This is a genomic window from Bordetella muralis, from assembly GCF_054781015.1.
The window spans coordinates 57,672-173,014 of the sequence record NZ_BAAGVF010000002.1 but is presented as its reverse complement, the minus strand read 5'-3'; the positions used below and the strand labels follow the sequence as shown (position 1 = coordinate 173,014).

Annotated in this window: 100 protein-coding genes (2 of these 100 cut by a window edge); 40 read left to right on the top strand and 60 right to left on the bottom strand. The window is 59.0% G+C overall.

Going from position 1 to position 115,343, the window contains the following annotated elements; genetic code table 11:
* Positions 1–445, bottom strand: partial view of a MarR family winged helix-turn-helix transcriptional regulator gene (locus ACYVIT_RS02870; RefSeq protein ID WP_415805486.1) — the 5' portion only. The gene continues 53 nt to the left of window position 1, outside the view; only the first 445 of its 498 coding nucleotides appear in the window; it begins with the start codon at positions 443–445; its stop codon lies off the left edge, out of view.
* A 49-nt stretch (positions 446–494) separates the two neighbouring features.
* Here ACYVIT_RS02870 and ACYVIT_RS02865 point away from each other — a divergent pair, with 49 nt between their 5' ends.
* Positions 495–1,988, top strand: coding sequence for an FAD-dependent oxidoreductase (locus ACYVIT_RS02865; protein WP_415805487.1), 1,494 nt, complete (start codon positions 495–497; stop codon positions 1,986–1,988).
* 102 nt (positions 1,989–2,090) lie between these two features.
* On the opposite strand, the gene ACYVIT_RS02860 is transcribed toward ACYVIT_RS02865, so the two are convergent.
* Positions 2,091–2,819, bottom strand: a complete 729-nt coding sequence (locus ACYVIT_RS02860; RefSeq protein WP_415805488.1) for a glutathione S-transferase family protein — start codon at positions 2,817–2,819, stop codon at positions 2,091–2,093.
* 98 nt (positions 2,820–2,917) lie between these two features.
* Between ACYVIT_RS02860 and ACYVIT_RS02855 the strand changes: the two genes are divergently transcribed.
* The 4 genes from ACYVIT_RS02855 to ACYVIT_RS02840 all read left to right on the top strand — a co-directional run bounded on the left by ACYVIT_RS02855 (position 2,918) and on the right by ACYVIT_RS02840 (position 6,168).
* Positions 2,918–3,820, top strand: coding sequence for a LysR substrate-binding domain-containing protein (locus ACYVIT_RS02855; RefSeq protein WP_415805489.1), 903 nt, complete (start codon positions 2,918–2,920; stop codon positions 3,818–3,820).
* An 85-nt stretch (positions 3,821–3,905) separates the two neighbouring features.
* Positions 3,906–4,379, top strand: coding sequence for a GNAT family N-acetyltransferase (locus ACYVIT_RS02850; RefSeq protein ID WP_415805490.1), 474 nt, complete (start codon positions 3,906–3,908; stop codon positions 4,377–4,379).
* A 404-nt stretch (positions 4,380–4,783) separates the two neighbouring features.
* Positions 4,784–5,644 carry a nucleotidyltransferase domain-containing protein gene (locus ACYVIT_RS02845; protein WP_415805491.1) on the top strand — a complete coding sequence of 287 codons (861 nt, stop codon included), beginning with the start codon at positions 4,784–4,786 and terminating at the stop codon, positions 5,642–5,644.
* Between the two features lie 80 nt (positions 5,645–5,724).
* Positions 5,725–6,168 carry a GNAT family N-acetyltransferase gene (locus ACYVIT_RS02840; protein ID WP_415805492.1) on the top strand — a complete coding sequence of 148 codons (444 nt, stop codon included), beginning with the start codon at positions 5,725–5,727 and terminating at the stop codon, positions 6,166–6,168.
* A gap of 17 nt (positions 6,169–6,185) precedes the next feature.
* On the opposite strand, the gene ACYVIT_RS02835 is transcribed toward ACYVIT_RS02840, so the two are convergent.
* Both ACYVIT_RS02835 and ACYVIT_RS02830 read right to left on the bottom strand, forming a co-directional pair.
* Positions 6,186–6,446, bottom strand: a complete 261-nt coding sequence (locus ACYVIT_RS02835) for an HAD hydrolase-like protein (RefSeq protein ID WP_415805493.1) — start codon at positions 6,444–6,446, stop codon at positions 6,186–6,188.
* Between the two features lie 106 nt (positions 6,447–6,552).
* Complete coding sequence (locus tag ACYVIT_RS02830; protein ID WP_415805494.1) at positions 6,553–7,341, bottom strand: helix-turn-helix domain-containing protein; 789 nt, start codon at positions 7,339–7,341, stop codon at positions 6,553–6,555.
* A gap of 108 nt (positions 7,342–7,449) precedes the next feature.
* On the opposite strand from ACYVIT_RS02830, the gene ACYVIT_RS02825 reads away from it, so the two are divergent.
* A complete protein-coding gene (locus tag ACYVIT_RS02825) occupies positions 7,450–8,361 on the top strand; it encodes a DMT family transporter (RefSeq protein WP_415805495.1) in 912 nt (303 codons plus the stop codon).
* A gap of 172 nt (positions 8,362–8,533) precedes the next feature.
* On the top strand, positions 8,534–8,773 hold the full coding sequence (locus ACYVIT_RS02820) for a hypothetical protein (RefSeq protein WP_415805496.1): 240 nt from the start codon (positions 8,534–8,536) through the stop codon (positions 8,771–8,773).
* A gap of 22 nt (positions 8,774–8,795) precedes the next feature.
* Here the strand turns inward: ACYVIT_RS02820 and ACYVIT_RS02815 are convergent, their stop codons facing one another.
* From ACYVIT_RS02815 to ACYVIT_RS02795, 5 genes are all read right to left on the bottom strand, one after another.
* On the bottom strand, positions 8,796–9,032 hold the full coding sequence (locus tag ACYVIT_RS02815) for a hypothetical protein (protein ID WP_415805497.1): 237 nt from the start codon (positions 9,030–9,032) through the stop codon (positions 8,796–8,798).
* 174 nt (positions 9,033–9,206) lie between these two features.
* Complete coding sequence (locus ACYVIT_RS02810; protein WP_415805498.1) at positions 9,207–10,172, bottom strand: Bug family tripartite tricarboxylate transporter substrate binding protein; 966 nt, start codon at positions 10,170–10,172, stop codon at positions 9,207–9,209.
* Between the two features lie 45 nt (positions 10,173–10,217).
* Positions 10,218–10,730 (bottom strand): carboxymuconolactone decarboxylase family protein, encoded by a 513-nt coding sequence (locus tag ACYVIT_RS02805; RefSeq protein WP_415805499.1) that lies wholly within the window; start codon positions 10,728–10,730, stop codon positions 10,218–10,220.
* 22 nt (positions 10,731–10,752) lie between these two features.
* Positions 10,753–11,574, bottom strand: coding sequence for an SDR family NAD(P)-dependent oxidoreductase (locus ACYVIT_RS02800; RefSeq protein WP_415805500.1), 822 nt, complete (start codon positions 11,572–11,574; stop codon positions 10,753–10,755).
* Between the two features lie 14 nt (positions 11,575–11,588).
* Positions 11,589–12,383, bottom strand: a complete 795-nt coding sequence (locus ACYVIT_RS02795; protein ID WP_415805501.1) for an SDR family NAD(P)-dependent oxidoreductase — start codon at positions 12,381–12,383, stop codon at positions 11,589–11,591.
* 91 nt (positions 12,384–12,474) lie between these two features.
* On the opposite strand from ACYVIT_RS02795, the gene ACYVIT_RS02790 reads away from it, so the two are divergent.
* Positions 12,475–13,404 (top strand): LysR family transcriptional regulator, encoded by a 930-nt coding sequence (locus ACYVIT_RS02790; protein ID WP_415805502.1) that lies wholly within the window; start codon positions 12,475–12,477, stop codon positions 13,402–13,404.
* Positions 13,405–13,503: 99 nt separating this feature from the next.
* Here ACYVIT_RS02790 and ACYVIT_RS02785 read toward each other — a convergent pair whose 3' ends face one another.
* Genes ACYVIT_RS02785 through ACYVIT_RS02775 form a run of 3 tightly spaced genes read right to left on the bottom strand, consistent with a single transcriptional unit; the run spans position 13,504 to position 16,546 of the window.
* The gene (locus ACYVIT_RS02785; protein ID WP_415805503.1) at positions 13,504–14,670 is read right to left on the bottom strand and encodes an alpha-hydroxy acid oxidase; all 1,167 of its coding nucleotides are present in this window, start codon (positions 14,668–14,670) and stop codon (positions 13,504–13,506) included.
* Between the two features lie 21 nt (positions 14,671–14,691).
* Positions 14,692–15,564, bottom strand: coding sequence for a fumarylacetoacetate hydrolase family protein (locus ACYVIT_RS02780; RefSeq protein WP_415805504.1), 873 nt, complete (start codon positions 15,562–15,564; stop codon positions 14,692–14,694).
* A gap of 19 nt (positions 15,565–15,583) precedes the next feature.
* Positions 15,584–16,546 carry a Bug family tripartite tricarboxylate transporter substrate binding protein gene (locus ACYVIT_RS02775; protein WP_415805505.1) on the bottom strand — a complete coding sequence of 321 codons (963 nt, stop codon included), beginning with the start codon at positions 16,544–16,546 and terminating at the stop codon, positions 15,584–15,586.
* A 145-nt stretch (positions 16,547–16,691) separates the two neighbouring features.
* Between ACYVIT_RS02775 and ACYVIT_RS02770 the strand changes: the two genes are divergently transcribed.
* Entirely contained in the window at positions 16,692–17,495 is an 804-nt protein-coding gene (locus tag ACYVIT_RS02770; protein ID WP_415805506.1) for an IclR family transcriptional regulator, read from the top strand.
* 64 nt (positions 17,496–17,559) lie between these two features.
* On the opposite strand, the gene ACYVIT_RS02765 is transcribed toward ACYVIT_RS02770, so the two are convergent.
* The 7 genes from ACYVIT_RS02765 to ACYVIT_RS02735 form a co-directional block, all read right to left on the bottom strand.
* Positions 17,560–18,474, bottom strand: a complete 915-nt coding sequence (locus ACYVIT_RS02765) for an NAD(P)-dependent oxidoreductase (RefSeq protein ID WP_460478148.1) — start codon at positions 18,472–18,474, stop codon at positions 17,560–17,562.
* A 39-nt stretch (positions 18,475–18,513) separates the two neighbouring features.
* Positions 18,514–19,941: an aldehyde dehydrogenase family protein gene (locus tag ACYVIT_RS02760; protein WP_415805508.1), complete on the bottom strand. Its 1,428-nt coding sequence runs from the start codon at positions 19,939–19,941 to the stop codon at positions 18,514–18,516.
* 90 nt (positions 19,942–20,031) lie between these two features.
* On the bottom strand, positions 20,032–21,243 hold the full coding sequence (locus ACYVIT_RS02755) for an ABC transporter substrate-binding protein (protein WP_415805509.1): 1,212 nt from the start codon (positions 21,241–21,243) through the stop codon (positions 20,032–20,034).
* A 307-nt stretch (positions 21,244–21,550) separates the two neighbouring features.
* Entirely contained in the window at positions 21,551–22,537 is a 987-nt protein-coding gene (locus tag ACYVIT_RS02750; RefSeq protein ID WP_415805510.1) for a Bug family tripartite tricarboxylate transporter substrate binding protein, read from the bottom strand.
* Positions 22,538–22,638: 101 nt separating this feature from the next.
* Positions 22,639–23,658 carry a cyclase family protein gene (locus ACYVIT_RS02745; RefSeq protein WP_415805511.1) on the bottom strand — a complete coding sequence of 340 codons (1,020 nt, stop codon included), beginning with the start codon at positions 23,656–23,658 and terminating at the stop codon, positions 22,639–22,641.
* Between the two features lie 30 nt (positions 23,659–23,688).
* Positions 23,689–25,197 carry a class I adenylate-forming enzyme family protein gene (locus tag ACYVIT_RS02740; RefSeq protein WP_460478147.1) on the bottom strand — a complete coding sequence of 503 codons (1,509 nt, stop codon included), beginning with the start codon at positions 25,195–25,197 and terminating at the stop codon, positions 23,689–23,691.
* Positions 25,194–26,387: an acyl-CoA dehydrogenase family protein gene (locus tag ACYVIT_RS02735; RefSeq protein ID WP_415805513.1), complete on the bottom strand. Its 1,194-nt coding sequence runs from the start codon at positions 26,385–26,387 to the stop codon at positions 25,194–25,196. The genes ACYVIT_RS02740 and ACYVIT_RS02735 overlap by 4 nt, the downstream gene beginning before the upstream one ends.
* A 182-nt stretch (positions 26,388–26,569) precedes the next feature.
* On the opposite strand from ACYVIT_RS02735, the gene ACYVIT_RS02730 reads away from it, so the two are divergent.
* Entirely contained in the window at positions 26,570–27,352 is a 783-nt protein-coding gene (locus ACYVIT_RS02730) for an IclR family transcriptional regulator (protein WP_415805514.1), read from the top strand.
* 119 nt (positions 27,353–27,471) lie between these two features.
* The gene (locus tag ACYVIT_RS02725; RefSeq protein ID WP_415805515.1) at positions 27,472–27,843 is read left to right on the top strand and encodes a YciI family protein; all 372 of its coding nucleotides are present in this window, start codon (positions 27,472–27,474) and stop codon (positions 27,841–27,843) included.
* Between the two features lie 140 nt (positions 27,844–27,983).
* Here the strand turns inward: ACYVIT_RS02725 and ACYVIT_RS02720 are convergent, their stop codons facing one another.
* Positions 27,984–28,334, bottom strand: a complete 351-nt coding sequence (locus ACYVIT_RS02720; RefSeq protein WP_415805516.1) for a hypothetical protein — start codon at positions 28,332–28,334, stop codon at positions 27,984–27,986.
* A 186-nt stretch (positions 28,335–28,520) separates the two neighbouring features.
* Between ACYVIT_RS02720 and ACYVIT_RS02715 the strand changes: the two genes are divergently transcribed.
* From ACYVIT_RS02715 to ACYVIT_RS02705, 3 genes are all read left to right on the top strand, one after another.
* The gene (locus ACYVIT_RS02715) at positions 28,521–29,909 is read left to right on the top strand and encodes a transposase (RefSeq protein WP_415805517.1); all 1,389 of its coding nucleotides are present in this window, start codon (positions 28,521–28,523) and stop codon (positions 29,907–29,909) included.
* A 212-nt stretch (positions 29,910–30,121) separates the two neighbouring features.
* Positions 30,122–30,631 carry a GNAT family N-acetyltransferase gene (locus ACYVIT_RS02710; RefSeq protein WP_415805518.1) on the top strand — a complete coding sequence of 170 codons (510 nt, stop codon included), beginning with the start codon at positions 30,122–30,124 and terminating at the stop codon, positions 30,629–30,631.
* Positions 30,632–30,885: 254 nt separating this feature from the next.
* Positions 30,886–31,956 carry a DUF4062 domain-containing protein gene (locus ACYVIT_RS02705; RefSeq protein WP_415805519.1) on the top strand — a complete coding sequence of 357 codons (1,071 nt, stop codon included), beginning with the start codon at positions 30,886–30,888 and terminating at the stop codon, positions 31,954–31,956.
* A 197-nt stretch (positions 31,957–32,153) separates the two neighbouring features.
* Here the strand turns inward: ACYVIT_RS02705 and ACYVIT_RS02700 are convergent, their stop codons facing one another.
* The 6 genes from ACYVIT_RS02700 to ACYVIT_RS02675 all read right to left on the bottom strand — a co-directional run bounded on the left by ACYVIT_RS02700 (position 32,154) and on the right by ACYVIT_RS02675 (position 36,894).
* Positions 32,154–32,780 carry a hypothetical protein gene (locus ACYVIT_RS02700; protein ID WP_415805520.1) on the bottom strand — a complete coding sequence of 209 codons (627 nt, stop codon included), beginning with the start codon at positions 32,778–32,780 and terminating at the stop codon, positions 32,154–32,156.
* A gap of 135 nt (positions 32,781–32,915) precedes the next feature.
* Positions 32,916–34,571, bottom strand: coding sequence for an AAA family ATPase (locus tag ACYVIT_RS02695; RefSeq protein ID WP_415805521.1), 1,656 nt, complete (start codon positions 34,569–34,571; stop codon positions 32,916–32,918).
* A 274-nt stretch (positions 34,572–34,845) separates the two neighbouring features.
* Positions 34,846–35,307 (bottom strand): hypothetical protein, encoded by a 462-nt coding sequence (locus ACYVIT_RS02690; protein WP_415805522.1) that lies wholly within the window; start codon positions 35,305–35,307, stop codon positions 34,846–34,848.
* Complete coding sequence (locus tag ACYVIT_RS02685; protein ID WP_415805523.1) at positions 35,304–36,065, bottom strand: hypothetical protein; 762 nt, start codon at positions 36,063–36,065, stop codon at positions 35,304–35,306. Before ACYVIT_RS02685 ends, ACYVIT_RS02690 begins: the two co-directional genes overlap by 4 nt.
* Before the next feature lie 57 nt (positions 36,066–36,122).
* Entirely contained in the window at positions 36,123–36,260 is a 138-nt protein-coding gene (locus tag ACYVIT_RS02680) for a zinc ribbon-containing protein (RefSeq protein ID WP_415805524.1), read from the bottom strand.
* Positions 36,261–36,369: 109 nt separating this feature from the next.
* A complete protein-coding gene (locus tag ACYVIT_RS02675) occupies positions 36,370–36,894 on the bottom strand; it encodes an SH3 domain-containing protein (protein WP_460478159.1) in 525 nt (174 codons plus the stop codon).
* 388 nt (positions 36,895–37,282) lie between these two features.
* Here ACYVIT_RS02675 and phnD point away from each other — a divergent pair, with 388 nt between their 5' ends.
* Genes phnD through phnE (ACYVIT_RS02655) form a run of 4 tightly spaced genes read left to right on the top strand, consistent with a single transcriptional unit; the run spans position 37,283 to position 40,744 of the window.
* Positions 37,283–38,293 (top strand): phosphate/phosphite/phosphonate ABC transporter substrate-binding protein, encoded by a 1,011-nt coding sequence (gene phnD, locus ACYVIT_RS02670; protein WP_415805525.1) that lies wholly within the window; start codon positions 37,283–37,285, stop codon positions 38,291–38,293.
* A gap of 2 nt (positions 38,294–38,295) precedes the next feature.
* The gene (phnC, locus tag ACYVIT_RS02665; protein ID WP_415805526.1) at positions 38,296–39,066 is read left to right on the top strand and encodes a phosphonate ABC transporter ATP-binding protein; all 771 of its coding nucleotides are present in this window, start codon (positions 38,296–38,298) and stop codon (positions 39,064–39,066) included.
* Positions 39,067–39,083: 17 nt separating this feature from the next.
* Positions 39,084–39,923, top strand: coding sequence for a phosphonate ABC transporter, permease protein PhnE (gene phnE / locus ACYVIT_RS02660; RefSeq protein ID WP_415805629.1), 840 nt, complete (start codon positions 39,084–39,086; stop codon positions 39,921–39,923).
* Complete coding sequence (gene phnE, locus ACYVIT_RS02655) at positions 39,920–40,744, top strand: phosphonate ABC transporter, permease protein PhnE (protein ID WP_415805527.1); 825 nt, start codon at positions 39,920–39,922, stop codon at positions 40,742–40,744. The genes phnE (ACYVIT_RS02660) and phnE (ACYVIT_RS02655) overlap by 4 nt, the downstream gene beginning before the upstream one ends.
* Positions 40,745–40,899: 155 nt before the next feature.
* On the opposite strand, the gene ACYVIT_RS02650 is transcribed toward phnE (ACYVIT_RS02655), so the two are convergent.
* A complete protein-coding gene (locus ACYVIT_RS02650; protein ID WP_415805528.1) occupies positions 40,900–41,877 on the bottom strand; it encodes a zinc-dependent alcohol dehydrogenase family protein in 978 nt (325 codons plus the stop codon).
* Positions 41,878–41,938: 61 nt separating this feature from the next.
* The gene (locus ACYVIT_RS02645) at positions 41,939–42,241 is read right to left on the bottom strand and encodes an ArsR/SmtB family transcription factor (RefSeq protein WP_415805529.1); all 303 of its coding nucleotides are present in this window, start codon (positions 42,239–42,241) and stop codon (positions 41,939–41,941) included.
* 217 nt (positions 42,242–42,458) lie between these two features.
* Here ACYVIT_RS02645 and ACYVIT_RS02640 point away from each other — a divergent pair, with 217 nt between their 5' ends.
* Positions 42,459–44,111: a CYTH and CHAD domain-containing protein gene (locus ACYVIT_RS02640; RefSeq protein WP_415805530.1), complete on the top strand. Its 1,653-nt coding sequence runs from the start codon at positions 42,459–42,461 to the stop codon at positions 44,109–44,111.
* Between the two features lie 194 nt (positions 44,112–44,305).
* On the opposite strand, the gene ftsY is transcribed toward ACYVIT_RS02640, so the two are convergent.
* Positions 44,306–45,559 (bottom strand): signal recognition particle-docking protein FtsY, encoded by a 1,254-nt coding sequence (ftsY, locus tag ACYVIT_RS02635; RefSeq protein ID WP_415805630.1) that lies wholly within the window; start codon positions 45,557–45,559, stop codon positions 44,306–44,308.
* A 651-nt stretch (positions 45,560–46,210) separates the two neighbouring features.
* Between ftsY and rsmD the strand changes: the two genes are divergently transcribed.
* From rsmD to ACYVIT_RS02615, 4 genes are all read left to right on the top strand, one after another.
* On the top strand, positions 46,211–46,792 hold the full coding sequence (gene rsmD / locus ACYVIT_RS02630; protein WP_415805531.1) for a 16S rRNA (guanine(966)-N(2))-methyltransferase RsmD: 582 nt from the start codon (positions 46,211–46,213) through the stop codon (positions 46,790–46,792).
* Between the two features lie 58 nt (positions 46,793–46,850).
* Positions 46,851–47,375, top strand: a complete 525-nt coding sequence (coaD, locus tag ACYVIT_RS02625) for a pantetheine-phosphate adenylyltransferase (RefSeq protein ID WP_415805532.1) — start codon at positions 46,851–46,853, stop codon at positions 47,373–47,375.
* A gap of 311 nt (positions 47,376–47,686) precedes the next feature.
* The gene (locus ACYVIT_RS02620) at positions 47,687–47,941 is read left to right on the top strand and encodes a YfhL family 4Fe-4S dicluster ferredoxin (protein WP_415805533.1); all 255 of its coding nucleotides are present in this window, start codon (positions 47,687–47,689) and stop codon (positions 47,939–47,941) included.
* The gene (locus tag ACYVIT_RS02615; RefSeq protein WP_415805534.1) at positions 47,938–49,143 is read left to right on the top strand and encodes a benzoate/H(+) symporter BenE family transporter; all 1,206 of its coding nucleotides are present in this window, start codon (positions 47,938–47,940) and stop codon (positions 49,141–49,143) included. The genes ACYVIT_RS02620 and ACYVIT_RS02615 overlap by 4 nt, the downstream gene beginning before the upstream one ends.
* 115 nt (positions 49,144–49,258) lie before the next feature.
* Here ACYVIT_RS02615 and ACYVIT_RS02610 read toward each other — a convergent pair whose 3' ends face one another.
* Both ACYVIT_RS02610 and ACYVIT_RS02605 read right to left on the bottom strand, forming a co-directional pair.
* Positions 49,259–49,645 carry an MOSC N-terminal beta barrel domain-containing protein gene (locus ACYVIT_RS02610; RefSeq protein ID WP_415805535.1) on the bottom strand — a complete coding sequence of 129 codons (387 nt, stop codon included), beginning with the start codon at positions 49,643–49,645 and terminating at the stop codon, positions 49,259–49,261.
* Positions 49,642–52,149: an AsmA family protein gene (locus ACYVIT_RS02605; protein WP_415805536.1), complete on the bottom strand. Its 2,508-nt coding sequence runs from the start codon at positions 52,147–52,149 to the stop codon at positions 49,642–49,644. The genes ACYVIT_RS02610 and ACYVIT_RS02605 overlap by 4 nt, the downstream gene beginning before the upstream one ends.
* 161 nt (positions 52,150–52,310) lie before the next feature.
* On the opposite strand from ACYVIT_RS02605, the gene ACYVIT_RS02600 reads away from it, so the two are divergent.
* Entirely contained in the window at positions 52,311–53,384 is a 1,074-nt protein-coding gene (locus ACYVIT_RS02600) for an adenosine deaminase (protein WP_415805537.1), read from the top strand.
* A gap of 63 nt (positions 53,385–53,447) precedes the next feature.
* The gene (locus ACYVIT_RS02595; protein WP_415805538.1) at positions 53,448–53,900 is read left to right on the top strand and encodes a MarR family winged helix-turn-helix transcriptional regulator; all 453 of its coding nucleotides are present in this window, start codon (positions 53,448–53,450) and stop codon (positions 53,898–53,900) included.
* Between the two features lie 71 nt (positions 53,901–53,971).
* Here ACYVIT_RS02595 and ACYVIT_RS02590 read toward each other — a convergent pair whose 3' ends face one another.
* Positions 53,972–60,724 carry an autotransporter outer membrane beta-barrel domain-containing protein gene (locus ACYVIT_RS02590; protein ID WP_415805539.1) on the bottom strand — a complete coding sequence of 2,251 codons (6,753 nt, stop codon included), beginning with the start codon at positions 60,722–60,724 and terminating at the stop codon, positions 53,972–53,974.
* Positions 60,725–61,121: 397 nt separating this feature from the next.
* Here ACYVIT_RS02590 and ACYVIT_RS02585 point away from each other — a divergent pair, with 397 nt between their 5' ends.
* The gene (locus ACYVIT_RS02585; protein WP_415805631.1) at positions 61,122–61,712 is read left to right on the top strand and encodes a PadR family transcriptional regulator; all 591 of its coding nucleotides are present in this window, start codon (positions 61,122–61,124) and stop codon (positions 61,710–61,712) included.
* Positions 61,713–61,734: 22 nt separating this feature from the next.
* Positions 61,735–62,556 carry a siderophore-interacting protein gene (locus ACYVIT_RS02580; protein WP_415805540.1) on the top strand — a complete coding sequence of 274 codons (822 nt, stop codon included), beginning with the start codon at positions 61,735–61,737 and terminating at the stop codon, positions 62,554–62,556.
* A 44-nt stretch (positions 62,557–62,600) separates the two neighbouring features.
* Here ACYVIT_RS02580 and ACYVIT_RS02575 read toward each other — a convergent pair whose 3' ends face one another.
* Genes ACYVIT_RS02575 through ACYVIT_RS02565 form a run of 3 tightly spaced genes read right to left on the bottom strand, consistent with a single transcriptional unit; the run spans position 62,601 to position 66,314 of the window.
* The gene (locus ACYVIT_RS02575; protein ID WP_460478146.1) at positions 62,601–64,025 is read right to left on the bottom strand and encodes an aldehyde dehydrogenase family protein; all 1,425 of its coding nucleotides are present in this window, start codon (positions 64,023–64,025) and stop codon (positions 62,601–62,603) included.
* Complete coding sequence (locus ACYVIT_RS02570; protein WP_415805542.1) at positions 64,022–65,107, bottom strand: alcohol dehydrogenase; 1,086 nt, start codon at positions 65,105–65,107, stop codon at positions 64,022–64,024. The genes ACYVIT_RS02575 and ACYVIT_RS02570 overlap by 4 nt, the downstream gene beginning before the upstream one ends.
* Positions 65,108–65,120: 13 nt before the next feature.
* Entirely contained in the window at positions 65,121–66,314 is a 1,194-nt protein-coding gene (locus ACYVIT_RS02565) for an ABC transporter substrate-binding protein (protein ID WP_415805632.1), read from the bottom strand.
* A 196-nt stretch (positions 66,315–66,510) separates the two neighbouring features.
* On the opposite strand from ACYVIT_RS02565, the gene ACYVIT_RS02560 reads away from it, so the two are divergent.
* Entirely contained in the window at positions 66,511–69,270 is a 2,760-nt protein-coding gene (locus tag ACYVIT_RS02560) for a LuxR C-terminal-related transcriptional regulator (RefSeq protein ID WP_415805544.1), read from the top strand.
* A gap of 66 nt (positions 69,271–69,336) precedes the next feature.
* Here the strand turns inward: ACYVIT_RS02560 and ACYVIT_RS02555 are convergent, their stop codons facing one another.
* The 5 genes from ACYVIT_RS02555 to ACYVIT_RS02535 are packed head-to-tail and all read right to left on the bottom strand — an operon-like array spanning position 69,337 to position 75,453.
* Complete coding sequence (locus ACYVIT_RS02555) at positions 69,337–70,638, bottom strand: four-carbon acid sugar kinase family protein (RefSeq protein WP_415805545.1); 1,302 nt, start codon at positions 70,636–70,638, stop codon at positions 69,337–69,339.
* Positions 70,635–71,909, bottom strand: a complete 1,275-nt coding sequence (locus ACYVIT_RS02550; protein WP_415805546.1) for a ribulose-bisphosphate carboxylase large subunit family protein — start codon at positions 71,907–71,909, stop codon at positions 70,635–70,637. The genes ACYVIT_RS02555 and ACYVIT_RS02550 overlap by 4 nt, the downstream gene beginning before the upstream one ends.
* Positions 71,906–72,445, bottom strand: coding sequence for a VOC family protein (locus ACYVIT_RS02545; RefSeq protein ID WP_415805547.1), 540 nt, complete (start codon positions 72,443–72,445; stop codon positions 71,906–71,908). The genes ACYVIT_RS02550 and ACYVIT_RS02545 overlap by 4 nt, the downstream gene beginning before the upstream one ends.
* A 45-nt stretch (positions 72,446–72,490) precedes the next feature.
* Positions 72,491–74,422 (bottom strand): TRAP transporter large permease, encoded by a 1,932-nt coding sequence (locus ACYVIT_RS02540; RefSeq protein ID WP_415805548.1) that lies wholly within the window; start codon positions 74,420–74,422, stop codon positions 72,491–72,493.
* Entirely contained in the window at positions 74,422–75,453 is a 1,032-nt protein-coding gene (locus ACYVIT_RS02535; RefSeq protein ID WP_415805549.1) for a TRAP transporter substrate-binding protein, read from the bottom strand. The genes ACYVIT_RS02540 and ACYVIT_RS02535 overlap by 1 nt, the downstream gene beginning before the upstream one ends.
* 260 nt (positions 75,454–75,713) lie before the next feature.
* On the opposite strand from ACYVIT_RS02535, the gene ACYVIT_RS02530 reads away from it, so the two are divergent.
* Complete coding sequence (locus tag ACYVIT_RS02530) at positions 75,714–76,772, top strand: LacI family DNA-binding transcriptional regulator (protein ID WP_415805550.1); 1,059 nt, start codon at positions 75,714–75,716, stop codon at positions 76,770–76,772.
* A 64-nt stretch (positions 76,773–76,836) separates the two neighbouring features.
* Here the strand turns inward: ACYVIT_RS02530 and ACYVIT_RS02525 are convergent, their stop codons facing one another.
* The 8 genes from ACYVIT_RS02525 to ACYVIT_RS02490 all read right to left on the bottom strand — a co-directional run bounded on the left by ACYVIT_RS02525 (position 76,837) and on the right by ACYVIT_RS02490 (position 83,263).
* Positions 76,837–77,766, bottom strand: a complete 930-nt coding sequence (locus ACYVIT_RS02525; RefSeq protein WP_415805633.1) for a LysR family transcriptional regulator — start codon at positions 77,764–77,766, stop codon at positions 76,837–76,839.
* 59 nt (positions 77,767–77,825) lie between these two features.
* A complete protein-coding gene (locus ACYVIT_RS02520) occupies positions 77,826–78,560 on the bottom strand; it encodes an amino acid ABC transporter ATP-binding protein (RefSeq protein WP_415805551.1) in 735 nt (244 codons plus the stop codon).
* Between the two features lie 20 nt (positions 78,561–78,580).
* On the bottom strand, positions 78,581–79,270 hold the full coding sequence (locus ACYVIT_RS02515; RefSeq protein ID WP_415805552.1) for an amino acid ABC transporter permease: 690 nt from the start codon (positions 79,268–79,270) through the stop codon (positions 78,581–78,583).
* Complete coding sequence (locus ACYVIT_RS02510) at positions 79,263–79,952, bottom strand: amino acid ABC transporter permease (protein WP_415805553.1); 690 nt, start codon at positions 79,950–79,952, stop codon at positions 79,263–79,265. The genes ACYVIT_RS02515 and ACYVIT_RS02510 overlap by 8 nt, the downstream gene beginning before the upstream one ends.
* A gap of 113 nt (positions 79,953–80,065) precedes the next feature.
* The gene (locus ACYVIT_RS02505; RefSeq protein ID WP_415805554.1) at positions 80,066–80,884 is read right to left on the bottom strand and encodes an ABC transporter substrate-binding protein; all 819 of its coding nucleotides are present in this window, start codon (positions 80,882–80,884) and stop codon (positions 80,066–80,068) included.
* Between the two features lie 119 nt (positions 80,885–81,003).
* Positions 81,004–82,206, bottom strand: coding sequence for an aminotransferase class I/II-fold pyridoxal phosphate-dependent enzyme (locus ACYVIT_RS02500; RefSeq protein ID WP_415805555.1), 1,203 nt, complete (start codon positions 82,204–82,206; stop codon positions 81,004–81,006).
* Positions 82,206–82,883: an RraA family protein gene (locus tag ACYVIT_RS02495; protein ID WP_415805556.1), complete on the bottom strand. Its 678-nt coding sequence runs from the start codon at positions 82,881–82,883 to the stop codon at positions 82,206–82,208. Before ACYVIT_RS02495 ends, ACYVIT_RS02500 begins: the two co-directional genes overlap by 1 nt.
* 206 nt (positions 82,884–83,089) lie before the next feature.
* Positions 83,090–83,263 (bottom strand): ankyrin repeat domain-containing protein, encoded by a 174-nt coding sequence (locus ACYVIT_RS02490; RefSeq protein WP_415805557.1) that lies wholly within the window; start codon positions 83,261–83,263, stop codon positions 83,090–83,092.
* Between the two features lie 64 nt (positions 83,264–83,327).
* Between ACYVIT_RS02490 and ACYVIT_RS02485 the strand changes: the two genes are divergently transcribed.
* Complete coding sequence (locus tag ACYVIT_RS02485) at positions 83,328–84,203, top strand: LysR family transcriptional regulator (RefSeq protein WP_415805558.1); 876 nt, start codon at positions 83,328–83,330, stop codon at positions 84,201–84,203.
* On the opposite strand, the gene ACYVIT_RS02480 is transcribed toward ACYVIT_RS02485, so the two are convergent.
* From ACYVIT_RS02480 to ACYVIT_RS02470, 3 genes are all read right to left on the bottom strand, one after another.
* The gene (locus ACYVIT_RS02480) at positions 84,200–85,369 is read right to left on the bottom strand and encodes an amidohydrolase family protein (protein ID WP_415805559.1); all 1,170 of its coding nucleotides are present in this window, start codon (positions 85,367–85,369) and stop codon (positions 84,200–84,202) included. The two genes, ACYVIT_RS02485 and ACYVIT_RS02480, sit on opposite strands and share 4 nt — an antisense overlap.
* A 326-nt stretch (positions 85,370–85,695) precedes the next feature.
* Positions 85,696–86,457, bottom strand: coding sequence for a metalloprotease LoiP (gene loiP / locus ACYVIT_RS02475; RefSeq protein WP_415805560.1), 762 nt, complete (start codon positions 86,455–86,457; stop codon positions 85,696–85,698).
* A gap of 461 nt (positions 86,458–86,918) precedes the next feature.
* The gene (locus ACYVIT_RS02470; RefSeq protein WP_415805561.1) at positions 86,919–87,731 is read right to left on the bottom strand and encodes an alpha/beta fold hydrolase; all 813 of its coding nucleotides are present in this window, start codon (positions 87,729–87,731) and stop codon (positions 86,919–86,921) included.
* Between the two features lie 50 nt (positions 87,732–87,781).
* Here ACYVIT_RS02470 and ACYVIT_RS02465 point away from each other — a divergent pair, with 50 nt between their 5' ends.
* From ACYVIT_RS02465 to ACYVIT_RS02455, 3 genes are all read left to right on the top strand, one after another.
* Positions 87,782–88,117 carry an ArsR/SmtB family transcription factor gene (locus tag ACYVIT_RS02465; RefSeq protein WP_415805562.1) on the top strand — a complete coding sequence of 112 codons (336 nt, stop codon included), beginning with the start codon at positions 87,782–87,784 and terminating at the stop codon, positions 88,115–88,117.
* 296 nt (positions 88,118–88,413) lie between these two features.
* Positions 88,414–89,571: an STY4528 family pathogenicity island replication protein gene (locus tag ACYVIT_RS02460; protein ID WP_415805563.1), complete on the top strand. Its 1,158-nt coding sequence runs from the start codon at positions 88,414–88,416 to the stop codon at positions 89,569–89,571.
* Positions 89,572–90,175: 604 nt separating this feature from the next.
* On the top strand, positions 90,176–91,039 hold the full coding sequence (locus ACYVIT_RS02455; RefSeq protein ID WP_415805564.1) for a phage integrase N-terminal domain-containing protein: 864 nt from the start codon (positions 90,176–90,178) through the stop codon (positions 91,037–91,039).
* 6 nt (positions 91,040–91,045) lie between these two features.
* On the opposite strand, the gene ACYVIT_RS02450 is transcribed toward ACYVIT_RS02455, so the two are convergent.
* The 9 genes from ACYVIT_RS02450 to ACYVIT_RS02410 all read right to left on the bottom strand — a co-directional run bounded on the left by ACYVIT_RS02450 (position 91,046) and on the right by ACYVIT_RS02410 (position 105,184).
* Positions 91,046–91,756, bottom strand: coding sequence for a M48 family metallopeptidase (locus ACYVIT_RS02450; RefSeq protein ID WP_415805565.1), 711 nt, complete (start codon positions 91,754–91,756; stop codon positions 91,046–91,048).
* A complete protein-coding gene (locus ACYVIT_RS02445) occupies positions 91,756–94,881 on the bottom strand; it encodes a type I restriction endonuclease subunit R (protein WP_415805566.1) in 3,126 nt (1,041 codons plus the stop codon). The genes ACYVIT_RS02450 and ACYVIT_RS02445 overlap by 1 nt, the downstream gene beginning before the upstream one ends.
* Positions 94,882–94,885: 4 nt before the next feature.
* Complete coding sequence (locus ACYVIT_RS02440) at positions 94,886–95,941, bottom strand: PDDEXK nuclease domain-containing protein (RefSeq protein WP_415805567.1); 1,056 nt, start codon at positions 95,939–95,941, stop codon at positions 94,886–94,888.
* Positions 95,938–97,839 (bottom strand): restriction endonuclease subunit S, encoded by a 1,902-nt coding sequence (locus ACYVIT_RS02435; RefSeq protein WP_415805568.1) that lies wholly within the window; start codon positions 97,837–97,839, stop codon positions 95,938–95,940. The genes ACYVIT_RS02440 and ACYVIT_RS02435 overlap by 4 nt, the downstream gene beginning before the upstream one ends.
* Positions 97,830–100,610 carry a type I restriction-modification system subunit M gene (locus ACYVIT_RS02430; protein ID WP_460478145.1) on the bottom strand — a complete coding sequence of 927 codons (2,781 nt, stop codon included), beginning with the start codon at positions 100,608–100,610 and terminating at the stop codon, positions 97,830–97,832. Before ACYVIT_RS02430 ends, ACYVIT_RS02435 begins: the two co-directional genes overlap by 10 nt.
* Positions 100,607–101,713 carry a Fic family protein gene (locus ACYVIT_RS02425; RefSeq protein ID WP_415805570.1) on the bottom strand — a complete coding sequence of 369 codons (1,107 nt, stop codon included), beginning with the start codon at positions 101,711–101,713 and terminating at the stop codon, positions 100,607–100,609. Before ACYVIT_RS02425 ends, ACYVIT_RS02430 begins: the two co-directional genes overlap by 4 nt.
* A gap of 348 nt (positions 101,714–102,061) precedes the next feature.
* Positions 102,062–103,273: a tyrosine-type recombinase/integrase gene (locus ACYVIT_RS02420; RefSeq protein WP_415805571.1), complete on the bottom strand. Its 1,212-nt coding sequence runs from the start codon at positions 103,271–103,273 to the stop codon at positions 102,062–102,064.
* Positions 103,274–103,480: 207 nt separating this feature from the next.
* Entirely contained in the window at positions 103,481–104,572 is a 1,092-nt protein-coding gene (gene ychF, locus ACYVIT_RS02415) for a redox-regulated ATPase YchF (RefSeq protein WP_415805572.1), read from the bottom strand.
* 180 nt (positions 104,573–104,752) lie between these two features.
* Positions 104,753–105,184 (bottom strand): VOC family protein, encoded by a 432-nt coding sequence (locus ACYVIT_RS02410; RefSeq protein WP_415805573.1) that lies wholly within the window; start codon positions 105,182–105,184, stop codon positions 104,753–104,755.
* A 751-nt stretch (positions 105,185–105,935) separates the two neighbouring features.
* Between ACYVIT_RS02410 and ACYVIT_RS02405 the strand changes: the two genes are divergently transcribed.
* The 7 genes in view from ACYVIT_RS02405 to ACYVIT_RS02375 are tightly spaced (at most 44 nt apart) and all read left to right on the top strand, a layout consistent with a single transcriptional unit that may run on beyond the window.
* Positions 105,936–107,213, top strand: a complete 1,278-nt coding sequence (locus ACYVIT_RS02405) for a nucleotide sugar dehydrogenase (RefSeq protein ID WP_415805574.1) — start codon at positions 105,936–105,938, stop codon at positions 107,211–107,213.
* Between the two features lie 44 nt (positions 107,214–107,257).
* Complete coding sequence (locus tag ACYVIT_RS02400) at positions 107,258–109,738, top strand: hypothetical protein (protein WP_415805575.1); 2,481 nt, start codon at positions 107,258–107,260, stop codon at positions 109,736–109,738.
* Entirely contained in the window at positions 109,735–111,801 is a 2,067-nt protein-coding gene (locus ACYVIT_RS02395) for a glycosyltransferase (protein ID WP_415805576.1), read from the top strand. The genes ACYVIT_RS02400 and ACYVIT_RS02395 overlap by 4 nt, the downstream gene beginning before the upstream one ends.
* Positions 111,802–111,843: 42 nt before the next feature.
* Positions 111,844–112,998, top strand: a complete 1,155-nt coding sequence (locus ACYVIT_RS02390; RefSeq protein WP_415805577.1) for a polysaccharide biosynthesis/export family protein — start codon at positions 111,844–111,846, stop codon at positions 112,996–112,998.
* 7 nt (positions 112,999–113,005) lie between these two features.
* Positions 113,006–114,346, top strand: a complete 1,341-nt coding sequence (locus tag ACYVIT_RS02385) for an ABC transporter permease (protein WP_415805634.1) — start codon at positions 113,006–113,008, stop codon at positions 114,344–114,346.
* Positions 114,347–114,354: 8 nt separating this feature from the next.
* Entirely contained in the window at positions 114,355–115,074 is a 720-nt protein-coding gene (locus ACYVIT_RS02380) for a P-loop NTPase family protein (protein WP_415805578.1), read from the top strand.
* Positions 115,028–115,343, top strand: the beginning of a protein-coding gene (locus ACYVIT_RS02375; RefSeq protein WP_415805579.1) for a sugar ABC transporter. The gene runs 884 nt beyond the window's last position; 316 of the gene's 1,200 nt are visible here — the first part of the coding sequence; its start codon is at positions 115,028–115,030; its stop codon lies beyond the right edge, outside the window. Before ACYVIT_RS02380 ends, ACYVIT_RS02375 begins: the two co-directional genes overlap by 47 nt.

Below are 115,343 nucleotides of genomic sequence, written 5' to 3'. Positions count from 1 at the left end.
TGCGCATCAGACGCACCAAGTCCGTGATGTCTTCTGCAGTCCAGTCCTGAAAGATCTCCCGTGCCAGACGCTCGCGGGCCTGGTCGAGCCGGTCAGTCACGGCCTTGCCTTTCGGAGACACCACCACTTCGCGCATGCGGCGATCTCCGGAATTCTCATGCCGCTTCACCATCTCCATGCGTTCGAGCTTGGAGAGCTGCCGGCTGATGGTCGTGTAATCCCTGCCCAGCCGATCTGCCAGGTCCACCACGCCAATCGGGCCCACCCGCTCGATCACCACCAAGAGGCGAAAAAGCGCTTGGTCCAACTGCACGCCGGCGTCCGCGATCAGCCGTTCGTCGTTTCGCGGGCGGTTCATCACGCTCACGATCGAGATCAAAGACCGATGGAGATCCTTCAGCTGCGCCGAGATATGTGTATCTTGCACTTTCTTTTTAATGGTCATAAACTGCCCTCCTAATATGTGCATTTTACACATACATTGGAGAAATGATATGCGTGAACCTGTCGATGTCCTGATCTGCGGCGCGGGTGCTGCTGGCCTGACCCTGGCAATAGAACTGGCGCGGCGCGGCGTGCGCTTTGCCCTCATCGAAAAACTCGCCTCCCCTTTTTTGGGCTCGCGCGGCAAAGGGATTCAACCGCGCACCCAGGAGGTCTTTGAAGACCTGGGAATCCTGGACCGAGCCATGGCCGCGGGTGGGATCTACCCCACGATTCGCAAATACGCGAATGACGGCAGTCATGTGGATCAGGAAATGACGAGTGCTGCTGACCCTACGCCTGCCGAGCCCTATCCGCTGCCGTTGATGGTGCCGCAGTTCAAGACCGAAGCGGTCATGCGAGAGCGCCTGGTCGAACTGGGCCACGCGCCGGAATTTGGTGTCGAATTGGCCGGAATGGTGGTCAGCGCCGACGGAATAGAAGCCCAGCTCGTCACCCCCGAGGGCGAGCAGACTCTCCACGCCCGCTATCTGGTGGGCGCCGACGGCGGACGCAGCTTGGTGCGCCACCTCCTGGGGATTGGCTTTCCGGGCAAGACCTTGGGCGTGCGAGCCATCGTGGCCGATGTCGTGCTGGAAGGGCTGTCACGCAATGTATGGCACCAGTTTAATGGCGGGGACGCAGGCCCCCTGGCCATCTGCCCGCTCGCAGGTACCGATCTTTTCCAGATCCAGGCGCCCGTTCCCCTCGAGGGCGACATCGATCTCTCTGCGGCTGCGCTGACCGAACGCGTCGCCCTGCACACAAAGCGCACGGACGTCACGGTTCATTCGGTTGCCTGGTCGTCCACCTACAACATGAATGCCAGGCTCGCCGATCGTTACCGGGATGGCCCCGTCTTTCTAGTCGGTGATGCGGCGCATGTCCATCCTCCCACCGGTGGACAAGGCCTCAACACCAGCGTGCAGGACGCCTATAACCTGGGCTGGAAGCTGGCGGCGGTACTTGCCGGTGCGCCGGAGGCCCTCCTGGAGACGTACGAAGCCGAACGCCGGCCCGTGGCTGCGGACGTACTCGGACTATCCACACGGCTGCTTGCTGGTTTCAAGACCGGGGACAACAGGCGGACTCGTGAAGTCCAGCAACTAGACATCGGCTATCCCACCTCGCCGTTATCGCTCCCGTCGCAAGCCACGAGCAGCCTTACCCCCGGCAGTCGTGCGCCCGATGCCATTGTGCGTGGCGCAGGCGGCAGCCCAACGCGCCTGTTCAACCTGTTCAAGGGCACGCACTGGACCCTGCTGGTCAACGGCCCCTCGACCTTTCCGCCACGCGCTGGCTTGCACATCCACAGCATCGGACCCGGCATGGAGATCGAAGATAACTTGGGCCAGTTCGCCAGGTTCTACGACCTCGGTGAAGGCGCCGCCGCGCTGGTCAGGCCAGATGGCTATTTGGCGGGAGTCTTTCACAAGGATCAGGAGACAGTGCTGCGAGAGCACCTGGACCGGTATTGCTGCATTCAGGATCGCGTTCTTCGATGAGTCAATCACCTTGACCACAGGGAGGTATAACTTTGGTCCTCGTTAGTGGAGAATGGCTAGCCACGTTAAAGTCCTCGTAAGAGGCTGAGGCCTTCCCCGCCACTACACATCGCAGGCAGCATCTTGCATTGGGATCACCTCTTCGAGCGGAACAAATCCTTTCATTGCGCCGCTGCCGATCGCCGGCTTGCCGTCTTCTACCGCCAACGCAAAGCGAAACGCAGGATCAGCCTCAATGCGTTGGCGCAGCGCCAGAATGCGTGGATAGTCTCGCGGCTCGATCGCCTGATGAAAGTCCGCCCAGCGTGCTACACCGGCGAACACCGCATCCGCCAGCGTCGGCTTGTTGCCTAACAGATAGTCAGTGTCCCCTATCATCGCCTCTAGCTGTTCATGCCGTAGAGCAACGAAGCTGCGGCCAAACTTGCGCAGGGTTTCCCGCTCGCCTTCGGTGGCGTCCTGCGCTTCCAGTGCAACCCACATGGGATAAAAGGCGCCGGTGAAACTGGTGTTGAGGAAAGCGAGATACTGATGCAGCCGGTCGGCATGCGGTGTGCCGGGTTCGAAACTGATGCGGCGCTCGGTATCCCGCGCCTCCAGCCACAGGGCGATCGCCATCGTCTCGGTGACGACCTGGCTTTGTTGTGTGATCAGTACAGGAGTTTCCACCCTGCCGTTCAAGCGTTTGTAGGCGTCAGTGCGCATCTCGCCCAGCATGTCCACCCGGGTAATGCGATAAGGCTGGCCGAGCCATTCGAAGGCCGCGACGAGCCCGGCCGAGCTGCCGAGGGGGAAACCGGCGATAAAGATCGGTTCAGATATGGGATTCATTTCATTTCTCCGTTGTCGATGCTAGGGAATATACATACGTGGACGTTGACGCAAAAGATGGGTAAATTGCGACTCAATGTCCATATATGTAGACCAACATGCTGAACCTCAATGACCTGCATTTTTTCGCTCAGGCAGTCGACAGCGGCGGTTTCGCGGCGGCTGCTCGACGGCTCGGCTGCCCGAAATCGACGGTCAGCAAGCGAGTCGCTACGCTGGAAGCAACGCTCGGCGTGCAGTTGCTCCATCGCACGTCGCGCAGCTTCACGTTGACCGACGTAGGACGCGATGTGTACGACCACGCCCGCGCAGTGATGATCGAAGCAGAGGCCGCCGAGACCGTCGTGCATCGACGATTGGCGGAGCCGAGCGGCACAGTGCGGATCACGGCGTCGGTGCCTATCGCGCAATTTCAGCTCGCTGATCGCTTGCCTATCCTGGCACGGCAATATCCAAAACTAAGCATCCAGTTGCACGTCACCGACCGCTTCATTGACCTGGTACAGGAGGGATTCGACATCGCGATCCGCAGCCATTTCGCGGCGCTGCCAGATTCCGATCTGGTGCAGCGACGCATGAGTGAGGAGCCGATTACGCTGGTGGCCGCCCCCTCCTACATCGCCCAGCGCGGCGAGCCGCCAACGCCAGAGGCCTTGAGCGATCACGATGGGCTGATGACCAGCGCGACGATGAAGCTCTGGCGACTGGGCGATACAAGTGGCCGTATCGTCGAGGTCGCACCGCGGCCGCAGCTATATGCCGATGAATCCGTGTCGTTGATAAAGGCCGCGGAGATGGGTCTCGGCATTGTCTGTCTACCGGACATGATCTCGGCGCAAGCGATCCGGGAGGGACGGTTGATACGAGTGTTGCCGGCATGGAGAGCTGGCAGCGTGATGACGACGATCTTGACACCGCACAAACGTGGCCAGCTTCCGGCGGTGCGCGCGGTGATCGACTTTCTGATGCAGGAGGCGACCAGCAGTATTGCGGCGCTCTAGTTAGAATCGGCCAGACGTGGACGTTCACCGTGCAGTTTAAAATGTGAAAAACTATCGATTCGAGTTTCTGCCTCAAGAGGACCTCATGAAGATTCGCCGGTTCAGGCAGGGTGACGAAGCGGCGTTGTTTCGCGTGTATTTCACTGCCATCCATGACGTTGCGGCTGGCGACTACTCATCTGAGCAAGTCGAGGCATGGGCTCCGCCCGACCTGGACATGGATCTGTGGGCAAATCGAATTCAAGGAATCCAACCCTTTGTTGTTGAGATTGACGGCGAAATTGTCGGCTACGCGGACGTTCAGCAAGACGGCTACATCGACCACTTCTTTGTGTCAGGCGCTCATCAGCGGCAAGGAATCGGGGCACGGCTGATGGCTCGTATTCACGAGGAGGCCGAGTCCCTTGGTCTCACCGAGTTGACGGCTAATGTGAGTAAGACTGCCGAGCCCTTTTTTTCTCTGTATGGATTTCGAGTAATCGCGCGACGATTCCCTGTGATTCGAGGGGTGACTCTTCAGAATGCCTTGATGCGCAAGGAACTTGAGCATGGCGCTTGAGCGACGTGACGTTTTGGTACCCTGCCTTCATCAAAGATGGCCGGGCAAATATAAAGAACGCTGCGCAGTCCTTCCAGCGATGCGATAATTCCGCTCCCCGCGCACCGACTCTGGACGCGTTCGTCCATCGTTAAGCAAAGTTCTCAACTAGCATAGGAAACAGTTGGATGCCGTTCCGGCCGATAAGCGCAGCGAATTTTTCACCGTAACGCTGACGGCCAGGAAGACCGGTGGTGACGCGCAAGGCAAGTAAATGACAGACCGGAGAATACCGAAGCCCCCTAGGGCGGTCCGTAAAAACGTCTCCGATCAGGTGGCAAGGTTTCTGATAAATTGACGTCACGAAAATCAAGCACTCAACTTTCGACCCTGTAGGGCGAGCGCCCTGAGACCCTGAGGCCCCCATGCCCCTCACGCCCCCTGCTCTACACAGCCAGTACTTGGAGAAAGTACGCTCGGCAGTCGCTGCCGATCCGCGACTGACCGCGCTATTGGCAGCGGGCTCGTATATTCACGGCGGCTTTGACGAATATTCGGATCTGGATTTCGTCATCGTCTGCGAGGACTACAGCTACGATGAAGTCATGGCCTCCCGGCTGGCGTTCGCGCAGCGGATAGGTGGGTTGCTCTCGGCCTTTACTGGGGAACATGTGGGCGAGCCGAGGCTGCTGATTTGCCTGTATGGGCCGCAGCTGCTGCATGTGGATTTCAAATTCGTGACCCTGGGCGATCTGGATCAGTTGGTGGAACGCCCGGCCGTGCTGTTTGCACGTGACGCACAAATGATCGAGGCCCGGCTCGATTCGGCATCGATTGCATGGCCTGAGGCTACCCCCGATTGGTTCGAGCACCGAGCTTGGATCTGGCTGCATTACGGCGCCAGCAAACTGGCACGCGGTGAGATCTATGAGGCCATCGGCATTCTCGGATTCTTTCGCGAGCAGGTGCTTGGCCCCATGCTGCATCGCAGGGCGGGACAGAGGCAGCGCGGGGTCAGGAGGATAGAGACGGTGGCTGGGGACACGAGCGCGCAACTGGCGGCTACGGTGCCAGGGTCAGATAAGGCGTCCGTGCACGCGGCACTCTTGGCGGCGATTGCGCTCTATGTTGAACTGCGCGCAGATGAACCGCCGTCTGAAGCTGTTAGTCATATGCCGGAAGCGCTATACGACTATGTGAGCCAGCACACTCGGGAAGAGCCTCGTGCCTCTTTGCTGAATGCCAACCAAAGCACCCCTCTGCTGGGTTCTCACCCGCGAAAATAGACGTCCTGTTGTCAATTGCGCGGGAGCCGAGGCCTGAGCCTCGCTGTCTGGCAAGAGAGACCACCGAGAAATCATCGCCTATGAATCTGACCTTTGCTAGTACAGACTCAGCCGATGCTGATGTCTTGGTCGACATGCGTATTGCTGCAATGCGCGAGAGCCTGGAGCGCATTGGGCGTTTTGACCCACAACGCGCCCGAGAGCGCTTTCTGGCATCTTTTGATCCTCCTCTGTGTCGATTCATAGTCTCTGATGATGTTCGAGTAGGCTTCATTTTGATTCGCCCGCAAGAGGACCACTGGCTTCTGGACCATTTTTACATCCTGCCAAACCATCAAGGAAAGGGTATTGGCGCCGCAGTCTTGCGCGCCGTATTCAAGGATGCAGACGCCCATCGCATGGAAATCCGATTAGGGGCCTTGCGCGGTAGCGATTCAAACCGTTTCTATCAGCGCCATGGCTTCGTGCCGACTTCTGAAGCTGAATGGGATATCTATTACGTTCGAAAGCCGAGCAGAGAATGACCTAGCCATCCAAGCGGTTACGCGTCACTGAGCAAGGCGACGCAAGCGTCCACTAGATCATCGAAGTGATGCAGCAGAATGTCTGGGGTTAGTTCAGCGGCGGGGATTTCGGTGTAGCCAAAGTCGACCAAAATCAGAGAAGTCCCAGCAGATCTTGCGGCTCCTGCGTCGGTGTCAGCGTCGCCTACCATGACCGTGCGCGCAAGATCGCCGCCTACGGCATCCACGGCCTCAATAAGATGAGCGGGATTAGGCTTGGCCGCTTTTACCGCGTCCAACCCTTATTCCGTCAAACAATCTGGAGCTGACTCGACCAAGGTGCCGTCCAAGTCAAATGCGACGGTTGCCCCGTTGAGAACGCTTAGCTTCTTCATATTTCAAAAATCAATGGAAGACAATTCGACGGTAGATCGTCGGCGAAACCCCGAACCTCGAGGTGAACGCGGAAGTAAGATGCGCGTGGCTCGAAAAGCCACAATCAAGGGCTACAGTAGTGATCGGCATATTTGTGCTTCGCAGCAACTTCTGCGCTCTACTCAGGCGCCGGCCGAGAATGTACTGATAAGGCGTAACGCCGGTTGCGCGGCCAAAAGCGGTGGTGAAATGGAATTTGCTCAATCCCGCTTCATTCGCCATTTGTTCCAGCCGTATATCCCCATGCAAGCATTCTTCCACCAAGGCCGCTAGCCGTTTGACCATAGCCGAATTTAACGCACTTTGACGTCGGTCTCGAGATGCTGGATCTATGCACTGGCGACATTGATTCGCCAATTGGGCTCCCAACTCTTGCCGCAAGAAATCTGCTTCAAAAGGTACAGCGGTCAGGACGCGATAGGCAGACCTCATTAATTCGGGAAAATTCGCGCATCTATATCCAGCATCGCAACGACGCAAATCACGCTCCGCCGCGTCCCGGCCCATAACGTCCCGCCACTCAGCCACGTCGAACTCCACCGACAGCCAGTCCGCATCCAAACCCGTTGTATGAACATGCTCTATTGCGGGAGGAACGAACTCTAACGCCCCGGCAGGCCAACTCACCGAGCGTAGCGCTTGACCATAGAATGCCTCTGCGCCGTATCCGACGCCCATACGAACTCTGACGGTCGGAGCCATATTCACGATCGAGCGCGGCGCACTATGGGCTGCACCCGGAACCCATTTGAACCTCATAGAATCCCCTGCAAATAATCTGCACAGCAAACCGCAATTTCTTGAAAGCGCGAGGTTGACGTCACGTCGTAATCTGTTCTCACCATACCACGGGGAGAATCCTCAAGCGTGCCATCTATCAACAACTATCAACGCACGCACGTGCAAGGTGCCTCGAACCTGGACGGCGTGCTATGGGCCCTCGCTGGCATGGGGTTGTTTTCCTTCATTTATATATCCGGAAAGCTTAGCGGAACCGGCGCCTCCGCCCTGCAGATCATGTGGCTTCGATATGTCGGCGGATTCTCGACGATGGCACTGGCGCTATTGACGCAACGCGACATCGCCCGGGCGCTCTCCACAACCCAGCCGGTTCTACATGCATGCCGGGCGGCGGCAGGAGGTCTAGGCGGTGTGGCTGCCATATTCGCCGCCGCCCACATGCCTGTCGCGTCGGCGAGCGCCATTGGCCTGATGGACGGGCTACTTACCGTTCTATTGGGTGTCATCGTTCTGCGCGAACATGTGTCGCTGCGTCAATGGATGGCAACGATAGTGAGCTTGGCTGGAGCAATGACGGTGGTAGGGTCACAAGGAGCGTTCTCTGTCTGGGACACAGGCTCCGCCGGCCCGGCACTCATCGCGCTATTGGGAGCACTGCTCGTCGCACTCGAAAGCATCCTGATAAAGACCCTAGTTCGTGCCGAATCCACCTTCACTGTGCTCTTCTACGTCAACTTTTTTGGATCATTGATCCTCGCCTGGCCGGGGCTCGCCAATTGGCACGAAATACCTGTCCAATGGCTATTCGCGTTCCTGATGCTAGGCCCCGTGGCGATTGGGGCGCAGTACTGCAATATCAACGCATTCAGACGAGCGACCGCTAGCGTAGTTGGTCCCATTCGATATAGTTGGGTCGTCTACGGTGCTGCGTTCGGGGTCCTTTTCTTTGATGAGCCAATTTCTTTAACCACAGGGGTCGGTATAGCATCGGTCCTCGTTGGTGGAGGATGGCTTGCTACGTTAAAGTTAAAGGCCTGAAGTAAGGAGCCCTCCATATGCCAGGGGTCAACAAAACAACCAATATGAGACGCACGGGACCGGCCATGACATTGTGATTTCGTGTGATAACTCAATTCCTCATCTAATGACGGATGGTGAAATCTTAATAGCGTCCCGCCGCACGTCGCTCACGCCTGCAGTGGATGCGTCGTTGTCCGAGTTCCTGCACGGCCTGCTGCTCAATGGTCAACCGCACAACTTCACCGATGCTTTGCGGCAACCAACGGCTTCGTTACCGCGCGCCGTCGTCGCCCGTGCCGAAGAATACATTCGCGAGCACTGCGAGCGCCCGATCAGCTTGGTAGAAATTGCTGAGGCCTTCGGCGAATTGCCTGCATCCACTCTCGCACGCGCTCGACGATCCGCGCCTTTAAAACAAGACCACCGTTGAACTCGATACATAGCAGCCGCTCTCAACCCACGGTGGAATAGGCACGGCACATGGGATCTGATAAGAGCAAGCTCTTCGTGCCCATTGGACGCTGGGTCGCTCCGACAGCGACGAGCCTATCATGATTTTCAGCATCGATCGGAACTACATTTTTGGTATTCGGGAATATGGCCGGCGGATGCTCCTCGATGTTTTCTCTTGCCGGCAAATCACTCGTTGCAAATTTGAGCTGCGGTGATCCGGGCTTCATGGCGTTCATTTGAAAGTTCCTATCATTGCGGACTGACGTTCCACAGCGGAACTGTAGACGAACGCTGACGCAGCAGGAAGACACATCGCCGCAAACTCGCCTCTCAAGAATGATAGTCAACGAGCGGAATGTCTACTGCCGCGTTCGTGTGCACTGTTTCCCGGGGCCGCTATCGGTGTCCCCTCATTCGCGTATAAGGCCAATTGCCTTGGAAAAGAGTGCGCGCTGCTCCTGCAGATAAGCGCCGTACTCCTGCGGGCTCAACACACTGATTTCTGCTCCGATGGTGCCCAGAGTCTTGCCCACCTCGTCGCCCTGATCGGCAACGACCTTGCGCGCAGCCTGATATAGCATGTCAATCACCTGCGGCGGAGTGCCCTTGGGAGCCACGAGGCCATAGAGGGTAGGGCTGCCTACGTCATAGCCCAGCTCACGCAGCGTCGGCACATCGGGATAGGCGGCTAGGCGCTTGCTACTGAAAATAGCCAAAGGCCTGAGGCTACCGGACTGTATATGAGCCCGGGCTGGGCCTACAGCGGACACAGCGATATCCGTATGTCCACCCAGCAAGGCGGTGACTGCCGGTGCACTGCCCTGGAAAGGAATGTGGCGCAGTTGTATTCCCGCTTCGGAGGCGAAGGTCTCACCTAGCAGATGACTGATGCCCATCGCGCCCGATGTGCCATAGGATATGCCATCGGGGCGCGCCTTTGCGTCAGCCACCACATCGGCCAGCGTCTTGTACTTGGACTTGGACGAGGCGACGATCATCATGCCGCCCAGAGAAATCGCAGCGACTGGAGCGAAGGAGTCAGTCGTGTACTTGATCTCCTTGTTGGCCAGCGGCACCACCACTAGCGCTCCAGGCGAGCTCCCCACGATGGTGTAGCCGTCCGGCGCGGCCGAGGCCACATATGCCGCACCGATGCCTCCCCCCGCACCCGGCTTGTAGTTCATCACGATGGGTTGTCCCAAATATTGCCCCATCTTTTCAGTGATGGGCCGCAACATTTGGTCAGTATCACCGGGCGAGAACGGAATGACCAATTGCACCGGTCTGGTCGGATAATCGGCTTGCACTGGAGCGCTCAGTGCCAGGCCCAGCGCACAGGATGCGAGCGCGGCGCTCAACTCCTTGAAACTATGCATACTTGTCTCCTTGTATTGTTATTCACCGGCAGTCGAGCGCATGGTTTATTCGTGATCGACCTGGATGGCTTCCAAAAAGCGTGACACCATGTTGTAGGCGGCAACCGTCGCAGTGATCTCCACGATTTCCTTGTTGTCGAAGGCCTCACGTACTGCCGCAAAGGTAGAGTCCCGGACCCGGATCTCGCGCGTCATTTCGTCGCAATACGCCATCGCTGCACGCTCGCCAGTGTCTAGCGGCCCGAAGTCGCCATTCTTCAGCGCCGTCATCTCGGCCTGGCGGCAGCCCGCCTGCAGAGCGATGGGTAGATGCTGCTCGAACTCATAGTCAGCCTGGTTCAGAACCGCGACGCGCAGAATTAGCATTTCGCGTAGTTTGGGCGACAAGCCGGTCTGTTGACGTATTGCCGTGAGGTAGGTGAGCCAGCCCTGCGCCACCGGTGGGCTATTGAGCAGCATTCGATAGAGGTTCGGCACGCTGGATCGTTCCCGTTCAATGCGTTCCACTAGCGGCCGCGTTTCCGGCCTGGCAATATCGGCATAGTCAATTCGCGCCATCGTCGTCTCCGTTAATCGATCTTCAGTCGCAACGGGCACTCATGCCCCCATCCACCACCAACTCGGTTCCCGTAATGAAACGGGCCTCGTCCGAGGCAAGAAACAGCACGGCATTAGCGGTGTCTCGGCCGTCGCCAGAAATTAGCAGCGGGATGCGGCGCCGCCGCCGTTCCAGCAGGGCCGCGATATCGCCCTCCGCCTGTTGACCGGCCAAGAAGGCATCCACCAGCGGCGTATGCAGTTGACCTGGCAAGACAGTGTTGATACGCACGCCCTTCTTTGCGTATTCCACGCCGACCACACGGCCAAACTGCATCACGCCAGCCTTGGCAGCCGCGTAGCCGACCTGCGGCGCGCCGGTCCATCGGATGGCGGAGGTCGAGGACACATTAACCACCGCGCCCGCCCCTTGTGCCTCCATGATGGGCAGGACGTGCTGGCAGGTTGTGAATACCGACGTCAGATTCAGATCGAGCTGCCTTCGCCATTCACTTTGCGACAACGTCGCTGGGCCACCAGGGATGGGGCCGCCTACGTTGTTGACCAAGATATCAATGCGGCCGTGGCGCTGGACCACCGCAGCGACCAGCCCGGCGACCTGAGCTCTGTCCTCGACATCGCAAATATGAGTTTCGATGTGCGCCCCACTCTCTCCGGCCAATTCCAAAGTCTCGGGCAAAGACTCTGGCCGTTTGTCCACCGCTACAACTAATGCGCCTTCCTGCGCAAAGCGTACGGCGATCGCGCGCCCATTTCCCCATCCCGACCCGACGCAGCCCGCACCGAAGATCAACGCTACCTTACCGGTCAGGCGCCCTGCGCAGGCTTGTCCGAATGTACTCATCGTCAGCCTCCCGTTCAGCGCGTGGCCATGGTGATACCACCGTCCACCACGATCTGCTGCCCCGTGATGTAGCGGCTCTCATCGCTCGCCAAGAAGGCCACCGCATGAGCTACGTCCCAAGCGCTGCCCATACTCCCTGAGGGCACCTGATCATGTCGGTGCGCGACAAAACCTTCGTAATCCCCGTTGGCGTATTTCTGCGCCAGGCGTTCGACCAGAGGCGTAAACATCAATCCAGGAACAACCGAGTTAAGTCGCACGCCATCACGTGCATAAATGACAGCGGTAGTGGCTGTCATCTGCATCAGGGCGGCCTTCGCAGCCGCATAACCCACCTGGGGTTTTCCCGCATAACGCAACCCGGCGATGGACGAAATGTTGATAATCGAGCCTCCACCAGCGTTTTTCATGAGAGGTATGACGTGCTTGCAGCACAGGAATGCCGACGTCAAATTCACCTGGATTTGTTCGTTCCAGAGATCCTCCGTCATAGACACCGGGTCGCCTGGTTCGGAGCGGCCGACGTTGTTGACGAGGATGTCGATGCGGCCATAGGTCTCGATACAAGCTTGCACCAGATCTACTACTTGCTCGGCGTCCGTCACGTCGCACTGTCGAACCGTGATAGTCCCGCTTTCGGCAGCCACTACTTTCGCGGATTGGCGCGCGGCGTCGATGTTCATATCGCACCCGTAGATCGCAGCTCCCTGCCTGGCCAGCACCGCAGCGGTGGCCTTGCCGTTGCCCCACCCCTCGCCGAGCGTTCCGCATCCGGTCACCAGCGCCACCTTTCCATCAAGACGAAACATTCCAGCTCCAGAGAAGTCCATGATGCCAAGGCTAAAGCAGCAAGACGCTGAAGTTAAGTTCCGATTTGAACGGTATTGATAGACAAAAAGAATGAATTTGACAACGAGACAACTGCGCATCTTTGTGCTGCTGGCGGAGACACTGAGTTTTCAGAAGACAGCCGAAATCCTGCATGTCACGCAGCCCACGCTGAGCAAACTGCTGAAAGAAACGGAGGAGGCACTCGGCGTCAAACTCTTCGAACGCACCACCCGCAGGGTGCGTCTATCGCGCGAAGGTCAGGACATCCTAGAGACAGCGCGCAAGATCGCCAGACTGCATGAGAAAGGGGTACTGGAGCTGGAGCAGCGGCTAAGGGACTGCAACAACCGCGTGGCGTTAGCCGCTCTGCCCACGCTCGCGGCTTCGCTCATTCCCTTATTGATCCAAAGCCTTGTACACCGGAATCCGGCTGTCCAGGTGGAAGTGTTCGACCCAATCGCAAACGAAGCTCTGCAATTGCTCCGAGATCGGCGTGTTGATATTGCCGTCACTACAATGAACGACGAAGGTGAGCCTGACCTCGTCTATCAGGAGTTATTCACCGAACCCTTCGTCCTATTTCACAACGCCCAGACTAGGCTGGACGTTACACATTGGATACCCGCAGAACTAGCACGGCTGCCTTTGATCAGCATGCCACCCGGCACTAGTGTACGCGTGCTTACCGACCACGCCTTCCAGGCAGCTTGCCAACCCTTCAACCCCATCTTTGCTTTACGGGACTTGAACACCATCGCCAGCTTCGTTCAAAACAATTGCGGCGTTGCGCTGTTGCCTGAATCATCGTTAGACAACATCACGCAGCGCGGTGTGTGCAAGACCCGGCTGCATGGGGCGCTTACGCGTTCGGTCGGCATGTACGTCCGCCGGGAGGAGCCGCCGTCTCGGCTAGTCTGTCTCATCGTTGAGGAATTGCGCCGCCTAGGTCGCGAGCGTCAGAGCTCGACTGGAACCGGCCAATCACAGATATCTCGTTAGCCGGTTGTTCTGCTGGGCACTCAAAAATTTTTCCCCGCGCTGAGCCAGCACGTCCGCGACCTTAAAGTTGATCTGTACCGACTCGAACTCGGTTGCCGGTTATGTTGGCCAAGACGAAGCTTTCAGCAGACAATCCGGGGTCAGGTCGGCCAGGTTACACACACCGAGCATGGCCATGTTGCGCGAGACTTCCTGCTCAAGTAGAGCTATTGCATGTGCCACCCCTGTTTCCCCCGCTACCGCAGCGGCATAATTGAACGGTCGCCCCACGAATACACAAGCGGCCCCCAAGGCCAGTGCCTTTAGTACATCACTGCCGCGTCGAACACCGCCATCAATCATGACCGGCCCGCCACCAAACTGCTCGATAATGCGAGGCAGGACGCGTAGAGGCGCTACCGCTCCATCCAGCTGACGTCCACCGTGGTTGGATACAATTATCCCGTCCACCCCATACTCGCGCGCCAGCTTGGCATCCTCGGCCGCCAAGATACCCTTGAGCACGAGTGTGCCAGCCCAACGCTCTCGGATGCTCTCGATATGCGCCCACGTAAGATGACCGCGCTGCGCAATATCGGTATTCAGCTTTGACGAGAACATCGGCGTACCTCGTCCACCATGCCAGTTCTCAAAATGAGGCAGGCCATGCCTAATCAGAGTTTTGAGAAACACCGAGAACAGCCATCTCGGATGCGAGATGCCCTGCCAGGCGAGCCGCATACTCGGCCGCAGTGGCGAGGAAAAGCCAGCACGGACATTATTCTCTCGATTGGCTGGCGACGGCGTATCTACGGTAATGACGAGCGTCTGTAGCCCGGCCGCAGCGACCCGATCAATCAATGCTGCGCTATGCTTGGGATTGCGCGGCAGATAGGCCTGGAACCATGTCGCCGGAGCGATGCTCGCTATCGTTTCTAACGGTATTAGAGACCATCCACTCATGATGGCCGGTACTTTCGCTTTAGCCGCCGCGTTGGCTAGTACGAGGTCTCCCCGATACGCCGTGAGCGCTGCGATCCCCATGGGTGCTACGCCGAACGGCGAAGCGTATTCTCGTCCGAATAGAGTAATCCCCTGATCCCGGTTGGACACATCCACCAGAACCCGGGGCCTGAATTCGTAATCGCGAAACGACAAGCGATTCCCGCGCCTCGATTGGCCGTCCTCGCAATCGCCGGAGACGTAACCAAACAAAGGCGAAGGCAGTCGCCTGCGCGCAACCGCCTCGAAATCGGCTAGAGATAGAACATTGGCTAGCAGAGACATAGCAGCGTCCGAGTCAATCGGTCAGTCACGCGCGACGGGCTGCGCAGCAACTACGTTACGAAGCGTGCCAACACGCTCGATACTAACTTCGCAGACATCGCCGGGCTGCAGATATGTGGGCGGTTGGTTGCTGTATCCCACACCAGCCGGGGTCCCCGTCACCAACACGTCACCAGGGCTCAACGTGAACAATGTCGATGCGTAGTTGATCAGTTTAGCCACACCGAAAATCATATGGCTAGTATCGCTGGACTGAACCGTCCTGCCGTTTACTTGTGTTTGTAGTTTAAGTTTCGTGCCGAACGGAATCTCGTCAGCCGTCACCATCCATGGACCAAAGGCCCCCGTTGATTCGAAATTCTTGCCTGCCGCGATTTGTTTGGCATGAAACTGCCATTCACGCACACTGGCGTCGTTGTAGCAGGCATAGCCGGCTACATGTTCGTGGGCCTGGGCTTCAGGAATGTCGCGTCCACCGCGGCCTATCACGACGGCCAGTTCGCCCTCCCAATCCAGCGAGTCGGAGACTGCCGGACGAATGATCGGAGCGTTGTGCGCGCATTGCGAACGCCATACTCTGATGAATATCGGCGGCTGCTCGCTCAAGGACAAGTCCAGCCCAACAGCGACGACTTCGCGATGGTGGTCAAGATAATTGCGCACCACGCAAACGATTTTCTCCGGACGGGGGATGACAGGCAGCAGCGTCATCTGCTCGAAGGGAGCGACGACGGGCGCGCGCGCCGCGAGCGCCTCTCTCTCCGCGAAGTGGTCGCTACCCAGAAATTCCGCCAGCGTCGCAATCCCGCTAACTCTCGCCAAGTCTCTTACCGAGCCATCGACGACGGCCCCCCAAGATTCTCCACCCTGCCAAAAATACGAAACGAGTTTCATACCAATGATCCTTCGGCCGTCATTCGACGACGATTTGTTCTTCGCGAATAAATGCGGACCACTTGTTGACGTCCTGCGCAAGGTAGTCAGCAAATCGTTGAGGCCCGTAGCCGATCACCTCAAAGCCCAACCCCTCCAAGCTCGTGCGCACGGCTGGGTCGGCCAACGCGGCATCGACCGCGCCGCTTAGCGTTTGAACCGCGTCCTGCGGAGTACCAGCCGGGACCAACAACCCCATCCAGGTCATCACATCAAAACCCGGTACTCCCTGTGCCGCGATAGTCGGTATATCAGGAGCAGCCATGGATGGCCGCTCAGTAGTTACACCAAGTATCCTTATACGGCCTTCTTTGGCAAGCGGCGCCGCCGTGGCGTAGGCATCGAACATGGCCTGCACACGCCCAGCGACGAGGTCAGGGAGTGCTGCCTGACTGCCCTTATAGGGAACTTGCACCATATTGATGCCGGCCATTTTTTTGAACAGCTCCGCCTCCAGATGCGTAGTGGTACCCACGCCAACGGACGCGTAGTTTACGTTTCCGGGATGGTGCTTCACCCATTCCACAAATTCGCTCACGCTTTGCACAGGCACGGCAGGATTGACCGCCAGTACATGCGTGACCGAGGCTAGCAAAGACAAAGGATGAAAGTCCTTTATTGGGTCATAGCCCGCATTTTTGTAGAGCGCAGGGGCAACACCGAAGGATGAGGCGGCGAACAACACCGTATAGCCATCTGGCTTGGCCCGGGCCACGTACGATGAGGCGATGGTAGTGCCAGCGCCGGGACGATTTTCCACAATCACGGGTTGGTGGAGTTGGACCCGCATTTTCTCGGCGATCTGACGCGCAAGGCCATCAGATGCGCCGCCGGCGCTATATGGAACAACAATCGTCACAGAACGATTGGGAAAGGGCTGCGCAATCGCGGCACCCACAGACAACGTGCAAAGGGCCGCAGCCCACATCAATTTTCCTAGCACTGCTTGTCTCCTGTCGACTTTAGGCCGATTATCTAGTCAGCGTCGGCTTATCGTGAGATTTCGTCGTTCTCACTTTGGCTGAAAAACCGCAATCTAGGACAGCGATAACCATCACGCCTCTCTTAATTCAATAAATTTCCACATCATGGAAGATCGCATCAATATCAGCGGTACCCAAAGTGCGCGCAGAATCCTTCAGCTGCTAAGGCTTCTCGGAGAGCGCCATAAAGACGGCATCAAGCTCACTGAGATTGTTCAGGTCACGGGGCTAGAGCCCAGCACCGCACACAGGCTGTTGGCGTGCTTAGTTGATGAACGTTTTGCCGACAAAGATATGGTCACCAAAGCGTACCGGCTCGACGTCGAAGCCATGCAGTTGGGCTTATGGTCAATGTCGCGCGTGCCACTTGTCAGCCATTTTCGCAGTCTCATGCAGCGCCTCGCCCGTATCACCCAAGAAGAGATATTCCTGCAGGTCAGAGAGGGAGATTACGGCGTGTGCCTGCATAGGGAGGCGGGAGGACAAAACCGCAAGTTTTTCTCGATCGAGGTCGGAGGACGACGTTTGCTGGGTATCGGTGCCGGTGGACTGGCGATGCTGGCCAACCTGGAAGACAGAGAGATTAGCGATGTCTATGACCGCAACAGGCAAGCCTACGAGCGTGCCGGCCTGTCATGGCCGACACTAAACGCAGCAGTTCAGCGAACGCGGGAACATGGCTATTCCCAAATTCAAGACATCACGACGCAGGGCGTTTCAGGACTTGGGTTCGCGTTCAAAGCGTCGCGCTCTGTTATAGCGTCGATAAGTCTCGGCGCTGCCACCCCACTCTTGCCAGAATCACGCAAGCACCGCTTGGCAGCCGAAATACGATTACGCATTCAAGAAGTAGCGGACTTGGTTGCTCGACGAGCTGAAGGTGAAATGGAAGACGGCAGCCATGCTTAACGCGTTTTTTCGACGGCTGTAAAGATCCGCGCTCGGGAACGAGCGAGGATCGGGGCGAGGTCTATCAGTCAGGGCTCCAGTTAGAAGGGACGCGCGGTTTCTCGATATTTGCTAATTGGCATATTGCGTCTGCGATGCAGGAGAAATCTTGCCCGCCGAAATCTGCCGCTCTCGCCAAACTGAATGACTCGTGCACTGCAGCGGCTACTGGCATGGGCACTTTGGACGCATGCGCAGCGTTCACCACCAGAGACATATCCTTGTGAGCCAAATCAATGGTGAAGCCCGGTTCATTCTGACCTACCAGCACCTTGTGGGGAAAATTCATACGCAACTGACCATTTGTCGCCGAGGTCCCATACAGAACCTGCAATGTCTTAGTGATGTCCAGGCCAAATCGCTGCGACAAAGCTAAAGCCTCGCCGTTGATTTGGCAAAGTGAAACCGCCAGATAGTTGTTGACCAGTTTTGTACGTCCGCCTGTTCCCACAGGACCGCAGTGATAGATCGTGGTACCCATCGCATCCAACAGCGGTTTTACCCGCCTGAAATCGTCTTCGCTCGCGCCGACCATGATCAGGGACTCACCTCGATCGGCGTGCTCGGCCAGGCGTCCGACTGGCGCATCGACCCAACTCAAACCCGCAGCAGCAGCAAGTGCGTGCAACTTGTCGGTGGCCAACGGATCAATGGTGCTCATGTCCATCACCACTGTACCCGCCCCAGCACACGCCAATACGCCCCCCTCGCCCAGCATGATCTGTTCGACTTCTTTAGAGGACGGCAGCATCGTAATGATGATGCTACATTGACGAGCCAGACTTTCGACGTCAGCACCGGCTGCCGCGCCAGCATCGGCCAGCTCGGTGACTGCTGTCTTATTGATATCGAAAACCACCAGGTCAAAACCTGCTTTGCGCAAGTTCAGCGCCATCGATTTTCCCATACGGCCTAAGCCAATAAATCCGATTCTGTCCACCACTTGTCTCCTTATGAGGCATACGTACGCGACAGGGTTTCAATACCCCACGTACGCGGTTTTCAATGATGTATAAAAGTCAACCGCATATGTACCCTGTTCGCGGGGTCCGAAGCTCGAGGACTTCGTTCCACCGAAAGGTACGTGGTAGTCGAGCCCGGCTGTTGGAAGATTAACCATTGTCAATCCGCTGCGCACGTGCAGTCGGAAGTGCTGAGCCTTGCTGTGAGATGTCGTGCATATCCCCGACGAAAGTCCATAGGGTGTGCAGTTCGCCACGGCGAGCGCTTCCTCATAGTCAGAAACGCGAATTACCGATGCGACGGGGCCAAAAATTTCCTCCTGGTTGACTCTCATCTGCGGTGTCGTTTCGGTTAAAAGTGCCGGTCGCAGAAAGTAGCCGCCGTCGATGTCCAGCGAGTCGCCCCCTTCCGTTAGTACGGCACCTTCTGATTTCGCCAATTCAATATAGCCGAGAACCTTGTCCAGTTGCGCACGGCTAATCAGCGGCCCAATCTGCGTATCGGGATCTTGTGGCCTGCCCACCACCAATTGACGCATCCGAGCCACGAGCGCAGCCACGAATCGATCATGAATGCCCTCTGCCACGATAAGCCGGCTCGATGCCGTACAACGCTGCCCAGCCGAAAAGAACGCACCATTCAGCGCGCATTCGACCGCGACGTTGAGATCTGCGTCGTCAAGTACAACTAGCGGGTTCTTCCCGCCCATCTCTAACTGGGTCCGAAGCATATGCTGTGAAGCAAGCGCCGCGATTCGTCTACCAGTCGCTACGCTCCCGGTAAAACTCACTGCGTCCACGCCTTCGAGCAGAGCGGGGCCGAGTTCGGCGCCCTCACCGTTCACCAGATTGGCCACACCGGCAGGCGTACCTACTCGCTCTAATAAACGAAACAATTCGCAAGCCACAGCCGGCGTCAACTCAGACGGCTTGAGAACCAACGTATTGCCGAATGCCATGGCAGGCGCCATTTTCCAAGCTGCGATCGCTAACGGAAAATTCCAAGGCGTGATAAGACTGATCACTCCAATCGGATGCCGGCTGATTTGTACGCCAACGTTGGGCCTCACAGATGAGAGATTCTCCCCACCATAGCGCACCGCCTCGCCAGCGAAGAAACGAAAGACATGTGCCGACCGTACCACCTCAGCAAGCGCATCGGCCCGCGTCTTCCCCGCCTCTCGGGTAATGAGTGCTGCCAACGCATCTTTGTGAACCAACAGTTCATCCGCGATGCTGTACAGCAGATCACTTCGTATCTGCGTGGTTGTGCTCTCCCAAGCGGTCGCGGCGGTCCGAGCCGCCGAGATCGCGGCAGCAGCCAGAATTGGCCCCGCGCTTGCATAGTGCCCGATCACGTCGTCCGGGCATGCCGCATTTACGCTGATGAGCGTATCGCTCCCCTTCTCCCATTTTCCTTCAATATAGTTAGCTGCCAGTGTCACGCGTCACCTCCGCTATCCGATGATACTCAGTGCTTTTTTCATAGAAACCGGCTTCAGCCGAACGTCCTGGCTGCGCAAGAAGGGCCTCACTTAGCGCTTCAAATAGGGGCATTCACTTTCCGAAATCGGGGCAAACGCGTCTTTCCCGGGAATCACCTTGATGACCTTGGCAATATCCCATTCTCCTGTGGACTCGGTAGGCGACTTGACCTGCGCCATATACATGTCATGGACAAGAAGACCGTCCTCCCGCAACACGGCGTTACGAGCGAACATGTCGTCAATAGGTGCCTCTCGCAGCTTTGCCATAATCTTGTCGCGGTCGAAGCTGCCGACCGCCTTGGCTGCTTTGAGATAGTTCATCGTCGCCGAATAGGTGGCCGCCTGCACCATGCTTGCCTGAGTCTTGTGCTTAGCGAAGAACCGCTCGGACCATTTCCTAGTGCGCTCGTCAAAATCCCAATAGAATCCGGTCGTGTACTTCACCCCCTTTACGACGTTTAATCCCAACCCCTTAATGTCGGTGTCAAAAATCAGCAGGGGCATGACCTTCTGGCCCGCCTCAATGACCCCAAACTCCGTCGCCTGCCGAATAGCATTGGTAGCATCGCCTCCCGTGTTCGCGAGAACGATGACTTTTGCACCGGAGGCTTGCCCTTGCAGAATGTACGAGGAAAAGTCACTGTCGTTTAGCGGGTGCCGTAATGTGCCTACCACTTTCCCGCCGCCCTTTAAGAGAACCTTGGTAGCATCCGCTTCAAGCATATGGCCAAAGGCATAATCCGCAGTGATGAAAAACCACGTATCGCCCTGCTCCGCTAAGATTGCCGCCGCACTCGAAGCAGCGATAGCTTGAGTATCGTATGACCAATGCGTGCTATATGGCGAGCATTCTTTATTGGTTATTGCCGATGTTGCCGAACCAGTATTCATCACAATAAAGTTCTTGTCGGCAAGCAGGTTCTGAACAGCGATACCGGTAGCTGACCCCAGCACATCGGTGACCATGACCACGCCGTCTCGATCCACCCATTCTCTGACTCGGGACGCAGCGATGTCCGGCTTGTTCAAGTGATCCGCCGACAAAACCTTGATGGGCCGCCCAAAGATCTCGCCGCCGAAATCTTCTACAGCCATTTGCGCCGCAACTACCGAACCGCGTCCACCGATTTCAGAGTAGAGGCCCGACATATCGGTCAGTACACCGATATTTACGGTATTGGAGGATTGGGCCACTACAGACGCCGTCATCGAAAGACACGCGGCCAGGGCAGCCGCCCTCGCCTTTATGTGAAAGTTCATTTCTGTCTCCGTCTATTTTTTTGCGTTCTTAGTGCTACTGAGAAAGGCCGGTTGTTGCGCTCTGTCCGCATCGGCCAAGGCCGCCGATACCGGCTCGTAGGCTTTGCTACGAACGTATATTGCAGTTGCGCTGAACCGCCGTCTAATAGCAAATAGCGACTCACCGATAACGAACGTATATCGCTTACAGACAGGTTAGGAGGGCTGTTCGCGGGGTCGCCGCAGGCAGGAGAACCGGAGACCATAGGCGCCTTCGCCAGTCCGAACCAGTGTTCGGCATCCTGCCACAGGACTGCGCCTTTGCCGCCTACTCGATGCGTGCGCCCGCCTGCTCCACCACCTTGCCCCAACGATCGTATTCCGACTTGATATAGGCGCGGTACTTTTCAATCGAACCGCCCAGTACGATGGTGCCCTGCTGGTCCAGTTTTTGCCGCACCTCAGGCGAAGCCAGCGCATTGTTGATAGCGGTGTTGATCTTCGCCAGCACCGGCTCGGGCGTGCCGGCCGGCGCCACGATGCCCTGCCAGGCCAGGCTCTCGAAACCCGGGATCAGGGTTTCCGCCACAGTCGGCACGTCGGGCATGCCCGACCAGCGTTCTTTGCTGGTGATGGCCAGCGCGCGCAGCTTGCCCGCCTGCACTGGCGAAATCACCGTATTCAGCGTGGTGGTGGTGAACTGCGTAGCGCCTGCAATCAGGTCCACCTGGGCCGGCGCTGTGCCTTTGTAGGCCACGTGAGTCGCTTTCAGATCCAACATGCTCAAGAGCTGTGCGGCGGTCAGATGTTCGATGGCGCCCACGCCCGAGGACGCATAGTTGTATTTGCCCGGCGCGGCTTGGATCATTTCGACCAGGGCCTTGGGGCTCTGGGCCGGCACCTGCATGTTTACCGCCAGCACCAGCGGCACCGCCGCTGTCAGGCCTGCCGGCGCGAAATCCTTAAGGGGATCGAAGCCAGGCGACTGATAGACCCAGGGCGCGATGACGATGGACGAGGTGTTGTAGAGCAGCGTGTAGCCATCAGCGGGGGCCTGTGTCAGTGCGGTGGCGGCGATATTGCCTGCCGCGCCTGCCTTGTTCTCGACGATGACCGGCTGGCCCAGCTCGCTGCCCATTTTCTCGGCCAGGATGCGTGCCACATTGTCGGTCGGCCCGCCTGGGGCAAAGCCTACCAGTAGGCGAATGGGCTTTGACGGCCAGGTATTAGCTTGAGCGACTGCGTTGCTACTCACAGCAAGCGCAGCGGCGCCGCACAACAATGTGGCACGCAGGATTCCGATTAGCTGTTTCATGTCTCTCTCCTTTTTAGAAATCGTCGTTCTTATACGATGCGCGGAGTCTTGTGCCCTGCCATGCCATCAGTCTTCTGAATTTCCGATGGCATGGCAGGCTGCTATACGGTAGCGATCGGGTTCAGCGGCGAGCCCACCGCGCCGGGCAGATGCAGCGGCGGCGCGGTCAGCAGAAATGCATGACGCTCGTGCCGCGCCAGCCATTCGGCCAGCGGGGTCAGATGCCACAGTTCACCCAGATGCAGGCCCAACTTGAACAGGCAACGCTCGTGCAACGGCAACAGCGCATGGCAGCCATCGCCCTTGAAATCGTAGGGTCGATCCTCGACCGCATAGTTGTCGGCGATCAGCGCAGCGATGCCACTATCGTCGATCCAGTCCAGCAGTCGGCTGTCTGAACCATCGAGCACGGCGCATGAGCGCGCCAGCCGCTGCGCGTCGGGCTTGCCCCCCATGCCCAGCACTACATCGGCAAAACCGGTATGCAGGCACAACATGTCGCCCCTGCGCACCTCGACGCGGTCGTGTTCGATCACGCGCATCAGATCGTCGTAGCCAACGCGCTTGCGCTCGTCGCCGAAATGGCGCCGCAGGTCGAGCAGCACGCCACGACCCTGTACACCTTTGGCCGCCATGTGCTCGATGCCCAGGCGATGCGCGCGCGATGGGCTGTCGCGGTCTTCGTGTTGATGCGAGAAATTCTGCTTGCCGGTGTAGCCGTTGTAGAACACGATCTCGGCAACCCCATCGCCATCGGCATCGAAATGCGAACCGATGTGCGACAACGCATCCCATTGCGTCGAGTACTGCAGACTCATGGCCACCATGTCGTCGCACGCCACGTCGGTGGTGTTATGGTCGTGCTGAAAGGCGTGCAGGTACATGGGCTTGTCGTCGCGCCGGGTCGGCATCAGACGCGGAGGATGGCGCGCCGGGTTCAGTACATTGCCACCCGGCAGATCCAGCGGCAGGCTCAGGCTGAACACAATGCCCTCCTGCACCTCGGCCACGGCCTCGCGCACTTTCTCGGGGGTCAGCAGATTGAGCCGGCCCAGTTGGTCGTCATCACCGAAATCGCCCCAGTTTGAACCAGGGGGCCGTTGTTTCCATCGTCGGGTCATGATGTGTCTCCTGTGTTATCGATGCAGAGATCAGCGTCGCGTCACGCTCAGATCCACCATTTGCGTCGGCAGGTCGGCCAGCAGATGACGCTTGATTTTCTGGGTTTCGGTTTTGGGAATGACGGGCACGAACGAGAAATAGCGCGGCGCCATATAGGCCGGCAGGCGCGCCTGTAGGAAGGCCTGCAGAGCCTTGGCATCAGGCTCGCCTTGCAGCACCACGTATGCATGTACCTCCTCGCCCATGATGTCGTCGGGCACGCCCACCACCGCGCAATCGCGCACCTGCTCGTGCTTGAGCAACTGTTGCTCTATCTCGGTGGGCGCAATCATTTCGCCGCCGCGCCGGATCAATTCCTTTTGGCGTCCGTCGAAATACAGGAAGCCATCCTCGTCCAGATAGCCGCGGTCGCCAGTGTGCAGCCAGCCCTGTTTGAGCGTGCCGGCCGTGGCCTCGGGATTGCGCCAGTACTCAGAGAAGAACACGTGCGGGCGTTTGGAGCGCGCCACGATTTCGCCCTTGACGCCGGTGGCCACCGGCGCGCCAGCATCGTCCACCACGGCCAACTCGATGCCCTCGCGTGCATATCCCACCGAGCCGAAGCGTGCGCGCTGAGGCGTATTCATCGATACCCAGCCGCCGGTTTCCGTCATACCGTACAGCTCGCGCACCGAGATGCCAAAGCGCGATTCGATCGCCTCCCACACACGGGCCGGCGCGCCACCACCTACGCACCAGCGCAGGGTGTGATCGCGGCGCGGTTCGGGATAGTGCTTGTCCAGGATCGACAGCACCGTACCTACATAGGTGAAACCAGTAGCGCGATGCGCTATCGCTTCGTCAAAGAAGCGACTGGCAGAGAAATTCCGCAACAACACCAAAGTGGCGCCGCAACCCAGCACCGAGGCCACTGCGTACATCTGCGGATTGGCGTGGAACAGCGGCAGGAACACGAGGATGCGATCGGCGCGGGTCAGTTCCAACGATTGCATCATGTCGTCGCTGGCAGCCTCATAAGCGCCGTGCGGCAGCGTCACACCTTTAGGCAAGCCGGTCGTGCCCGACGTGAACAGAATGCTGTTCACGTCGCCTGCGCCGCGCTGCGGCCCGGCCCAGCGCGGCGGTGATTCAGCCGGAGGCAGATCCATCGCGGCGTCGATCTCCATCACCGGCGGTGCGCCATCCATATTCGCCAGCGTGTCACGGCGTAGCGTCAGCAGCTCGGGCTCGATGATCAGCAGGCGCGATTCGCTCTTGGCCAGCGAGTAGCAAAACCCCTCGCCCACCAATCCAGTGTTCAGCGGCACGCTCACCGCGCCCAGCTCGCTCAGCGCGAACCAGCAGGCTAGAAAGGCCGGGCGGTTGCCGCACATCAGCGCGACATGATCGCCCGGCCGCACCCCGGCGTCGTGAAGGCGTACCGCCATGGCGCTGACCATGTCCGCCAGTTCCCGGTAGCGGTACTGGCGGGCTTCAAAAACGAGCGCAATGGCGTCGGGCTGGCTGTCGGCCAGGCTATACAGGCGGTGGGTGATCACGTCTTCTTGGGTCCGGACAGATGGTTGGCGGCAAAGGCGAGCAATTGCTTGCCGATGGTGTTCTTGAGAATTTCGGACGAGCCGCCGGCGATCTCATAGGCCTTGGCGTCGCGCAGATAACGGCCGAACGGCGCGTGTTCGGTCACGCCATAAGCGCCGCAGATTTGAATCGCCTGCTCGGCCGCGCGCGTAGCGACTTGGCTGGCTGCGAGCTTCGCCTCGCTGGCATAGCGCGCGATCTCGCGGTGTTCGTCCAATGCCGCGCAGGCCTCGTACACCAGCAAGCGGGCAGCGTCGATCTGGGTCGCCAGGTCAGCGAAATACCACTGAATGCCTTGGAAACCCAGGACCTTTTGGTCGAACGCCTCGCGTCCGGCCGCATAGGCCAGCGCGTTGTCGAACGCGGCGCGGGCGATGCCCAGGCTGATGGCACCGGCCATCGTGCGCGAAAAATCCAACGTAGTCACAGCCTGGCGCACGCCCTTGCCTTCGACGCCGATCAGATGATCGTCGGGCAGGACCACGCCGTCCAGGATCAGATCCACGTGCGGACCGTTGCGCAGGCCGAATGTGCCGGATGTCGGGCCGTTGAACGTTGACACCCCGGGCATGTCCCGACGCACGAAAAATGTGGACACGCCATGATCCGTCTCGGCCAGGACGATATAGGCCTCGGCCGCCGAACCCGAGGTGATGAACGACTTGCGGCCATTCAACGTCCATCCGCTCGCGCCGCGTTGCGCCTTTGTATCCAGGCTGCGGATATCGCTGCCATGATTCGCCTCTGTGAGCGCGTAGGCGGTGATCAGGCCCTGGGCGAATTCCGGCAGCACCGCTGCCTTTAGCGACTCGGCGCCGAACTGGTTGATCAAAGTCTGCGCCTGCAAAATGGTGATCAGGCTGATCCCCACCGCTGCGCTGCCGTACGAGGCCTCCTCGAACACTGCGGCGCAGTGTCCGTATGGGGCCGCGCTGCCGCCCCATTCGCGCGGCAGCGTCAGGCTGGTATAGCCGTGGCGCGCCATGGTCTTGATGATGTGCACGGGGTACACGTCCTGCCGGTCGATGGCCTCGGCCTCGGGCAGCACGGTATCGGCCACCACGCGCCGCAGCTCGCGCAGGAACGCCGGATCCACTCTGTCGCGCCACAGCGCGGGACTGCATTGGTATGAGTTCGCGATGTCGATCATGTCTTTGCCTCCTCCCGAACGCGGTGACACCGCCGGGGTTGGGTTTGGACTATAGAAACGAAACGGGGCAAAATCGCGGATACCTGTAAAAAGTTCCGCACTACGGAACACTAGTACCAGCAGTCAGAAAAAAGCGGCGCGCCGGGTGGCACGCCAGCACAACGACGAGGCAGGAGACAGTAATGGAGGACAACGGCACCCCGCGGGCCAGCGGCGATACCGTGCAAAGCGTCAGGCGCGCGCTGGAGATTCTGCGCATCCTTTCCTACAGCTCGTCATCGAGCGGCATGCGGTTTTCCGACCTGCAGGCGCAGAGCGGGCTGAGCAAAGGGACGCTACATCGTTTTCTAAAAACGCTGAGCGCTGAGGGTTTTATCGAGCAGGCTGCGGGTAGCCGCGTTTATTACCTGGGGTTGGAATTTCTGTCCTTGGGTGAACGCGCCGCCAATCGCCTGGACATCCAGGCCGTCACCCGGCCGGCGCTGGAGCGGCTGGCTCATAGCACCGGCGACACCGTCATGCTGACGATACGCAGCGGGCTGGATGCCGTCTGTATAGACCGCAAAGAAGGCTCCTTTCCAGTCAAAGTGCTAACCCAGAACATCGGCACCCGCCGGCCATTGGGTGTGGGTTCGGGCAGTCTGGCGCTATTGGCTGCGTTCGACGACGGAGAGGTTGAGAACGTGCTACGCCGCATTCAGGGGCGCCTGCGGCCCTATCCCAGCCTGGATGTGGACAAGCTGCGCGCGATGGTGGCCGACACGCGCGAGCGGGGGTATGCGTTCAACCCGGGGCATCTTCTCAAGGGGATGTATGGCATCGGTGTTGCGATTTATCTCGCTCGTCAGCCGGTTGCTGCATTGAGCGTCGCTGCGCACTATGGTCGCATGGGTCCGGAGCGTCGCAAGACTATTGCTGCAGCGCTGAAACGGGAGGCGGATGGAGTGACAGAGGGATTGGGGTGAAGGTAGGGATGTACGGATGAGATAGGCTGGCGAGGTTCGCTACAAATTTTTTCCCAGAAGTATGTCGATTTCCGAGCATCAGATTCGTCGTTAGCGTATTAACCCTAAAAGGATCTCCCATGAAATATCTCGGCCTGGCTTATTTCACGCCCGAAAAATTTGCTGCGATGGCGCCAGATGATGTAGACAAACTGGTGAGCCAATGTCCAGATTTGGACGAGAAGATGCGCGCCACCGGCAAGGTCCTGGTTTCTGCGTCGCTAGGTGATGTCGAGAATTGGAAGACGCTCCGTCCACGCAATGGCAAGACGAGCATCACCGACGGGCCCTACACCGAGTCGAAGGAAGTGGTGGGCGGTTTGTTCATTATTGAGGCGGATAGCCATGAGGAGGCACTGCGCATTGCGTCCATGCATCCGGCTGCCACGCTGGGTGAAGAAGGCGGATGGGCCGTGGAGCTTATTCCGATGGATTTCTATCTGGCCCTGTGAGGGTTGGAAACCGCAGCGTTGCCATGCTCTGGCTGCGCTGCGCATGTTTTCGAACTACCGAAGACCGCGAGAGCGCAAGCGGTCGTGGGGTCGATCATCCGACGATCGGAGCGGAAACCGATCGCCCCTGGCGAGGGCGTTCAGGCGGTCAGGAAGCGCAAGACCTCGGCCCAATCGTTAGTCGACAGGGCGACGTCCTCGAAGTCGCCAGCTTCCTCGTCGTAGCGCGAAACGCAGAAGCGCTGGCTCCTGCCGGATTCGCGGTCGGCATAGTTGGCGTAGTCGACATAAACTTTCAAGCCGCGCTCTTCGTTCTCGAATGAAGGCGCTGCATCGATGTAACTCGATGCGTCGAAATACCCTTCGGGCAGGGGCGGCAGGGTTGTTATGTCGAAGTCGGGAAATTCGCGACGAAGTCGTTCAAGGTTCATAAAGGAAGCATGTGGAGGCTGAAGACCTGACATTTTACGTTGTTCAGCGTCAGTCGCCACGATGTCTCCCGAAGCAGAGTTTGGCTTAGCACTGCGCGAATTTGTGCAATGCCACGTAAAGAGACTCGGCGTCCGCTCTGCGCCTCGACGAAAGACCGCTGCTGGTCGATTCTGTTGAAAAACTCGCCGCGGTCGCGGTCGTCTGGCAGAATTTGCAAAGCGCCAACGAGTTCAGAGAGCACCGACATGATGGGTCATCAAGCGGGCGGACAAGAGCGGTTGTTCTACGCCTTCAACCTTGAAGACGTCATTCCCCCGACCCACCTTCTGAGAGCCATCGATCGCTGCCTGGATCTGAGTGAACTCCACCGACACCTGGCAGAGCACTACAGCCATACGGGCCGCCCCTCCATTGACCCCGAACTCATGATCCGGATGCTGATCGTTGGGTATTGCTACGGCATCCGCTCCGAGCGACGTCTGTGCGAAGAGGTTCAACTGAACCTTGCCTATCGATGGTTCTGTCGTCTCAGCCTCGAGGATGCAGTGCTCGATCACTCGACCTTCTCCAAGAACCGACACGGACGCTTCCGAGCCAGCGATACCTTCCGCTGGTTGTTCGATGAAGTGGTCCGTCGTTGCATGGCTGCGGGCCTAGTCAAAGGCGAAGGCTTCGCTGTCGACGCCAGCGTCGTGGCCGCTGATGCGAGCCGCCAGCGCGGTGTTCCTGCCAGTGAGGTCACCGACTGGTCGAACCCCGCACTCAGCACGCGTGCCGTGCGCGAGTATCTCGAAGCGCTCGGCGACGAAGCGTTTGAGCAAACCGTTCCCCGGCGGATCTCGCTGACCGATCCGCAGTCACGGTGGACAGCCGCCCCTGGCGGCCCCGCATTCTTCGCCTATTCGACGAACTATCTGATCGATACTGAGCATGGCGTGATCCTCGACGTCGAAGCTACCCCTGCGCATCGCACCGCAGAAGTGGACTCTACCAAGACGATGGTGGATCGTGTCGAGGAACGATTCGACATCACCCCTGAACGGCTCATCGGCGATACCGCTTACGGCACGGCTCCGATGCTGGCGTGGATGGTGCAAGACAAGGGGATCGAGCCGCACGTCCCCGTCTGGGACAAAACCCAGCGCAAGGACGACAGTCTATCGAGCAGCGACTTCCAATGGGATGGCGAGGCCAACGAATATCGTTGCCCCGAGGGGCATGCACTGCGCAGTGAGCGGCGCATATTTAAGATCGAGCGCACTCACGTCACCAGGGCAGGCACCGTAATCTACCGGGCCAGCAACAAGGACTGCGGTACGTGCGCTATGAAGCCGCGGTGCTGCCCTAATACGCCGATGCGTAAGATCGCTCGCAGCATTTACGAGGATGCACGCGACGTAGCCAGGCGTATCGGCGCCACCGTGCAATACCAGCGCTCACGTCACGAACGAAAGAAAGTCGAGGTGTTGTTTGCACATCTCAAACGTATTTTGAAGATTGACCGCTTGCGGTTGCGCGGACTCACTGGTGCAGCAGACGAATTCACGCTCGCAGCAGCCGTTCAGAACCTACGTCGTCTTGCGATGCTTACCTCTCAGGGGCCACCGGTTCAGGGCACAGGTGCGCCCGCTTGAGGCGAAACCCACCGATTAACAAGGCAACCGGGCATCAGTACCCGGTTCCAATCGAAAAAAGGCGAAAGCCGCCTGGTCATCGGGCTTGCAAGCGCGACAAATTGCGACGAGCAATCGAGTTTTTCAACAGAATCGGCCAGAAGCGAACATTGATTGGGAGAGGTCAGATCGGCGACAATCTAGGCCTGCCCATGTTTACACGATGGAGGCCCATGAGCGTGATTCAGATACGTCGAGTGATTCCCACTGACGCCGCCGAATTAATTGCCGCTAACTTAGCAAATCAGGACTACCACTTACCTTGGGTCTCATCCTTTACCGATAAGGCGGGATTCGATAATTGGTTTTCCCGTGGCCTCACTGGACCGAACGTCGGTCTCATTGCGCGAGAATTGGCATCTAAGAAAGTTATTGGCGTAGTAAACATTAACGAGATAGTCGCAGGCGCTTTTCAGAGTGCATATCTCGGGTACTACGGGATGCAGGATTTCGCCCGGACCGGGTTGATGACTCAGGTGCTACGAGCGACTGTGGACTATGCGTTCAGCGAACTGGGCTTGCATCGGCTGGAGGCGAACATCCAACCTGGGAATGCAGCTTCGATCGCACTTGTGCGTCGGGTGGGTTTCAAATATGAAGGCTTTTCGCCAAGCTATCTCTGCATAAACGGCGAATGGCGAGACCATGAGCGTTGGGCTTTGCTTGCCGATCTGCACAAATAGGTGAGCTTTCCCTCTGCGTAAAGCCGACAGGCGGCTTTGGGTCGAAAACAGTCACTCGAAAACGTCCGTTTTCGGCCGTGAGCAGTCATTCCAGCATGGTTCTTTAACCACTCATAATAGGCTTCAATCTTTTAGGTTTGCCTAAAAGATTTACTTGCGATTGCTCACTCTCATCATTACGGATAAATTCATTCTTACAAGAACGACGAGCATTTTTGCATGTCGTCTAAATCTAGTTAAATTTCACGAGGTCCATGACTCAAATGAAGCGTCGTCTACAGGTATTCATATCAAGCACGTTTACAGACCTGCTTCCAGAACGTCAGGCGGCAGTGAGTGCGATTTTGAAAGCTGGGCATATCCCGGCGGGAATGGAATTATTTACATCCGCTGACCGCTCGCAGATGGCAACCATCAAGCAATGGATCGACGAATCGGATGTCTACATGCTAATTCTTGGCGGGCGATACGGATCGGTCGAGCCTAGCTCTGGGATTAGCTATACCGAACTGGAGTATGACTACGCGATACAGCAAGGAAAGCCGTTTTTTGCAGTAGTCATAACGGATGACTGCCTAGAGGCAAAGATTCGCTCGAACGGCTCGACATTTATGGAAAAGGAGAACCCCAAGGAGTTAGGCCTCTTTAGGCAAAAGGTCCTAGGGAGTATTTCTTCGTTCTTCGATGACCCCAAGGACATAAAACTATGCGTTCACGAAACACTAGCCGACTTTGCAGCCAATAGATCGCTCAAAGGGTGGGTTCGAGCAGACGAAGTAGTTGACACAAAGCCTCTCTTTGAAGAAATCTCCAAGCTTTCAGAAGAAAACCGCCAGCTCAAGGAGTCGATGCTGGAGCTTGAAAAGCGAACATTCTCTCAATCTACGAAGCAGGCTGAAACTTTCGCAGAGCTCCGGGAAGTTCTAGGAGCGATCGATATCAAGATCCCTGCGAAGTTGGCAGACGGAACCGAGACCACAGTTGATCTCCTGAGCATCTTCTATAGCAATAAGGACACGCTTATCAGTGGAGTCACCAATCGGATTGGTGGGAGTGATAGTGAGTCCTTCTTCTTCTTCAACGTGTGTCCAAAGCTTCAGGTCCACGGGTTGGCAGTGAGTGAGAAGGTGGCCGGAGTTCGCTATCGACGATACACGATTACCCCGCTGGGAAGTGCATTCTTGGCCGATATAGAGAAGAGACATCTTCTCAAAAAGAAGAAATCCGACCCACCAGTTGTCCAAAACGATACTCCGCAAGCCAAGAACGGGGAAACGAAGGCCCCCGCTAAGCGGCCGCCGCGATCGGCAAAAGCAAAACTTTGAGTTCGAGACTCTGAAGCTTAAACCTTCCATCGAGAGGGCCAGCCCCAGCAAGCCGAGTCTTGCCTCTCGCGTCACACCTTAATAGTTTGCAGTCTGCTTTAGGTCGAATTCAGACAGTCTCGAAAGACTGCTCTCGACCCATAGCGGTCGGCCGTATCTGAAGTGAAGGGATGCCAGATTGGGCCTAGAAAGAATATCTAAGCGTCCAGCAATAACTGCAGTACTCTGTCAGATAGTTCTCTGCGCTCAAGCCACCGTTGGGCCGGCGAGTTGCAAACATCTATAGCGAGCCATTGAAATGATCCTCGGTGGGAAATTCCAGTTGGCATGATATGCGACCGTTGTGGGTCTTTTTTGTCGTACATGTAGTCCACATCATTTTCTTTAGCAGGTACGCGAAACATTGCTATTGGCTCAGATAGGCTTCGATCTTGCGCAATTTCATGCTTTTCCATTGTGATTCGCAGTAGTCGGAAATCATGAGCTAAAGCCTTCAAAAAAGAACTGTCAGCAATTAGCTTGCGCTCTTGGGATAAGCGGATGATTTCATAAACTTGCCCTATCCATATCTCGGACAGCGAACCCAGCGGCTCTGCGACCCATGGGCGTATCTCATCGCTCAAAACCTCACTTATTAACTCATCTTCCATACATCTGAGCACAGCATCCAGTCGGCCTACTCGTTGAATGGATGTATGAAGTCCAGACTTAGACAATGATCCGCCCAGGCGATGTGACCCTTGAACCCACGCTTGAGTAATAGCAACTTGCTGCTGTGCTGCCAATTGATAGCTAGAAAGAATTAGTTCGGATACAGACAACACGGTTCAAATCCATGGTTGTGAATGGTCAATCTTAGCGACACACCGGGTGACCGCTCCTGGCCGCAAGCTGTCAGTGGGTGTCTGCTTTCGACCCTTAGCTGCCGTTCGTAGTATGTGACAACTAACCAAAGGCACTCATTCAGCCGTGTAAACCAAGGCTAAGCGTAATTTCTGACGCAACTCTGCAGTGAGGCTAAAGTCGACAGGCTTGAAGTTATGACGGAGCGAGCGCATCAGGTCAGCAGCAGATTTGCAGCCCGCACGTGGCGCTAATTTGTGAGCAAGCTCTTTAGCCGGCAATAACCTTAGTGCTCTCTCAATATCAGTTGCGGCGATAACTGCGTCAATTTCTGCTACTACGGCATCCAGTTGGCCTTCGACTATCTCTGGTGAAAGTTTTTGGTGCGCCTTTTCAATCTCCGTTTCAGCCGCTTCTCGCATTTTCTGAAGCAATTGCTCCCGATTACCGGCTGCACTCAATAAACTCCGATCGAGACTGAGGCCCAGGCGTATATGGGAGGCAGCAAAGACTCGTCGGGCGGCGATTATAAGCTTCCTGTCTTCAAGCTCTTTGAGAATCGCGGCTACGATTACTTCCTTCGCAAGTGGAGGCTCTACTGAACCTATCCTAGATGCTACTGCCACAATGATATCCGGGACGCATAAATAGGCCTCAGCCTCATGTAATGGCAGCACATGAATACTTGCTGATGTCAGCTCATGCAGATATGTTTCATCCCGATAATCGGAATCAATAATTCCCGCTAGCGCTATTCTCGACGTTATCTTCTCCCAGACGCCGCTCTTGTCAACAATAGAAACCACATCGGAGCACCCACCAGCAGCAAAAATCTCAATTGTGCTGTCACCCATGATCCAACGATAAAATATCGCATCGAATGACTTTTCGTGCCCTTCAGTAACAATCACTTGATTAGCTGAAAGAATACCCGGGAGGCTACCGAGCAAAGCCGTAGTTTCCGCTCTGGGAAGGGAGCTTAAGCCTGTGAATTCGGCGATGTTTGCTGCGTCTGCGCTGATAATCCACACTTTACGGACGTTATTGCGAAGCGCAAAACTGATACTGTGTGTCGCATAGATAAATATCTTTTCGGGAAATTCGTTTTCCAGCAGTGTCCATAGTCGCTCAGCCAACTCTGGGTGTAGGTTAAGCTCTGGCTCATCCGCAATGATCACGGTATGTTCCGGAGTAAGTTCTAATAAATCGGCCAAAATCGAGAAGACTTGTTTTTCGCCGTCGGACATCTCAGAGGGACCGTATGAATTTCCGCCTTTTGACGCAACAAGACGCTTGGCATTGGATTCGTATTTCAGCGAAATAAGAGGGAAAATTTCATTAAATAGTTCGAATAGACGCTCGAGAGGTGGTTGTTGTCTTTTTGGGCATTCCCCTTGCTGTCCCCCTTCCACCCATTGACTCACAAGGTCTGAGTGTTCAGCCTTGATCTGCGCATCGCGCCTATCGAGAACAACTAATGCATCAAACAATCTGTCCGCAAGAGATAAGGTCCTTTTCTCTTCGTAGTTAGATACGATTTTTTCGAATACATCATAGTTTCTAAAGTTTTGCACTTCAAATTTTAAAACGTCCGCTATTTTTATCGTTCGACCGCCCTCTATGTACACGACCTTACAGTTATTCTGTCCGTGTGCGCCATTCTTAATTTCATTTAGAAGCTTAGATTTACCGGAGCCGTTAGCTCCGAGGATGACGTTAACCTGCTCGAAGTCAAAACGATGTCCTGCATATTGAGTGGAAATGTGCTGCATTACCCGACCCTTGCTTTAAAGTTATAAAGAATTCCGTTTGGCAGTTCTAGATTATCGGACGTCTTTAATGCTCGTCTCGATTCTACGGCGGTTGGTCAAAAAGGATGAGAAACGATCCGAGGAGACTGTTGACAACTGGCCGCTCTTGACGGAAAACGGGCATTCGCGCAGGGCCGCTCTCGACCCACAACCGCAATGCACCGGGATTTACTGCACCGATCGGAGGTTGGCCAATGCTGACATTCCGAGTATCTGCGCTATATGACAGAGAAATTCAAGTCGATGAGGAAGTTAAGATCGACCTGAGCGGTAGTTTTAGAGAAATGTAATTCCCTCGGCCATCGAAGACCCAATCTGTAGTTTCGATATGCGTAATTCTATAAACGGCAAGCTTGATCAGCATGCATAAAGCGGCTTGCCCAGAAATTACTATATACACCTCTGACCACTTCCTTTGCTTTAGGAATTTAGCGAGGCCTTCCAAGCGTTCCTTTGCAAAATCGGCAAGCGCTTCAGATGAGGAAAGATCAGCAGAACCTTCATAAAAAACGTACTTCTCGCCCCGAAAGACGTAGTCGGGAAAACTGTGCAAACCTTGATTCACGAGTATCGTGCAGACATCGCTGTTGCGATCCATAGTGGATAGCCCACGTAATGTCTGCTCCACCTCAATCCGCGAGTACCGTTGAAGCAGGTTTGTTAATTCCAAAACCAGATTATTTTCAGCCATACTCATTCTACTCGTTCCAAAAGAAGTCGAATGTCTTCTTCAAAGTGAGAATGCCAAGGTGTCCTCTTCGACACATAAAATCCCGGCACCGCCCGCCTTCCCGGGCCATTCGTCCCAAACACAATCCATATGCGACTGTCGAAGTGAACAAAGGAGTAGCGCAGCACAGTCGAGACGCGCTTAATTTGGATCAGCTTTCGTTCCGAGTCAAGGCTATTCACTATATCGTCGATCTTTCTGAGGCCGTCTTCCACATTAGCGTGAGAATAGTCCGCTTCGATAAATTTCTGAGCATAGCCTCCGGTTTTTATCGTAATAATGGTAGTTTTATTACCTTTCCTTGTTCGCTCAGCAAGAAGTTTTATACAGTTGTCAATCAATTTTCCGGAATAATTTACACCAATCGTCAAATCCGTCGAAGAAATAAAATACTCAGTGAAGTTAACGGATTTCGAGTCTTCGTAGAAGCCGCAAATCCCTGATTGGGCTGCCTGGGTGCTCCCTAGGATTTCTTCTCGAACTTCCGCAAAGAATGCCGAGCGGACGTATCTGTCAAAGAACCACTGCAGTATTCCAATAACAAGAAACAGAGCGCCAACTCCAGCAATGTTTGATCCAAAATCAATTTTCCAATATTTAAGATCGATTGCATTCCCGAGAACAATAAGCACAATGCCAATTATGGCTAGAGCCAAGGCGACGATGATCGACTTCGTGCTGACTAACGGTGTTTGTTCAGGCGATTTAAACATGACTTTTGACAAGTTTGCGTTCAAACGAGGGGTGGATGCAGAGTCCAGGTATCCTTATCGAGAGTAAAGCTACGACTCAATTTCCTCAGTCCCATGACATTTTGAGCATGGCGGCAAAACATCAGAGTTATCGTCAAGAAAAATCCGTTGCCCGCAGCTAACACAAACGTATGTCCCTCTTCCCGGCTTCTCTCCGGTAGTCGACATTTTCTTCTCCTGTGAAATGTATAGTCCGTAATTGAATTCACCGTGGCCGGACTAACTCCCTCGGTTCTTTTTCTCTAATAGCAAGTCGCCGATTTCAATTTCTAAATCCCTATCGATATCGCTTATTGCCTCCAGACGTGATGCAATACCTGCCCCCTCTCGGCCCGATGCAATTGCTAGAGGATGAACAAGGGCATCCTGCGGAATACGTTGACGTGAAGCGATTAATACGAGGAGATGAGGGCGTGCTTTGTTGTAGCTGCGCGGAGCTTTTCTTCGGTGCATCTTTCTGCAAAACAGCACAATTCCTATCCGAACAAAGATGCGTCATTGATACCCAACGTTCCGGCTCACCATCCGGCGTGATACGCCCCCAGCCCCCCTGACGCACGTACACTTTCACTGAAACCCCTCGCATTAGGCTTCCAACCACCGTGCCATTGGGTGATGCGCGTTGCTTCAGTGACGCCGGCCGCACAAAAAACTCTGGCTCTGGAGCCTGTACCGTCCATGGATCAACGACTGGCGCAACAGTGGACGCAACATGAGCGGAAGTCGCACTCACCGAATTCGACGCAGGCGGCGTTGGCACAGCTTTTTGCTTGGAACAGTTTCCAAGCAACACTGCAAACATCACGACGCATAGCCACGCAAAGGTATTTGACGACCTATATCGCATGAGCGGCGACGCAGCGAACGTTGTCTCCAACAAAGGCTCTCTCGGCCATAGCTCCTCCCAAAGCACGCTGCACTAACTGTAATTTTTTACCAATAATGAATCTAAATATTTCAAATCCGAATAGGGAGTTACCCTGAACCTCCATTTACATGAGTGGCCGGGCCGTAATTTCCTTCACTCCAACCCCACTCGTCCCAAAACAACAAAAACCGAAGAAAACGAAAACACCCGAACAATTTTCGCAAATAAACGTAGGTGATTTCCCGGCTGATCAGGTTCGTTTTTTTGTGTTTGAATGTCTCACTACAGCAATATTTCAAGACACATACACAGGAGACACACCATGCACGCTCTGCGCCTGTTGCGTACGGCTGCCGCGGCGGCCTTGATCTTTGGTACTCACGCCGCCTACGCGGCGGATGCCGACACCTGCTCCAACCGCGGCGACCTCGACCAAATGTATTGCGACGCGAATAAAGATCTCGTCGCGGACACGCCCACGGATGCTTCCAAACAGAAGACTCCATCCACCCTGGTGTTCACCTACACCCCGGTCGAGGACCCCGCGGTCTACGCGAATATCTTCAAGCCGTTCACCGACTACCTGGCCGAGTGCACGGGCAAGCGCGTGGTGTTCTATCAAGTGCAAAGCAACGCCGCCGAAATCGAAGCCATGCGCTCGGGACGCCTGCACGTAGGCGGTTTTTCGACGGGCCCCACCGCATTCGCCGTGAACATCGCAGGCGCCGTACCCTTTGCCGTCAAGGGCTACGCCGATGGCTTCCAGGGCTATAACCTGATTGTCATCGTCAAGAAAGACAGCCCCTATCAAAAGCTGTCGGATCTAAAGGGCAAGAAACTCGCCCACACCTCGCCGTCGTCGAACTCGGGCCACATGGCGCCGGTCGCCCTGTTCCCCAAGGAAGGCCTGACGCCGGACAAGGACTACAAGGTCATTTTCTCCGGCAAGCATGATCAGTCCGTGATGGGCGTGAACTCGGGCGACTATGACGCCGCCGCGGTCGCGTCGGATGTGTTCCATCGCATGGCGCAACGTGGCCAGATCAAGGAAGACGACTTCCGCATCATCTACACCAGCGAGAAATTCCCGACCTCGTCATTTTCGTACGCGCATGATCTGGAACCGGCATTCCGCGACAAGATGCTGAAGTGCTTCTACGACTATCGGTTCCCCGATGAAATGAAAAAGGCGTTCGATGACGCGGATCGTTTCTATCCGGTCACGTACCAGAAAGACTGGGCCATCGTGCGCCAGGTCGCCGAAGCCGGTGGCGAGAGCTTTAACCGCGCCGCCTACGATAAAGAAGCCGCAAAAAGCAAAGGTAAGCAGTAAGCATGTCCACGTCTTTACGCATTACCGGCCTGGTCAAGGAATACCGGGCCGGCCAACCCGTCCTGAAAGGCATCGACCTGCATGTGCAGGGTCAGGGGCTGACGGCCATCATCGGGCCGTCAGGCACGGGCAAGAGCACGCTGTTGCGTTGTATCAATCGGCTGATCGATCCGACGCGCGGCGAGATCGTGCTGCAGACGGATGCGGGCACGGTGAATCTGGCCGGCATTCGTGGCACGGCGCTGCGCCAGGCGCGGCGCCGGATCGGCATGGTGTTCCAGGAATACAACCTGGTCGAGCGCCTGACGGTGATGGAAAACCTGCTGACGGGGCGTCTGGGCTATAGCAGTGCGCTAAAGGCCTGGATGCGCCGGTTCGAACCGGATGATATCGAGCGGGCCTATCAGCTGCTGGATATCGTGGGGCTGGGCGGTTTTGGGGATCAACGCGCCGATGCGTTGTCTGGTGGACAACGGCAACGCGTGGGGATTGCGCGGGCGTTGATGCAGCGGCCGCAGTTGCTGTTGGCCGACGAGCCGACATCGTCGTTGGACCCGAAGACCTCGGTCGAGATCATGGAGCTGTTGGCCGAACAAGGCAATGCCAGTGGCATCCCGGTGCTGGTGAATATTCACGATGTCGAGTTGGCGCGGCGTTATGCCAACCGTATCGTGGGGATGTCAGGCGGCCATGTGGTGTATGACGGTGATGGCCAGGGCCTGGATACCGCGACGCTGAAGGCGATCTACGGAGGCGAGTCGTGGCTGGAGTAAAGCGCCGTCCGTTTGCGATGTCTTGGCAGGCAAAGCTCAGTGCTTTGCTGATTTTTTTGTATGCGCTGTATGCGGCGGGACAACTGGATTTCAGTCTGGAACGCTTTCACAATGGCTTGGGCCATGCGGCGACGTTGTTGGGGCGGATGTTTCCTCCGCATATTCAACAGCCTGACACGCTGTGGCAAGGGCTCGCAGAAAGCCTGGAAATCGCGGTGTTGGCGTCGGTGTTGGGGATCATCATTGCCTTGCCGATCGGGTTGTTGGGTGCGCGAAATTTGATGCCGTCGTGGGCGTCTTGGCCCGCCCGCGCCATCGTGGCGTTGTGCCGTTCGCTGCATCCGGTGATTGTGGCGATCTTGTTCGTCAAGGCCGTGGGCTTTGGGGCGCTGGCGGGGATTTTGGCGTTGGCGGTGGCGTCGGTGGGGTTTATTGGAAAGCTCTTTACCGAGTCTATCGAAGAGATCTCGCTCAAGCAGGTCGAGGCGGTACGCGCGACAGGTGCGTCGTTTGCCAATGTGATTTTGTTTGGCGTGCTGCCGCAGGTGTTTGCGCGTTTTATTGGTTTTGCGACGTATCAGTTCGATTCGAATTTACGTAATTCGACGATGGTCGGGATCGTGGGCGCAGGCGGGATCGGCGGGACGTTGTTCTCGGCGTTCCAACGTTTTGATTATGACTTTGTCGCGGCGATTTTGATTACGTTGATTGTGATCATCATGATAGGCGAGGTGCTGGCGCGGTTTGTGCGTGCGGTGTTCTTGGACAATTTGGGATTCGATACGATTTTGCAACGTCGCTTTAGCGCGGCGCGTGGGTTGGGCAAAAAGCCGCTGAATCAGCAGGAGGATGCATGAATACCTCCGCAACGAGTTTGACGGTGAGCGAGTATCCGCGCACATGGCAACGGTACACGATGGGGCAGCGGCTGCTGCGCTTTGCGTTGTATCTGGTGGTGGTGGCGGCGATTGTGCAAGCGCTGCGCAGCGTCGAGGTCATCCCCGAGTTTCTGTATGACGCGCCGGAGCAGATGGCTGATCTGCTTGGCCGGATGTGGCCGATCGACTGGGCGTATTACCCAGAGGGCGTGCATGGCGCGTTGATGGAGACGCTGCACATTGCCACGCTGGGCACGATTCTGTCGGTGATATTGGCGGTGCCTGTGGGATTGTTGGCGGCGAACAACCTGACGCCGAATCGGCTGATCAATCAGTTCGCGCGGTTGATTCTGGTGTCGAGCCGTTCGGTGAATTCGCTGGTGTGGGCACTGCTGTTTATCGCGATATTCGGGCCCGGAGCACTGGCGGGTACGCTGGCGATTGCGTTTCGGTCTATCGGGTTTGTGGGCAAACTCGTGGGCGAGGCGATAGAGGAAGCCCAACGCGGTCCGGTAGAGGCGTTGACGGCGACTGGCGCGAGCTCGGGCGCTGTGCTGTGGTACGGCTATTGGCCGCAGATCCGGCCGGCGTTCTGGTCGATTGTGTTGCTGCGTTGGGATATCAATGTGCGCGAATCGGCGGTGCTCGGTCTGGTAGGCGCAGGCGGGATCGGGATGGCGCTGGATACGGCGTTGAATCTGTTCCAGTGGGATCGTGTGGCGTTGGTGCTGGCGGCAATTTTCGCGGTGGTGATTGTCGCGGAAGTCATTATTACGCAGGCCCGTAAACGGATTTTGTAGCGCGATTAAAACTATTATTCAGCGCGGATATTCTCTGGCGACACGGCATTGTGGAGTGGCGCACCGGTCATGATAAAAGTCGACGAATCAAGCTAGCTGCCGCAGCAGCTAGCTTGATCGCCATCAGTTTTACGCTCGCCGGGTTTCGGTCACGTTCAGTCCGTATTCGCTGACGGAATGACAGCAATAGCGATTTTTCCGCGCAGTCCGTTATCAGGACTCTCGAGGCGAGCATGAGCGAGAGGAATGTCGGCTAATGAGTATGTCGCCCCGACATGAGGCCGCAGTTGGCCGCGCTCAACCAACGCGCTCAGTTCATTGAGCTTGCCACGATTCTGTCTGGTGAACACGAAGTGATAACTCGCGTTCTTGCCCCAGGCGTTAATGAGGTTTTGCGGTTGCGCGATATCGACAATCGAAACGAGCCGGCCGAGCTGTGCCAGCACATCCGGACTGCGGGAAAGCGTGTCGCCGCCGATAGTATCGAAAACGACGTCGACGCCCTGGCCCGCTGTTTCACGCATGACAGCCTCGACGTAGTCTTCGTTCGTGTAGTCGATGACGACGTCGGCTCCCATGCGGCGTGCGAACTCGAAGTTTTCCTCGCGCACAGTCGTTATTACTCTGGCACCGATGGACTTCGCCAGTTGAATGGCCACATGCCCTACGCCTCCTGCTCCGCCATGCACCAAAATGCTTTCCCCGACGCGTAGTCCGGCGCGCACGACGAGCGCTTCCCATGCTGTTCCTCCGACGAGGCTCAGGCTCGCGGCTTCCAGGTGACTGAGTGAAGCAGGTTTCTTCGCGATGATGTTTTCAGCAGCAACGTGGTATTCGGCATAGCTGCCTGAACCATCGAAGATCTGTGGCGTATACCAAACCTCGTCGCCTGGGGCGAAGGCTGTCACACCGGCTCCGATTTCTTCGACCACGCCGGAAACATCGTGTCCGGTAATGGCCGGCAGTGGCACCAGGCTGGGATAGTCGCCGCGCCGGACCTGATAGTCCAAGGGGTTGATGGAAGTCGCGTGAACCCGAACCAGCACTTGCCCTGCCCCCGGTACTGGTTTGGGCACTTCACCAAGTTCAAATGCGTCTGGACCGCCAAAAGTGTTGAGGATGATTGCTTTCATTGGAATCTCACTTCGATAAAAAGGGATATCGGGATTTTTCGATATTTAAGGATAAAAATTTTTAAAGGTCTTTGCCGATGAGTTCGGCGAGGGTACTGATGGCTTCTTCGTTTCGCTTGTAATAGGTCCACTGACCAATGCGTTGGACTTCAACCAAGCCAGCTCTTTGCAGAGTGGCAAGATAGTCAGAGACCGTGGACTGCGAAAGACCAATGCCCTCTTGGATACTGCTGACACAGACCCCTACCGTATGAACGTCCCCTTCGTCCTGCGGGGGGAAGTTCTTTACGGGGTCCTTTAACCGCTGCACGATCTCAAGACGAGTGCGGTTCGAGAGGGCTTTGAATATTTCGAGTAAGTCCATGAGATGATTATATCGGAATTTAGCGATATGTCAATTTACTGAAAATCCTGCGCAGACGAGTTGAACAACGGTAGGGACGGCCATCGCGGCAAACCACTGCGTTGCGTTGGGTGAAAACAGAGTGCTCGCGCCGATTGATGAATTATTTATGACATGTCATCAAAATTCAGGTCGCGTTAGGTAACATGCCCGATTCCCAAAGTACTGATCGCGGACCATGTCAGAACAAGAATTGAAGTTGCACGTCCCCGCCGCTGCGCGCCGGGCAGTTTTACAAGAGGTCCGCCAACAGGACGCCACGCGCATCCGGCTGCATGCCCTGTATTTTGATACTCCGACCCGAGAATTGGCCCGTGCGCGTATTGCGTTGCGGCTGCGCAAAGAGGGCCGGGATTGGGTGCAGACGCTCAAGATGCCTGGCGCGGATGCCATCACACGGGTCGAGATCAATCATCCCCGCCCAGGTCCGGTACTGGATTTGTCGGTCTATGCGGGTACCGAGTTTGAAGGTCCACTGTCCTCGCTGAAGGGCGAATTGGGCCTGCGCTACGAGACCGATGTGCAGCGCCTGCTGCGCAAGGTCCGCAGCCGCCACGGCACGATCGAGCTGGCCTACGACACGGGCGTGTTGCGCGCCGCGTCACTGGAGCTGCCGATTTCGGAATTGGAATTTGAATTGGTGTCGGGCCGCCCTGCCGCTATTTTCTCGGTAGCGCGCCGCTGGCAGCAGCGTCACGGCCTGGTGCTGGATGCACGCAGTAAATCGGAACGCGGCGATGCGCTCGCGGGTCTGGCGCGCGAGTTGGCGGAACAGGATGCCAAGGGCGATGCCGATACATTGCAAGAACGTCGCAGCAAAGCGATTGCGCGCTTTTGGGCGCCGTGCGGCGCTGCGCCGGCATCGCTGGATGACAGCATGACGCCGCCTCAGGCGATGGGCCGCATCGCCGGAGAATGTCTGGATCAGATTGCTCGTAACGCCGCTGTGTTGGCAGAGGTGGATACGTTGGGGATCTATCCTGCCGGCAACTCGGAACACGTGCATCAGTTGCGGGTAGGCATGCGTCGCTTGCGTTCGGTTTGGCGTTTGTTCGACGGCTGGATTGCGCCACCGCCCGCCCCCGTGTTGGAAGGCGTGCGTACGCTATTTGCCGCGTTTGGGCAAAACCGCGACCAGGATGTGTTGAACGAAACGGTCACGCCAGTGTTGCAACGCGCCGGGATGCCGGTCATCAATTTTGATGTGCCGCCGCCGGATGTGGATTCGCAGAGCATTGCGTCGGGCAAGGCCTTTCAAGGCTGGTTGCTGGATACGCTGGAATGGAGTCTGGACGTGCAGCCGCCAGCGCCGGCGGCCCTGCCTGTGATGGCCGAGCCCTCTGACGCTGCGCCCGAGCCGAGTTTCAGTCTGGATGGGACTGCGCCCACGGCTGCCGCAACGCCTACGCTGATTATTCCGATGACGTCGAACACCGAGCCGCCTACGTTGCGCAAGCTGCTGACCAAGCGTTTGCATCGTTGGCACACCAAGGTGGCCGAGCAAGGCAAGAACTTTGCGGCGCTGGATATTCCGGCACGCCATGATCTGCGCAAACGCGGCAAACGCCTGCGCTATGGTCTGGCGTTCGCGGAATCGCTGCTGCCGCAAGTGCGGCTGCGCGGCTATCGCAAGCAGTTGGCGCAGGTGCAGGATCTGTTGGGTGAGATCAACGATCTGGCAATGGCGAAAGATTATTACCAGGCCTGCGTTGGCACGCATCCGCAAGCATGGTTTGCGTTGGGGTGGATCAGTGCTCGATTGGAAAAACTGACCGTCGAAGCGCAAGCGGCATTCGATCAGTTGGCGGCGAGTAAGCCGTTTTGGAAATGACGTGAAGGTCGCCAGTTGACTAGCCGGCGCCTGATTGCTGACAGACCCTCCCGTAATACGGAGGGTCTGTTCATTAGAAGGTCTGTCAGGCGATTTCGGCGGGATGGCCGCATCGCGTCAAAATTTCAGGGCCGCTCGGTCGATGCAGACCGGCGGCCCTGTGTCATGGGATGTTGCGGACGCGACGCTGACGTTTAATCGGCCAACAGCGCGCCAGCGAACTCGTCAGCGACGAAAGGCTGCAGGTCTTCCATGCCCTCGCCTACGCCGATCCAGTAAACCGGGATCGGACGCACGCCGTTGCTGCCTGCGGCAACGGCGGCGAGCGTGCCGCCCTTGGCGGTGCCGTCGAGTTTGGTGACGACCAGGCCCGTCAGGTTGATGGCGGCGTCAAAGGCGCGGATTTGCGCCAGCACGTTTTGGCCGGTGTTGCCGTCGACCACGAGCAGGACTTCGTGAGGGGCGGCGCTGTCGGCTTTGCCAATGACGCGACGGATCTTTTTCAGCTCTTCCATCAGGTGCAACTGCGTGGGCAGGCGGCCAGCGGTATCGACCATGACCACGCCTGTGCCGCGTGCGCGGCCAGCGTTGACGGCGTCGTATGCCACGGCGGCGGGATCACCGCCCTCTTGGGCAATGACGCTGACGTTATTGCGGCTGCCCCATTCGATCAATTGCTCGCGCGCGGCGGCGCGGAAGGTATCGCCCGCGGCCAACAGTACGCTCGCGCCTTGGCGCTGGAAGGTATGGGCCAGCTTGCCGATGGAGGTGGTTTTGCCTGCGCCGTTGACGCCAGCGATCATGACGACGAGCGGCTTGGCCTTTTGCAGGTCAAAGGTACGCTCCAGTGGGCGCAGATGATCGGCCAGCAAAGCGCGCAATGCGATTTTGACTTGGGCCGGGTCTTCGATGCGTTCTTTGCGTACGCGGGCACGCAGTGCGGTGAGGAGTTTTTCGGTCGCCTCCAGCCCGGCATCGGCCATGATCAGCGCGGACTCGAGTTCCTCGAACAGGTTTTCGTCGACTTTGACGCCGACAAACAGGCCGCCCAGGCTTTGCCCCGTGCGTGCCAAGCCCTGTTTGAGGCGGCCTAGCCACGAGGTTTTCTTGGCCGGGGGCTCGGCGGGCGGCGTGGATGGTGCAGGCGCTGCGGCGGCAGGTGCTTGCGGCGGCGTTGTCGCTACGGGCGACGCTGGGGCAGAAGTCGCAACGGTGGCCGATGTAGACGCTGACGCTTGTGCCGGTGCTGGCGCAGGCGTGTTGGACGAAACCGACGCAGGCGCCGGTGCTGCCGCTACGGGCGGCGCTGAAGGAGCAGGCGCAGGAGCGCTAGACGGTGCGGCCTCTGGGGAGTCCGGCGACGTGGTCGCTACGGGCGCCGCTGGCCACGCGGATGCAGAAGCGTTGACCGGTGCAGTCGCCGGTGATTGCGCCGGCACGGGCGCCACTGATGCTGGCGGTGCAGACGTAGGAGCGCCAGCCGCTGCAGCCTCTGGTGACTGCGGCGACGTCGTCGCTACCGGTGCTGCTGGTGGCGCGGATGCTGGCGCGCTGGCCGGTGCAGTCTCTGGCGACTGCGGCGATGCCGTCGCTACCGGTGCTGCTGGTGGCGCGGATGCAGGTGCGCTGGCTGGTGTAGCAGGGGGACGGGTTTCCGGCGCTGCAGCAGGCCGGGTCGTCACCGAGCTGGCCGCGAGCGCACCGGCCATGGACGATCTGCCTGCGTGGGTCGGCGCGGGGGCCGAAGCCACCGGCGCAGGCTCGCTGGGCGGACGCTCGGCCGGCGCGGGCGCCGCGGACGGCGTATCGCCTGCGTGACCGCCGGGTTCAGGCGCTTGGTCTCTGGTGGCCTCGTTGGCACGCGCAACGGGCAAGGAAGGAACAGCAGGAGGCTCGGCCGGGGTCTGCTGGGGCGCGGGCTCGTCGGCCAGGCGCGGCTCGTCTGCGGGCGGGGCAGCGTCGGGCTGCACCGGCGCGGCAGGCGGCGGAGATTTTTTCTTGAAGAAACGGAACATGGGTGAAAGTATATTCCGTTCCCCGCAGTGCAGCAGCACGACTCCCCTACCCGGCTGCTATATTCGCGCTGGAGGTTCGCTTTCTTGAAAAAACCAAATACGGGCAATAAGCCCATCCGTATCGTTGCCGGACAATACCGGCGCACGCCTATCGCCGTGCCCGATGTGCCGGGCCTGCGCCCCACGCCAGACCGCGTGCGGGAAACGCTGTTTAACTGGCTGACCCATTTGTGGGATGGAAACTACACCGGTAAACGGGTGCTGGACTTGTTCGCCGGCAGCGGCGCCCTGGGGTTCGAGGCGGCGTCGCGCGGCGCCACGCAGGTGCAAATGGTCGAAAATGACCGTACGGCCATTGCTGCGCTGCGGGCATTGCGCGACAAGCTCAAGGCAGACGCGGTGCGCATTCACGCAGGCGAGGCACTACAAGTTGTCCAGCGTATGGACGCGTCGCGGTTCGATCTGATTTTGTTGGACCCGCCGTTCAATCAGGACTGGTTGCCCCGTTTATGGCCATTATTACCCGGCATTTTGGCCGAAGATGGCTTGGTTTACGTAGAGTCCGAGGCTGTGCTGGCCCCCCCTGACGAGTTCGAGGTATTGCGTCAGGATCGGGCCGGGGCGGTGCACTACGGACTGGTGCAATTTGCTGCAATGCAGAAATAGATCAATAATCCGCAGTTCGGAGGAAGGTTTAAGCAAGTTACGAGGATACGGAGCCCCCATGATTACCGCTGTCTACCCCGGCACGTTTGACCCGCTAACCCGCGGCCACGAGGATCTGGTGCGCCGCGCTGCCGCCCTGTTCGACAAAGTCGTCGTGGGCATCGCGCACAGCCGCAACAAAAAACCGTTCTTCAGCGTCGACGAACGCGTAGAAATCGCCCAGGAAGTCCTGGGACATTATCCGAACGTCGAGGTCCGCAGCTTCGCCGGGCTGCTCAAGGACTTTGTGCGCGAGCAAAATGGCCGTGTGATCGTGCGCGGCCTGCGCGCGGTGTCTGATTTCGAGTACGAGTTTCAGATGGCTGGCATGAATCGTCACCTGCTGCCCGAAGTCGAAACGATGTTCATGACGCCGTCGGATCAGTACCAGTTCATCTCGGGCACGATTGTGCGTGAAATCGCTCAACTGGGCGGTGATGTCAGCAAGTTCGTATTCCCATCGGTCGAACGCTGGCTGCAAGCCAAGGCCAAGGAACACCGCGAGCAGTCCTGGCCGGCCGCTGGTGGGACGCCGACCGCATAATGCGGGATGCCTCACGAGCAGCGGTCTGATCTGGCGATCGTTCAGTCAACACGCAAGATGACTCGCCGCCAACAGATATCCTGTCCGGCGCGCTTGCACTGCTGACGCGGTGCAAGCGCGGCGAAAGCTCGCGTACGGCGGACGAATGGCCTCAACGCATAACGGATCCATACTCAGCATCGGCAGCACCCACGTATGGGGCTTATGAACCCCGTACATCCTGGAGCGCATCGCTTGCTGCCACCGGTCCTCATGCGCGGCGGGCGTACAATGGTTATATTCTGCTCATCTGCGCCGATTCGCCCTCTGTCATGGCTTTAACGATCACCGAAGAATGCATTAATTGCGACGTCTGCGAGCCGCAATGCCCCAACGAGGCCATCTCGATGGGCGAGGATTATTACGTCATCGACCCGGGCCGGTGCACGGAATGCGTGGGGCATCATGACGAACCGCAGTGCAAGGTCGTGTGCCCGGTTGAATGCATTGAATTGCATCCCCAGTGGCACGAAGGGCAGGAAGCCCTCATGGCCAAATACTATCGCCTGACAAAATCCGCCGCGTGAACGCCTCCGACGCCACTGTCTCTGTGACGCCGCGCAATCCCCCTGCGCGAGATTTTTCCCTCTCGGCCATTGTGGCCGGCTTTGTGGCTGTCCTGGTGGGTTTTGGCGGCACAGCGGTGCTGATTGTGCAGGCCGGGCACAGTGCAGGGCTGGATGCTGCGCATATCGGTTCCTGGCTGGCCTCGATTTGCCTGGCGGTTGGCGTGGGCGGATTGGTGATGAGCCTGCGCAGCCGCATGCCTATTGTGCTGGCCTGGTCCACGCCGGGCGCGGCGCTATTGGTCACCGCATTAGTTGGGGTGCCGTTTGATCAGGCTGTGGGGGCCTTTGTGCTGGCCTCGGCGTTGACGCTGGCATGCGGCCTGTTTGGCTGGATTGATCCCATCATGCGGCGCGTGCCGGCCGAAATCGCCAGTGCGATGCTGGCAGGCGTACTGCTGAATTTTGGCTTCGGGATTTTTACGCATCTCAGCAAGCAACCGGCGCTGATTCTGGCGATGTGTGCTGCCTATTTGCTGAGCAAACGCTGGATGCCTCGCTACGCGATCATGGCTGTCATGGTGGTGGGCTTGGTGGTTGCGGCGGCGGCAGGTCAGTTGCAGCTCGGCAATGTGGACTGGCAACTGACGCAGTTCGTCTGGACGACACCGGCCTTTAGCTGGCAGATCGCCATCAGCCTGGGGATTCCGCTCTTTGTGGTGGCATTGGCCTCGCAGAATCTGCCTGGCCTGGCGATTTTGCAGGCGTCCGGATATCGGCCCGCGGCCTCTCGGTTGGTGGGGGCTACCGGTTTGCTGAGCCTGTTGGCGGCGCCCTTCGGATCGCACGGTGTGACGTTGGCGGCGATCACGGCGGCGATTTGTACTGGTCCCGAGACCCATCCAGAATCCTCGCGCCGCTATATTGCCGGCGTTGCCTACGGCGTGTTTTATATCTTGCTGAGTGTGGTGGCGGGCGCGGTGGCGGTGTTCTTTCAGGCGCTGCCCGCAGCCTTGATCGCTGCATTGGCGGGCCTCGCCTTGCTGGGTGCGATTTTGGGCGGGATGGCCAACGCCATGGCGAATCCGGCGCGTCGCGAAGCCGCATTGATCACGCTATTGGCCACGGCGTCGGGATTCAGCGCCTGGGGAATCGGGTCAGCCTTTTGGGGTCTGGTCGCAGGCCTGATTGCGCATTGGGTGTTTGAATACAAGCGGCGTTGAGCAACGCCCACGCTATCCGGCATACCGTGTGACGCGCGCACGGCGCAGTTGGGCGCAATACATTCTCGCGATCACGCGGCCTGCTGCGGGACGCGCCGTTAAAGCAGCAACCCCATCAGGCAGGCCAGTGCACCGCCTCCATCTCGGGATGCACTTTTAGCAACCGGCACGGGATCTGCAGGAAATTGGATACCCAGGCTGCGGCCAGCTCACCTTCGTCCACCACATCCACGGTCTGATCGCCGAGGCGGATCTGATAGCGCACGCTGTCATCGTCCTCGATGACATCAAGCGGAATGTCCAGGCGCAACATCCCGGGGGCTTTCATGACCAGATAGCCCAAGCGCAATTCGACGCTGATCTCGGCCAGCCGCGGACAGAGAGCGCGATTCAACCACGTGCCGGCATCGTTGGAGATCAGCCAGCGCTTGTGATAATCCTGGGCCTGGGATTGAGCAGTGACGCCGCATTCGGCGATGGGCTGAAAAGCGGATGTGCTCATTTACCTAGGATTCCCTTGAGTGCTTTATCGATTTTAGGCGCGACGTTTTCATCCTGGAGGGCGTCTTTCAGGCGTTTTTCCAGGCCTTTTTTGAGGGCTTCGGTCGCTACGCCGCGCCATTGCACGGTGTAGACGGGCTTGTCGAACGGACCGCTGATCAGCACCGGAATAGTGATGCCCTTCAGTTCCTCGAGGTCTTTGCCGTCCTGGCCGGTGGAGGTGTTGACCACACGCACTTTGGCGACAAAATTCAATATGTTCTGGACGAAATCGATCGCTGCGGGATCACCCTGAGACACACGCAACAGGGGCGATGCCATGTCCAGGCGTTTCGCCGTAGCGATACCTTTTACGAAGACCAGGTCCGCCTCGAGTGAGGTGAAATCGGTGCTGCGTGCCTGATCGGCGGGCAACGCAGCGTCCTGCTCGGCACCGGTAAAGGAAGCCTTGATGTCGCGCAATGTCTGCGCCACGTTGATGCCGGTGACGGCGCCATCACGCAACCGCAGTTGCATGCTGCCGTTCAGGCCGGTGGTCAATGCATAGGAATTCGAACCGGCGGTCTTCAGATCCAGGGCGAGACTGCCTGTGCCGGTCAAGACCGATTTTTTCATCAGATCGGTCAGCAAGGGCCCGATCGAGATGCCAGCCAAGGTCATTTTGGTAGCGATCTGATTGCTGTTGGCAGCATCGACGGACAGCGTGCCCGCAAGCTTGCCGTCGTACAACGAGGCTGCCAGTGCCGAGATATCGAGTTTGCCCTTTTCGAGTTTGATCTTGGACGTCAAGTCGCTGGCTTTCAGGCCGCGAACGACCAGTTGGCCGATCTTGACCGTACCGTTTGCCGTGGGGCCCACCAGCGCAGACAAATCAATCGAACCGTCGGTAGCCGCTGGCGCCTCGGCAGGCGGGGCGGTCTCGGGCTTTTTCTCGGGATCGTCTTGCTTGCCATCACCGGCGGGAGCCTTGGGCGCAGGCGGCCCGACCGGAGGTGCCAATTTGTCGAGGTCGAGCGTATCGACCGCCAGGGCGAATGTGATGTCGGGCACGGCAGACAGTTGCTTGACATCGGCCGTCAGGTCGAATTTCCCACCCTCTAGAACCGCGTTGATCTTGGCGCCCGCCTGGTCTTTTTGCAGGTTGGCGTTCATGCTGCCGATGACGGGGATCTGCAGGCTGCCTTTGGGCAGGCCCGGGTCGGTAATGTTGAATTCGCCTCGCAAGGTCAGCAGGCTGATGGCGCGCTGCCAGAGATTGAACGTCGCGGGCGAGCTGAATGCGGCCTTGATGACGCGTTCGCCTTTGGTCAGCGTGCTGTCGAATTTGACTTCCTTGATGTCCAGCTCGCTGGCATTGCCGCTGATGCCGTTCAAGCCAAAGCTGGCGTCCAGGCCCTGCAGGCGAACCCGCCCCGTCAGCGCCTGGCCGGTCGCCTCGGAGGGCGAGATATTCAGCCCCGGAGCGTCGGCGGCCAGCTCGAATGGCCCACCGGGCAAGGCGCCCTTGGCGCGCACGGCGAGTTTGTCCAGCTGCAGTTCTAGTTTGTGCGGATCCATCGCGAGCTTCGGAATGGTCACGCTGGCTTCGACGTTTTTCATTGGGGAGGGCTGATCCGGCACGTTCCCCTGGAACAGGATCTCCAGCCCGCTGACGTCCACGGACGAGGTCTGGCCGTTGAAAGCGAGATTGCCGCGGGCGCTCAGGCTCTTGGCCTCGGCGCCCAGCACATTGCCGTCCATGCGCATATCGAGCTTTTGCGCCGCAAAACGCCTGGCCAGCGGGTCCAGCATCAACAAGCCCTGGCCCGTCAGGTTGGCGTCCATGCGAGGATTGCCACCCTCGACGCGGGCCGACAAGGTGACGTCAAACGGCTGTTTGTAGGTCACGCGGCCGGTGTTGGCCGTCAGATTGGTCACGGCCACGGCCATGCCGGAGATTTCGTCCTGGAGCTGCAATTCGCCCGATTGCAGGTCCAGGCCGGCGATATCGATCTGCATCGTGGCGGGTGCCGATGCGCCCCCCGTGGTGAGCGCCTGCGCCGCCCCGGCCATCGCGCCGACAGTCGCCTCGGCGGGGCCGCGGGGCTTGTCGGTGGACATGATGCCGCCACCGACCAGGTCCTCGAAGTTCAGATGGCCATTTTTGTCGCGCACGGCGCGGACTTTGAAACCATTGATGGTGACATGGTCCACCACGAGATTGCTCGACAGCAAGGGCCAGACTGCGACTGCCAGGCGCATGCTCTCGATCGAGGCAAAGGTCTCGGAATTGTTGACTTCCGACAGGGACACGCCCTGAACTGCCAATCCAATACGCGGAAACAGCGACAGCTCGATATCGCCGTCAATCGCCAACGTACGGTGGTAACGCTCCTGGACGATCTCTTCCAACTTGTACTTGTACGCGTTGGGGTCGAACGTGAGCAAAAAGATGGCCAGGCCGACGACGGCCACAAGAACCAACACTACCAGGCCAATCACTATGCGCTTAAACCACGTTTTCATCGCCGCCCCGCGGGTACCTCGACTGGGAATAATAGGGGTAATCGCCCGAATCCGGTATGGTATGGGGCGATTCCAGCCGCTTCGAGCCAGCGGCGTGCCGCTATGGTAACAAACCAGGGACCGGAATCTGAGCTAACTTACTGATAAATACGGCTCTTAATATGCACATACTTACTGATTTTCCCCGCGAGCAGCTGTTCGAATTGCTGCGCACCATGCCCAAGGCCGAGCTCCACGTGCACATCGAAGGCACGTTGGAACCCGAATTGATCTTTGCCCTGGCGCAGCGAAATGGCGTGACCCTGCCCTATGACGGCATCGAGGCGCTGCGCGCCGCCTATGCCTTTACCGACCTGCAGAGCTTTCTGGATATCTATTACGCCGGGGCGGGCGTCCTGCTGCATGAACAGGATTTCTGTGACATGGCGATGGCGTATTTTCATCGCGCCGCCGCAGATCGCATCGTACACGCCGAGCTGTTTTTTGATCCGCAAACCCATACCGCGCGCGGCGTTCCGATAGGAACGGTGATCCGCGGCCTGACGCGCGCCTGCGATACCGCGCGCGAGGAGCTGGGCATCAGCAGCGCGCTGATCCTGTGTTTCCTGCGCCATCTGAGCGAGGCCGACGCGTTCGACACGCTAGAGCAGGCGCTGCCCTATCGTGAGCACTTTATCGGCATTGGGCTCGATAGCAGCGAACGCGGCAATCCGCCGGAAAAATTCGCCCGTGTGTTTGCCCGATGCCGCGAACTGGGTTTGCGTATCGTGGCGCACGCCGGTGAGGAAGGCCCGGCCGATTACATCCGCGACGCGCTGGATCTGCTGGGCGCGGAACGTGTCGATCATGGCGTGCGCTGTGTCGAGGACCCGCTGCTGGTTGAACGCCTGGCCCGCGAACGTATTCCGTTGACCGTCTGCCCGCTGTCCAATATCAAGCTGTGTGTCTTCGATACGATGGCCGCTCACAATATGGCGGCACTGCTGGACGCAGGTTTATGCGTGACGGTGAACTCGGATGATCCGGCTTATTTCGGCGGTTACCTCAATCAGAATTTTGTAGAAACGTTCGAGGCGCTACCTCAACTGGGCGCCAGCCACGCCGTGCAGTTAGCGAAAAACAGCTTTGACGCCAGCTTTGTATCCGACGAGCAAAAAGCCCGTTGGCATGATGAGCTGGCGCGCACGGTAGCCCAGTTCGGACCGGAACAGACGGCCCCGTTAACGGCGACCTGACGTTTCCTGGCACAATCTGTCTCAACTCATTGCTTTCCGGCCTCTGCGCGAGGAGACCTCACTTTGCCGAAACAACTCCAAGGGCTGCAAGTCATCCAGCATCTGGGCCAAGCCTATCGCTCCATGCAGGCCGCTTTCAGCGGCCGGGTGGGGCATGCTTTACCGCGTTGGCGCATTTTGTTCACGCTGCATGAACATGGCCAGTGTTCGCAAAAAATGCTCGCTGAACAATGCCGGCTGGACCCGGCTTCGCTGACCCGTTTGCTGCAAGCCATGCAACAGCAAGGCTGGGTCACTCGCAGCGCGGATCAGAATGACAACCGGGTCACCAATGCTTCGCTGACGCCGGCTGGCCACGCGGTGGTCGACGACGCGCTGCCTCGACGGGAAGCGTTCTTTGAGGACGCGTTGCAAGGCTTATCCGACGAAGACATCCAGGCGCTGACACATGCACTGGATGTACTGGAACGCAATTTTGCGCAAGCAGGCACATCGCGCATTGACCCGGAAAACTGAGCCCGCCTCATCCTGGGAAACGAGTGCTGGCTGACGTTTCCCAGGTTTCCAGCGGCATCCAAGCCACGCGCTCAGAACGGCACCATCAACTTCAACGAGCCTCGGTGGCTTTGCACATGTGATGAAAACTCACCGTCGTATTGCAAACGGAAGTCCACGCCGCCCGCGTTAGCGACTTGGATGCCCGCGCCGATGCGGCCTATGACGTCGTCCATCGGTATCGATGATTCGAAACTGCCTGTGCCGGCCTGCGCGCCCTGCAATTTTGCTTTGACCTTGTACTCGTCGTCGGACAAGAACGACGCCCCTGCATACATGTAGGGTCGCATGATGGTCCCTTTGGTCAGCGGGACCCGGCCGCCGATTTCCAATGTGGGGGATAGGCCGACGATGAACTTGTCGCTGCTTTCGATATCCAGGTGCTCGGCTTTGCGCGATTCGCTATAGCCAGGCATGCGCGTGTAGAACGCATCCAGATCGACATAGGGTTTCAGATAAAACTGCTCGGCGGCAAAGGTGCGTGCGATACGCAAGCGCATGCCCGCGCCATAGACATCGACATCGGAACTGGCGGTGCTTTGCATGCCGGGGAAGTTGATGCCACGCTCGATATCGTACTGGCCATAGCCGCCGCCCAGTGCAGCAGAGAAGGTCCAGGGCCCGGCTTCACGCTTGAGCACGAGACCGGCATAACCGCTATCGCCTTTGCCGGTGACACGTCCGTCGTCGCCACGCATATGGGTGTTTTCATACGCGACGGACCCGCCCAGGAACCACCCCGGGCTGACTTGGCGCTGGCCACCGAATTGATAGGTCACGCCGTCAAACGAGAAACCCGATACACCGTTGTCGCCATCCTGATTGGTGTCTACGCCGGATACTTGGCCCCACAGGCAATCCTGCTCGCCCGTCAAGGCATCAGCGCCCTGGAACATCGGGCAGGACATCATCGCGCCAGTAAAGCGCGCCATGCTGGCTTGCATCTGCGCGGCAGGCGCAACAGCGACGCCAGGAGACAGATCCGCCAGGCGGTCGGAATAATTTTTGGCGCCGCCACGTGAGGCCATATCGAGGGCCGCGTACAGTTGCGCCAATTCGGTTGCCCCGCCGTCCTGGTTCCAGGTGTTCTGCACATGCGCAGCGACCGCGCCTTGGTTGTCAGCGAGACTCATCGATGGGGGCGCAAAATCGGCGTTCACCACGCGCATGTGGATTTGATTACCCTGCAGCGTGGCATCGTAGTCAACGACTGGACTGTCGTAGGCCACGGGCGTACCTTGAATTCCGCCTTCGAGGGTCGCCACCGCTACCTCGCGGCCCGGCAATAGCGCCAGAGGCACGACACTGACCTGTCCACCCAATTGGGTATCGCCTTTGACCACCAGGTGCGATGCACGCAATGCCGAAAAATCCGCATTGGCCTGCAGCGTGCCGGTGGACTGCTGCGTAAAGTCCCCTGACACCGTCAATGTGTCCAACTCCGCCGTGCGGCCTATCGCCACCAGGCCCGCGTTATCAATGTTTGCCTGGTAGTTTGTCGCACCGCTTAGCGTGCCGGTCTCCTTGTTCTCTACATCGCAGGCAATACTGCCGCTGCCGTTCTGGCATTTGATGTCCCCATTGATCACGCCCGCATTGCTGATCCTCAATGCCGGGCTCGCAACGTCGGTCACGGCCAAGGACGAGGTTTTGTATTGTTGACCAGCGACGCCTGTGTAACGCACGGCAGTACCGCCAACGCCCACCGTAACGGCACCGTCGGTGGCAACGTTGAGCACATTCGAGTTCTTGCCAGCGATCCAGACGCCGTTAGCGTCCGAACCCGAGCCGCCTGCGACCGTACCGTTCACATTGACCGTCACGACGCCCGTGTCGTCCGGCCCATCGCTTTGCGCAAAAATACCGGTCGAGCCGCTGCCCAATGCCTTGATCGCACCGGACTGCGTCACCGTGACGTCGCTGCCCGAGCCTGAACTGCCACCGGATACGCCGGTGCTGCCTGCGAAGCCGCCATCGGCGTTACCCCCCAGGCCGCCACCACCGCCAATGGATTGCGCGATGATGCCGAACGCGTTCGCGCCGGTAGTCGTCAGGTTGCCGTTGACCGTGACGTGGACACTGCTGCCGTCGCCGCTGCTGCCATCCTGCTCGTTGCTGTCCTGCCAGCCATCGGTGCCGATTCGCGTACCGACGGAGGTATCTCCCGCGATGCCGCCGCCACCGCCGATGGACTGTGCGATCAGCGCGTGTGCGCCGGCGCCGGATGTTGTGATGTAGCTGCCCCCATTCAAGCTGAGCGTCACTGCGCCGCCTTTACCTGCGACGCCGCCTTTGCCGCCGAGCTCTACGCCGTCATAGTGGCTCGCCTGACCGGCACCGCCCAAGCCGCCGCCACCACCGATCGATTGTGCGAGCAATCCATATGCCCGATCGCCTGACGTGGTTGCAGCCAGCCCAGTGGTGAAATTCACGGCGCCGCCATCGCCAGCCAATCCACCGTTGCCACCCACCGAGACGTGCATGGCATGACTATCCTGGGCGAGCAGTTTCGAGGTGCTGTTGCCTGCGCCGGCGATGCCGCCACCGCCACCGATCGACTGCATGGCCAACGCGGGCGCATCGTCGCCTGTCGTCACGACTGTCAGCCACCCGCTGCCGTTTCCATTGGTGTTCTGGATCGTGCCGCCATTGCCAGCCTGTCCACCGGTTCCGCCGAACGAGGCACCGACCGTGATCGTGCCTCGCGCCTGATCCGATCCGTCTCCGCCTTGACCGCCGCCGCCACCGATGGATTGCAGCAAAACGCCATAGGCGTAGTAGCCGGCGGTGGAAATCCTGTTGTTATGCGAGCCGTCAAAATAGACGTTCAATTCGCCGCCAGTACCGCCGGCCCCGCCAGAGCCGCCCACGCCGATGATTGCGTTCGCCTTGACCTTGCTGCCGGATGCAGTCGATGAGCCTCCCGTGCCGCCACCGCCGCCAATCGATTGCACGACCAAGCCGTCCGCCCAATCGCCGCTGGTGCCGATCTGGCCTTCAAAGGTCACATTGACATTGCCGCCATTGCCACCCGTGCCGCCTTTGCCGCCCACATCGACACCAAACGCATAGGTCGTGCCCGTATCGTCCAGCCGCTCTTGATTGTCGCTGTGATTGCCGATCCGATCCAGGATGGGATAAGACGATGCATCCGCGCCCAAGGAGCCGCCTAAACCGCCCCCGCCACCAATGGACTGCAACAACACGCCATCGGCATCGCCACCCTCGGTACGTATCGCGCCTTGGAGAGTGGCGTTGATCGTGCCGCCTACGGCACCGGATCCCCCTGTCGCTCCCAAGCCCACTTGCAACCGCGTGGAGGGAGTGTCTTTGATCGAAGAGGCAACACTCATCGTGCCGCCTTGCGAGGTGCCGCCTCCGCCACCGATAGACTGCGCAACGATCCCGCGCGATCCCGAGCCCAGCGTGCGAATCACGAAATTGGGATTCAACGTGATATCGACATCGCCACCAACGCCGCCTGCGCCACCTGTGCCGCCCAGCGCCAGCGTCGCTTTGATAGAGGTCGGCCCGCCATGCGTGTAGGCATTGCTGGAGCCGATACCGCCATTACCACCGCCACCGCCAATCGATTGCGCCACCACACCGTTGGCATAGTCACCGTATGTGATGATGGATGACGACGGTGGCTTATTCGAGGTCGGCGGTGTCAGCAATGCGGGCGGCAACGCGGCATACGCCGAGCCGCTGTCACCCAGGCTGATGTTTACACCGCCGCCGTTACCGCCGGCAGACCCGGTCCCGCCCAAGGTCATGGCTGCCGTGGCCGACACCGTGGTTTCATCGCCTATTGTGGTCGCCAAGACAGAAGAGTCGCCGCCGTTACCGCCGCCGCCGCCAATGGATTGGGCCACAATGGCATGCGACCCATCGCCCAGCGTGGTGACGGTCGAGCCGTTGTTCAACACCACTTCTGTCACGCATGAACTGTCGCCCTCCGGACAAGCGCTGCCGCCCGAACCTCCCGAGCCGCCGACTGCCGATTCGAAGTTGAATGCCGCGGAGACGCCCTCACCTGTCGGCACCGCCACCACGGCATCACTGGCGCTGGAGCTGCCGCCATTACCACCACCACCGCCAATGGTTTGCGCGAGAATGCCGAACGAATCGTTGGGCGCGTACGTATCGGGATTGATCGACGAACTGTCGTAGCCCATCCCCGTCGCGATATGAGAATTGGCCAGGTTTACCGTCACCGCGTTCCCCGTCCCGCCGTAACCACCGCTGCCACCTACGACCAGGGCGGCATTGAACCCGATCGTCACATCGTAATAACTGGAGGCGCCGCCATTGCCGCCGCCGCCACCGATGGACTGCGCCAGCACGCCCGTCGAATGGGCGCCTCCGGTACTGATATTCAGATTGGAATAGCCAACCTTGACGTCGTCGGCATGTCCGCCATCGCCCCCCGATCCGCCCAACTGCAATGCGGCGAACGACGCCACGCTGACATTCTTGACGCTGCCTCCGGTACCGCCGCCACCGCCAACACTTTGCGCGATGATGCCGGGCGAGTAATTGCCGTGGGTCACAATATTTCCCGTCGAATACGAGGTCGTGCCGCTCGAACATCCACCATGGTTGCTCAGGCAGACTTCGCCGCCATTGCCTCCACCGCTGGCGCTGCCGCCAATCGCCACGGAAACGCCGACCGACGCCGTGAAGGTATCCCCGCCATTGCCACCGCCACCGCCGATGCTTTGCGCCACGACACCGGGGCTGAATTGACCTGACGTGGAGATCCCGCCGAGGTCGCCAAACGTGACGCTGCCGCCCGAGCCGCCGCCGCCTCCTGCACCGCCCACGCCCAACACGCCGATGCTGTCACCGCCGCTGCCACCACCACCGCCGATAGACTGACCCACCATCCCGACAGCAGCATTGCCCGTGGTAGTGATAGTCCCGCCGCTATTGTTGAGGATCACACTGCTGCCATCAGATCCCGAGGTGCCATCCGATGAGTTGCCGCCAACACTGAGCAAGCCCGTCGCACTGCCCGATGCGCCGCCGCCTCCGCCAATTGATTGCGCGACCATGCCGTGCGAGTTGTAGCCCGAGGTCGTGATCGATCCCGAGTTGGTGATCTGGGCCGAGCTGGCCGAACCGCCGCCGGCGCCGCCACCACCGAGCGAGACCAGCGAGGACGTGTCCGCGCCGCCTGCTCCGCCGCTGCCGGCAATAGATTGCGCCAGCACGCCGTAGGCATGTTGGCCACTCGTCTGAATCGTTCCCGCCGTTGTAACGTTGACTTGGCCGGCGTCGCCGCCATTACCGCCATTACCGCCTTGGCCGCCCAGCACCGACACAAAATCGCTGCCCGTACCGCCGCCTCCGCCTATCGACTGCGCCACCACACCGACAGCAAAATTTCCGTTCGTGGTGACGGTCGTATTGTTCTGCGTTTGCACGGTGACCTGACTCGCGTTGCCGCCGAATCCCCCACCGCCAGCCTGCCCGGCCAGCGCAGTGCTGTCGGCCCCGTCGCCGCCCTGTCCCCCCAGGCTCTGCGCGGCGATACCTACGAGATTTTCACCTTGTGTGGTGACGCTGCCGCCGGAATACAAGGTCACTGCGACCGTGCCGGCGGTGCCGCCGTTGCCGCCGGAATTATCTTTGTCCGGGCCGCCGCCCCCCTTGCCGCCCAGGGCTCTGGCCGCAATACCTGCGCCCTCGATAGTCGAACCCGACCACTCGACATCCAGCAACACAGAACCATAGGCGTCAACGACGACTTTCTGCGTCCAGGTGGACGAGTTACCGCCGCCATTTCCGCCATTGTCGCTGTCGTCGGTGGAGGCAGTGCCGTCCCCGCCTGAGGTCTCTGCCTTGATGCCGAAAACCTTGGCGCCCTGATTGACCTGCCAATAGCTCGTGGCCGAGCCGTGATGCGTCACTTGCACCGTGCCGCCGGTGCCGGCGTTGCCGTTTTTCTGTCCGCCCATGCCGCCTACCGAAGTCGCAGATATCGCGGCACCGACTGTATTCGTGCGCAGCCGCGCATCGCTGCTGCCGAGGTTGATCGCACCGCTGCTGTTGACGGTCACGGTACTGCCATTGCCTCCCGTTCCGCCGATCTGGTCACCGTACTCCAGCGTGGGATCGTTCTGCTCACCGCCGGCGCCTCCGACTGAGGTGGCATTGATACCGAAAAGACCTGTCGTGGGCGTATCTACGGTGCCCACGATCGTCAAATTGCCCGTGTTCTGGACGGTCACGATCTGTCCATATCCGCCCTGCCCGCCGTTGGAGTCATTGTTATCGTTGTCCTGATCGGCCTGGCCGCCATAAGAACCCGCCAGAATCAGGCTGTTCACGTTGCCGATCGTTGTCCCGGTCAGCGTCACGTCATAGTTGTTCGTCACGTAGACCTGTCCGCCATTACCCGCGGTCCCTTCATCAACGCCTGCGCCGCCCGTCGTTGCGCCGGTTACGACACCCATTGTCGTTTGCGCGCCCAGGATCGAAAAATACGTCGAGGCATCAATGGAATGGGATCTCGAGGTGGTCACATATTTTTCATCTCCCCCGGGTTCCCCGTCTTTTTCATTATTTTTATCGACCCCGTCGTCGCCTTTGCACACGCCATACATGTAGGGATAGCTTCCGTCATCATCGCCGGTGCTCCAACATGTCTCTGCACGAGCATCGCTCGCCAAACCGCAGCCCCACACACCCAGCGCAGACAAGATCGCCAGCCGCAGCGCGCTTTGGCGCATCAGTGGGAATGACACGCGGCGAACAGAGAACGATGTGGGTTGTTTCATGGCGGAGTGAGGTATCTGGATGAAGTGGCTTCCTTTCCACGAACCACGCTCCCTGCAGAAAGGTCTGGATACGAGATTCTGCGTTTTCATTGCAACAACGCAATATTTTTTCGACGAAACCCAGGTTTTTATCGATGAAACGCGGTTGGCTGTTCAACGAAACAACATTGCGGGTTCTGTTCTTCCCGCGGGGGTTGGCCGCACCCGAGGTCTGGAAATAGACCCTTAGCCTTGACACCATAATATCGTTAGATATATCGTACGATATATTAAAAATACTCAAAGACACACGGCACACCCCATGCACCCTCACGATCTCCATCCGTATAGTCCGCGCCATATCGCGCCCTGCCAGAATGCCGCCGCCCATCATGGCCGACACGGCGGCCACGGCAAAATGCGCGGTGGCCATGGCATGGGTGGCGGTCACGGCATGGGCGGCGATGGCATGATGCGCGGCCGTAAATTCAGCGCCGAAGACCTGCAATTGATGCTCTTGGCGTTGATCGAAGAGCAAGCCCGCCACGGTTACGAGCTGATCAAGGAAATAGAGGCTCGCACCAACGGGTACTACACACCCAGCCCCGGCGTGGTCTACCCCGCACTGACCTATCTCGAGGAACTCGACTACGCCACCGTCGAGACGCACGGCACCCGCAAGCGCTATCACTTGGCCGAGGCGGGCCGCGCCCATCTGGACGGTCAACGCGACCGGGTCGAACTGCTGCTCGCGGGCCTGCAACATGTGGCTCGCAAGATGGCTTGGATGAAACAAGCCTGGCAGGGGGATCCCGGTGCCCAAGAAGCCATCGAGGCCAGCGGCTGGCTGCGGGAATACGTCGAGGCCCGACGCGCCCTGCGCGAAGCTCTCCTACGCCGATCCGATGCTGATGAGGCCGAACAGCGCCGCATCATCGCCATCCTGGAACGCGCCACGGCAGACATTCTGGACCAGGCGGCCGGGTCCTGTGATCCCGTCGCAGATTGACGCTACTGATACAAGGATATTTATGGACACCGCATCCATCGACCACTATGCCGTACAAAAAGTCCGGCATCCTCTGAAATCGCGCATGCTGCAAGTCAGCCGCGTACAGCCGCTGAGCGCACACATGGTGCGCATCACGCTCACGGGTGATGACCTCGAGGGCTTTGTCTCCGCCTCGTTTGACGACCACGTCAAGGTCTTCCTACCCGAGGGCGAGGCTCTGCCTGTCATCCCCACTATCGGCCCCAATGGCCCGGAATTTCCCGCTGGCGTAGCGCGCCCTCAGGCGCGCGATTACACGCCGCGCCGCTATCGCGCCGACACCAAAGAACTCGATGTCGATTTCGTGCTGCACCAACACGGCCCCGCCGGCGCCTGGGCAGCGCAAGCACAGCCGGGACACTATTTAGGCATCGCCGGTCCGCGCGGTTCGTTTGTCATTCCACATGATTTTGATTGGCACCTGCTGGTCGGCGATGAAACGGCGTTGCCCGCTATCGCGCGGCGCCTGGAGGAGCTCCCCGCAGGCAAACGCGTCCTCGCCGTCATTGAAACCCGCGGCCCCGATGCGCGCATCGATCTGCCTACGCAAGCCGACGCGACGGTGCAATGGGTAAACGGCGGCCCCGATGCCGAGGACTCTGAATCCGTGCTGGAACGCGTGATTCGCCGTCTGCAACTGCCCGAGGGCGAAGGCTATATCTGGGCTGCCGGCGAATCTTCTGCGATTCGCGGCGTGCGGCAGTTTCTGGTCCAGGAACGCGGTATCGACAAGTCCCGCATCCGTGCATCTGCTTATTGGCGGCGCGGCAATCAAGGGGCGCATGAAGTACTGGAGGATTAAGCGGCGGTGGCAAAGCGCCGTCGATATGGCGCCTGCCACACTCTTTAACTAGTTAGCGTCACTCTCGTCTGCACATTGGTGTATTCCAGCAACCCCTCCATTGCGTTCTCCACACCGATTCCAGACTGCTTTTGCCCGCCGAATGGCGCATTCGGCGACATCACATGTATGTGATTGACCCAAACCATCCCTGTTTGCAGACGCCCCGCGATCTCATAGGCCAGTTTTTGATCCCGGCTCCAGACCGAGCCTCCCAAACCATAATCGCTATCGTTGGCGCGACGCACCACCTCGTCGATATCGCGGTATTTCAATAGCGGCAACACGGGGCCGAATGCCTCCTCTGTCACCGATCGAGCGTCATCCGGCGGATTATCCAGAATGCATACCGGAATGAAGTACCCCTTGCCCTCAGGCACACTGCCTCCCAGCAAAAACTTCACACCCGTGCGGTGCGCATCTGCGATCAGATCCTTTACCCGTTCATACTGCATGCGATTCTGAATCGGCCCCAAGCCAATGCCAGGATCGGCGCCGTTGCCCATTTCGACGGTACGCGCGTAGGCCACGAGCTCGCGGCTGAAATCCTCGTAGATGCTTTCATGCACATACATGCGTTTCGTCGCCAGGCAATACTGCGAGCTATTGCGAAATGCACCCCAGAACAAAGCACGTGCGGTCTGCGCCACATCCACATCCGGCAAGACGATGGCTGCGTCATTTCCCCCCAGTTCCAGGGTAATTCTCTTGAGCCTGCTGGATGCGCTTTGCATGACGCGGCGCCCGGTAGCGGTCGACCCCGTAAAGCCTATTTTGTCAACGCCTGGATGCTCGGTCAGCCATGGCCCCAAACGATCGGAGCCACTGACCACATTCAACACACCGGGCGGCAACACATCGCGAAACAGCTCACCCATTTTGAGTGATGTCAGCGGCGTGAATGGCGAGGGTTTCAATACCACGGTATTGCCCGCCAATAATGCGGGCGCAACCTTCCAGATGGCCAGCGTCATGGGGAAATTCCACGGCGCGATGGCGGCCACCACACCGATGGGAACATGGTGAGTCTCAAACAGATGTCCTGCACCATCATCATGCCGCGACACAGGTAACGTCCGTTTCGCATATTCGCGCAGCCAATGCACGCAGCGGCCTACTTCGGCCTTGGCATCGGCGTGAGGCTTGCCCTGTTCACGTGTCAACAGACGCATGAAGTCGTCCGTATGCGATGCCAGCAAATCGGCCATCGCATCCAGCGCCTGTTGCCGCCGGGCTGGCGGCAACGCCGCCCATGAGGTTTGTGCCCGCCGTGCTGCGGCAACGGCGTCATTCAGTTGATCCAATGAGGCATCGGGCACACGCGCGATGCATTCTTCTGTCGCAGGATTCAGCACATCCATGCTTTCTGACGACAGCGTCGCGCGGCCATCAACGGTCATGGTGTAATTCGACTCGAAACTCAGGGTCATGATGCTGCCGCCGCCGAATCATTCATGCTGGGGCACAGGATCAAACGTCCCACCACGCGGCCTTGCGACAAGTCCTGCAACGCACTGGCAGCGTCGTCCAGGCAACGGCAGGACGTCGGAATCAAGGTAGGCTGCTTCTCCCGCACCAGACGCATCAACGACTGCAGTTCGCCCAGATTACCGATATAGGAACCTTGGACCGTTGCCGCGCGCATGGGCAGCAAGGCCGACGACAATGTCAGTTCGCCGCCGAACAATCCCACGACAATCAACTGGCCGCCTTTGGCCAATAGATCCAGTCCCTGTTGCACCGTCGAACCGTGGCCAACGCAATCAATCACAGCCCATACGGGACCGCCTGCAGCGGCGCGTATCTGGTCCAACGCATCCGGCGCCCCGGCATCCACCGCACATGTCGCGCCTGCGGCCAGTGCCGCGCCGCGCCGTTTACCGTCCGGCTCCAGCACAATCACGCTGCTGCATCCCATCGCACGCAACAAGGTGACGCACATCAATCCCAGCCCGCCTGCGCCGATCACCAGCACAGCCTCTTGCGCCAGTACGTCGCGATCGATTTTGTTGATGGCACTGTAGGTCGTCAAACCCGAACATGCATACGGCGCGGCTTGCTCGGGGGTCAATGTGCCGATATCCACGAGATAACGTGAATGCGGCACCAGCAAATGATCGCTGTAGCCGCCGGCTCGAAATATGCCCAGGAAACGCGGTTGCGTGCACAGGTTCTCTCGACCCCGCAAACATACCCGGCATTGGCCGCAACCTATCCATGGATAGACCAGCCGGCGATCGCCCGGCTGGACATCGCTCACATCGGGCCCAACGGCGACCACCTCACCGACCGTCTCGTGGCCCAGTGTCAACGGCAGACCAACGCCACGATCCGCCATGTTCAACCGCTTGCCGCCACCGAGATCGTACGAACCTTCCCACGTGTGAATATCGGTATGGCAGACGCCGGCGGCCAACACGCGCAACAGCACCTCATTGCCCTGCGGTTGCGGCGTCGCGCGCTCAATGCGCTGCAACGGTTGTCCAAAGGCAACTACATCCTGGCTGATCATGTCTGTCCTCCTGTTATTTCACCAACGGGCAAGCGCCCTGATTCAGCGGACGAAACGCCACGTCCCCGGGAATCACACCGATCTGCTTGTACAGATCCCATTCATTTTTCGACTCGGCAGGCGTCTTCACCTGGAACAAGTACATATCGCGCACCACGCGCCCGTCAATGCGCAGCTTGCCGTCACGCGTCATGAAATCATTGATGGGCGTCTCGCGCATCTTGGCCATCACGGCATCTGAATCCTTGGTCCCGGCGGCCTGGACGGCCTTGAGATAATGCATCACTGCACCATAGGTGCCAGCCTGTGTCATCGTCGGTTTACGTCCGACTTTTTCCTGAAAACGTTGGGACCATTGACGCGTAGCATCGCTCTGATCCCAGTAGAAAGCCTCGGTCAAGAGCAGGCCCTGCCCCAATTCCAGCCCGATCGATTTCACGTCCGAGAAAAAGGCCAGCAACGCCACCAGCCGTTGTTTGCTGTCGCCGCGTCCAACGCCGAACTCGGCAGCCTGCTTGATCGCATTGATCAGGTCCCCGCCTCCCAGTGCCAGCCCCACAATACCCGCGTTCGAAGCCTGCGCCTGCAACAGAAAGGAACTGAAATCCGGTGAGTTCAAAGGCGAACGCACGGCACCTACCACTTTGCCGCCACCTCGTTCAATCACCGCGCTGGCGTCGGCCTGCAGCGCATTTCCAAACGCATAATCGGCCGTAATGAAGTACCACTGCTTGCCGCCTTGACGGGTTACCTCTGCGCCCGTGCCACTGGCCAGGGCATAGGTATCGTATGTCCAGTGCACGGTATAGGGCGAACATGCTTTGCCCGTCAGATCCGAGGTCGACGCACTGGTGACCATGATGATCTTCTTTTTCTCGCGCCCCACCTCGCTGACGGCCAAGGCGGTCGCCGACGTAGGCAGATCGGTGATCATGTCCACCCCATCCTGATCGAACCAGCGGCGCGCCGCCGCGCTGGAGACATCCACCTTGTTCTGGCCGTCGATGTAGACCAGCTCGATAGGCTTGCCCAGCACTTGGCCGCCAAAATCCGCGACCGCCATGCGCGCGGCCTCTACCAGGCCGCTGCCGCCGATATTCGAATATACCGAACTCATGTCCGTCAGGACGCCGATTTTGACCGGCGCCTGTGCGGGGGCAGACCCGGCCGCAGCGCAATAGAACATCAGGCCGGACAACGCCAGCATCGCCTTGGAATTTTTCACAAGTTGTCTCCGATCATTATTTTTCAGGCGCAATGCGGGTACACGCCATTGCCCTGTACAGGTTCTTTTTGTATCTTAGGGACCCGTTTTGCGTCTTCGTCCGAACGGGTGATTTTTCGGCATGCCCCGGGTTTACCCGATCCCTTTCCTCAGGTATTCGTTTCCAATACAGGTCGTTATGCAGTTACCCGCCACGCTGCAGGCCACCCTGGTCAGCGGCAAACTGAATGCCCCCGTGGTGTCTGCTCATCACGTGACGCGGCATGCGCTGCGTGAGCAGATATGCCAGCACGCGCCGGGGAAAGTGGTGTTGCTGCGGGGCCCAGCGGGGTATGGCAAAACCTCATTGCTGGCGCAATGCCGCGACCAGATGCTGAACGCATCGACCGCCGTCACCTGGTTGACCCTGGACAATGCGGACAATGATGCCGTCCGTTTTTTGCACTGCCTGGGCATGGCCCTGCAAAAGCTGACGCCACATCAGGATCAGACGTCGATCAAGATGGGCTTGCCGGCGCGCGACCCAGCAAGGGGCGCGATGGATTCTTCGCGTCCTCCACATACCGACATTCTCGAACTGGCTCTCGCCGTCAAAACGCACATTGCATCGCTGGCGCATCCATTCGCCTTGTTTCTGGATGATTTTGAATCCATTACCGAACGCAGCGTGCTGGACCTGATTCAGGATCTGATCTCGGATTTGCCGCATCATGGCAGCCTGCTCATCGGCACTCGGCATGTGCCCTCGCTCCATCTTGGCCGACTGCGCAGCCGCGGCAAATTGCTGGAGATCAACAGCGCACAATTGTGCTTTTCACACGAGGAGACTGCCAGTCTGTTTGCTGGCATGCAGCGGCCCTTGCTCCCCGCAGATATCGATCAGCTGCATCGCAAGACAGAGGGCTGGATTGCCGCGCTATGGCTGGTGTCATTGTCGCTGCCCCGGCATGCTGACCCCAGCGCCTTTGTCGCACGATTTTCCGGTACAGAGCAATCCATTGCCGAATACTTGGCACAGGACGTTCTGGCAGGCTTGCCTGAAGAAGTACGCCATTTCCTGCTGCGCACCAGTATCCTGAAGCGATTGAACGCACCGCTGTGCCAGGCTCTGCTGCCGGACCTGCCATGCGAAACCTTGCTTGCGCAGTTGGAAAGCACGCATTTGCTGCTGGGCAGCGATGCTCTCGATGAGCACAGCTATCGCTATCACAGCCTATTTGCCGCGTATTTACAGGCGCAATTGCGCGCCGCAGCTCCCACGGAAATCGCCACGCTGCATCGGCGCGCATCGGCCTGGTTTTTGCAGCAGAACCGGCCCGTCCCGGCCATCGACCATGCCATTGACGGCGGCGATTTCCAGCTCGCGATTGAACTCTTGCAAACCCATGCGGCCCGCCTCGCAGCGGAGGGCCGCATGGGCCTGCTGGCCCGTTGGTTCACTCAGATTCCACCGGCCACGCTGGCCACGCAACCTGTTCTGCAAGCCCTGCAGATCTGGGCCACGTGCATGACACGCGGGCCGAGCGAAGCCAACCTGCTGATGACAGAACTGAAGCTCGCTGGCCACAACGATCCCGCGGTGCAACGGCACGTACGCACGCTGCGCCCACTGCTGCTGTCCATGATGGACTGTCATGAGCAGGCGTACGAGATCGGCATGCCCAGCATTGCAGCCTTGCAAGGCGAGCTCTCCTTTGCGGAAACCGCTTTGCTCAACGCGATGGCCAACGTTGCAGCCGTACTCGGACGCTATCAGGAAGCCCGCCGCTGGCTCGACACGGCACGGCGCGCCCAGGGCGTTGCCGCAAGCCGTTTCAATCACATGTATTCCGAAGCCGTCGAGGGCATCATCGATCTGCAGGAAGGACGCCTGCGTCAAGCCGGCGCGCGTTTTCTGACGGCGGTGCATGCCACGCATCGCGACATGCCAGGCCCTGTCGGCGGCAACGCCTGGGCGGGGGTGCTGTATGCCGCCTGGGTCTACGAAACAGGAGACCTGGCGCAAGCCTCACGTTTGCTGGCCGTCTATGTCCCGTTGGGCCGCGACGTCGCCCTGCCCGATCACATGATTCTGGGCTATGTCATGCTATCGCGCATCGCGTTCCTGAATGGCGACACTGACCGCACGTTTTACCTGTTGGGCGAATTGGAATACCTCGGACACCAACGGCGCCTGCCGCGCATCGCGGCCAGCGCTCGAGTTGAACGAGCGCGATTCCTGCTGCTGCAGGGCCACAGCAGCGCCGCACGCGATGAACTGCTACGCGCCGAGGATGATGACCTGTGGCAACGCGTAGAACGTCTACGCCTGCCCGCCAATGATCTGCTCTATCCGCGGCTGGGAAAACTGCGCTGGGCCTGTTATGCCGGCAACCATAGCGACCTGCAGTGGGCGATCGCCGAACTCGAATGCGACACTGCCGCTGCGATCGAGGCTCGCAGATATCGCCGGGCCTTCAAAACGCGCCTGCTCACAGCAGTCGCATACGAAAGGCTGGGACAAGACAGCAAAGCCTATACGTTACTGACGCAAGTCCTGCAAACGGCCGTCAACGAAGAGCTGTGCCGTGTCATCGCCGACGAAGGCGCCGCGGTCGCAGGACTGCTCATACGCTTTCACGCTGCACCGGCTGGCCAGCGCTGGCTGACCGAGGAACCAGGGGCAGGAGCATGGCTGCAGAAATACCAACAACGAGCCGGCCTGAGCCTTACTCCTCGGGCGGCTGCCACGCCGGATATTTTGACGGATCCGCTAACCACCAAAGAAACGCGCGTGCTGGAACTCTTGGCCGAAGGCCACTCCAATATTTCCATCGCGCGCAAGCTGTTCGTCTCGGAAAATACCGTGCGCACGCACTTGCGTAACTTGAACATCAAACTGCAGGCGGCCAATCGCACCCAGGCCGTGGCCCAGGCGCGCAAGGCTGGACTGCTGTAGGTGCCACCAAGTGCGATAGAGAAACCTGGGCGTCGCCGGCATCATGCCTGCGACCGGAAAGCCGCGTCACGCGCCGGCGAGAAACCGTTCGAATAGATCTTCCGAGCCCATTTGCCCGCCTTTGAGCATGACTTCCATGCCGTCGAATTCAGGCACGTCGCTGTGCAAGCGGCATAGTGCTACACCGGGTTGAACACGCGCAATGTGGGACAAGCCCCACGCATCCAATGCCTGCATGGCGAGGCTGGAGCTGTCTCCCCCTGCAACGCCCAGGCGTTTGACAGGAGTGCGACGCAACACTGCATCTAATAGACGGCCACCTGCGCTAGCCAAGGCGTGGCTTTGTACACCTGCGGTGCGCTGGCCTTGAGCATTGTCCATCCAGGCAAGCACATGCTGGCCTTCGCGCAGCAGGGTGGCGAGTTCCGCCACCACGGCGGCCTGATAAACGGCGTCCTCACTGGCCAGGCGAACCGGATCCAGGCGAATCTTTCGATAGGAAGAAGCGGCCTGGACTTGTCTGGCCGTCATCGGCGATAGACTGCCAGCCAATAACAACACCGGTCCCTGTGCCGCGGCAAAGGAATCGTGCGCGGCGTGTTGCTCTGCGCCACCCCATTGCGTACCGAGCGCCTCGATCACACTGCTGGCGCCGACAGCCAGCAGAGACTCTGTCGCACAGGCCTGCGCCAACACGGCGCCGATCGCATCCAGATGCCGGGACTCCGCAACATCGAACAGCACCGCATCCGCACCGTTACCCCAGACGGAAAACAGGCGGCTGGCGATGGCATCAATGCCCAGCGCACACGCGCGCATGTCCACCCCCTCGACACGCCCTGCCCCCAACGTTGCGAAATGATGCCGCAGATCAGCCTCATGCATGGGTGTGACCGGATGCTGGCTCATCGTCGGATGACGATCAATGCGATGAACCTCGCCATCGGCTGCCGCATATAGCTGCGCAAACACGCAATACCGGCCCAGGCTGGGCTGGCCGCCGACAATGAAGGGCCTGTCCTGATCGACGGCCGTGCCCAATGTCTCCATGGCCACGGCGATGTTGCCCACTTGCGGGGCGCTGTCGAAAGTGGAGCACACCTTGTAGTGCACGACGCGCGGATTGAGCGTTTTAAAAAACTCGGCCACAGGCTGCAGTTCGGCACGCATGGCATCAGGTGCCATCGCACGGGTAGCGCCCGCGATGCCTAGACAGTCCAGCGGACCGACGCGTTGCAATTGCGCCGCCGTGGGTACGCCAAAGAACAGCAGGCTGCGCAAACCCATCCGCGTCGCCGTCGCCAGCGCGTCAGTGGCCCCCGTGAAATCATCGCCGTAGTACGCCAGGCGCGGCGGGATGATGCTCATTTTGATCCGAAAAACGCCAGCGCTCGGGCGAGCTCTGGAGCCTGGCGCGCATAGTCCGCCAGGTCCTCGCCCGCACGTACAGCCTGCCAGGCCTGACGAATACTCGTCACACCCGCAGCCGGCCCGTCGGGATGCGCCAGGATGCCGCCACCCGCCATGAACAGCAAGTCATCGCGGCCTATCGCGGCCCAGGTCGCCGGGACGGTGCCCGCCCATTGCCCCGAAGAAAAGGCCGGCATCACGAGGTCGTCCTGCGTCAAGCCCTCTGCCAACGGGGTATAGCTGTCACGCGCGCCCGAGATGACTTCGTCGTCCGACTGCGAGAATTTTCCCTGCAAGCCGTGTACATGCATGTGATCTACGCCCGCCAAGCGCCACAGCGTCTGATAGGCCTGATAGCCTATACCCAGCAACGGATGGCGCGACAAGGCACCGAACCCATTGCGATGGCCATGCAAGGCCAAGGCCGTATGGCGACGCAGGCTTTGAATGGCGGAATACCCGCAGGCATTCAAACTCGCCATCACGCAGGTGCCGCCCTCGCGCTCGACCAGATCGGCGTGACGACGCATCGCATCGGTTTCGTCGGTGATATTGAACGCCACCATGACTTTCTTGCCAGTGCGCTCAGCATGCTCTCGTACGACCCGCATCACGGCCGGCACGCGTTGTGCCAATGGCGCATGCTCTGGGTCCGCACAAACTTCGTCGTCCTTGATGAAATCGACGCCTGCCGCGCACAACTGCGCAACCAGCTCTGCAATCTGCGGCGCGGTCAGCCCCACGTTGGGCTTGATGATCGTACCGACCAGCGCGCCTTGCGACACGCCGGTGGCACGGCGCGTACCGGCAATACCGACACGCGGAAAATCGAATCGCCCGCGATACGAGGCCGGGACGTGCAGCGTTTCCAGCCGCAGGCCCGTGACCTCGCCCAAGTCATACAGATTGCCCGCCACCGTACTGGCCAGTGTGGGCAGGTTGGCGCCGATGTTCGCCGGAGGAAAAGCGATATCGATACGCGCGCGGCGCCACGGCCCCGGTTGACGGCGACGCTTCAGCCACGCATTGGGCAGACTGGGCGCATCGACCTCGTCCAGCATCTGCACCGACGTGACAGTTGCACGAGCACGCGCGCGCAGATCATCTGTCTCGCCCGCGACACGCGTAAACGTGCCGCTGGATTGTTCGCCTGCCATCACCTCGGCGACCGCCGCGGGATCCAGCGGTGTCTCAATGACGTAGCTGGCCAGGATGCGGTCACCGCTCATTGGGCCCCCAGGTTGGGAAACGGGCGTACGGGATCGCTACCGTCCCAGCCATCTGCAGCCTCGCGGATTTGTTGGAACATGCGGCCTTTGGGGCCGGCGACTTCAGACAGCTCGATCACCGTGCCAGGATGGTATTCGGTGTCGAAATAAATGAAGCGGCCGCGCTCACCGACCTCACCGCTCATCCTGGGCTTGAAGCCCTGGCGCAGCAGGCGTTCCAGATCGGCGTCGTAGTCTTCCGTCCAGTATGCGACGTGCTGCAGACCGGTGCGGCCGGCTTGCAAAAAATCGCGGTACATCGACGGCACGTCGTTACGCGTCTGGATCAACTCCACCTGCACAAAACCCGAGTTCGCCAGGGCCACCGAGTTATGCGGCTCGTACGGTTTGCCATCGTAGTGGTAATTCACGATGGGCACGCGCGGGTTGTAATACCAGGGGCCGACGCCCAGCGTCTTGCTCCAGTACTCCATAGCGGCCTCAATGTCAGGCACCACATAGCCCAACTGGCGGATCTGGCCGAGGAATCGGCTCATGACAATGCTCCCGTGCGAAATTGCGAAAGAAAGAAATGATCGGATTTACAGAAAACCGATGGAAATCCAGGGGATCGCTGCCACGAGCACCAGGCCCACCAGCAGCGCCGCCATATAGCCCCAGATCGGGCCGATCCCTTCGTTGGGATCGACTTTGCCCACGGCGCAGGCCCCGTAATAGCCCACGCCGAACGGCGGAGCGAACAGGCCCACGCCCATGGCCAGGATGACCACCATGGCGTACTGGACCTCGTGAATGCCCAACTCGCGTGCGATCGGGAACATCAACGGCCCGAACAGTACGATGGCCGGGATGCCCTCTAGAACGCTGCCCAGGACGATGAACGCCACCAGCGACACCGCCATGAAAGTGAACTGTCCGCCTGGCAGATTGCCCATCGCCAATGCGAGATCATGCGCAAAACCCGATTGTGTCAACGCCCAGGCCATCGCCGTGGCGCAGCCGATGATGAACAGAATCGCGCCCGACAGGGTTGCCGTTTCGATCAAAATGCCCGGCAAACGCTTGAAATCAAACTGGCGATACAGCAGCAATCCGGCGACTACCGCGTAAGCGATGCCGATCGTCGATACCTCGGTCGCCGTCGCGACACCTTCAACCACGGCGGCACGAATAACAAATGGCAGGGCCAACGCAGGCAGTGCGACGACGAACGTCTTGCCAATCTGTTTGCGAGACGCACGCGGCACGGCGCTCAAGTCCTCATGGCGATAGCGCCACCACACAATCACGCACAGCGCCAGACCCAGCACCAGTCCAGGCAGCAAACCGCCCGTAAACAAAGCCGCGATCGATACGCCAGTGACAGAGCCAATCGTGATCAACACAATCGACGGAGGAATGGTTTCCGTCTGCGCACCCGTGGTGGACAACAGCGCAATCAGATCCCCCGGCTTGGCGCCACGCTTTTTCATTTCGGGCAACAGCACCGGCGCGATAGCGGCCATGTCGGCGGTTTTGGAACCCGAGATTCCCGACACCAGATACATGCCGCCAATCAGCACATAGTTCAACCCACCCCGCACATGGCCGAGCAGACTCGACAGGAACTGCACCATTGCGCGCGCCATGCCGGTCATTTCGATCAGCATGCCCAGCAGTACAAAGAGCGGCACCGCCAGCAGGATTAGATGGGACATACCTTCGTCCAGACGACCCACCATCACCACCATGGGAGTACGTGTCGTCAAGGCGAGAAAACCAAATGTCGCCAGCGCAAACGAGAACGCGATCGGCACACCGGCAAAGACGCAAAAACCAACCACGCCAGCAAAGAAGATCAGCAGATTCAACTTGCCTAAGGTCATCAACCAGGGTCCTGCCAACCAGAACACCGTCGCGATCGCCACGGCCGTCACGACTGCAGGAACGACTTGCTTGGCATGCTCCGTGCGCAATAAACGCACTATGCAAACGAGCAGCATCAGCAACGTGCCGGTAGGCAGCGCACTGGCACGCCACGCGTTGCTGATCTCCATCGCCGGCGTGACGATGATCATTTCTTCGACGGCGTATTCCCACGCATGCGGCATCAGCAAGACGAGAAAGACCAACGAAGCAGCCAGCGCGAATACTTCCAAAAACGCGCGCTTTCCAGGACTGCATTTGCTAACCAGCGCCGTCATGCGCATGTGCGCGCCACGGCGCAGCGCAATCACGGCGCCGAGCATCGACAACCACAGGAACATGATCGATGCGAGCTCATCGGTCCAGACGATAGGCTCGTGCAACACATAACGGGCCACGACGCCCGACAGCAACACGACGACCTCGAGCACAACCAGCAAGGCCGCCGGCCACTCGGACACTACGCCCAACGCGCTATCCAGCCAAGCCAGCGGACCATGGCCTCGCTGCACAGAGGCCGGCGCGGCAGCCACTCCGGCGGCCGCAAGCGGTGTTGCCGCTGGGGGACTTGCGCCCCACACGGCCTTAGTATCGTGGCCCGCTTCCATCAGGACACCTTACCGACGGAGGCTTCCAACAACGCCCATGCCTCATCGCCGAACTTCTTCTTCCACTCGGCGTAGAAGCCGGCTTTACGCAATTGCTCACGGAAACTGTCGGCCTCGGTGGTGTTGAACACCATGCCTTTTGCAGCCAGGTCGGCTTGCAAGGTCTGGTTCAATTGCGCCAGGTCGGCGCGCTGCTGCAGGCCCGCATCGTTAAAGGCATTGGTGTAAATGGTCTTCAGATCATCCGGCAGATTGCGCCAGGCGCGGCCGTTGACCACCAGGTGGTAACCATCCCAGCTATGGTTGGTCAGCGAGCAATACTTCTGCACTTCGTACAGCTTTGCCGTCTGCAGAATCACCAGCGGGTTTTCCTGTGCATCCACGACCTTGGTCTGCAAGGCGGAATAGACCTCGCTGAACTGCAGGCTGGTGGGGGCGGCCTCCAGGGCCTTGAACATCGAGATCGCCATCGGGCTCACGGGCACGCGGATCTTGATGCCGTCCAGATCGGCTGCGGTCTTGATGGGGCCGGCGCTGCTGGTCATCTGGCGGAATCCGTTGTCCCACATTTTGTCCAGCGTATGCAGACCGACTTTGGCAAAGGCGGCACGCACGTGGTTGCCGAGCTGGCCGTCAACGGTTTTCCAGACTTCCTGATCGTTCGCGAACGCAAACCCCATGGCCGTGATCGCGCTGATAGGTGTCAGCGTGGCGATGACCATCGTGCCTGCATTGAACATCTCGATACCGCCGCTGCGCACCTGCGCCAGCATATCGGTGTCTCCGCCCAACTGGTTATTGGGGAACACGCGCACTTCCAGACGGCCGTTGCTTTCCTTGGCGATGCGGGCGGCGGCTTCCTGAGAACGGATATTCAGCGGGTGGCTGACCGGCAGGTTGTTGCCGTATTTGAATACGTACTCTGCCTGCGCGCTGCTGGCCAGGCGCGGCATGCTGACCATGGCCGCCAGCGGCAAGCCCGCCAGGGTACGCAACGCGCTGCGGCGCGTGAAAGACCTGTTATTCGTCATGACACTGTCTCCTGTGTACAAGCTTGCCGGCGTTACCGACGATGTTGGAAATCTCCAGACCGGCTATCCCGCGGCGGGGCCGGCACCATTTATGTTCGTTATCTACGAGTGCGCGCTCTGCGGCGCCGCTATCGATAGGGTCGTAAGAATAGAAGCCTGCCTGCAAAATCCCAAGCACATTTTTTGATGGGTTTTGAGGTACTCATCAAGAATGCGTGTAAGGTATACCCCCTGTATCCAGGCAGAAACGGAGAAACCCGGTGCCGCAGGCTTTACCTACCGTGATTGATATTGCGCGACTGGCGGGCGTGTCCCCCGCCACGGTCGATCGCGCCCTGCATCATCGACCTGGCGTACGCCAGGCGACCCTGCAACGTGTTCTGAAGGCCGCCGCAGAGCTCAAATACCTGCCCCAGGCCGAGCTCTATGCCGCCATGGCGCCACCCCCTATGCGCTTGCTCTTTGTGCTGCCCAGCCGTAGCAGCCGGTTTTTGTGGATGCTGGGGGAATGGGTCAAGCACTCGCACGAACACTGGGCGCCTTTCAACGTCAATTGCCGCGTGGCGCCCGTCGAGAGCTTCGATCCCGATGCCCTCACCCGTTTGTTGTTGCGTCGCGGCAAGCAAAGCGACGGCGTCGCGTTCATGGCGCTCGAGCACCCGAAGGTCCGCGAGGCAGTCGCAGAGCTCACTGATCGAGGCATCCCCTGTGTCACCCTGGTTTCCGATCTATCGCACTCCAAACGCAGCGCCTATGTGGGCCTGGATAATCGCGCCGCGGGGCGCACGGCCGCCCATTTGATTGGCCGCTTCCTGAGTCCCGCGCAGGGTTCGGCTGGCAGCCCTCAGCGACGCGCCAAAGTCGCGTTGATCGCGGGATCGCTGAACTATCGCGCGCACGAGGAACGTGAGGCCGGGTTCCTGCATTTATTCGCCGAGCAATATCCCGACATGCGCGTCGTGGGGCTGCGCGAGGGCTATGATGATGCGCAACTGAACTACCGGCAAACACAGGCCCTCTTGAAAGAGCATCCTGACCTGGCTGCGATCTACAACATCGGCAGCGGCGCCGAAGGCATAGGCCAGGCCCTCAAAGAAGCCGGCCGACAACACGAGATCGTATTCATCGGCCATGGCCTGACACCGGAAACGCGAGCGCTATTGATCGACGGCAGTATGGACGCGGTGATCAACCAGAGTCCGTTGACCACTATCCTGAACAGCATCCGGATTTTCACGAACCTGCGCGATCACCGCAGCGTATTGTCGGGTGTGGAGGCCACACGTACAGACGTGATTTTCAGAGAAAATCTGCCGTAGAACAGGGATGGCCAGGACAAGTTCCAATCCTGGCACATCGGCAGACTCGGCAGCGCCAGCCGGCTCAGCCCTCGCGCTGCGGCACATGCGGCAAGAATGCGCCCGCCACCTCGAACGCGCACTCCTGCCGGGCAATATCAATCACCGTCGCCACAACGGGGTTGACCAGGCTTTTCTTGTACACCGCGTAGTAATTGATGGTCGGCAAATCCGGCTGCACATCGAGCTGCCGCAGCATGCCGCGCTCGACCAACGGCGCAAAATACGCACCCGGCAGATAACTGATCCCCAGGCCCAGCATCGTCAGCTGCGCCATCATGCCCAGGCTGTTGCACGTCAACACGCGCTTCACCGACAGACCCTGCTCCGCAAACCAGGCATCGTACAGATGCGACAAGGCAGAGTTCGTCGGCTGGGAAATCACCGGATAGGGCGCCAGATCGTGCGGCGTCAGCGGCGTAGCCGCCGCAATGTCCAACTGCGGACTGGCCATCCAGACATTCGTCACAGCACCCAGATGAACGCAATCGTATTGATAACTCCAGAATGGACCCGGCATGATGGCCAGGTCCAACTGATCCCGTTCGAGGCGTTCATATAGGGTAATCCCCCCATCGATCTCGGGCATGAGTTGCACGCGCGGATAGTGCTGCGTGATCTGACTGATCAGCCGGGCCAGCCACGTCATGCCGACCAACTCGGTAACGCCCAGCCGCACGACACCCTCGACGCTGGCAGTGTCCGCCATGCTTTGCACAATGCGGCTGTTCAGCTCCAGCATCTCGCTGGCCAGATCAAACAAGCGGCGGCCATGCTGCGTGAGCGATAACCGTTTCGCGCGCCGCTCGAACAAGGGCGCGCCCGTAAACGACTCGAGTTCTCCCACCCGCTTGGCCACGGCCGACTGAGTAGTGTGCAGCTTTTTGGACGATGCGCTGAAGCTGCCAAGTTGTGCGCTCCAGTAGAACGCCTCGAGTTGCTTCAGGGTATACATTGCGGTGGGGGCCAAGTATCGAGAAACCGACACCTTACCACCCACTTGGGGCGGCGTGCTCATCCGCGCGGATGCAGAATATCGCTGAGAAAGCGCTGCGCGCGCGGATGTTCCGGTGCGCTGAAGAACTGCTCCGGCGTCCCGCTCTCGAGGATCTCCCCGGCATCCATAAAGATCACCCGATCGCAGACGTCACGGGCAAAGCCCATTTCGTGTGTGACGCACACCATGGTCATGCCGTCTTTGGCCAGCGATTTCATCACCTGCAGGACTTCGCCGACCATTTCCGGGTCCAGTGCGCTGGTCGGTTCGTCGAACAGCATCACCGGCGGCTGCAGCGCCAGCGCCCGGGCAATCGCCACGCGCTGCTGCTGCCCGCCCGAGAGCGCGCCTGGGTAGGCATCTATCTTGTGCGCCAAACCGACACGTTCCAACAACGCGTGCGCGAGCTCGGCAGCTTGCTTGCGCGGGCGTTTCTGGATATTCACCGGCGCGAACACCACGTTATCCAGCACGCTCATGTGCGGAAACAGGTTGAACTGCTGGAACACGAAACCGATCTTTTGACGCAACTGATTGAGGTTGAGTCCCTTGGCGTACACGTCCTGGCCATCGACGCGGATAGTGCCCTTTTCGATGGGTTCCAATCGATTGATCGTGCGGATCAGGGTCGATTTGCCAGAGCCGGACGGACCGCATACGACCACTACCTCGCCGCGCGCCACCTCCAGATCGACGTCTTTCAGCACATGGTGTGCGCCGTACCACTTGTTCACTTTTTCGAGCTTAATCATGAGAAAACGCCTTCAATACACTAGGCCATCGCGCGAGCACGACGCACTCGCCGATCGAACCAATTCACACCACGGCTCAGGCTGAAACACACCAGGAAATACATGATCGCCAGAATGCCGAACACCTGCAGCGGCTTGGTCAGGACCAGGTTGTTCACCTGATTGGCCGCAAAGGTCAACTCATTCACACTGATCACATAACCGAGCGAGGTCTCTTTGATGGTGGAAACAAATTGGCTAGTCATACTGGGCAATACGTTCACCAGCGCCTGCGGCAAGACTACCTTGCGCATCGTGGTCCAGTAGCCTACGCCCAGGGAACGGGACGCTTCGGTCTGCCCACGCGGGATCGCCTCGATCCCCGAACGCACCACCTCGGAGAGATATGCGCTCTCGTATAACACCAACGCGCATAGCAGCGTCCAGAAACCGCTGACGACTTCGCCAGTCAATTTCGGAATGACGAAATAGGCCCAGAAAATCAGCATCAGCAGCGGCATGCCGCGCACCACATTGACCAGCACGGCGCTGATGCGGCGCAGCCAGGCAAACGGGCTGACACGCGCCAACGCGATCAGCAGCGCCAGCGGCAACGATGCCGCCAAGCCGCACACCGCCAGGATCAAGGTCAGGGCCAACCCACCCAGCGGCCCGTTCGGATATTGCCCGACGAGAAACGTCGGCCAGTATTGTGCAATCACCTCAAGCATGCCGGCTCCTGCGGCCCGGCACGTAGCGGGCGTAAATATGTGAACCAATGAACATGATGCAGAACGAGCCCAGCAGATACATCGCCGTCGCGACCCCGAAGGTCGCAAACGTGCGATAGGTTTCGTTCTCGATTTCACGCGCCTGATAGGTCAGTTCAACCACGCCGATCGCCATCGCCACACTGGTGTTCTTGAACAGCAGCAGCGCGCGCCCGATCAGCGGCGGAATCGCTGCGCGCAGGGCTTGCGGCACGATCACGAATCGCATGCATTGCAGATAGCTGCAGCCCAACGCCCGCGCCGATTCGAACTGCGTGCCCGGAATAGAACGCAGACCACTGCGGATGTCTTCGGCAATGTAGGCCGCCGATCCCAGCGCCAAGGCAATGGCCGCCAGTGACAACTCGGCATTATGCTCATACAGCCAATCGCGAACTCCCTCGGGCAATAACTCCGGCATACCGAAATACCAGAACAGCACCTGCACCAGCAGCGGCACGTTGCGGTGATACTCGACATAGGCGTCAACGAACCAGCGGCATGGCGCCCAGTCGGTCGTCCGGATCACCACCAAGAGCACGGCAATCGTAAACGCCATCACCCAGGCGATCAGGAACAACTGCACGGTGGTCAGCATGCCATCGAGCAATTGATGTAGATAAATCGGTTCGAGAAAATCCATAAAACACTCTCTCAATGGAGTGCCGCGCGACCCTTGAACGGACCACACGGCGCTCGCACGGACGCAGGCGCGGGCCGCACATCATGTGCGACCCGCTCATTGCAAACAGCAGATCAACCTGCGATCGGGCCGATCTTGAAATCGCGTTTGAGCTTGTACGGCGTTTCCGGGCCGAACCATTTATCGAACAGCTTGGCGGCTTCGCCCGAGGCCTCGGCGTCGTTCAGCGCCTGATTCACCGCCTCCAGCAAACGCGTCTCGGATTTTTTGATACCCAGACCCCACGATTCACTGAACACGGGTTTCTCGATCACGCGCACTGGCGAGGTCGGGGGGCTTTGCAGGACCAGGCGGGCCAACACCAATTCCGACGCAAACTGTGCATCGACTTTCTTTTGCTGCAAGGCCAGGTACGCAGCCGAGCTATCGCTAAAACCCAGGACCTTGGATTTCTCCATGATGCGCTTGATCTCGCGCTCCGAGCTCGAACCCTTGGTCGCGGCGATGCGGCGACCGTTGACCGATTCGATCGTGTCGTAGTCCGAGTCGGCGCGGACCAACAGTTTTTGCGGGCTTACGTAATAGGCGTTGCTGAAGGCGATCTGTTCAGCGCGCTCGGGGGAATAACCCAGATTGGCCGCCAGAATATCGACTCGGCCTTCGCTCAGCTCGGGCACGCGCGCGGCAACCGACAACAGCTTGTATTGCACCTTCACACCCAGCTTGTCAGCGACCAGCTTGCAGACATCCACGTCGTAGCCGACCAGTTGACGCGTCGAGACGTCCTGGAAACTGAACGGCTGTGACGTGCCCAACGTTCCGCACAAGAGCTCGCCCTTGGCCTTGATATCGTCGAGCTGATCGGCCTGTGCCGGGACGCCGGCCAGCGTAGCGCACGCCAGGCATGCGGCCAGAATGGTTTTACGTATCATCGATTGCCCCTTTTGGTCATTTAGTCGTGGTGAAAAAAATCCGATAAGGATGAATGTCGAAGTGCTGCGTGGTTTCATACCTTGGCATCCCCGCAACGCTCGACCGCCATCCTCGCGGTTCAAGCTAACTTTTCGCAGGCGGCGCGGATCGCCGAGCAGCCCTCGCGGATATCATCCAGCGACGCTGCAAAAGACAGGCGGAACGTACCCGGTGCGCCGTAGGCATTGCCGTCGATCACCGCAACACCCGCCTCGCGCAACAAATAGTGCGTCAGATCGGTATCCGTGTTGATCACGTCGCCTGCCGGTGTGCGTTTGCCCAGCAAGCCCTGGCAATCCGGAAAGACATAGAACGCCCCTTGCGGCTCGACGATCTGCAAGCCCTGTGTCCCGCGCAGCGCCGCCATGGCCGTATCGCGGCGTTCGCGAAACACCTTTGCAAACTCGGCGACACAATCCTGCGGGCCGGCCAACGCCTCCAATGCAGCCGCCTGGCTGACTGACGACGCGCCCGACGTGCTTTGCGACTGCAGAATCGCCATCGCCTTGATCAACTCGTCAGGCCCTGCACCATAACCGATACGCCAGCCAGTCATCGCGTAGGCTTTGGATACGCCGTTGACAACCAGGGTGCGATCGATGAGCTCCGGCGCGACTTGCAGCGGGTGCACCGTGGTCTCGCCAGAGAAATTCAGGCGGGCATAGATGTCGTCCGTCATTAGCCACACGTGCGGATGCCGCACCAACACGTCAGCCAGCGCACGCAACTCCTCAGCCCGATACACGGCGCCGGTGGGATTGCTAGGCGCATTCATCATCAGCCACTTGGTGCGCGGCGTGATGGCGCGTTCCAGGGCCTCGGGCGTCAGTTTGTAATCGGTTTCCGGCGTCGTCGGCACGGCGACCGGCACACCGCCGTTGACCAATACCATATCCGGGTATGACACCCAGAACGGCGCGGGGATGATGACCTCGTCACCGTCGTTCAAGGTGGCCGCCAGGCCGTTGAAAATCACCTGCTTGGCACCCGTACTGACGATGATGCGCGAGGCGGGGTATTCGACGCCCGTTTCTTCCTGCAGGCGTACGCTGGCAGCCTTGCGCAGCGCGACGGTGCCTTGTGCAGGGGGGTATTTGGTTTCACCGCGATTCATCGCAGCGGTCGCCGCCTGGCGAATGTGCTCGGGCGTCATGAAATCCGGCTCGCCCACCGTCAGGTCAATGACGCGGCGGCCTTGTTCGCGCAGCTCCGCAATGATGGCGCGGGCCGCCACGCTGGGCGAGAGCTTGATGCGCTTGATCTTGTCGGCGATGATGCTCATTAGGCCTCTCCCGACTTCTGCGCAATGGTGCGATCGACCCACGGCTTGGTATAGGTGCCGGCGTTCAGTTTTTCCTTGATGGCGGCCTCATCAGCCTCTTTTTTCAGCGCCAGGGCCAGGACAGCCTCGGCGTGCTCGGCCGGGATCACGACTACGCCATCGGCGTCGCCCACCACTACGTCGCCAGGGAATACGACCTGCCCGCCGACCGACACGGGCACATTGATCTCGCCGGGGCCTTCTTTGTAGGGTCCGCGATGCGTCACGCCGCGCGCAAAGCACCCGAAATCCTCTTGCGCGAACACATCGGCATCCCGCACCGCGCCGTCAATCACGAAACCCACCACGCCGCGCATGCGGGCGTCCATCATCATCAATTCGCCCACCAACGCGTTGTTGGTATCGCCACCGCCATCGACCACGATCACTTCGCCGGCCTCGGCCAGCGAAATCGCCTTGTGGATCATCAGGTTGTCGCCCGGGCGAGCCTTGACCGTCAACGCACGGCCCACGATGCGGCGTGCTTGCGCGTGCAACGGACGCAGCCCGGCCACGCCGTACAAGCGATTCATGCAATCGCTGATCTGCGCCGAGCCGACAGTCGCAAAACCGGCCAGAACGGTAGAGGAAACGGCCGACTCAGGCCGGGGAAGAACGCGATATCCGATAAGACTCATGGGCTTGGGCAATGAATGCGTAAAAAACTGGAAGAAAACCAGCCCGCATTACAAACCCTAGGCTTCCAATCCTCAAAACGATATAAATTCGGCCAAATTCAAGAAAAAAATTCGTGAATCGGATTATAGCCGTTGGACTCCCTGCCCGGCCCCGGATGCCGCGCCTCTCGACACCGCGGCAATTCGACCAGCCTCACCGCGAACCATCAGGGTTTCGCGCCCGCGTCCATCAAGATCCGCGCGATATCGTCGTATCCGTGTTGGCGAGCGTGAGCCAACGGTGTCACGCCAGGGCCGTCCGGCAGATTCACATCCGCACCCGCCTGCACCAGCGCTTGCACAATCTGCACATGCCGAGCCCCGCCGTCGCCCAGGATCATAGTTGTCAGGCTTTCCACGACCATGATAAAAGCCGATCATCACATTAAAAAATTAAATATTTGAATGCCCGTCAGTCTGAAATCGAATAACGTGCTGTTCGAACTGGATTTGCTGAAAGCCATGGTCGCCGTCGTCGAATGCGGCAGCTTTACGACGGCAGCGACACGGCTGCATTCCACGCAATCCACGGTCAGCCAAAAAATACGCCGCCTGGAGGACCTCGCCGGCCATACTCTGCTGGATCGCGGCAATCGCGAGGTACGCCCGACCGAGGCCGGGCATGTGCTGTTGCGATACGCCCGCCAGATGCTGGCTGCCAACGAGCAATTGGCTGAAGCACTGTCCGGGGCGATGATGGCCATCACGGTACGGCTCGGCTTGCCCGAGGATTTCGCCACCGGTCCGATTACCAAGGCCTTTTCCACCTTTAGCCAGCACCACCCCCACGTCAAACTGGAAGTCACCAGCGGCCTGAGCCGCGATTTGTATCACGGCTACGAGCAAGGCGAATTGGATCTCGTGCTGGTGAAACAACGCCGGCATAGCCGCGCGGCAGTCAAGTGCCGTCCGGAAAAGCTGGTGTGGATCGACAGCGCTCGGCACCCCTGCCTGAAACAGGATCCCATTCCACTGGTTACCTTTCCCCAACGAGGCCTGTATCGTGACGAGATGATCCAGGCACTGGAAACAATAGGCCGGCCCTGGCGCATCAGTTTTACGAGTTCAAGCCTGGCTGGCATCCAGGAGGCCGTCGCCAACGGTATGGGTATCAGCCTGCTGCCGCGCCGGGCAGCGTCAAAGAACCACCAGATACTGACCCGGCGCAGCGGCTTGCCGGAGATTGACGCCTACGAAATGGGTATTTTTTATCGTCCCTCTGCGAATCAGGAAACTCGCGAACTGTCCGATGTGCTGGTTCAGTTACTGGACCGTACCTAAACCAAATCCTGAACACGGCCCTTGCGTATCAGGCGCCGCTCGGCGGGCGCACTCGCCACGGCAGCCGCCGCGTTGGGCGCCTTGACCGCCACGAACGTCGCCTCGTTTCCGACTGCCAATCCATAGCCGTTCAAGCCTAGCACTGAGGCCCCCGCCGAGGAAACCAGGTGCAGCGCCGTGTGCAACGACTCATCGGTATAGAACCCCGAGCGATATCCCACCAGCATGGCCCGCTGCAACATGTCGCCCGTGCCATACGGCCACCAGGCATCCTGAATGTTGTCATTGCCAGAGAACACATTCACCCCCGCCTCGCGCAAGCGCAACACCGGCGGAAACGCCCGATTACCCGGCGCATTCGTCATGATGGCGACACCTGCATCGGCCAATGCCCCCGCGATGCGATCCAGAACATCCGGCGTCACATCGCCCAGGCTATAGGCGTGGCTGACCGCGACACGGCCAGCCAGCCCTGCTGCACGCGTACGGGCAGCAATGCGATGGAGTTGATCTACGCCCTGCAATCCCGGCTCATGCAAATGGATGTCGATTTTCACGCCATGTCTTTCGGCGATTCCGAATACCGCATCCAACTGGCCATCGGCATCGCCATCCAGCGTCGTAGGGTCGATACCGCCCACCACATCGACGCCTGCGCGTGCGGCAGCCTCGAGGATCTGTACCGTGCCCGGACAGGACATCACGCCAGCCTGGGGAAACGCCACCAGCTCAATATGCACGCGGTCGCGCCATTGCTCACGCACCTGCATGATGGTGTGCAGATTTTCCAGCCCTGTCGTCGCGTCTACATCCACATGGCTGCGCATCGCAACCGTACCAAAGGCCGCGGCTTGTGCAAGCAATGCCTGCGCACGTTCGGCCATCGGTTTTGCTTGCGCCAACGCCTGTTTCTCGAACGCCAGACGCTCACGCAGACTGTTCGCCGTCTGATGCGGATGCCAAACGTCGCCGACAAAACTCTTGTCCAGGTGAATATGGCCATCAACAAACCCCGGCAGCGCCACCCAGCCTTGCAGATCAACAACGTCTGCGCCCTGCACCACCGGGACATCCGGCCCGATGCTGACGATCTTGCCATCTGCTACGGCGATACACAGCAGACTGCCGTCGGCGGCAGCGGCGTTCATGAATACACGTTCGATCATTGCAAAATCCTGATGGGTGAGCAGACGCGAGGCTTTTAATTATTTAGTGCCTCAAGCACTTCAAGGTGTCACGATAGCGCCATCCGCAAAGCATCGACAAGTTAAATGTCTACATGGCCTTCATTCGATTTATGAATAGTTGTGCTATAGCGAACGGGCTCCACCAGGATAACCGCGCACTATCCTGGATGTTGAATGAGGATGGCAGAAAGCACTGAGCCGATGTCCGCACATGGCGGACATCGGCTCAAAAGTTTGGATGGATACCGGACTCAGGCCATCAGTCCGGTATCCATCAAACCGGCACTATCGCAAGATAGCTTGGTTTACTTGCTGGCGTCGATACGAGCCTGCATGCGTGCTGCGCGATCCGGCGAGGACGGGTGCGAGCTGAACATGCTGCTCTCGCCGCCATCGAGCTTGGCCAGCTTCTGGAACGCGGTCACCAGGCCTTCGCGCTTCATCTTTTTCTCGGTCAGCAGATCGAACGAATAATTGTCAGCATCCAATTCTTGCGATTGCGAGAACTGCGCATTGATGAACGACTCGGTCATCTCACCCAATTGCGAGGAATTCAACGCGGTAGCAATGTTGTTGCCCGAAGCGTTAGCGGCTTCACGCGCAGCAGCGACAGCGTAAGCAGTCTGCATGGCTTTCTTGGAGTGGCCCAAGGCGACGTGGCCCATTTCGTGACCAATCACGCCACGCAGTTCGTCGTCGTTCATCAAGTCCATCAGGCCGCTGTACACACGCACGCAGCCGTTGCCCATTGCCCAGGCGTTGACGTCTTCGGTCAGGTAGACCTTGTAGTTGACCTTTTGGCCGTTCAGGGTCATGTTGCCAAAGCCTTTCATGACCTTGGTCAGACGCTTGCTGTATTTGTTGCCAGCCGGGGCGACCTTGGAGGTCTGATCGCTCTCTTTGCACGAGACATCGGACAGTTGCACGATCTGCGCGTCGGTCAGGGTGGCCGCCGAGTACAGGTTAGAGCCGGCCGACATCGCGCTGTCGAGATTCATGCCGCTGCAACCAGCCAAAAACACGCTGGCAGCCAACGCCGTAGCTATCAATTTGGTTTTGCTTTTCATTGTTCGAGATCCTCTTCTCACTGGGCACATTATGTGGGACGTCATTGCATTCTCTCGGTACGCCGCTCTCCCGTCCCTTGGCGCATACGCGTGCCGGCATCTGCCGGCCTGGACCGATTAAAAATTCGCAGGCTCGACTGTAATGACAAGTGTCTGATCGTTAGGTGTTATACGTTTTCGAATTGCAACCAAAAACTTAACGTTATATGGCATGAGGTGACAAAAAAAGGCCGAGCCTTCCTGTCATACGTGGCGTGACGGCGGCGAAATCCCTGGAGATTCATGGGCATGCCAGCGGATCTGTCGCTACTCGGGAGAGGCGGCCCCATGCCGAGCGCAGTGCAGCCATTCAGCACAAAATGCAACCAAACATGCCAGCATTGATAAGGAATTCAACTGCTTCTCGACCGCGCGCCGACTGAATACTGTGCCCTTGGTCGATGACGGCACCACTACCCTTCTTAGTCGAGTCGTTTCAGAACTGCCGCCACAATCGCCTCCGGCCGATCCTCCTGGACCAGATGTCCTGAATCAGGCACGGGAATGCACTCAGCGTCGGAGATCGCTGCCGCGAGGGCCACTCCCTTGTCAAAGGGTATCCATTCATCGTTCCGCCCCCACAGGACCGTCACCGGGCATTCCATCCGCGCGTACTGTTGTTCGATCTCGTCGGTGAATTTCTGATCCATCTGCGCAATTTGACGATAGAAGGCGGGTTGGCCGACGGGCCCCAGCCATGGCGCACTGTAGATATCCAACGCCTGTTCGGACAGCGTGTTGTAGGCGGCGGTCTGTAAATAGGCTCGCAGCAGCGCCCGATGCATATAGTCTGGCATCCCGGAGAAGGCTATTTCATGCTTGCGCACATGTTGGACCAACGGCGACCCCCACGGGGCGAGAGCAACCGCGTCAAAGATCGTCAGGGATCTGTAGCGCAAGCCGTTCAGATAGTAGGCACGCAGCGCCGTAGCCCCACCGAAATCGTGCGCAAGCACATCCGGACGGTCGAGGCCCCATTCCGAGAACAGGACAGCAAGGACCTTGTTCTGTACGGCCAGTGACACGTCCTGCCCCTCGCGCATCTCCGATAGTCCATAGCCGACCAGATCAAAATAGTAGATGGTTCGGCGATCAGCGAGCTGCGGCACTATCCTGCGCCAGACCTGCGAGGAAAAGGGTGTGCCGTGAATCGCCACCAGCGGCGGCCCGCTCCCGATCTGGCCCCAGCGGACGGCGTTTCCTTCGATGATCGTGGTATTGGGTAGATCCAACATGGCATCACTCATATCGTCAGTTAGCTAAATGACAATATATAATCGAGACCATGGATAGATCAACCCAGATCAAGGCGATGGCGAGCGAGCAGCGGCTAACCGTTCTTCGACTGTTGGCGGAACCGCAAAAGCATTTTGGGCATCAGTGGTCGGCCGATCCGATCGAGTTCGGTGTTTGCATGACCTTGATTGCCGAGGCGCTGGCCGTTGCACAGCCCACGGCCAGCCGGCATTTGGATATTCTCAAACAAGCCGGCTTTATCACCGTGCGAAAACACCTGAAATGGTCGTATTGCAAACGGGATGAGGCCGCGATCAGAGACTATCTGGATTGGCTCGCGGCCGAGCTTTCGTCGACAGTTGAGATGAAGGCCGCGGGACGCTGAACGAACCGTCAGACGTTGATCACACGTTTAAACGTTGATCGGTCGGCAAAGGGCCGTGAATGCTAGGTTTCACGGGGAAATCGCGGCACGGCCTTTGCGGGAATCGCTGGAAGTACCCCCAGTTGTACCCCCATAGGGGTATCGGGATGATAGATCAGTCTGGATGCCGGTGCCAGCGCTGCGCCTGCCGGATAAAACGGGTATGGCGCAGACCGCATTGTTGGCTGACGCCTGGAACGGTACGCGATGAGATGCAAGGGAACGGGCCGCTGGGGCCCAGACCTCGGAGAACTCTCATGGCAGACCATCACACCCGCCACAACCCGCTGGGGCAAGATGCCCTGTTCACCACGCCCGCCTCGCTCATGCTCGATGCTCGCCTCACGCCGCTGGAGCGCAATGGCTGGCAGGTGCTGCGCATGCTGCGCTCTGCGGAGGGCATCAGTCCGCTGGCAAACCTGGGGCAGTTGCGTCGCTATCTCACCTCTACCCCGCTGGGGCAGCGGGCCGGGTACGAGACGGCCCGGCGCGTTCTCGTCGTGCTTCGGCTGACGGGATGGATCAGTCTGGTGGGCCAGCAACGCGATCCTCTGACCGGCCATGTGCTCAGCGAGCTGTATCAGGTTCACGAAAGCGCCCTGGACTTCCAACAAGCCTGCGCGCTCGATGCCAGTCTGCCCGCGCTTCTGCAAGCCTCCATCGGCCACGAAAACAACCAGGTAGATCGGGTGGCCGTCCACATTCAGGCAACGCTGGCACAGGCACCTGAAGCCGCCTCGATTGCGACCCACGATCAGCGTCACGATGACGATGATTTGCCCCCTACGTCGCCGTCGCAGGCGAGCGAGGCAGCCGACCCACTGCCATTACCTGGCGATTCCGCTGGCAGCACGCTTGTTCCGCAACAGACCGGACACGCTCGCCACATGACGGCTGAGCAGGGCAGTACGTATAAGACGTATATGTATAAAAAAGAACGTACGTACCGCGCGCGCGAAGGCAACGGCGATTCAGCATCGCAGTCGGTGAGCTTGCCGCCTTGCCTGAGCAATGCCCAGGCCGATCAGCAAAAGGACGTGCAGGCCGCCTTACGGCGGCTGCCGCCCCAGCATCGCCAGGAAGTACTCGACGAGTTGCAGGCACGCAGCCAGAGCGGCACCGTGCGCAATATCGTGGCCTACTTCTTCGCCTTGGTGAAGCGCGTCTTTGCGGGCGAATTTCGCCTGTGGGCAGGTCGTAAGGAGATGTCTGCCGCGAACCGGCCTGCCAAAAATCGGCCTGCTGGTGCACCACGCACCGAAACCCGCCCGGAACCCACTGCGCCACCGGCATCGCGTGAAACTGCCCTGGCGCACATCGCCAACATCCGCAAGATGCTGAACGCCTCGGCGAACGCTGGAGACATCGCGGCACAGGCAATGCAGGCCAGGGGATGGCAACCGCGTCCTGCGTAGCAAATGCTGCCGCGAAACGGGTCGTCACTGCCAGCCGCAGTGACGACCGCGTCCACGCCAGCAACAATGCGGGCGAATGCCGAATCCTATTGCGTGCGGCAGACATGATGATGGCCGCCCTACACTGACCGGGCAGTTGCCAAGACCGATGGGCTTCGTACATCGCCCCCCCCCCGACAGCGCAGGTTCCTGCAAGCGCTGGCCCCTCAGGGCGGAACCACCCCAGGTATGCCCAGGCTCCGACCGCATACCGGCCCTACCCAAGGGCGGAGCCTTCTTCGTCTGTTTGAACTCATCCCTACCACGCCGCCTGGCGCACTGTCCTTTGCGGCAATTACCTGTGCGCAATGCACAGGACTCCCGCTGCTTTTCTCATCCCACTCTCTTTCATAGGAGGACTTGTCCACGTTCACATCACTTTCGTCTTGTATTACCTCCGTCCAGGCTTCCAACAGGGAGCAAGACGGACGCCTCATTCGAGGCCCTGGTGTCTCCTGAACACCATGCCCTTGCCCTCACGGGATCTCGCCTTGGCGAGTTGGCACCAACACTAACCACTGAATTTCAGGACAACGCAGTACGGCGCTTTGCGTGGAGGCCGGAAGTGGACGACTTGACCTACACCCTGCGGCAGCTTTGCCAGCGCAACCGTGACGGCAGCTACAACACACAGGCCGACCGGATGCGTTCTCTCGCGCTGGCTGCGCGACAACTACGCGAGGCCGGTTTCCGGCAGATGAAGGCTTCGTCGCTCAAGGGCAAGCACGTCCAGGCGTTGCTGGACCGCTGGCAAGGCGAAGGTTTGTCGTCTGGCACTATCAAAAATCGGCTCTCCCACCTGCGCTGGTGGGCGGAGAAGATCGGCAAGGCCGGCATCCTACCCTCGGACAACACACAGCTTGGTGTGCCCGAACGTCGCTATGTGACCAATATCAGCAAGGCTCGCGAACCGGATGACAGGCTGGCCAGGATCACTGATCCCCACGTCCGTGTAAGCCTACGCTTGCAGGCCGCCTTCGGTCTGCGGCGGGAAGAATCCATCAAGTTCCAGCCCCGTCACGCTGACGGTGGCGACCACATCGCCATCAAGGGTTCATGGGCCAAGGGCGGACGCGACCGGACAGTGCCGATCACGACGCCGGAGCAGCGTGCGGTGCTGGACGAAGCTCATCGGCTGGCAGGGCCGGGCTCGCTGATCCCGGCGCACAAGACCTACATCCAGCAGCGGCATGTTTACGATGGCCAGTGCAAGGCGGCGGGGTTGAGCAACATGCACGGACTGCGGCATCGGTATGCGCAGATGCGGTATGAGATGCTGATGGGGTGGAAGGCGCCTGTGGCCGGGGGAATTCATTATTCGGCCCTGTCTGCTGAACAACGCCTACAAGACCACCAGGTCCGACTACATATCAGTCTTGAACTAGGACATGGGCGAGTCGGTGTAGTCTCGATTTATCTTGGCCGGTAGCAATATTCAAACAGTCTGTCCCAGCGGTAGCGCATTCAGTTCCGCACGAGCATCCCGCCAGGCAGGATAGTGTTGGGTCAGCAACGATATGAACCGCTCACTGTGCGTCGGCTCGATCAGATGGATCATTTCATGCACAATCACATATTCAAGCAAGTCACGAGGCTTCTTGGCCAGTTCCGTGTTGAGCCGAATGTGGGCCTGGCGATGATTGCAACTACCCCATTTGGTTTTCATCCGTTGCAGGAAGTAGCCATTGACCTTCACGCCGATACGTGGTTCCCAGTATTCGATCAGGGGTGAAATGGCCTGGTGTAGCAAACCGCGTTGCCAGCGTTGATAGATGGCTTCGCGCTTGGCTGCATTGGTGCCGGGGCGCACATGCAGGGTGATGCGACGGTGGTCCATCTTCACTGAAGGTGGGGCATCGCGCTCCAGCACCGTGAGCAAATAACGGCGTCCCCAGACGTAATGGCTTTCTCTGGTGACGAACTGGCGAGGAGTTTCGCGGGACTGTGCCTGCAATTGCGCCTGTTGCTGGCGAATCCAACGCAGCTTGGAAACAGCATAGGCACGAGCAACTTCCAGCCGCGTGCCTATCGGGGCCACCAGCGTCACCGCACCCTCGGGCGGATGCACGGAAAGATGGACATTCTTCACAGCCTTGAACGTGACGGCGATGTCCAGTTCCCCCAGACGTATGTGCGTCTGCGTCATCAGTAACCCGGCTGATTTCTCAGCAAATCGAACAGTTTGAGCGTGGCCTCGCGGTTCTTCCCAGTCAACGGGTGCAGGAAATTCTGCACGATGCGCTCCTTGGCTTCATCGCCACGCCATCCTGCCGGGGCTTCGTCACACATCAAACGGTCGATCTTCAGCGCCATCAGGGCCAGCGGGTCGCCGTAATCCGCCTGTGGCTCTTTGATTACACCATCCGCATTGGGCAACACATCGCCGGAAATGATGTCAGGCAGATTGCGATAAATCACCAGCGCACCTGCATTGCCGCGCAACATGGCGGGTTCATCGATATCGTGTTGTTTCGCGCGGTGCTTCTTCAGTATGTCTTCCGCCTTGCTCAGGAATGATTCGTAGGCCTCAGTGCCTTCACGGCTTTGCTGGATTAGGTCATCGAGCAGCTTGGACATCTGTTCGTAAAAGCGCGGATCGGTCAGGCGATCTCGGATGATGGTCTTGCGGACGTTGTTGATGATGGTTTCCGCAATGGCATTCTTCGACAGCTTGCCCTTCTCGTTGAGCCTCTTGGCGATGGCATTGTGGATGCCGGTCTCGATAATCAGCTCGGTCAGCGACAGTTCGGCCAAGTCCCCCAACGCCTGCGCTGGCTCGGCCTGAATATAAGTGTTGATGAGGTGGCGCATGTCGGCCTCATAGGGCTTGATGTCCAGCTCTTCGCCGCTGTAATGCTTGATGGCCGAACGCACCTCGGCATAGAACTCGGTTTCCCACCGCAAGGTGTCGGCTTCGCTGTCGGAGTAACCCGCCTCGGTCAGGTTCTGGGCGATGTCCGCGAAGGCACGCAGATAGGTCGCCACCGCCTTGTAGAAGGCAATGCGCAACGCCTCGCTTTCCAGCAGCGCCTCCGGATTCCCGGCATGGCCGCAGAAATAGTGGATGAACTGCTCCAGATCTCGCGGCTGCGGAACCGGCTCGCACAGGTAATGCAGCGCTTCACGGGCTTCGTCCAGTTGCTTGCGGCCTTCCTCCAGCCAGTTCTTCAGGTGGACGTTGTTCTCGCCGCCGTTGCCCGTGTCGATGTCCAGTTCGTCGGAGCTGTACACCGCAATGGCCTGTTGCACGTCACCAAACAGCTCCTTGTAATCGACGATATGGCCATAGTCCTTGTCGTCACCGTCGAGCCGGTTGGTACGGCAGATGGCCTGGAACAGGTTATGGTCGTGCAGTTCGTTGTCTAGGTAGATGTAGGAGCAACTGGGTGCATCGAAACCAGTGAGCAGCTTGCTGACCACGATCAGCAGCTTCATGCTGGCAGGCTCTTCGATGAAGCGTCGCTTGGTTTCGTCTTCGTACTGTTTGGTGGTCTGGCCGGCACGCAGCACATGCTGCTTGTAGGTGTCGTATTTGTAGCGTTCGTCGCTGCCGGCCGATTCTTTCGAGATGGCAACCGGGTTGGGTTCGTACGAGGTGATTATGCCCACATAGGGGCCGAAATGCGTGTTCTGGAACAACCGGAAGTAATGGCAGGCATCGTAGATCGAAGCTGCCACCAAAATCGCCGTGCCGCGATCATTGTCCAGGCGAGGCTTGAGGCTGAAATCTTCGATGATGTTGGCGACGATGCGATCCTTGCGCTCCTTGGCGCTCATCAGCTCTTCCATCGTGGCCCAGCGCTTGCGCAGGATGGACTTCTGGAAATTGTTCAGTCCGCGCGTTTTCTTCTCGAACCAGGCATCGATGGCCTTGCGTGAGGTCAGCCGCTGCGGCACATCCCGCGCCTCATACTTCAGGTCCAATACCACCTTGTCGGCCACGGCTTCGTGGAACTTGTAAGTGTGGATATACGTGCCGAATACTTCGCGGGTGGTCTGCCGATCCTTACGCAACAATGGTGTGCCAGTGAAGCCGATGAAGAGGGCGTCGACCAGCCAGCGCTTCATCTGCTTGTTCATGTTGCCGCCCTGGGTGCGGTGGCACTCGTCCACGAATACATAGAAACGCCCATGGATGGGCGGTGGCTCGCCCTTGAGATCGGCCGCATCGAATTTGTGGATCAGAGCGCACAACAAGCGCGGTGTGGTAGCGCTGAGTTTTTGCACGAAGTCTGCCCGTGAGGTAATGCGTGGTGGAGTCGCCCCTTCCCCAATCACCCCGGCATTGCGCATCACGCCTTCGATCTGCTTGTCCAGCTCGTCGCGGTCGGTTACCACCAGCACCCGTGCCTGCGGATCATGCTCCAGCAACCACTTGGCCAACAACACCATCAGGATGCTCTTGCCGCTGCCCTGGGTGTGCCAGATCACGCCACCCTCGCGTTTGGCGATGCGTTCCTGCGCGGCCTTGATGCCCTGGTACTGGTGCTGCCGGGGCACCTTCTTGAAACCCGCATCGAAGATCACGAAGTTGCGGATCAAATCCAGCAACCGCGCCTTCTCGCACATCTGCGCCAGCGGGCGATCCAGCAGCGCGCCCGCTGTTGCCATGGCTGACGGTTGTTCATCCTTCCACTGCACGAAGAATTGTTCCGGTGTGCCGGTGGTGCCGTAGCGCAGGCCTTGCGAATCGCTGCCCGCCAGCAGCAACTGCACCGTGCTGAAGAAGCCCTGATTGAAGGTTTCCTCCTGATTGCTGCACAACTGGCGAATACCATCGCCCACATCCACCGAGCTGCGCTTGAGCTCGATCACCGCCACCGCCAGGCCATTGATGTACAAAACGATGTCCGGCCGGCGGGTGCTCCCGCCCCGTAGCGTCACTTCCTCAGCCAACGCGAAGTGATTGAGCTCGGGCTGCGCCCAGTCGATCAACTGCACTGTCTCATGCGATTGGCCCGCCGCGATCTGCACCGGCACGCCGTAGCGCAGCAACTGGTAGGTACGCAGGTTGGCCTGGTAGGGCGTGATGCCGGTAACATCAACCGCGACTTCCAGCTTCTGCAAGGCGGCGCTGATGTGAGCGGGCGAGTACCCGCGAGCGGCCAAATTGGCGCGCAGCAACCCGGTTTCGATGGCGCGGTTGTGGTCGCGCTTGCTCCAGTTGCTCAGGTGTTCGTAGGCCAGGCCGCCATCGGCCAGTGGGGTAGTGAACAGCCGCGCTACGCGGTTCTGTGATGTGCGCTCGGAGCGCGGCATGGGTTGGGTCATCGCATCATTCCTCGGCGCCATCATCCGTGGGCTTGCCCAGCTCCCGCTCGATCTGTTCGATCGTCGGCAGGCTGGTTTGCAGCTCTTGCGGCAGGAATTCCACCAACTTGTATTCGGCAATGCCCATCGGCTGCGATTTGTCGCCCAGGGCGTACTCGGCCACCACTTTGTTCTTGCTCTTGCACAGCAGCAGGCCAATGCTCGGATTGTCCTGCGCGTGCTTCACCTGCCGATCCACCGCCGTCAGGTAAAAGCCCAGTTGTCCCAGGTGCTCGGGCTTGAACTTGCCCGCCTTCAGTTCGATCACCACGTAGCAGCGTAGCTTGAGGTGGTAGAACAACAGGTCGATGAAGAACTCCTCGCCGCCCACGTCCAGCAACACCTGTCGGCCCACGAAGGCGAAGCCCGCACCCAGTTCCAGCAGGAAATCGGTGACGTGCTGTACCAGCGCGTTTTCGATCTCGCGTTCCTGTGCTTCCTCGCCCAGGCCGAGGAAATCGAAGCGGTACGGATCTTTCAGCGACTCGATGGCCAGATCGGACTGCGGTGCAGGTAGGCGCTGATCGAAGTTGGTGACGGCTTTGCCCGTGCGCTCCAGCAGGCGGGTTTCGATGTGGATGTTGAGCACATTGCGCGACCAGCCATGTTCGATGGCCGCGCGGGCATAAGCCAGGCGCTCCGTTGGCGCTTTCAGGCGATCCAGCAATACCAAGTTGTGACCCCAGGGCAATTGTGCAGCAGCCTGCTGCACAATTTCGGCGTCCGGCCAAGCCTCGGCAAACGCCCGCATGTACTTGAGGTTGCGCGGCGAAAAACCCTTCATCTCCGGGAAGGCTGCACGCAAGTCATGTGCCAGCCGCTCGATCACCTTCGCGCCCCAACCCTGCTCGGCCTGCCGCGCCAGGATGTCACGGCCGATCTGCCAGTACAGGCTCACCAATTCCCGATTGACCGCCAACGCCGCACGCTGCTGTGCGGTGTGAATGCGGCCCTTCAACTCGGTTAGCCAGTCGGCGTAACCGTGTGGGGCTGGAGTCAGGGCGGCGGGCTTGTCGATCATGGCAAGGTCACTCCTTGGGGCACAAAATCTTTTTCTCGCATCCAGGCAAGCGCCTTCAGCCAGCGATCCTCAGGTATACGTTGCTTCGCTTCGTGCCAGTTGTGCAGCACCTCGTGCACAATCATTTCATCGGAGACGGTTCCTTTCTCACGCAGCAAATCGCTCCATGCTGCCAGTAAGGTGGCGACGATTTCGCATTTTTCCGTTTTCGCTGTTTTGAACGTGCTCAGAATGTTCTCAAGGGTCTCGACGATCCCAGAAAAATGCCGCTCGAAGTAGGGTTTGTGTCCGCCACGCTTCGCCAGTGGCACGTATTGGTAACGCCCATCTTGCTTGCGCGCCTCGAACCACTGCTGCTTCTGCAACTGGCTGTCTATCGAGCGCAGCGCCCGATTGTCATAGGGGCCAGCAGCCTTGCGGTGGTAGGTAGAGCCGGTGTCCACCTCACACAGATGCTCGGCGAGGAACATCATCTTCTCGAACTTGACGTGACCGAAAGTCGGCTGGTCGTGCAACTGGTCGATGATTTCGGCAGCCAGCACGCTTCTCAGGAAATGGACATTTGCCTTGCGTCCTTCCGTTTGTGCCGCCGCTTCCTCGTCAGGCTTTTCGGTAGACTTGACCAGCCGCGTCCTGCCGGTCAGCAGTTCCTGCATCATGGCCTGCTTGAGGGCGCGGGTTTTGATGTGGCGAGTTTCGAGGGCTGTGATTTCGGCTTCCATGTCGATGAGCAAAGAGGAGATAGCCTGCTGCTCATCAATACCAGGAAGCCTCAATTCAGCGCTGGCGATATGTGCTCGATTCGTCGCATAAACCTTTGTGCCGGCGGCAAGTTGCCGAAGGTGATCGCGGAACTTTGGGATGAACTGGATATAGGCTTTGAAATCATCTGCCAGCACACTCTTGTCAAATCTAATTGCGATGGTATGCAACCCCGACACCAGATCGACGCCCGTCGCATTTTGGATTTCAACCGATTTGCCAATGCCATCCATATCCTCAGATGCGTCAGCAAAAATGAGGTCACCATTTTGCAGACGATCCAAGCGACTCGCCTTGACGCGCGGGAGGCTAGGCATTTCTACGCTGACAGGATCAAGCATCACTTGTGAAGATCCGTGGATGTCGCCGTAATGCAAATATAGAACATCATCACTCCAAGAAAGCTCGGCACGCGAATTCACACCGTTCTTCAGGAAGGTCAGATGATCTCCCAACCGCTTCACCTCCCAATCCCCACTAAACCCCGGCAGGCGGGTTTGGCCGGTGAGGAGTTGCTGCATGGTGGCCTGTTTGATGGCGCGCTTTTTGGCGATCAGGCGATCCAGTCCGTCCAGCAGCGCGTCCATGTCGCCGAGGGCGGTGGCGATGGCGCGTTGCTCAGCGATCGGTGCGATAGGAATCCGTACGCGTCCGAGAATCTTCTGATTCAACGACGGCATCGTCGTGCCAATGGAGTTTTTCAATAGCCACGACTTAACTAATGTGCCTCTGAACTGTGCAGCCAAATACGCAGGCTGATAGTTTGCGGTTGGGCGAACGCATATTCCATCAGATCCGAGGAACCAGCCATCCTCTTTTTGGGTCACCAATGACGAGCGATCAACAGCCCCCTTCCTACCGAACACAATATCGCCAGTACGAAGCAAATATTGCGGAATACGCTTCGTCACCTCTCTGGGGATGCGGGGGGTGTTCTGTCCGACACGGAAGTACCCATCGCCAATTTCACCTACGGAAATTTGAGGCACACCATCGCCATCTGTGTATTCGCTAGCCTTCAACAACGTTCCAAATGGGCCAGTGATAATTTTTGAAAAGTCGTGTGCCTCACATGCACACCAATCCTCAGGAATCACCCCCACTTCCGTCATCTTGTACCCCGGTTTCACTTCCATGTCGTCCCCATTTTCTTCAGGTGCGTTTCCACCTTGGCGCTGAGGGAGGCCACCTCATCTTCCAGTTTGGGCAGCGGTGTTTCGTAACGTTCGGCCAGTTCGCGGATGCGTTGGGCCAGGGTCTGCGAGATGCGATCCAGTTCCTGCTGCACATCGTCTTGCAGGCGGGTCAGCCATTTGTCTTGCACCACCAGCGTTTTCACCTCGGCTTCGCTGAGGTTTAAGTAATGGTCATGCGCTTGCCGGTCGAGTTCAGCGTCCAGCGTTTTGACGGTTTTCTTCAATGCGGCTTCGCGGGCGCTGAGTTGCTGCCACTGCTTGAGCACGACGCGTTCGTCGACGCTATCGGGATCATTGCCAATTTCGGCAAGGCGATCCTTCACCTGCGCGGCGTTGATCTTGTCGAAGCCTGCGAAGGAGCCGTCTTCGCCGTCGTGCTCTTCTTCCAGTTCGGAGATCTGGCTGGCAATGCTTTCAAGCTCGGCCTGTTTAGCGTCCAGTTCAGCCTGCTCGTCGGCAAAGTAGTGGGCGACGATGTAGGGCTTGGGCAGCAGGTCGCAAGTCCAGCCCTTATCCTTGGTCTTACCCTTCTTGTCGGTTTCAACGATGCGCCGGGGCAGTGCCACCCAGCCATCGGCGGCGATCAGGTAGGCGTCGTCCTGCATCGTTTCGGCCCAGTAGTCCATCAGGTGCTGGTAGATGTCGTAGGGGTCGAGCAGCGGCGCGGCCTGGAAGGTGGTGAGCAGGGTTTCGGAGACCTGCGCGATCAGAGCCTTGGGTTTGTCGCCGGGCTGGATGCCGGTGAGCAGCGGCGTGACGGCCTGCTGCCATTTGCCGAACAGAGTTTCGACCTTGCTGCGGAAGTGCTGGAACTGCGGGTGGGCGAGGATGATGGAACGCACTTCGGCCATCGGTTGGCGCAGCCGCGCATAACCGGGACGCTCGGCCTCGAACAGTGCCTGGCGTAGGGCGGGCATTTCCTGCCAGTCGGCGGCGAAGGCGTCGATGTCGCGTTCGGGGATGCCGCCGTTGAGATGCGCGTCGATGTCGTGCAGGTCTTCCGGCTCGCTACTGTTGATATAGCGTGGCAGGTTGAGGTTGTAGTCGTTCTTGTTGCTGGCAATTTCGTCCAGCGGCACCATGCGCGCATAGCGCGGCTCGTCCACGCCACGGCGGAAGGTATCGACGATGCGGTGGATGTCCTGCTCGCGCAGGCGGTTCTTGGGGCCGTCCTTGATGAAACCTTTGCTGGCGTCGATCATGAAGATGCCCTTACGGGCGCTAGCGTTTTCCTTGTCCAGCACCAGGACGCAGGCAGGAATGCCGGTGCCGTAGAACAGGTTGGCGGGCAAGCCGATGATGCCCTTGAGGATGCCGGAGCGCACCAGTTGCCTGCGGATATGGGCTTCCGCATTGCCGCGGAACAGCACGCCGTGCGGCAGGATGATGGCACCCTTGCCGGTGGTGGCCTTCATGCTGCGGATGATGTGCAGCAGGTAGGCGTAGTCGCCCTGCTTGGCGGGCGGCTCGCCCCAGGTGAAACGGAGGTACGGATCGTTGGCTGGGCTGAGGCCGGTAGACCATTTCTTGTCGGAAAACGGCGGATTGGCGACCACGTAGTCGTAGGCACGCAGTTGCTCGCCGTCCTTGAACTTGGGATTCACCAGTGTGTCGCCACTGAGGATGGTGGCGCTGGGGAAGTCGTGCAGGATCATGTTCATCCGCGCCAAACCGGCGGTGGTCACGTCCTTTTCCTGCCCTTCCAGGGTGATCTGTCGGCCTGCCTCGGCAGCCACTTTCAGCAGCAGCGAGCCCGACCCGCAGGTTGGGTCGTAGGCGGTAGTGGAGGCCCGGGTGTTGGTGTGCGAGATGCCGATAACCTGGGCGATGACGCTGCTGACTTCGGACGGCGTGTAGAACTGGCCCTTGCTCTTGCCGGAATCCTGCGCGAAATGGCGCATCAGGTATTCGTAGGCATCGCCGAGCAAATCGTCGTTGTCGGCACGGTTGTTGGCGAAGTTCAGCTCGGGCTTTTCAAAGATGGCGATCAGGTTGCCCAGCCGTTCGACCATGGCTGAGCCTTCGCCGAGCTTGTTGGGGTCGTTGAAGTCGGGGAAGTCGCTGCGCGCCAGCTTGGTGTTGGCGTCGATCAGCTTCTGGATGACCTGGGTGTTGATCTTGTCGCCAATGTCGTCCTTGCCCTTGAGCGCCACCATGTCCTTGAACGAGGCGCCGGACGGAATGACCACGGGCGGGGCAAAGTCGTCGCTGTTGCCGTACTTGTCGCTGATGTACTTGATGAACAGCATGAACAGGACGTAGTCCTTGTACTGGCTGGCGTCCATGCCGCCACGCAGTTCGTCGCACGATGCCCAGATGGAACTGTAGAGGTCGGATTTCTTGACGACGCCGTTACGTGGGGTATGAGTCTTGGCGGCAGGGGTAGCAGTTGCTCGGTCCCGCGATGACGAATCTGCTTTCGTCTTTGTCTTCAGGTACGGCACGGCGGCTTCGCGTACTTCCAACGATGTCGCTGATTCTTTGTTGGCCGTATAGGCTGTCGTAGCCAGGGCAACCGAACCGCCGCGCCCTCGACCGGGAATGATCCGCCCCTCCTCGATCAGTTGCTGCTTGATGCTGTCATAAGTGGATTCCTGCCATCCCAACGCCTCTCGGAGCCGCTGATTCCCAGCGGAACCTCCCACGGCTTTGAGCTTGCTGATAAAGCGGTCAGTCTTCTGTTCGGTGCTTGTCACTTCAATATCCATCATTGTTGCCGGCCCGCTTGTTTGGATACCGGCCCTCTGTTTTCTGTGGCGTCCTGTACGTCAACGAGATGGATCCATTTCGCCCCGCGTCCCTTGCCCGTTGATTCGATCAAACCCTCTGCTTTCATCGCTCGCAGCACCAATCGCACCATGTCCCGACTCACACTTGGGCAAGCTTCTTCAACCTCGGAAATCGAAAATGGCAGAGTGCGCCCTAGGACTTCCGCCCGCACCCGGTCGCCTTTGCTGCCACGCCCCCGCTCGATGGTGCCGACACGCTCCTCAAACTCACGGCAAGCCCGCAGCAAGGCGCCCCAGAAGTAACCAAGCCAGGGCTTTACGTCGTGCTGCCCCTGGTGCCATCCCTGCGAACTGGCTTCCAGCGTCTCGTAATAACCTTCCTTGGTGTCCTCGAAGATGCGTTCCAGACTGATGTAGCGACCCACGGCATAGTCGAAGTGGTAGAGCAGCAGCAAGGTCAACAAGCGGGACATGCGACCGTTGCTGTCGGGGAAGGGGTGGATGCACAGGAAATCGAGCATCGCCAGCGGCACCAGTACCAGGGGGTCGGCCAGGTGCTGATCCAGTGCGGTAGCGTAGCGCCCTGTCAAATCAGCCATGGCCATCGGCGTGAGATGCGTAGCCACCGGCTGGAAGCGCAAGCGCGAAGTGCCATCCGGGTGACGCTCGATGATGTCGTTGTTGGTAGCTTTCCAGCGCCCACCCGCCTGCGGCATGTAGCGGTATAGCAGGGTGTGCAGTTGCAGCACTACGCCTTCGCTGAAGGGCATGTGCGCGGCCGATTCGTGGATCAGCGCCAGCGCATCACGGTAGCCGGCGATCTCCTGTTCAGAACGGCTCTTTGGCGTTGTGTTGCGGAAGACCAGAGACTTCAACCGCGAGGGCGCTACGACAACACCTTCCAGCCGGTTGGATGACTCCGTGGACTCCACCGCCGCGATCTGGCGTAGCCCCTTTAGGGCTTCGGGCGACTGCGCGGCGAAGAATTGCTGCTTCCCCTGGTACTCGCCCAGTGTGCGCAACGCGGCGGCCTGGGTGCCGTCAAAGCGAAGTGCGGCAAGGTACTCAGGTGTGAGCGAGTGCATGAAAATGTAAGCCTGAGCTGTGTAAACAGGGGCAATCATAGCTTATAAATGGGGTATTATCTCTAAAAATACCTCTTTACCTGTGTTTGACTACCCCATTTCCTGATCATTGGATCGGTCGTGAGAGGCTTGTATAGCCGACCAAGAAGGAAATGAGCGACATGAATCTCAAAAGGGGCAATAAATTCAAAATTACCCCATTTAATCCATTGTTTACCCCATTTCCCAGCGATCATCCTCGGGCAAAGGAAATGGCAAGGGAACGGCACCCAAGGGGCAACGGCCCTACCCAGAAAAGGAAAAGGCCGCACCTGTCTAATCGTTCTGCAACAATCGGCGAAGTTGCCCCTATATCGTGCCACTGCCCTCCGCCGCACTCAGGTAGTCCGCCCAGTCCTGCAACAGTGTCCTTCTCTGATCCAGCAGCAGCGCCTTGTTGTACGTCGCCCGCACCTTGTTGCTTTCCACGTGGGCAAGCTGCCGCTCAATCGCATCAGGCCGGTATCCGTTCTCATTGGCCCAGGTTGAAAAGGTCGTCCGCCAGCAATGCGGCGTCGTGCCCCGGCCCAGGTTCATGTCGCGCATGGCGTAGGTGAGCCGGTTGGGCGTGGTGAAGCCCTTGCCGCTCCGGTGTGGGAACAAATAGCGGCCACCGCCCGTGATGCACTGCAAATCCTTCAGTACGGTAATGGCCTGTGCAGACAACGGGCTGACATGGTCGCGCCGCGCTTTCATCTTCGCCGCAGGCCGACGCCACAACACATCCTCAAAGTCGAACTCGTCCCACTCGGCATCCGCCGCTTCCCCTGGACGGCAGGCGGTCAGCGCAATCAGCCGCAGGCACAACGAGGTTTCCGGATAGCCCCGGTAGCCGCGCAACTCCTGATAGAACTTCTGGATTTGCTCTCGCGTCATCGCCGACTTGCTCTCGCTGAACGGCACGCGTAGCAGCCCACGCAGGCTGAGAATTGGATTTGCCTCGACCAGGCCCCGCACCACCGCAAACTCAAAGATCGCCGAAAGATCACCTTTGACATGGATTGCCGCCCACGCGCCATGGGCCTTGCATTCCTCCAACAGCGGGCGAATCTGCTTCACGCCAATGTCGCTCATCGGCATCCCATCGAACTTGGGCGACAGATACTTCCTGATGCGGGACTCTTTCGTACGGTAGGAACTGAGCGCAAAGACAGGCTTGATCTCGGCCAGGTAAGCCTGCACTACCTTGGCGAACGAGCTTTCACGAGCACGCCTGCGTTCCTCCAATGCTTCCAGGTTGCGCTGCTTGATCTGTTGCCGCTCATGGGCAGGATGGACGCCTTGCTTGACCAAGGCTCGCGCCTTCTCGCGGGCCGCGCGCGCCTCCGCAAGACTTACTTGAGGAAAGCCGCCAATGGCAAAGAGATTCTCCTTGCCCTGCAGGCGGTACTTCCACCGCCAGAGCTTGCCGCCGGTGGGCTTGACCAGCAGGAACAACCCCCCGCCGTCTGATAGTTTCCAATCTCGATCAGTCGATTTGGCCGACCTGACCTTGAGGTCGGTGAGTAGGTTTTCGGGCATCGTTGGACTCCACTGCGGGGAGATGTACCCCCACGGTTGAACACGAGTACCCCCAACGCTACCCCCGAATTTTCTGGACCTCGATGAACAATAGGAACGCTCAGCAGACCGTATTGTTTCTGCAACCCATTGATTTACAACGGGCCAATCTGTCTACCAAGCGCTACTGAGCGCCACCGAGATCCAGCCAAAAACGTCAGACGTTGATCACACGTTAAACAAGAAATTCATCACATCGCCATCCTGCACGATGTATTCCTTGCCTTCTGCGCGCATCTTGCCGGCCTCTTTGGCGCCGCTTTCACCTTTGTAGGTGATGAAGTCGTCAAACGAGATCGTCTGCGCGCGGATGAAGCCGCGTTCGAAATCGGTGTGGATGACGCCTGCGGCTTGAGGGGCGGTGGCGCCGACCTTGACGGTCCAGGCGCGGACTTCTTTTACGCCAGCGGTGAAATAGGTCTGCAAGCCGAGCAGGCTGTAGCCCGCACGGATCAGACGGTCCAGGCCGGGCTCTTGCATACCCATGTCGGCCAGGAAAGCGACCTTGTCGGCATCGTCCAACTCGGCGATCTCGGCCTCGATGGCCGCGCAGATCGCGACCACTGGCGCATTTTGCGCCTTGGCGTATTCGGTCAGGCGATCCAGCAGCGGATTGTTTTCAAAGCCGTCATCGCTGACGTTGGCTACGAACATGGCCGGTTTCGCGGTGATGAAACCGAACGACTTCAGCGAGAACATTTCCTCGGCGTCCAGGCCCAGCGCTCGGATGGGCTGGCCAGCGTCCAGCTGTTTCTGGCAACGTTCGAGCAATGCAACCAATTTGGCGGCTTCCTTGTCGCCCGAACGCGCCAGCTTGTTGTTGCGGTGAACGGCTTTTTCGACGGTTTGCAGATCGGCCAGGGCCAGCTCGGTAGAGATGACTTCGATGTCGGCAATGGGATCGACTTTGCCTGCCACGTGGATCACGTTGGTGTCTTCGAAGCAGCGCACCACGTTGACGATGGCGTCGGTCTCGCGGATGTGCGACAGGAACTGGTTACCCAGGCCTTCGCCCTGGCTGGCGCCAGCCACCAGACCGGCGATATCCACGAATTCGACCACGGCGGGGACCACGCGCTCTGGCTTGACGATCTCGGCCAACTGAGCCAGCCGTGGGTCCGGCACTTCGACTACGCCCACGTTGGGCTCGATGGTGCAGAACGGATAGTTTTCCGCCGCGATGCCGGCCTTGGTCAGCGCGTTGAAAAGAGTCGATTTGCCGACGTTGGGCAGGCCAACGATGCCGCATTGCAGAGCCATGGAAATCCTTGATTATTCAGCATGATGCGCCCAACGCAGGGATCATGGTGGCCCGGCTCAGTTGCCGCGCCGCCCAGCCCTGCGCCGCCCCTCGGCGGGGTTTCAAAAGCGCTTTTTTATGCCTGACTTGTCCAAAATTATGTCGATTGTAGCCTTGTCCACACCCTGACGTTCGTGACCTCAGGCGGCACTCGACTTGCGGGGATCGTCGGCGTTGTAGCAAACGAAGGCTAACTTGTTTCCATCAGGATCTCGGACGTAAGCCGCATAGAAGCCCTCCCCATAGTGGGGACGCAAGCCGGGCGCTCCCTCAGATGTTGCGCCGTTGCGCAACGCCAGCGCATAGAGCTCGTCGATGAGCTCGACATCGCACTGAAAGGCGGTCATCACACCGTTGCCCACGTTGGCAGGCTGATCATCGAACGGGTAGCCGGTAATAAACCGGGGGAAAGACTCATCGGCGCTCTTGCCCCATGATGCACACCGCTCATCGAGCCAGCATTGCTCCAAACCCATTGCAGCAAAAATCGGCTCGTAAAACCGTACAGCGCGCGCCAAATCCTGGGTTCCGACCATCGTGTAGGCAATTCCTGCCGTTGCTTGCTTTGCCATGCCTCGCCTCGTTCAGTATTACGCAGCCAGATCCTGACTACAGAATATAAGCCGTGAATTCCGAGTTGGCCCCGCTCGGTATGGAATTCCAGGAAATAGAAAACCAAATCCGATGCAGCTTGGCCTGGACTTATATTTAGTACGCCTCGCGCGGGTTAATGGCTATTAACAGAAGCCATTTGCAGAAAGCGGGATAGGCGGCTAATTGCAACCGCGATTCAAAATATTTCGATTGCGGGTCAGACCGCACCGCCAAGATGAGTTCGATTCTGGATTAACTAAATAATCCCGCGATATATCTCATTAGACCCATTCCTTCATGGGAAGACCAGCGACCTTTCTCCGCAAAGACCTCGATTTGCCGAGATGGACCGAAGATACTGGCCTTATTTCTTTTCAGATTAATTAAATTAAAAAAATAACACAATTTCCTATATTTACTTATAGCAATTTGGATTTAGTCCATATTTCGATCGTGTAATGAATGTAATTATTTACGGGGCTTCAGGGAGTTTATTACAACGATCTTGATGCACTTTCATAGCAATCATAATTTTTTGAAAGAATTTGGTTGTTTGTCCCCTCTACGATTCATCGGCTCGCTACTCAGCACATGTAATTAAGTATCGAGACGTAACTACTCATCAGAGATGGCCTACGGAAGCCCGGAACATATTTGGACAAAAAGTCGCTGCCCAACCATTCCGCCGGCCATCTCTGCCCGTGACGTGATGAAAACAGTGAGGTCCCAGTGGTAAAGAGAATCGCAGTATGTGGCCTTGGATATGTAGGCCTGCCCGTAGCCGTCGCATTTTCCAAACGCTTCGATGTCATCGGTTTCGATGTGGACAAACGGCGAATCGCAAGGCTGAAAGAGGGAGACGACTGGACCGGAGAGATCGAGCGCGAAGCGCTGCTGGCATCACGCATGGTATTCACCGACCAGGTCACGGAACTGAAAGGCTGCGACTTCTTTGTCATTGCTGTACCGACTCCTGTCGATGACAGGAATAATCCCGATTTTTCTTTGCTGGTCAAAGCTTGCCAGTCGATAGGCCCCGTGCTGAGCCCCGGCTGCATCGTCGTCTTCGAATCCACCGTCCATCCTGGCGCCACCGAGGAAATCTGCGGACCGGAGTTGGAGAAAGCGTCGGGCCTGCGCTGCGGGGTCGACTTTAAACTGGGCTACAGCCCCGAACGAATCAATCCCGGCGATCGGGAGCATCCGCTGGAGAAAATCGTCAAGATTGTGTCCGGCCAGGATGAGGAGTCTCTGGAAGTCATCGCCGGTGTCTACGAAAAAATCATCGACGCAGGAGTGCACCGCGCCTCCTCCATCAAGGTAGCCGAAGCCGCGAAGGTGCTGGAGAACACGCAGCGCGACATCAATATCGCGCTGATGAACGAGATGTCGAAGATCTGCGATCTGGTCGGCATTCGCACCTCAGAGGTCTTGAATGCCGCGGGGACCAAGTGGAATTTCCTTAAATTCAGCCCCGGCCTGGTGGGTGGTCACTGCATCGGTGTCGATCCGTATTACCTGACCTCCAAAGCACAGGAGCTGGGCTATCACCCCGAGGTCATCCTGTCGGGACGCCGGATCAACGACGGCATGGCGGCCCACGTTGCATCGCGCGTAGTCCAGACGCTGGCGCGCAACGGCCGCCTCAATGCCTCGATCCGCGTGGGCATTCTGGGGATGACGTTCAAGGAAAACGTGCCCGATATCCGCAATTCGAAAGTGGTCGATCTCTATAACGCGCTCGGCGACTACGGTATTACCCCGGTGGCGTGCGACCCGATGGTCGACGCAGAGCAAATGGAACACGAATACGGCATCAAGCTCGTAGAACGTGACGAATTCCGAGATATGGACGTGCTGATTCTCGCCGTCCCGCACCGTGAAACCATGGAGTCCATCTGGGACGACCTGCCGAGTCTGGTCAAGAGCGGCGGCATGGTGTGCGACTTGAAATCTGTACTCGACAGCAAGCGGCTTCAGCCCGACCTCTTGTACTGGACTCTTTAAGTTCAGGCTCAGCTCAATATTTACCTCTAGAGGAGAGACCCTGAATGGCAGCTTTTACGATCGCTCCAATTGGAACCTGCCGCATCCACACGCCGCTACGCGACGCGGTAGGACGCTACCCCATCAAGCTGCAACTCGGGCGCAACTATGGGTTCGTGCACACCAGCACCGAGGCGCTACAGCAGGTGCGTTTCATGTTGGGCGACTATGATATCCCCGCCGACGTCCAGCGTGTGCTCTTCCGTCCGTCCAATGGCGAGCAGGCTCGCCTTGCGACGCACAAGCCCGCCGATCTCTATATGGTCGAACTGTCGTCGCGCAAACTGCTGACCATCGATGGCTACGCCGTCCAGTCGAACTACCTCGTACGATACTTCAGCGAGTTCTTCGCCGATCGGGCGCGCACCCGCAAGTTCTGGTCGCAGGCCCACCCCGACCGCCTTGCCGAACGGCGCACCTGGCTAGACCAGGATCCGGTCTTTAACAGCCTCTCGTCGGACGATAAAGAGTTGCTGGCCCGCATCGTAAAGCGCGATCTGACGGACGACGAGATCGAGCAGGAAATGCGCCAGCTTGTCGACCTGCTCGGCCAGGACAAGGTCGTGTTCGTCACGCACGTCAACGCGTTGACGCCGGACAACGTACCGATCGAACAACGCGAGCAGTTGATTGCCGCTGTCAACGCGGGTGCGCAGCATATCGGCGTGCCCTGCTACGATCCCACGCCGCAAATGAACAAAATTGGGCAAGCCGAGGCGATGGAGGACGGTGGGCTCGACCTGACTCACTACACGCCGTTGTTTGCCGAGCGCCTGGCGGCTGACTGGTACAAGAACTACATGCGCCCGAAAATGGGTGCATCCACAGCACAGCCTACCGTGCCCAAACTGGCCGCGGAAGAAAGCGTCGATGGGATTGAAAAACTCTGGGACTCGGGCGATCTGCGCGAGGCGTCGCGCCGTGTGCGCGATGTGCTGCGCCGTCATCCTGGCCTGCCCGACCAAGTTGTGCTGCTTGCCAGAATCCAGGAAGAACTGGGCGACTACGAGGGCTCGATTGCGCTTCTGAGCGACGCGGATGGCACCCTGGCATCCGGCAGCAAAGCCGAGCAGATCCTGATGCGCAACCACTTCAAGCTGGGACGGCACGATGTCGCGTACTCGCTCGCGTCTGGTCTGTTGGGTGATGAGATCGAAACTCCAGAGATCGTCCGTATTGCAGCGGTGTCAGGCGGCCAATTGGGCTTTGCGGACGAGGCGCTGGGCAATTGGAAACGCCTGTTCCGCATTTCTGCTGCGCAAGATGCATGGGCGCTGGAGGCGGCCGACACGGTGTTGGCACAATTGCAGTCCAGCGGCGACATGAACGCCGCCATTCGCTGGGTGCATGAAGTCCGCGCGGTGATTCCTGCCTATGGCCGAGGCTTTGCCGTGCTGTGGCGTGACCGGCTGGTGGCAAGAGATCGCTCAGGCCTGCGCACCTTGGCGTCAGAGTCACCCGCGCTCGACGACACGGTGGCCTTCGAGCTCGTCAAGGAGGCCTCGTGGCGAGGTTTCATCATGGCAGCCGCTGCGCTGGCGGTATCGTGCGGCCTGGCAAACAGCGAGCAAGAAGAAATCCGTGCCTGGCTCCTGTCGCAAAGCGCGGCATGGACCGAAGAAGGCACCCGTGCACTCGAAGAAGGACGTCTGCGCGACGCGGCCGAGCGTATCTCCGCCCACCGGCTGCTCAACCCCGACGCGCTGGCAGGAGTCCGTGCGCAACGCGCCTTTGCGCGTTCGATGCGCCTTGGCGTGCGGGCTGCGCTGTTGGCAGGTAATTACCAGGAGGTCATCGACCTCACAGACATCGCGCTCGATACTCAGGTTGAATTCCCTGAACTCGACGCCATGCGTGGCCGCGCGGCAGATGCGTTGGGCGACAAGCAGACGGCCAAGCAGCACCTCGAACAGGCTGCCGCCGCCGAAGCCGCGCCATTGAGCACGCGCTTGCACTTTGCGCGCGTGGCGTTCAACGGCGGCTGGTTCGGTGAAGCCATCGACGCCTATGAGGCTATCCTCGCCCATCCGTCAGCCGACCAGAACGCTAAAGAAGAAGCCGAACGTCAGCTCGGCAGACTCGGTTCCCGCGCGATCCGCGGCGCCCGCGAGATTCTGTCCGCCGGGGATCCGCGCGCGGCCTGGAATCTGTTGGAACGTGTGGCACAGTCGTGGCCACAGATGACCGAAGTGGATCACGAGAAGCGGCGCATCCTGGCCGTCTTGTACGCCGAAGCGCGCGCGCTCGATTCGTCGAGCACAACCGAACGTCTGGCGCTGGGAGAAAAGATTCTGCAACTCGTCCCGGATGATCCCGTCGGCCTGCGCCTGGCCGCCGTGGGCGCCATGCGCCTGCATCGCTTTGATCAAGCCCTGCCCTACTGGCGCATGCTCAAGGAACGGTCGGAAAATCCGGCGCAGTTCGATCACTATATCGAGCGCTGCCTGGTATGGATCGAAAAGCTCAATAGCAGGAAAGCAGCATGAACGACGACGTCCTGATTGCCGAGCAAGAGCACGTCTCGTCCGAACTGCAACGGATTCACACCCAACTCGAGGAAATCGTCACAGCGTCAAACCGGGTCCAGGTGGCGCAGGCCAACCTGGATCGCGCGAAGGCATTGGCGCGCGATCACCTGTCGGACCCGAAGGTACGTTTTCTTTTGCTGAAGCTAAAGGAAGCGGCCGGATTGAACGAGGGCATGTCCGAACAATGGGCGGCGTTGTTGCAAGAGTGTCCGGATGACCTCGAGATCGTCCGCTACCGCGCCACTCGCCTCGTGAAAGAGCGACATATCGACGACGCCCTGGCGTTGGTCGATCGTCATCTGCCCGAGTCGACAAAGAATCCCGACAGACTGCTCGCCAGAGCCAGACTGCTGAGTGACATCCGCGCGCATGAACAGTCGGACGCGCTGTTTCGCCGGCTGATCTCGCAATATCCTGATCGCAATAAAACGGTGGAGTTCGCCAAGCGTCTGCGTAAACGCGGATTGGTGGCCGACGCATTTGAAACGATCGCGCCGGTCGCCGAACAGCTGGCTCCCGGCAGCAAGGCGGCAGAACTTGCCGATGAACTAGCCAGCGACTTTGCTTTCTACCAAGCGCTGGAGCCTCAAGGCAGCTTGGCCGGCAAGGACATCAAGATAGTGTCGATGAAGCATGCAATTCTGCATTTTCGCGATCGGCATATCCCGGAAAGAACCCCCGACAAGCCGATCTCGGTCGCGCTGGTGACGGGCAGCCTTGGACCTGGCGGCGCAGAGCGGCAACTCACCCGGCTTGCCAGCGAACTGACCCGCATGGCGAATGCGCCGGAGCAGAGGCTCCCCACCGTGGTCGTACGGCCGAAGAAGGTCGAGGTACTGGTGAAGCAACACAGCGAACCTGCCGGCTCCAGCAAAAAACAGGGACTCGATTTTTTCCTGCCTGTCCTGACCAAGGCGCAGATTCCGGTTACGGAAATCAATCATCTGCCGGCTGTTTCGGTCGCGCATCAACCCGTGTCCGATGACAACCTGAGCCGCTTGCTGGAACAATTGCCGCCGCCCGTGCACTATGGTGTGACGCGCCTCGCGCCGGTATTGCGAGAAAATTCGTTTGACGTGGTGAGCCTGTGGCAGGATGGCACGTGTCTCTTTGGGGCCCTGGCGGCACTCCTGGCTGGAGCGCCGGTCATACACCTGGTGTTTCGCGGGTTGCCACCCAACATCCGAAAGGACCGCTTTCGCGAAGAGTATCCCGAGCTGTACCAGGCGCTGGCACAAGTGCCCGGCGTACAGTTCATGAGCAATAGCCGCAAGGCGGCCGAAGCCTATGCGGAATGGCTCGGCATTCCCGTCGTGCGCTTTCACGTGCTCTACAACGGCGTGCCGGATCTGTCGACCGACGCCTCGGTCGCCGATGAACAGAAGTGGGAGGCTTTCCAGGAAAGCACCGCCGACGCTACCGAAACCATCGGTGGCGTATTTCGCCTGGAGCCTGACAAGCGGCCACAGCTGTGGATCAAATTGGCAGCGCTCTACCTGAAACAGCGTCCGCAAGCGCGTTTCGTCATCGTAGGTGACGGGCGTCTGCATGACAATATTGTGGCATTGGCAGAAGAGCTGCACGTGACGAATCGATTGCTGCTCGTCGGCCTGTCGAATCACGTGGGCTTCTGGTATTCGCGTATGGATGTGAGCGTACTGCTGTCGCGCTATGAAGGCCTGCCGAACGTGCTGATCGAAGCCCAGCTGCTGGGAGTGCCCGTGGTCTCGACACCCGCCGGTGGTGCCGGAGAGTGCTTTGAGGAAGACGTGACGGGCCACCTCCTGAGCGATGTGGAGCACCCGGACATGCACGAGGCGTGCGAGAAAGTCGTCTCGATGGTGGACAAGGTGCGCGATGACGAAGCCTTGAGAGAGCAGAGCCGCCAGCGCGCGCAAAGGCTGTTTTCGCTGGATGCAATGCTGAGCAAGTTCCTCGGCTTGTGTGCGCCGCCCGTCATGCCCATGCCCGAGAACGATGAGTGCGTCGATATCGAGCCGATGCAACGAAAACTGGCCTGATTGCACACTCGTTTTTCCGCGTTTCTGAAGAGAAAAAATTCTATGCAAATGAACGCCCCGCCTTCGGGCCCGCGGCGCAAGGCGGCCATTGTTACGGTGCTGTTTGCCGCCGTGTTACTCACCGGATGCCAACTGCCTCGGTCCGGCCCGATGTTGAGCGAGATGACGGACGCTCACGATGCCAAGGACATTGTGGTGATGCCCGCCACGCACGAACTCGCGAGGGCGAGCAGAGTGCCCGATGCCGCCAATTTTCCCGCGCACTACCGTGACCTGACACAGGCCGGATTCGACCGTCTGGTCCCTGGCGACGGCATCAATGTGAAAGTATGGGAACGTGATGGACTGGGCGTTTTCGCGGCGGATCCGTCCGGCGTGAGCGACCTGGGCATTCAGGAAATCGACCGAACGGGGAATGTAAATTTCCCCATTTTGGGCAAATTCCGCGCTGCGGGCTTGACGCTGGCGCAACTGCACGACGCCGTCGTTGCTCGACTGAGCAAGCTCGTACTGGGCGCCGACGTCAGCGTGACACGCGCCCCCAACGCACGTGGGCAGGTGGTGACGGTACAGGGCAACCTGACCAAGCCGGGCATCTATCCCATCACTCAGACGTCACAGCGTCTCAGCAGCGCGTTGGCGCAAGCTGCGCCGGTGCAAACGAACCCGGACCAACTCATCATCAGTCTGCGCCGAGATAACCAAGTCGCCTCTGTGCGGCTGTCGGATATCTACCGCAATCAGGACAATGACGTCATGCTGCGACCTGGCGACGTGATTACTGCGTATGACGCGCGCCAGTTCCTGACGGTATTGGGTGCAGCCGGCAATCAAGGGCGAGTCACCATCAGCAAGCGTAACTACAGTGTGTTGGACGCGCTGGCCGACTCCAAAGGCCTGGATGACAAGCTCGCGGACCCGCGTTCCGTGTTCCTGTTTACGCCTGCGACGGCTGGTGTGAACGGCGGGCCGGATAAGCTGCCGGTGGTCTACCAGTTCGACCTCACGCGTCCGGAGCAGGTGGCGCTGGCTCGTGAATTTACCGTGCATGAAGGTCAGGCCATCTATATATCGGATGCGCCATTCACCCAGGTACAGAAGGTTCTATCCGCATTCCGCGTCACCATGAGTGCTGGCTTTAGTGCCACGCGGGCCATCGACAGCGGTTCTACCAGCTCACCGGCGGTGATTCCATAGCGTGTCGATGAACAACGAGGATCGGATCAAGAGCTGGCGCGCACGCCGCAAAGATGGCGTCTATACAGTGGGGGCCGGCGTCGCGGACTGGCGCCTGGACCCAGCCAAGCTGTTCGAGGCAAAAGCCCCGCCTGCGGTCTTGCTCAAGCCTCTGGTCGCACGTCTGCAGGGCGAGCCACACGACTCTGTGGCCGCCCGGCGGGCGGTGTACGAGGCCGTGCAGGCGGAACTGGATGGGGAAATCTCGCGCAGCGCCGTCGACGAAACGCTTGCCGACTTCTCGCGTCGGCGACTGCGGCTCATTGTGCGCCTGCTGGAGCTGGATATCCGTGCCAGCGTCGATGTCTTCGCGCCCGGATATATGCCCGCCAAGCTGGTGCAAGAAGACGAGCGGCTGGCCGCGGCACATACGCGGCGAGCAGAGCGGCGCAAGCAGGACGAGGCACGCGAGGCACGCCGGCATGCTTCGCGCAACGACATCGCGCTGGAAATCGAGATGTCCAAGGGCGAGGCAGGCGATCTCTCGATACTGCGTGAACGCTTGCAATTCCTGCATGGTGGCAATCATCCGACGCATGATGAACGGCACCGGCCGATCGGACGCACCCTGATGGCGATGTTCGTTCATCAGTTACATGTCATGCACGGCGAAAGCCGGATTGCCTTGGTGTGGGCTCTGGTAGGCCCGGTCGTGCTGCTGACGCTGATCTCGTCGCTGTACATCCTGATGGGCACGCACTACATCCTGGGCATGGACGTACAGACGTTTTCCCTGTTGGGTGCAACGACGTGGATCATGTTCCGGCAGATCATTTTCAGGAGCAGCGCCGCGTATATCTCGTCTCGCGGCTTGCTGAATTTCCAGGGAGTGACGCCGTTGATGTGCGCGCTGGTGCAGGCATTCATCTACCTGTCGGTGTATCTCGTTGTGTTTGCGGTATTGATCACGGCCGGCCACGCGCTGGAGCTCATCACGCTACCGCAAAGCTGGTCCGGGCTCGTCCTGTATGTCGTACTGATGGGAGGCTGCGCCGCAGCGGTGGGCGTGCTGTTCGGCGCGATTGCGACCTTCTGGCGTTTCTTTTTGCGGCTGGCGCCCGTGATCGAGCGTTTTCTTCAGATTTTCTCGGGCGTCTTCTTTGTCTCGGAGCAGTTGCCGGAACAGCTGCGTCCCTGGATGCTGTGGTCACCGTTCGCGCACGGCATGCAGCTGATGCGCTCCGTGTATTTCGAGGCCTATACATCGACAGACGCGAGCCTGACTTACTTCCTGACTTCCCTGGTTTTCCTGATGGTGGTCGCCCTGGCAGCCGAGCGCCTGGCCCGGCCCAATGTCCAGCCGATGTGAGGACAGACATGATCCATCTCAATGGGGTATCCGACGAACCGTATGCTTTTGGCGACCGACAGCCGCTACTGGCGAATGTCACGCTCGACATTCCTGTCGGACGCTACGCCCTGCTGTCGCATTCACCTGAAATGCATCGTCAAATCATCGATCTGCTGTGCAATTTGCGTCCACCGCGCCGGGGCTTTGTCAAGCATGACGGCAAGGTGTCGTGGGCAATAGGCCGGCAGGGTTTTATCCGCGGCAAGGCAACGGGCCACAGCATGATCGAGTTCGTGAGCGAGATGTACGAGATCGACGCCGACACCACCTACGAACTGGTCGCAGACCTGGTGAGCGAACCTCAAAGCCTGGCCAAGCCGATGGAACACTGGCCGCTTTATGTGCGACAGGAGTTCTCGTTCGCGCTGGCACTGGCCCCGGCCTTCGATGTCTATGTGATCGAAGGATCCATTCCGTTCGAGCCCTGCCGTTTCACACGCCTCTGGTTGGCGCTGTTCGAAGAGAGGCTGATTGGCCGGACACTCATTTTTTCCAGTTACCGCCACAACCAGATGGCGGACTATTGCTTCAAAGGCTTAATTTATGAACGAAGCACGCTCAACATCGAAGACGACCTCGACGAGTGCATCCGCAGATTCCCCTCTAGACGATCAAGGAGCGAATCCGGCAGCGCAGGCGATGACGTCTTCGGAGGCGGCCTCGAGGAAGGGCAACTTGGCTTCTGAGGGCGGCTCGGAGATCGAGCGCCGCCATCGTGAGCGGCGTGCGGCGCTGCGCGAACGCCGTCGCCACCGCTGGATCAACGCCTTCATCGTCGTGACGCCTGTCGCGATTGCCCTGGCCTATGCGCTCTTGATCGCCACGCCGCGCTACGAAGCGGAGTCGCGGTTTTTCGTGCAATCGGCATCCGCCCAGCAGTCCGCCATGAGCGGCGCTGCAGGTTTTCTTACCACAGGCAGTTCGGGCGGCATGCTGGGCGGATTCGTGGACGGCT

Coding starts and splice junctions, on each gene's coding strand:
- ACYVIT_RS02865 (WP_415805487.1), top strand. CDS start 495: ATGCGTGAACCTGTCGATGTCCTGATCTGCGGCGCGGGTGCTGCTGGC.
- ACYVIT_RS02860 (WP_415805488.1), bottom strand. CDS start 2,819: ATGAATCCCATATCTGAACCGATCTTTATCGCCGGTTTCCCCCTCGGC.
- ACYVIT_RS02855 (WP_415805489.1), top strand. CDS start 2,918: ATGCTGAACCTCAATGACCTGCATTTTTTCGCTCAGGCAGTCGACAGC.
- ACYVIT_RS02850 (WP_415805490.1), top strand. CDS start 3,906: ATGAAGATTCGCCGGTTCAGGCAGGGTGACGAAGCGGCGTTGTTTCGC.
- ACYVIT_RS02845 (WP_415805491.1), top strand. CDS start 4,784: ATGCCCCTCACGCCCCCTGCTCTACACAGCCAGTACTTGGAGAAAGTA.
- ACYVIT_RS02840 (WP_415805492.1), top strand. CDS start 5,725: ATGAATCTGACCTTTGCTAGTACAGACTCAGCCGATGCTGATGTCTTG.
- ACYVIT_RS02830 (WP_415805494.1), bottom strand. CDS start 7,341: ATGAGGTTCAAATGGGTTCCGGGTGCAGCCCATAGTGCGCCGCGCTCG.
- ACYVIT_RS02815 (WP_415805497.1), bottom strand. CDS start 9,032: ATGAACGCCATGAAGCCCGGATCACCGCAGCTCAAATTTGCAACGAGT.
- ACYVIT_RS02810 (WP_415805498.1), bottom strand. CDS start 10,172: ATGCATAGTTTCAAGGAGTTGAGCGCCGCGCTCGCATCCTGTGCGCTG.
- ACYVIT_RS02805 (WP_415805499.1), bottom strand. CDS start 10,730: ATGGCGCGAATTGACTATGCCGATATTGCCAGGCCGGAAACGCGGCCG.
- ACYVIT_RS02800 (WP_415805500.1), bottom strand. CDS start 11,574: ATGAGTACATTCGGACAAGCCTGCGCAGGGCGCCTGACCGGTAAGGTA.
- ACYVIT_RS02795 (WP_415805501.1), bottom strand. CDS start 12,383: ATGTTTCGTCTTGATGGAAAGGTGGCGCTGGTGACCGGATGCGGAACG.
- ACYVIT_RS02790 (WP_415805502.1), top strand. CDS start 12,475: ATGAATTTGACAACGAGACAACTGCGCATCTTTGTGCTGCTGGCGGAG.
- ACYVIT_RS02785 (WP_415805503.1), bottom strand. CDS start 14,670: ATGTCTCTGCTAGCCAATGTTCTATCTCTAGCCGATTTCGAGGCGGTT.
- ACYVIT_RS02780 (WP_415805504.1), bottom strand. CDS start 15,564: ATGAAACTCGTTTCGTATTTTTGGCAGGGTGGAGAATCTTGGGGGGCC.
- ACYVIT_RS02770 (WP_415805506.1), top strand. CDS start 16,692: ATGGAAGATCGCATCAATATCAGCGGTACCCAAAGTGCGCGCAGAATC.
- ACYVIT_RS02755 (WP_415805509.1), bottom strand. CDS start 21,243: ATGAACTTTCACATAAAGGCGAGGGCGGCTGCCCTGGCCGCGTGTCTT.
- ACYVIT_RS02750 (WP_415805510.1), bottom strand. CDS start 22,537: ATGAAACAGCTAATCGGAATCCTGCGTGCCACATTGTTGTGCGGCGCC.
- ACYVIT_RS02745 (WP_415805511.1), bottom strand. CDS start 23,658: ATGACCCGACGATGGAAACAACGGCCCCCTGGTTCAAACTGGGGCGAT.
- ACYVIT_RS02735 (WP_415805513.1), bottom strand. CDS start 26,387: ATGATCGACATCGCGAACTCATACCAATGCAGTCCCGCGCTGTGGCGC.
- ACYVIT_RS02730 (WP_415805514.1), top strand. CDS start 26,570: ATGGAGGACAACGGCACCCCGCGGGCCAGCGGCGATACCGTGCAAAGC.
- ACYVIT_RS02725 (WP_415805515.1), top strand. CDS start 27,472: ATGAAATATCTCGGCCTGGCTTATTTCACGCCCGAAAAATTTGCTGCG.
- ACYVIT_RS02715 (WP_415805517.1), top strand. CDS start 28,521: ATGATGGGTCATCAAGCGGGCGGACAAGAGCGGTTGTTCTACGCCTTC.
- ACYVIT_RS02710 (WP_415805518.1), top strand. CDS start 30,122: ATGAGCGTGATTCAGATACGTCGAGTGATTCCCACTGACGCCGCCGAA.
- ACYVIT_RS02705 (WP_415805519.1), top strand. CDS start 30,886: ATGACTCAAATGAAGCGTCGTCTACAGGTATTCATATCAAGCACGTTT.
- ACYVIT_RS02695 (WP_415805521.1), bottom strand. CDS start 34,571: ATGCAGCACATTTCCACTCAATATGCAGGACATCGTTTTGACTTCGAG.
- ACYVIT_RS02690 (WP_415805522.1), bottom strand. CDS start 35,307: ATGAGTATGGCTGAAAATAATCTGGTTTTGGAATTAACAAACCTGCTT.
- ACYVIT_RS02680 (WP_415805524.1), bottom strand. CDS start 36,260: ATGTCGACTACCGGAGAGAAGCCGGGAAGAGGGACATACGTTTGTGTT.
- ACYVIT_RS02675 (WP_460478159.1), bottom strand. CDS start 36,894: ATGTTTGCAGTGTTGCTTGGAAACTGTTCCAAGCAAAAAGCTGTGCCA.
- phnD (WP_415805525.1), top strand. CDS start 37,283: ATGCACGCTCTGCGCCTGTTGCGTACGGCTGCCGCGGCGGCCTTGATC.
- phnC (WP_415805526.1), top strand. CDS start 38,296: ATGTCCACGTCTTTACGCATTACCGGCCTGGTCAAGGAATACCGGGCC.
- phnE (WP_415805629.1), top strand. CDS start 39,084: ATGTCTTGGCAGGCAAAGCTCAGTGCTTTGCTGATTTTTTTGTATGCG.
- phnE (WP_415805527.1), top strand. CDS start 39,920: ATGAATACCTCCGCAACGAGTTTGACGGTGAGCGAGTATCCGCGCACA.
- ACYVIT_RS02650 (WP_415805528.1), bottom strand. CDS start 41,877: ATGAAAGCAATCATCCTCAACACTTTTGGCGGTCCAGACGCATTTGAA.
- ACYVIT_RS02645 (WP_415805529.1), bottom strand. CDS start 42,241: ATGGACTTACTCGAAATATTCAAAGCCCTCTCGAACCGCACTCGTCTT.
- ACYVIT_RS02640 (WP_415805530.1), top strand. CDS start 42,459: ATGTCAGAACAAGAATTGAAGTTGCACGTCCCCGCCGCTGCGCGCCGG.
- coaD (WP_415805532.1), top strand. CDS start 46,851: ATGATTACCGCTGTCTACCCCGGCACGTTTGACCCGCTAACCCGCGGC.
- ACYVIT_RS02620 (WP_415805533.1), top strand. CDS start 47,687: ATGGCTTTAACGATCACCGAAGAATGCATTAATTGCGACGTCTGCGAG.
- ACYVIT_RS02610 (WP_415805535.1), bottom strand. CDS start 49,645: ATGAGCACATCCGCTTTTCAGCCCATCGCCGAATGCGGCGTCACTGCT.
- ACYVIT_RS02605 (WP_415805536.1), bottom strand. CDS start 52,149: ATGAAAACGTGGTTTAAGCGCATAGTGATTGGCCTGGTAGTGTTGGTT.
- ACYVIT_RS02600 (WP_415805537.1), top strand. CDS start 52,311: ATGCACATACTTACTGATTTTCCCCGCGAGCAGCTGTTCGAATTGCTG.
- ACYVIT_RS02590 (WP_415805539.1), bottom strand. CDS start 60,724: ATGAAACAACCCACATCGTTCTCTGTTCGCCGCGTGTCATTCCCACTG.
- ACYVIT_RS02585 (WP_415805631.1), top strand. CDS start 61,122: ATGCGCGGTGGCCATGGCATGGGTGGCGGTCACGGCATGGGCGGCGAT.
- ACYVIT_RS02580 (WP_415805540.1), top strand. CDS start 61,735: ATGGACACCGCATCCATCGACCACTATGCCGTACAAAAAGTCCGGCAT.
- ACYVIT_RS02575 (WP_460478146.1), bottom strand. CDS start 64,025: ATGACCCTGAGTTTCGAGTCGAATTACACCATGACCGTTGATGGCCGC.
- ACYVIT_RS02570 (WP_415805542.1), bottom strand. CDS start 65,107: ATGATCAGCCAGGATGTAGTTGCCTTTGGACAACCGTTGCAGCGCATT.
- ACYVIT_RS02565 (WP_415805632.1), bottom strand. CDS start 66,314: ATGCTGGCGTTGTCCGGCCTGATGTTCTATTGCGCTGCGGCCGGGTCT.
- ACYVIT_RS02560 (WP_415805544.1), top strand. CDS start 66,511: ATGCAGTTACCCGCCACGCTGCAGGCCACCCTGGTCAGCGGCAAACTG.
- ACYVIT_RS02555 (WP_415805545.1), bottom strand. CDS start 70,638: ATGAGCATCATCCCGCCGCGCCTGGCGTACTACGGCGATGATTTCACG.
- ACYVIT_RS02550 (WP_415805546.1), bottom strand. CDS start 71,909: ATGAGCGGTGACCGCATCCTGGCCAGCTACGTCATTGAGACACCGCTG.
- ACYVIT_RS02545 (WP_415805547.1), bottom strand. CDS start 72,445: ATGAGCCGATTCCTCGGCCAGATCCGCCAGTTGGGCTATGTGGTGCCT.
- ACYVIT_RS02540 (WP_415805548.1), bottom strand. CDS start 74,422: ATGGAAGCGGGCCACGATACTAAGGCCGTGTGGGGCGCAAGTCCCCCA.
- ACYVIT_RS02535 (WP_415805549.1), bottom strand. CDS start 75,453: ATGACGAATAACAGGTCTTTCACGCGCCGCAGCGCGTTGCGTACCCTG.
- ACYVIT_RS02525 (WP_415805633.1), bottom strand. CDS start 77,766: ATGTATACCCTGAAGCAACTCGAGGCGTTCTACTGGAGCGCACAACTT.
- ACYVIT_RS02520 (WP_415805551.1), bottom strand. CDS start 78,560: ATGATTAAGCTCGAAAAAGTGAACAAGTGGTACGGCGCACACCATGTG.
- ACYVIT_RS02515 (WP_415805552.1), bottom strand. CDS start 79,270: ATGCTTGAGGTGATTGCACAATACTGGCCGACGTTTCTCGTCGGGCAA.
- ACYVIT_RS02510 (WP_415805553.1), bottom strand. CDS start 79,952: ATGGATTTTCTCGAACCGATTTATCTACATCAATTGCTCGATGGCATG.
- ACYVIT_RS02505 (WP_415805554.1), bottom strand. CDS start 80,884: ATGATACGTAAAACCATTCTGGCCGCATGCCTGGCGTGCGCTACGCTG.
- ACYVIT_RS02500 (WP_415805555.1), bottom strand. CDS start 82,206: ATGAGCATCATCGCCGACAAGATCAAGCGCATCAAGCTCTCGCCCAGC.
- ACYVIT_RS02495 (WP_415805556.1), bottom strand. CDS start 82,883: ATGAGTCTTATCGGATATCGCGTTCTTCCCCGGCCTGAGTCGGCCGTT.
- ACYVIT_RS02490 (WP_415805557.1), bottom strand. CDS start 83,263: ATGATCCTGGGCGACGGCGGGGCTCGGCATGTGCAGATTGTGCAAGCG.
- ACYVIT_RS02485 (WP_415805558.1), top strand. CDS start 83,328: ATGCCCGTCAGTCTGAAATCGAATAACGTGCTGTTCGAACTGGATTTG.
- ACYVIT_RS02480 (WP_415805559.1), bottom strand. CDS start 85,369: ATGATCGAACGTGTATTCATGAACGCCGCTGCCGCCGACGGCAGTCTG.
- loiP (WP_415805560.1), bottom strand. CDS start 86,457: ATGAAAAGCAAAACCAAATTGATAGCTACGGCGTTGGCTGCCAGCGTG.
- ACYVIT_RS02470 (WP_415805561.1), bottom strand. CDS start 87,731: ATGTTGGATCTACCCAATACCACGATCATCGAAGGAAACGCCGTCCGC.
- ACYVIT_RS02465 (WP_415805562.1), top strand. CDS start 87,782: ATGGATAGATCAACCCAGATCAAGGCGATGGCGAGCGAGCAGCGGCTA.
- ACYVIT_RS02460 (WP_415805563.1), top strand. CDS start 88,414: ATGGCAGACCATCACACCCGCCACAACCCGCTGGGGCAAGATGCCCTG.
- ACYVIT_RS02450 (WP_415805565.1), bottom strand. CDS start 91,756: ATGACGCAGACGCACATACGTCTGGGGGAACTGGACATCGCCGTCACG.
- ACYVIT_RS02445 (WP_415805566.1), bottom strand. CDS start 94,881: ATGACCCAACCCATGCCGCGCTCCGAGCGCACATCACAGAACCGCGTA.
- ACYVIT_RS02440 (WP_415805567.1), bottom strand. CDS start 95,941: ATGATCGACAAGCCCGCCGCCCTGACTCCAGCCCCACACGGTTACGCC.
- ACYVIT_RS02435 (WP_415805568.1), bottom strand. CDS start 97,839: ATGGAAGTGAAACCGGGGTACAAGATGACGGAAGTGGGGGTGATTCCT.
- ACYVIT_RS02430 (WP_460478145.1), bottom strand. CDS start 100,610: ATGATGGATATTGAAGTGACAAGCACCGAACAGAAGACTGACCGCTTT.
- ACYVIT_RS02425 (WP_415805570.1), bottom strand. CDS start 101,713: ATGCACTCGCTCACACCTGAGTACCTTGCCGCACTTCGCTTTGACGGC.
- ACYVIT_RS02420 (WP_415805571.1), bottom strand. CDS start 103,273: ATGCCCGAAAACCTACTCACCGACCTCAAGGTCAGGTCGGCCAAATCG.
- ychF (WP_415805572.1), bottom strand. CDS start 104,572: ATGGCTCTGCAATGCGGCATCGTTGGCCTGCCCAACGTCGGCAAATCG.
- ACYVIT_RS02410 (WP_415805573.1), bottom strand. CDS start 105,184: ATGGCAAAGCAAGCAACGGCAGGAATTGCCTACACGATGGTCGGAACC.
- ACYVIT_RS02400 (WP_415805575.1), top strand. CDS start 107,258: ATGGCAGCTTTTACGATCGCTCCAATTGGAACCTGCCGCATCCACACG.
- ACYVIT_RS02395 (WP_415805576.1), top strand. CDS start 109,735: ATGAACGACGACGTCCTGATTGCCGAGCAAGAGCACGTCTCGTCCGAA.
- ACYVIT_RS02390 (WP_415805577.1), top strand. CDS start 111,844: ATGCAAATGAACGCCCCGCCTTCGGGCCCGCGGCGCAAGGCGGCCATT.
- ACYVIT_RS02385 (WP_415805634.1), top strand. CDS start 113,006: ATGAACAACGAGGATCGGATCAAGAGCTGGCGCGCACGCCGCAAAGAT.
- ACYVIT_RS02380 (WP_415805578.1), top strand. CDS start 114,355: ATGATCCATCTCAATGGGGTATCCGACGAACCGTATGCTTTTGGCGAC.